Annotated in this window: 96 protein-coding genes, 3 tRNA genes and 1 riboswitch (2 of these 100 cut by a window edge); of the genes, 63 read left to right on the top strand and 36 right to left on the bottom strand. The window is 60.6% G+C overall.

The window, feature by feature from the left end:
• Positions 1-2,165 carry the 3' portion of an AAA family ATPase gene (locus J2D73_RS02900; RefSeq protein WP_243429596.1) on the top strand. The gene continues 550 nt to the left of window position 1, outside the view, so the window shows 2,165 of its 2,715 coding nt (coding positions 551-2,715); the start codon falls outside the window, past its left edge; its stop codon occupies positions 2,163-2,165.
• 89 nt (positions 2,166-2,254) lie between these two features.
• Here the strand turns inward: J2D73_RS02900 and J2D73_RS02895 are convergent, their stop codons facing one another.
• The 3 genes from J2D73_RS02895 to J2D73_RS02885 form a co-directional block, all read right to left on the bottom strand.
• Positions 2,255-3,688: a DHA2 family efflux MFS transporter permease subunit gene (locus J2D73_RS02895; protein ID WP_207879168.1), complete on the bottom strand. Its 1,434-nt coding sequence runs from the start codon at positions 3,686-3,688 to the stop codon at positions 2,255-2,257.
• Positions 3,689-3,889: 201 nt separating this feature from the next.
• The gene (locus J2D73_RS02890; RefSeq protein WP_207879167.1) at positions 3,890-4,327 is read right to left on the bottom strand and encodes a MarR family winged helix-turn-helix transcriptional regulator; all 438 of its coding nucleotides are present in this window, start codon (positions 4,325-4,327) and stop codon (positions 3,890-3,892) included.
• A gap of 287 nt (positions 4,328-4,614) precedes the next feature.
• Complete coding sequence (locus tag J2D73_RS02885) at positions 4,615-5,382, bottom strand: SDR family oxidoreductase (protein WP_207879166.1); 768 nt, start codon at positions 5,380-5,382, stop codon at positions 4,615-4,617.
• Positions 5,383-5,492: 110 nt separating this feature from the next.
• On the opposite strand from J2D73_RS02885, the gene J2D73_RS02880 reads away from it, so the two are divergent.
• Entirely contained in the window at positions 5,493-6,395 is a 903-nt protein-coding gene (locus tag J2D73_RS02880) for a LysR family transcriptional regulator (RefSeq protein WP_207879165.1), read from the top strand.
• A 244-nt stretch (positions 6,396-6,639) separates the two neighbouring features.
• Here the strand turns inward: J2D73_RS02880 and J2D73_RS02875 are convergent.
• The 3 genes from J2D73_RS02875 to J2D73_RS02865 all read right to left on the bottom strand — a co-directional run bounded on the left by J2D73_RS02875 (position 6,640) and on the right by J2D73_RS02865 (position 9,740).
• Positions 6,640-6,714: transfer RNA gene (locus J2D73_RS02875), tRNA-Gly, on the bottom strand.
• A 106-nt stretch (positions 6,715-6,820) separates the two neighbouring features.
• Complete coding sequence (locus J2D73_RS02870; RefSeq protein WP_207879164.1) at positions 6,821-7,519, bottom strand: histidine phosphatase family protein; 699 nt, start codon at positions 7,517-7,519, stop codon at positions 6,821-6,823.
• A 28-nt stretch (positions 7,520-7,547) separates the two neighbouring features.
• Entirely contained in the window at positions 7,548-9,740 is a 2,193-nt protein-coding gene (locus J2D73_RS02865; RefSeq protein ID WP_207879163.1) for a hypothetical protein, read from the bottom strand.
• Positions 9,741-9,901: 161 nt separating this feature from the next.
• On the opposite strand from J2D73_RS02865, the gene rfbB reads away from it, so the two are divergent.
• The 8 genes from rfbB to rho all read left to right on the top strand — a co-directional run bounded on the left by rfbB (position 9,902) and on the right by rho (position 17,886).
• A complete protein-coding gene (rfbB, locus tag J2D73_RS02860; protein ID WP_207879161.1) occupies positions 9,902-10,954 on the top strand; it encodes a dTDP-glucose 4,6-dehydratase in 1,053 nt (350 codons plus the stop codon).
• Between the two features lie 76 nt (positions 10,955-11,030).
• A complete protein-coding gene (gene rfbA / locus J2D73_RS02855; protein WP_207879259.1) occupies positions 11,031-11,900 on the top strand; it encodes a glucose-1-phosphate thymidylyltransferase RfbA in 870 nt (289 codons plus the stop codon).
• Positions 11,901-11,982: 82 nt separating this feature from the next.
• On the top strand, positions 11,983-12,543 hold the full coding sequence (gene rfbC, locus J2D73_RS02850; protein WP_207879159.1) for a dTDP-4-dehydrorhamnose 3,5-epimerase: 561 nt from the start codon (positions 11,983-11,985) through the stop codon (positions 12,541-12,543).
• Complete coding sequence (rfbD, locus tag J2D73_RS02845; protein ID WP_207879157.1) at positions 12,540-13,448, top strand: dTDP-4-dehydrorhamnose reductase; 909 nt, start codon at positions 12,540-12,542, stop codon at positions 13,446-13,448. Before rfbC ends, rfbD begins: the two co-directional genes overlap by 4 nt.
• Positions 13,449-13,525: 77 nt before the next feature.
• Complete coding sequence (locus J2D73_RS02840) at positions 13,526-14,467, top strand: glycosyltransferase family 2 protein (protein WP_341535007.1); 942 nt, start codon at positions 13,526-13,528, stop codon at positions 14,465-14,467.
• A gap of 308 nt (positions 14,468-14,775) precedes the next feature.
• A complete protein-coding gene (locus J2D73_RS02835) occupies positions 14,776-15,747 on the top strand; it encodes a magnesium transporter CorA family protein (RefSeq protein ID WP_207879155.1) in 972 nt (323 codons plus the stop codon).
• Positions 15,726-16,289: a hypothetical protein gene (locus J2D73_RS02830; RefSeq protein ID WP_207879153.1), complete on the top strand. Its 564-nt coding sequence runs from the start codon at positions 15,726-15,728 to the stop codon at positions 16,287-16,289. The genes J2D73_RS02835 and J2D73_RS02830 overlap by 22 nt, the downstream gene beginning before the upstream one ends.
• A gap of 298 nt (positions 16,290-16,587) precedes the next feature.
• Positions 16,588-17,886 carry a transcription termination factor Rho gene (gene rho / locus J2D73_RS02825; protein WP_026397592.1) on the top strand — a complete coding sequence of 433 codons (1,299 nt, stop codon included), beginning with the start codon at positions 16,588-16,590 and terminating at the stop codon, positions 17,884-17,886.
• A 179-nt stretch (positions 17,887-18,065) separates the two neighbouring features.
• Here the strand turns inward: rho and J2D73_RS02820 are convergent, their stop codons facing one another.
• From J2D73_RS02820 to J2D73_RS02805, 4 genes are all read right to left on the bottom strand, one after another.
• The gene (locus J2D73_RS02820) at positions 18,066-18,932 is read right to left on the bottom strand and encodes a formate/nitrite transporter family protein (RefSeq protein WP_207879151.1); all 867 of its coding nucleotides are present in this window, start codon (positions 18,930-18,932) and stop codon (positions 18,066-18,068) included.
• Positions 18,933-19,357: 425 nt separating this feature from the next.
• Positions 19,358-20,317, bottom strand: coding sequence for an oxygen-dependent tRNA uridine(34) hydroxylase TrhO (gene trhO, locus J2D73_RS02815; protein ID WP_207879150.1), 960 nt, complete (start codon positions 20,315-20,317; stop codon positions 19,358-19,360).
• Positions 20,314-21,252, bottom strand: a complete 939-nt coding sequence (locus J2D73_RS02810; protein ID WP_243429577.1) for an ABC transporter ATP-binding protein — start codon at positions 21,250-21,252, stop codon at positions 20,314-20,316. The genes trhO and J2D73_RS02810 overlap by 4 nt, the downstream gene beginning before the upstream one ends.
• A gap of 3 nt (positions 21,253-21,255) precedes the next feature.
• The gene (locus J2D73_RS02805) at positions 21,256-22,314 is read right to left on the bottom strand and encodes an ABC transporter permease (protein ID WP_341535006.1); all 1,059 of its coding nucleotides are present in this window, start codon (positions 22,312-22,314) and stop codon (positions 21,256-21,258) included.
• 126 nt (positions 22,315-22,440) lie between these two features.
• Between J2D73_RS02805 and J2D73_RS02800 the strand changes: the two genes are divergently transcribed.
• Entirely contained in the window at positions 22,441-23,913 is a 1,473-nt protein-coding gene (locus J2D73_RS02800) for a lytic transglycosylase domain-containing protein (RefSeq protein WP_243429576.1), read from the top strand.
• Between the two features lie 593 nt (positions 23,914-24,506).
• Positions 24,507-25,055: a peroxiredoxin gene (locus J2D73_RS02795; protein ID WP_207879251.1), complete on the top strand. Its 549-nt coding sequence runs from the start codon at positions 24,507-24,509 to the stop codon at positions 25,053-25,055.
• 8 nt (positions 25,056-25,063) lie between these two features.
• On the opposite strand, the gene J2D73_RS02790 is transcribed toward J2D73_RS02795, so the two are convergent.
• From J2D73_RS02790 to J2D73_RS02765, 6 genes are all read right to left on the bottom strand, one after another.
• Positions 25,064-25,597 (bottom strand): hypothetical protein, encoded by a 534-nt coding sequence (locus J2D73_RS02790; RefSeq protein WP_207879148.1) that lies wholly within the window; start codon positions 25,595-25,597, stop codon positions 25,064-25,066.
• Between the two features lie 127 nt (positions 25,598-25,724).
• Positions 25,725-26,876, bottom strand: coding sequence for a radical SAM family heme chaperone HemW (gene hemW / locus J2D73_RS02785; RefSeq protein ID WP_341535009.1), 1,152 nt, complete (start codon positions 26,874-26,876; stop codon positions 25,725-25,727).
• A gap of 65 nt (positions 26,877-26,941) precedes the next feature.
• Positions 26,942-28,942 (bottom strand): potassium transporter Kup, encoded by a 2,001-nt coding sequence (locus tag J2D73_RS02780; protein WP_207879146.1) that lies wholly within the window; start codon positions 28,940-28,942, stop codon positions 26,942-26,944.
• A gap of 118 nt (positions 28,943-29,060) precedes the next feature.
• Complete coding sequence (locus J2D73_RS02775) at positions 29,061-29,780, bottom strand: YggS family pyridoxal phosphate-dependent enzyme (protein ID WP_207879248.1); 720 nt, start codon at positions 29,778-29,780, stop codon at positions 29,061-29,063.
• Positions 29,781-29,839: 59 nt separating this feature from the next.
• Positions 29,840-30,325 (bottom strand): cupin domain-containing protein, encoded by a 486-nt coding sequence (locus tag J2D73_RS02770; RefSeq protein ID WP_207879144.1) that lies wholly within the window; start codon positions 30,323-30,325, stop codon positions 29,840-29,842.
• Between the two features lie 69 nt (positions 30,326-30,394).
• Positions 30,395-32,623 (bottom strand): amylo-alpha-1,6-glucosidase, encoded by a 2,229-nt coding sequence (locus tag J2D73_RS02765; RefSeq protein WP_243429575.1) that lies wholly within the window; start codon positions 32,621-32,623, stop codon positions 30,395-30,397.
• A 508-nt stretch (positions 32,624-33,131) separates the two neighbouring features.
• Here J2D73_RS02765 and J2D73_RS02760 point away from each other — a divergent pair.
• The 10 genes from J2D73_RS02760 (at position 33,132) to J2D73_RS02715 (ending at position 45,629) form a co-directional block, all read left to right on the top strand.
• Complete coding sequence (locus tag J2D73_RS02760; RefSeq protein ID WP_207879142.1) at positions 33,132-33,515, top strand: glycerol dehydrogenase; 384 nt, start codon at positions 33,132-33,134, stop codon at positions 33,513-33,515.
• Positions 33,512-35,707, top strand: coding sequence for a pyrroloquinoline quinone-dependent dehydrogenase (locus tag J2D73_RS02755; protein WP_207879140.1), 2,196 nt, complete (start codon positions 33,512-33,514; stop codon positions 35,705-35,707). Before J2D73_RS02760 ends, J2D73_RS02755 begins: the two co-directional genes overlap by 4 nt.
• Before the next feature lie 272 nt (positions 35,708-35,979).
• The gene (locus tag J2D73_RS02750) at positions 35,980-37,596 is read left to right on the top strand and encodes an FGGY family pentulose kinase (RefSeq protein ID WP_207879139.1); all 1,617 of its coding nucleotides are present in this window, start codon (positions 35,980-35,982) and stop codon (positions 37,594-37,596) included.
• A 78-nt stretch (positions 37,597-37,674) separates the two neighbouring features.
• Positions 37,675-39,012, top strand: a complete 1,338-nt coding sequence (locus J2D73_RS02745; RefSeq protein WP_207879138.1) for an ABC transporter substrate-binding protein — start codon at positions 37,675-37,677, stop codon at positions 39,010-39,012.
• Between the two features lie 82 nt (positions 39,013-39,094).
• Positions 39,095-39,931 (top strand): carbohydrate ABC transporter permease, encoded by an 837-nt coding sequence (locus J2D73_RS02740; RefSeq protein ID WP_456304355.1) that lies wholly within the window; start codon positions 39,095-39,097, stop codon positions 39,929-39,931.
• A gap of 4 nt (positions 39,932-39,935) precedes the next feature.
• Entirely contained in the window at positions 39,936-40,763 is an 828-nt protein-coding gene (locus J2D73_RS02735) for a carbohydrate ABC transporter permease (RefSeq protein ID WP_207879136.1), read from the top strand.
• A 31-nt stretch (positions 40,764-40,794) separates the two neighbouring features.
• The gene (locus J2D73_RS02730) at positions 40,795-41,904 is read left to right on the top strand and encodes an ABC transporter ATP-binding protein (protein ID WP_207879134.1); all 1,110 of its coding nucleotides are present in this window, start codon (positions 40,795-40,797) and stop codon (positions 41,902-41,904) included.
• 13 nt (positions 41,905-41,917) lie between these two features.
• A complete protein-coding gene (locus tag J2D73_RS02725) occupies positions 41,918-42,691 on the top strand; it encodes an SDR family NAD(P)-dependent oxidoreductase (protein ID WP_207879132.1) in 774 nt (257 codons plus the stop codon).
• A 224-nt stretch (positions 42,692-42,915) separates the two neighbouring features.
• Positions 42,916-44,391, top strand: a complete 1,476-nt coding sequence (locus J2D73_RS02720) for a mannitol dehydrogenase family protein (RefSeq protein WP_207879130.1) — start codon at positions 42,916-42,918, stop codon at positions 44,389-44,391.
• Between the two features lie 86 nt (positions 44,392-44,477).
• Positions 44,478-45,629, top strand: a complete 1,152-nt coding sequence (locus tag J2D73_RS02715; RefSeq protein WP_207879128.1) for a pyridoxal phosphate-dependent aminotransferase — start codon at positions 44,478-44,480, stop codon at positions 45,627-45,629.
• Positions 45,630-45,961: 332 nt separating this feature from the next.
• Here J2D73_RS02715 and J2D73_RS02710 read toward each other — a convergent pair whose 3' ends face one another.
• Entirely contained in the window at positions 45,962-48,115 is a 2,154-nt protein-coding gene (locus J2D73_RS02710) for a TonB-dependent siderophore receptor (RefSeq protein WP_207879125.1), read from the bottom strand.
• Between the two features lie 348 nt (positions 48,116-48,463).
• On the opposite strand from J2D73_RS02710, the gene J2D73_RS02705 reads away from it, so the two are divergent.
• The 13 genes from J2D73_RS02705 (at position 48,464) to J2D73_RS02645 (ending at position 63,773) form a co-directional block, all read left to right on the top strand.
• Entirely contained in the window at positions 48,464-49,723 is a 1,260-nt protein-coding gene (locus J2D73_RS02705; RefSeq protein WP_207879123.1) for an aminopeptidase, read from the top strand.
• On the top strand, positions 49,720-50,295 hold the full coding sequence (locus J2D73_RS02700; RefSeq protein ID WP_243429573.1) for a hypothetical protein: 576 nt from the start codon (positions 49,720-49,722) through the stop codon (positions 50,293-50,295). The genes J2D73_RS02705 and J2D73_RS02700 overlap by 4 nt, the downstream gene beginning before the upstream one ends.
• Positions 50,296-51,123: 828 nt before the next feature.
• Positions 51,124-51,600 (top strand): flagellar basal body-associated FliL family protein, encoded by a 477-nt coding sequence (locus tag J2D73_RS02695; RefSeq protein ID WP_035376332.1) that lies wholly within the window; start codon positions 51,124-51,126, stop codon positions 51,598-51,600.
• Entirely contained in the window at positions 51,597-52,718 is a 1,122-nt protein-coding gene (gene fliM, locus J2D73_RS02690; protein ID WP_207879121.1) for a flagellar motor switch protein FliM, read from the top strand. The genes J2D73_RS02695 and fliM overlap by 4 nt, the downstream gene beginning before the upstream one ends.
• A 12-nt stretch (positions 52,719-52,730) precedes the next feature.
• Entirely contained in the window at positions 52,731-53,237 is a 507-nt protein-coding gene (locus J2D73_RS02685; RefSeq protein ID WP_207879119.1) for a DUF6468 domain-containing protein, read from the top strand.
• Between the two features lie 8 nt (positions 53,238-53,245).
• Positions 53,246-53,995, top strand: coding sequence for a MotE family protein (locus J2D73_RS02680; RefSeq protein WP_207879117.1), 750 nt, complete (start codon positions 53,246-53,248; stop codon positions 53,993-53,995).
• A gap of 94 nt (positions 53,996-54,089) precedes the next feature.
• Entirely contained in the window at positions 54,090-56,627 is a 2,538-nt protein-coding gene (locus J2D73_RS02675) for a hypothetical protein (protein WP_207879115.1), read from the top strand.
• Between the two features lie 373 nt (positions 56,628-57,000).
• On the top strand, positions 57,001-57,462 hold the full coding sequence (gene speD / locus J2D73_RS02670) for an adenosylmethionine decarboxylase (protein ID WP_026397564.1): 462 nt from the start codon (positions 57,001-57,003) through the stop codon (positions 57,460-57,462).
• 70 nt (positions 57,463-57,532) lie between these two features.
• Positions 57,533-58,405: a polyamine aminopropyltransferase gene (gene speE, locus J2D73_RS02665; RefSeq protein WP_207879113.1), complete on the top strand. Its 873-nt coding sequence runs from the start codon at positions 57,533-57,535 to the stop codon at positions 58,403-58,405.
• Between the two features lie 85 nt (positions 58,406-58,490).
• A riboswitch (glycine riboswitch) is annotated at positions 58,491-58,583 on the top strand.
• A gap of 165 nt (positions 58,584-58,748) precedes the next feature.
• Positions 58,749-59,882 carry a glycine cleavage system aminomethyltransferase GcvT gene (gcvT, locus tag J2D73_RS02660; protein WP_207879111.1) on the top strand — a complete coding sequence of 378 codons (1,134 nt, stop codon included), beginning with the start codon at positions 58,749-58,751 and terminating at the stop codon, positions 59,880-59,882.
• Positions 59,883-59,942: 60 nt separating this feature from the next.
• Positions 59,943-60,305: a glycine cleavage system protein GcvH gene (gcvH, locus tag J2D73_RS02655; protein ID WP_207879109.1), complete on the top strand. Its 363-nt coding sequence runs from the start codon at positions 59,943-59,945 to the stop codon at positions 60,303-60,305.
• A 165-nt stretch (positions 60,306-60,470) separates the two neighbouring features.
• Positions 60,471-63,338 (top strand): aminomethyl-transferring glycine dehydrogenase, encoded by a 2,868-nt coding sequence (gene gcvP / locus J2D73_RS02650; protein ID WP_341535005.1) that lies wholly within the window; start codon positions 60,471-60,473, stop codon positions 63,336-63,338.
• A gap of 45 nt (positions 63,339-63,383) precedes the next feature.
• A complete protein-coding gene (locus J2D73_RS02645) occupies positions 63,384-63,773 on the top strand; it encodes a helix-turn-helix transcriptional regulator (protein ID WP_207879105.1) in 390 nt (129 codons plus the stop codon).
• 29 nt (positions 63,774-63,802) lie between these two features.
• On the opposite strand, the gene J2D73_RS02640 is transcribed toward J2D73_RS02645, so the two are convergent.
• Positions 63,803-66,937 (bottom strand): glycosyltransferase, encoded by a 3,135-nt coding sequence (locus J2D73_RS02640; RefSeq protein WP_207879103.1) that lies wholly within the window; start codon positions 66,935-66,937, stop codon positions 63,803-63,805.
• 697 nt (positions 66,938-67,634) lie between these two features.
• Here J2D73_RS02640 and J2D73_RS02635 point away from each other — a divergent pair.
• Positions 67,635-69,020, top strand: coding sequence for a beta strand repeat-containing protein (locus J2D73_RS02635; protein ID WP_207879101.1), 1,386 nt, complete (start codon positions 67,635-67,637; stop codon positions 69,018-69,020).
• 243 nt (positions 69,021-69,263) lie between these two features.
• Here the strand turns inward: J2D73_RS02635 and J2D73_RS20640 are convergent, their stop codons facing one another.
• Entirely contained in the window at positions 69,264-69,494 is a 231-nt protein-coding gene (locus J2D73_RS20640; RefSeq protein ID WP_243429572.1) for a hypothetical protein, read from the bottom strand.
• Between the two features lie 225 nt (positions 69,495-69,719).
• On the opposite strand from J2D73_RS20640, the gene J2D73_RS02630 reads away from it, so the two are divergent.
• On the top strand, positions 69,720-72,032 hold the full coding sequence (locus J2D73_RS02630; RefSeq protein ID WP_243429571.1) for a glycosyltransferase: 2,313 nt from the start codon (positions 69,720-69,722) through the stop codon (positions 72,030-72,032).
• An 86-nt stretch (positions 72,033-72,118) separates the two neighbouring features.
• Positions 72,119-73,318, top strand: coding sequence for an ATP-grasp domain-containing protein (locus tag J2D73_RS02625; RefSeq protein WP_207879099.1), 1,200 nt, complete (start codon positions 72,119-72,121; stop codon positions 73,316-73,318).
• Positions 73,319-73,430: 112 nt separating this feature from the next.
• Here the strand turns inward: J2D73_RS02625 and J2D73_RS02620 are convergent, their stop codons facing one another.
• Positions 73,431-74,294: a rhamnan synthesis F family protein gene (locus J2D73_RS02620; protein WP_207879097.1), complete on the bottom strand. Its 864-nt coding sequence runs from the start codon at positions 74,292-74,294 to the stop codon at positions 73,431-73,433.
• 231 nt (positions 74,295-74,525) lie between these two features.
• Here J2D73_RS02620 and J2D73_RS02615 point away from each other — a divergent pair, with 231 nt between their 5' ends.
• Positions 74,526-74,795 (top strand): HU family DNA-binding protein, encoded by a 270-nt coding sequence (locus tag J2D73_RS02615; protein WP_026397553.1) that lies wholly within the window; start codon positions 74,526-74,528, stop codon positions 74,793-74,795.
• Between the two features lie 194 nt (positions 74,796-74,989).
• On the opposite strand, the gene J2D73_RS02610 is transcribed toward J2D73_RS02615, so the two are convergent.
• From J2D73_RS02610 to J2D73_RS02590, 5 genes are all read right to left on the bottom strand, one after another.
• Positions 74,990-75,064, bottom strand: a tRNA-Gln gene (locus tag J2D73_RS02610).
• A 66-nt stretch (positions 75,065-75,130) separates the two neighbouring features.
• Positions 75,131-75,781, bottom strand: a complete 651-nt coding sequence (locus tag J2D73_RS02605) for a TetR family transcriptional regulator (RefSeq protein ID WP_207879095.1) — start codon at positions 75,779-75,781, stop codon at positions 75,131-75,133.
• Positions 75,782-75,822: 41 nt separating this feature from the next.
• On the bottom strand, positions 75,823-76,650 hold the full coding sequence (gene proC / locus J2D73_RS02600; RefSeq protein ID WP_207879093.1) for a pyrroline-5-carboxylate reductase: 828 nt from the start codon (positions 76,648-76,650) through the stop codon (positions 75,823-75,825).
• Positions 76,650-77,153, bottom strand: a complete 504-nt coding sequence (locus J2D73_RS02595) for a type III secretion system chaperone family protein (RefSeq protein WP_207879091.1) — start codon at positions 77,151-77,153, stop codon at positions 76,650-76,652. The genes proC and J2D73_RS02595 overlap by 1 nt, the downstream gene beginning before the upstream one ends.
• 159 nt (positions 77,154-77,312) lie before the next feature.
• Complete coding sequence (locus J2D73_RS02590; protein ID WP_207879089.1) at positions 77,313-77,657, bottom strand: accessory factor UbiK family protein; 345 nt, start codon at positions 77,655-77,657, stop codon at positions 77,313-77,315.
• Between the two features lie 149 nt (positions 77,658-77,806).
• Here J2D73_RS02590 and rfaD point away from each other — a divergent pair, with 149 nt between their 5' ends.
• The 6 genes from rfaD (at position 77,807) to J2D73_RS02560 (ending at position 83,759) form a co-directional block, all read left to right on the top strand.
• Positions 77,807-78,787, top strand: coding sequence for an ADP-glyceromanno-heptose 6-epimerase (gene rfaD / locus J2D73_RS02585; protein ID WP_207879087.1), 981 nt, complete (start codon positions 77,807-77,809; stop codon positions 78,785-78,787).
• A gap of 27 nt (positions 78,788-78,814) precedes the next feature.
• Complete coding sequence (gene lgt / locus J2D73_RS02580) at positions 78,815-79,663, top strand: prolipoprotein diacylglyceryl transferase (protein WP_207879085.1); 849 nt, start codon at positions 78,815-78,817, stop codon at positions 79,661-79,663.
• A 73-nt stretch (positions 79,664-79,736) separates the two neighbouring features.
• On the top strand, positions 79,737-80,756 hold the full coding sequence (locus tag J2D73_RS02575; RefSeq protein ID WP_207879242.1) for a class I SAM-dependent methyltransferase: 1,020 nt from the start codon (positions 79,737-79,739) through the stop codon (positions 80,754-80,756).
• Positions 80,746-81,564 carry a peptidoglycan editing factor PgeF gene (gene pgeF / locus J2D73_RS02570; RefSeq protein ID WP_207879083.1) on the top strand — a complete coding sequence of 273 codons (819 nt, stop codon included), beginning with the start codon at positions 80,746-80,748 and terminating at the stop codon, positions 81,562-81,564. Before J2D73_RS02575 ends, pgeF begins: the two co-directional genes overlap by 11 nt.
• Positions 81,561-82,535: a hypothetical protein gene (locus J2D73_RS02565; RefSeq protein WP_207879080.1), complete on the top strand. Its 975-nt coding sequence runs from the start codon at positions 81,561-81,563 to the stop codon at positions 82,533-82,535. Before pgeF ends, J2D73_RS02565 begins: the two co-directional genes overlap by 4 nt.
• 126 nt (positions 82,536-82,661) lie before the next feature.
• Complete coding sequence (locus J2D73_RS02560; protein ID WP_243429570.1) at positions 82,662-83,759, top strand: ABC transporter substrate-binding protein; 1,098 nt, start codon at positions 82,662-82,664, stop codon at positions 83,757-83,759.
• Between the two features lie 476 nt (positions 83,760-84,235).
• Here J2D73_RS02560 and J2D73_RS02555 read toward each other — a convergent pair whose 3' ends face one another.
• The 4 genes from J2D73_RS02555 to J2D73_RS02540 form a co-directional block, all read right to left on the bottom strand.
• Complete coding sequence (locus J2D73_RS02555; protein WP_207879078.1) at positions 84,236-84,754, bottom strand: hypothetical protein; 519 nt, start codon at positions 84,752-84,754, stop codon at positions 84,236-84,238.
• Positions 84,739-85,380: a hypothetical protein gene (locus J2D73_RS02550; RefSeq protein ID WP_207879076.1), complete on the bottom strand. Its 642-nt coding sequence runs from the start codon at positions 85,378-85,380 to the stop codon at positions 84,739-84,741. Before J2D73_RS02550 ends, J2D73_RS02555 begins: the two co-directional genes overlap by 16 nt.
• Positions 85,381-85,655: 275 nt before the next feature.
• Complete coding sequence (locus J2D73_RS02545) at positions 85,656-86,243, bottom strand: cob(I)yrinic acid a,c-diamide adenosyltransferase (RefSeq protein WP_207879074.1); 588 nt, start codon at positions 86,241-86,243, stop codon at positions 85,656-85,658.
• A 168-nt stretch (positions 86,244-86,411) separates the two neighbouring features.
• Entirely contained in the window at positions 86,412-86,996 is a 585-nt protein-coding gene (locus J2D73_RS02540) for a DUF4142 domain-containing protein (protein ID WP_207879070.1), read from the bottom strand.
• A gap of 220 nt (positions 86,997-87,216) precedes the next feature.
• Here J2D73_RS02540 and J2D73_RS02535 point away from each other — a divergent pair, with 220 nt between their 5' ends.
• From J2D73_RS02535 to J2D73_RS02525, 3 genes are all read left to right on the top strand, one after another.
• The gene (locus J2D73_RS02535) at positions 87,217-87,597 is read left to right on the top strand and encodes a DUF423 domain-containing protein (RefSeq protein ID WP_207879068.1); all 381 of its coding nucleotides are present in this window, start codon (positions 87,217-87,219) and stop codon (positions 87,595-87,597) included.
• Complete coding sequence (locus J2D73_RS02530) at positions 87,590-88,531, top strand: SAM-dependent methyltransferase (protein WP_207879066.1); 942 nt, start codon at positions 87,590-87,592, stop codon at positions 88,529-88,531. The genes J2D73_RS02535 and J2D73_RS02530 overlap by 8 nt, the downstream gene beginning before the upstream one ends.
• A gap of 172 nt (positions 88,532-88,703) precedes the next feature.
• On the top strand, positions 88,704-89,222 hold the full coding sequence (locus tag J2D73_RS02525; protein WP_207879064.1) for a thioredoxin family protein: 519 nt from the start codon (positions 88,704-88,706) through the stop codon (positions 89,220-89,222).
• A gap of 188 nt (positions 89,223-89,410) precedes the next feature.
• On the opposite strand, the gene J2D73_RS02520 is transcribed toward J2D73_RS02525, so the two are convergent.
• Positions 89,411-90,019, bottom strand: coding sequence for a superoxide dismutase (locus tag J2D73_RS02520; protein ID WP_207879062.1), 609 nt, complete (start codon positions 90,017-90,019; stop codon positions 89,411-89,413).
• A gap of 135 nt (positions 90,020-90,154) precedes the next feature.
• Here J2D73_RS02520 and J2D73_RS02515 point away from each other — a divergent pair, with 135 nt between their 5' ends.
• Entirely contained in the window at positions 90,155-91,018 is an 864-nt protein-coding gene (locus tag J2D73_RS02515; protein ID WP_207879060.1) for a squalene/phytoene synthase family protein, read from the top strand.
• A 279-nt stretch (positions 91,019-91,297) separates the two neighbouring features.
• Here the strand turns inward: J2D73_RS02515 and J2D73_RS02510 are convergent, their stop codons facing one another.
• A complete protein-coding gene (locus J2D73_RS02510; RefSeq protein WP_086644544.1) occupies positions 91,298-91,759 on the bottom strand; it encodes an Lrp/AsnC family transcriptional regulator in 462 nt (153 codons plus the stop codon).
• Between the two features lie 109 nt (positions 91,760-91,868).
• On the opposite strand from J2D73_RS02510, the gene J2D73_RS02505 reads away from it, so the two are divergent.
• Positions 91,869-93,329: an aminotransferase class V-fold PLP-dependent enzyme gene (locus tag J2D73_RS02505; RefSeq protein WP_207879058.1), complete on the top strand. Its 1,461-nt coding sequence runs from the start codon at positions 91,869-91,871 to the stop codon at positions 93,327-93,329.
• 118 nt (positions 93,330-93,447) lie between these two features.
• Here J2D73_RS02505 and J2D73_RS02500 read toward each other — a convergent pair whose 3' ends face one another.
• The gene (locus J2D73_RS02500; RefSeq protein ID WP_207879056.1) at positions 93,448-94,845 is read right to left on the bottom strand and encodes a GntP family permease; all 1,398 of its coding nucleotides are present in this window, start codon (positions 94,843-94,845) and stop codon (positions 93,448-93,450) included.
• Positions 94,846-95,201: 356 nt separating this feature from the next.
• Between J2D73_RS02500 and J2D73_RS02495 the strand changes: the two genes are divergently transcribed.
• The 8 genes from J2D73_RS02495 to J2D73_RS02460 all read left to right on the top strand — a co-directional run bounded on the left by J2D73_RS02495 (position 95,202) and on the right by J2D73_RS02460 (position 104,849).
• Complete coding sequence (locus tag J2D73_RS02495) at positions 95,202-96,464, top strand: MFS transporter (RefSeq protein ID WP_207879052.1); 1,263 nt, start codon at positions 95,202-95,204, stop codon at positions 96,462-96,464.
• Positions 96,461-97,714, top strand: coding sequence for an arsenic transporter (locus J2D73_RS02490; protein ID WP_207879050.1), 1,254 nt, complete (start codon positions 96,461-96,463; stop codon positions 97,712-97,714). Before J2D73_RS02495 ends, J2D73_RS02490 begins: the two co-directional genes overlap by 4 nt.
• A gap of 187 nt (positions 97,715-97,901) precedes the next feature.
• Complete coding sequence (locus J2D73_RS02485) at positions 97,902-98,105, top strand: hypothetical protein (RefSeq protein WP_207879048.1); 204 nt, start codon at positions 97,902-97,904, stop codon at positions 98,103-98,105.
• A gap of 165 nt (positions 98,106-98,270) precedes the next feature.
• Positions 98,271-99,152 (top strand): glutathione-dependent disulfide-bond oxidoreductase, encoded by an 882-nt coding sequence (gene yghU / locus J2D73_RS02480; RefSeq protein WP_456304354.1) that lies wholly within the window; start codon positions 98,271-98,273, stop codon positions 99,150-99,152.
• A 301-nt stretch (positions 99,153-99,453) separates the two neighbouring features.
• Positions 99,454-101,625 carry a PQQ-dependent dehydrogenase, methanol/ethanol family gene (locus J2D73_RS02475; protein WP_207879047.1) on the top strand — a complete coding sequence of 724 codons (2,172 nt, stop codon included), beginning with the start codon at positions 99,454-99,456 and terminating at the stop codon, positions 101,623-101,625.
• A 256-nt stretch (positions 101,626-101,881) separates the two neighbouring features.
• A complete protein-coding gene (locus J2D73_RS02470) occupies positions 101,882-102,976 on the top strand; it encodes a DmpA family aminopeptidase (RefSeq protein WP_207879045.1) in 1,095 nt (364 codons plus the stop codon).
• A complete protein-coding gene (locus tag J2D73_RS02465) occupies positions 102,973-104,412 on the top strand; it encodes an APC family permease (RefSeq protein ID WP_207879044.1) in 1,440 nt (479 codons plus the stop codon). The genes J2D73_RS02470 and J2D73_RS02465 overlap by 4 nt, the downstream gene beginning before the upstream one ends.
• The gene (locus tag J2D73_RS02460; RefSeq protein WP_207879042.1) at positions 104,409-104,849 is read left to right on the top strand and encodes a GNAT family N-acetyltransferase; all 441 of its coding nucleotides are present in this window, start codon (positions 104,409-104,411) and stop codon (positions 104,847-104,849) included. The genes J2D73_RS02465 and J2D73_RS02460 overlap by 4 nt, the downstream gene beginning before the upstream one ends.
• A 152-nt stretch (positions 104,850-105,001) precedes the next feature.
• Here the strand turns inward: J2D73_RS02460 and J2D73_RS02455 are convergent, their stop codons facing one another.
• Positions 105,002-105,862 (bottom strand): DMT family transporter, encoded by an 861-nt coding sequence (locus J2D73_RS02455; protein ID WP_207879040.1) that lies wholly within the window; start codon positions 105,860-105,862, stop codon positions 105,002-105,004.
• A gap of 116 nt (positions 105,863-105,978) precedes the next feature.
• Here J2D73_RS02455 and J2D73_RS02450 point away from each other — a divergent pair, with 116 nt between their 5' ends.
• Positions 105,979-107,394, top strand: coding sequence for an aminotransferase-like domain-containing protein (locus J2D73_RS02450; RefSeq protein ID WP_207879038.1), 1,416 nt, complete (start codon positions 105,979-105,981; stop codon positions 107,392-107,394).
• 254 nt (positions 107,395-107,648) lie between these two features.
• Here J2D73_RS02450 and J2D73_RS02445 read toward each other — a convergent pair whose 3' ends face one another.
• The gene (locus J2D73_RS02445) at positions 107,649-108,626 is read right to left on the bottom strand and encodes a restriction endonuclease (RefSeq protein ID WP_207879036.1); all 978 of its coding nucleotides are present in this window, start codon (positions 108,624-108,626) and stop codon (positions 107,649-107,651) included.
• A gap of 321 nt (positions 108,627-108,947) precedes the next feature.
• On the opposite strand from J2D73_RS02445, the gene J2D73_RS02440 reads away from it, so the two are divergent.
• The 4 genes from J2D73_RS02440 to J2D73_RS02425 all read left to right on the top strand — a co-directional run bounded on the left by J2D73_RS02440 (position 108,948) and on the right by J2D73_RS02425 (position 114,164).
• Positions 108,948-111,038, top strand: a complete 2,091-nt coding sequence (locus tag J2D73_RS02440; RefSeq protein WP_207879034.1) for a S9 family peptidase — start codon at positions 108,948-108,950, stop codon at positions 111,036-111,038.
• A 227-nt stretch (positions 111,039-111,265) separates the two neighbouring features.
• Positions 111,266-112,450 (top strand): AI-2E family transporter, encoded by a 1,185-nt coding sequence (locus J2D73_RS02435; protein WP_207879032.1) that lies wholly within the window; start codon positions 111,266-111,268, stop codon positions 112,448-112,450.
• A gap of 109 nt (positions 112,451-112,559) precedes the next feature.
• Positions 112,560-113,450 carry an NAD(P)-dependent oxidoreductase gene (locus J2D73_RS02430; protein WP_207879030.1) on the top strand — a complete coding sequence of 297 codons (891 nt, stop codon included), beginning with the start codon at positions 112,560-112,562 and terminating at the stop codon, positions 113,448-113,450.
• A 258-nt stretch (positions 113,451-113,708) separates the two neighbouring features.
• Entirely contained in the window at positions 113,709-114,164 is a 456-nt protein-coding gene (locus J2D73_RS02425) for a hypothetical protein (protein ID WP_207879028.1), read from the top strand.
• 967 nt (positions 114,165-115,131) lie between these two features.
• Here the strand turns inward: J2D73_RS02425 and J2D73_RS02420 are convergent.
• Together J2D73_RS02420 and J2D73_RS02415 are read right to left on the bottom strand one after the other, a co-directional pair.
• Positions 115,132-115,207 (bottom strand) — tRNA-His (locus J2D73_RS02420).
• A gap of 71 nt (positions 115,208-115,278) precedes the next feature.
• A protein-coding gene (locus J2D73_RS02415; protein WP_207879236.1) for an aminotransferase crosses the window boundary here: on the bottom strand, positions 115,279-115,343 show its final stretch. It continues 1,120 nt past the right edge of the window; only the last 65 of its 1,185 coding nucleotides appear in the window; its start codon lies beyond the right edge, outside the window; its stop codon occupies positions 115,279-115,281.

Below are 115,343 nucleotides of genomic sequence, written 5' to 3'. Positions count from 1 at the left end.
TTGGTGAATTACTTGACGGTCGTGGAAAGCCCAAAGGGCGTTTTTTAACCACCATCGAAGGGGAAGCCGCGGCTGAGGCACGTCTTGTCGAATTGAACGCCAAGCGGGCCACGCTGGCTGAAGATATTGCGACGCTTGAGCAGACGCGCCGCGAACTGGCCGTGGCGAGCGACGCGGGGCGACGGGAAGTCGAGCGGGCGGAACTGGCGGCGGCGCAGGCTGCGAAAGAGGAACTGGGGCGTTTTGACCGGCGGCGAGCCGAGACGGCGCTTGCCGCTGGAGAGGCTGAACGACTGACGCTGGGGCTGCGGGAGGAACGAAAACGCAGGGCGGACCGTCGCGTTCGCCTCATGTCTCTCACCAGTGATTCCGAGCGGGCGCGGGAGGCGGCGGAGGCGGCGACGCTGCGGCGTGGACGCGCGGATGCGGAACTGGCCAGAAAGCGCACAGCGATGACCGAAGCGGAAAAGGTCGTGGCGCTGACGACGGCGCGCGTGAAGGACGCCGAGCGCGGCGTCGAAAGATTACGCGTGCTGGGCGAACGCGCCATGACGCTCCGTCAGGTCGCTCGACTGGAAGAAGCGTTACACCGGCAGGAAACTGCACGCGGGGCGCTGGAAGCGATCCGGGTCGATGACGCCGCTCAACGCAGGGCGGAGACCGCCGAGCGCGCGCGCGCCGCCGCCGCCGCTGCGTTGATGGCGCAGGCGACCGGGCTTGAGATCGCGCTGGAGGCTGGCGCGCTGGATCGCGTGACGCTGAACGGCGCGCTGCTGGCAAGCGGTCGTCACGATTTGCTTGAACCGGCGGAGCTCAGGATCGAAGGCGTGGGCGTGTTTCGCATCACACCGGCGGCGCGCGAGATGACGGCGGGCATGGAGGCGCTGCACCGAGCAGAGGCGGAACTGTCGGCGGCGCTCGCCGCCGTGGATTGCAGCGACATGCACCAGCTTCACGCGGAAGCGGAAAGACGTCGGCAAGCGCAGGCGACGCTTGCATCTGCGCGCGCGACGCTCGACGCGGTGCTTTCGGATGGCGGGGGAAAGGGCAAGGCGAACGCCGAAGGGACGCTCTCCGCCTTGCGCCAGCGCATCGCGGTCTGTGACGCTGAACTGGAGCGTCTCCACGCCCGATCGGCCAATGCTGCGACCGACGCTTCCAATGTCGGCCGTGAACCAGATGCTTCGGAGATTCAGGCGGCGCGCCTCGCTCTGGATGATGCGCAGCAGGCTCATCTGCGCGCCGAGCAGGCGGTCGCGGCCGCGCGCAACGACATGCTGGAGCCCGATGGCGCGCAGCGTCTGGCCGAAAGCGTGCTGGCCGAGACGCAGACGGAGCTGCGCCTGATCCTGGAGCAGTGCGAACGGCTGCGCGTCGAGGAAGAGGCGGCGCGGGCGCAGGAACCGGACGAGGCCCTGGCCGCGCGGCTGGATGTGGCGGAACGCGCGCTCGACCAGGCGGAGCGCGCCGCCGCGCGGGTGGAACAGGAAAGACCAGAGTCGAACGAGGCTCAACTCGACGCCAGAATTCACAGGTTGAACGTGCGGATCGAGGGCGGTCGAGAGCGACTGTCGCAGTTGCAGCAGGAATGCGCGGCAGGAGAAGCTCGCGTGCAGGCGGCGGAGGGGCTGGGACTGGATGAGGAGATCGCCGCCACCGAGCGCGAGGTGTCCCGGTGCCGCGGCGCAAAGGAAGCATGCGAACGGGAAGTCGCGATTCTGACCCTCTTGCGCCGTACGTTGCAGGAGGTCGAACAGGAGACGGTAGAGCGATATCTGGCGCCGCTGACCGGCGCGATACAGCCTTCTCTGGACATGCTGTTTCCGCGTTCGCGGGTTCAGGTGAACACCAAGTTCGAGCTGACCGGCGTCAGCCGCTGGCGCGAGGATGAACCGCTGGAGTTTCTGTCGGACGGCACGCGCGAGCAGATCGCCGTGCTGGTTCGACTGGGTCTCGCGGAACTGTTGCGCGCGCGTGGTCGTCCGGCGATGCTGGTTCTGGACGATGCGCTGGTGTTCTCCGATGCTGGCCGTTTGTCGACGATGTTCGATATTCTGGCGGAAGCGTCGGAGAGAATGCAGATCATTGTAATGACGTGCCGCGCCGAAGCTTTCGCCATGTTGCCCGGGCGGCGGCTGCGGTTGCAGGCGGTCTCGGGCGGCTGACGCCGCAGTTCGGGGCACGCGTTGGGGGGATCGAACGACGCCTCGGACGCATGCGCGACTTTGGTTTGCATCGCCTGTCCGGGACGCAATCAGGTGTGCGCCGAGCGGTCTTTTTCTCCGTTGGAACGCGCCTCATCCGCGATGTCGCCAACACGTAGCGGCAATCGTAGCGCGGCCAGGACCGTGAGAGCCTGAAGGCCGCAAAGCAATACGAAGGCTCCGGTAAAGGCGTTTGAAACCACGTGATTCGTGCTGTTCTGTCCCAGTTTCCATGACAGGAATGACGCGCAGAGCGTCGTCATCGTGGGACCGCCCAGACGTTGCACGATGTTGGCGGAGGTCGTCGCCATGGGCAGATCCTGTCTCCTGACCGAGGCGTAGGCGGCCGTCACCGATGGCAAGCCGATCACCCCCATGCCCATTCCGCGAACGAAGAGGGACGGCAGAAGAACAAAAAGACTGAGCCCTCGGGAAGAAAGATACAGAAGCGGCAAAGTGGCGGCTAGCGTCAGTAGCGCGCCTCCTGAGGACACGCGGCAGACGCCGAACCTGTCCACCAGCGCTCCGACCAACGGGACGGTGGCCATCATGCCAAGCCCGAGCGGCGCAAGCATCCACCCCATTTCGCTGGGCGCCCGGCCACACGCTTGAATCAGAAACGCCGGAATAAGCATCTGACCGGAGAACATGGCGCCGTTTGACAGGAACTGCGTGGTGGTGGCGGTTGCAAAAACTCTTTCTCTAAAAAGGCGAAGATCGACCAATGCGTCGTCGCCTTTTCGTCTGGCGCTCAAGATGAACGCCACCATCATCAGGGCGCCGGCGGCAAGGCTCGCGCTGCCCGTCGTCTGGTTCATACGCTCCATGCCATAGAGGAACAGCGCCAGCCCGGGAGAAAGCAGCACCAGCCCGGTCCAGTCCAGCTTTCGCCTTGCCGACGCAGTGTGGTTTTCGGGCAGGATCAAAAACGCCAACATGATAGCGAGCGCCCCAACGGGAAGATTGACCAGAAAAAGCCAGCGCCAGGAAGCATGTTGCAGGATTGATCCCGCGATCACCGGGCCGAGGACAGGCGCCAGCAACACTGGCAGCATTGCGTAGCCCGCAACGCGCGTCATGTGTTTGCCCGCAGCCTGCGCGACCATCATCTGCGCCATAGGCGCCAGCAAACCGCCGCTCAGACCCTGTAGCGCGCGGAATCCGATTAGTGAAGGCGCGGACCAGGCGAGACCGCAGAGCGCCGAGGACAAGGTGAATGACGCAAGGCACCAGAGATACAGCCTCTTCGCGCCGACACGGTCCACCAGCCAGCCGTTCAACGGCAAGGCCAGCGTGAGCGCCAGGAGATAGCCACTTGTGACCCACTGGATCGTCGAGAGCCCGGCGCCGAGATCGGTCGCCAGATTTGAAAGGGAAACATTAACAATCGTTGCATCAAGTTGTGAGAGCAGGGCGCCGAACAGCGCAACCGCACAAATTCTCCAGGCCGCTGGATCAAGCCGGTCATCGTCCGGGGCAGTCATTGCGAGAGCGCTTTCATCGCCGAACAAGCGTACGCTGCGCTGCTGCAATCACCGTATGAGCGCAGGGAACCGGCAAAGCGCCGGAGCGTCGGGCGGCGGCGATTCATAAGCAGTCTGAAGCGGATTTTGCTGAGTGCATAGGCGTCCATTCATTTGTTCGGCTGCAGATTCTCGCATAGGTTGACGCGTTCGAAGCGTGGTTCAGGACTCTCCGATCCGTCTGATGAGCGGGATCGCAGTTGCAAGAGCCTGTAACTCTTCAGCGTCGAGATTTGAGGCCGCCGCCGTCAGCCAGTCACGTTTGGCGATTTGACGACGGCGCCTGACCTCAACCCCTTTCTCAGTCAGGACGAACAGAACCTGCCGCCCGTCCGTAGGGTGCGGCTGGCGGCGGATCATGCCTTCATGCTCAAGGCTCGCGAGGATGCTTCCCATCGATTGAGGTTTCATCGATTCAACCCGCGCAAGTTCGGCGGTCGTCATGGGACCGCCGTGTTCGATGCGGGCGAGGACGCTTGTTTGCGACAGGTTCAATGCGCTTGGATTGGCCTCCGAGCGCAGTCGGCGCAAAAGCTGTCCGATCGCGAGCGTGAGGTCGCCGACGACTGTTTCCAGCGAGGAATCGGTGGAGCGGTTCATGATAGGCATAATTGCATTTGGAAGGTAAACTTGCAAGGTAAACTGTCAAATATGCCTTTAAATATGAAATGCGATGCTTCGCTCGATGACGCAGGAGCGTGGTGCGCGCCGATCTCGATTACCCTACGGTTGGCGATGGCGTAGACACGCCAGTCGCCAGTTGAACGCTAGGGATTTCTATTTCGTCGTTGCCGCTGAGCGGCGAAAGCGGCGGTACGTGAAACGCATGGGCAGTTCGTCAAAACGGGGAAGAGACCCTGTCCTGGCCAGCCTGAACCAGCCGCTCCCTAAATCATCTGCCCCCCGGAAATCTCGATGCGCTGGGCGTTGATCCAGCGATTATCTTCCGTCAGCAGCGCCGCCACGGCCGGGCCGATATCGTCGGGTACGCCTACGCGGCCGAGGGCGGTTGCGCTGGCGACGAAGTCGTTGATCTGCCTGTTGTCCCGCACGGAGCCGCCCGCGAAATCGGTCTCGATCGCTCCCGGTGCGATGGTGTTCACCGCGATACCGCGCGGGCCAAGTTCCTTTGCCAGATAGCGTGTCAGCACCTCGACCGCGCCTTTCATGGCGGCATACGCGGCGTAGCCCGGCAGGGAGAAGCGCGTCAGTCCGGTGGACAGGTTTACGATCCGTCCGCCGTCGGCCAGAAGCGGCAAGAGTGTCTGTGTCAGGAAGAAAACGCCCTTGAAGTGAATGTTCATCAGCCGGTCGAAATCGGCTTCCGTCGTTTTCTCGAACGGCGCGTTGATGCCAATGCCAGCATTGTTGACGAGGAAGTCAAAACTGGTGCGGCCCCATTTCGTCGAGAGCGTGTGCTCGAGTTCTGCGGCGAACGCAGCGAAGCCTGCGGCATTGGCGGTGTCGAGCGGAAACATCGCTGCATTGCGTCCGAGAGCCTGAATGGCAGCCATCGTGGCTTCCGCTTCTGCTTTATTGCTGTGATACGCGCCAATAACGTCCACGCCCTTGTGTGCGAGCGCTATGGCCATGCTGCGCCCCAGTCCACGGCTGGCGCCGGTTACCAATGCGACTTTCTGTCCGGTTGGCGTCATTTGCTTTTCTCTTTCGGTGTCCAATTGCTTCTGACTTTGTTCGGACTATCGCTTTTTATTTTTAAGATAATCATCCAATATTCGGGATCACTATCCGAAAGTGGCGAATAATGGATCGTATCGACGCCATGCGACTGTTCGCGCGAGTGGTTGAGCGGGGGAGCTTCGTTCGCGCGGCGGAAGACCTCGGACTGCCCGCCTCGACGGCGACTGACGCCGTCAAGCAGCTTGAGGCGCGGCTTGGGGTGCGGCTGCTCCAGCGTACGACGCGTCAGGTGCGCGCGACGCTCGATGGAGAGGCATATTACCGGCGCTGCCTCACAATCCTTGATGATATCGAAGAGGCTGAAAGCGCGTTCAGTGGCGCGCGGCCGCGCGGTCTGCTTCGCGTCGGCGTTCAGGGCGCGCAGGCGCGTCGTTTGATCGTGCCGACCCTCCAGCGCTTCTTCAGCGAATATCCTGATATGGAATTGTACTTGGGCGAAACGGACCGTTTCGTAGATCTCGTGCGTGAAGGCGTGGATTGCGTGTTGCGTACAGGAGAGTTGAAGGAGAGTGATCTTGCTGCCAGACGCATTGCCCTTCTGCCCGAAGTGACTGTCGCATCGCCGCGTTATTTGGAGCGTTTTGGCGTTCCCTCAAGGTGGGACATGCTGGACGGGCATCAGATGATCGGTTTCCGCTCGTCCGCGATTGGCGGCGTTCTTCCGCTTGAATTTATGGTGAATGGCGCCTGCAAGACGGTGACGCTGCCATCCGTCCTGACAGTGAATGGAGCCGACACATATCGGGCGGCTGCCATGGAAGGGTTGGGCCTGATTCAGATTCCCCGTTATTCCGTAGAAAAAAATCTGGCCGACGGTGTATTCGTGGAATGCCTGCCCGAGACGCCGCCCTCATCCACGCCAGTTTATGCGATATATCCGCGCAGCCGACAGCTGAGCCTCAGGGTTCGCGTTTTTATCGACTGGGTTGCCGCTGAGTATGGCAGGCAGCTCGCTCCCGGTGCGTGAGCGCGAAGACCTGAACGAGGCACTCGCGGTCTCAAAACATTGCAAGAGCTATGTGTCTGACGGCGCTCATAACCGGAGGTTAAAGCTCCCGCATTCAGGGGAAGAATGAACCTGCGCGACTGACCAGACAGAGGCAGGTCCTTGGATAAATTTCTTATGAATTTATGTGCTGATCGCATGCGATGCGGAAAAGGCAAGGCGGTAAAATCCGCTACTTAAACGCTCGATTTCTTCTGAGAGAAATTGGAGCGGGCGAAGGGATTCGAACCCTCGACCCCAACCTTGGCAAGGTTGTGCTCTACCCCTGAGCTACGCCCGCATCCTTGGGTGAGCGGTCGTTTAGAATAGTCTCGAGAGGGACGCAAGAGGCGGCGGCGCAGTTTCTTTCAAAAATATCGCCGCCCCCGATTTTTCTGAGGCTTTTCCTAGATTCCCGGCAGCTCGTTCGCGGTGACCACGCGCCATGCCGCGTCGTGCCGTTCGAGAATCGTGAGGGACAGATTCTGGATGGAGAAGTGGAGGGCGGTATCGGCATGGACGCGCAGCGCGTGCGAGAGCGCCGCGCGGATCGCGCCGCCGTGACTGACCAGCACCATGTCGCGTCTGGCGTTCCGGTCGGCGAGCCTGTCGAGCGTCGCTCCGACGCGTGCGCAGACATCGACCATGCTCTCCCCGCCCGGCGGTCGTTCGACGGCCGACGTCGACCAGAACCTGTGCGCGGGCAATGTCAGCCGCTCCGGCAGGTCCTGATGCGACAGGCCCTGCCATTCGCCCAGTTCCTGCTCCAGAATACCGGGTTCGATCGTGATGGCGCGCTCGCCGTAACCAGCGGCCTGCACGGTTTCAGCCGTCTGGAGCGCTCTGGACAGTGGAGAGGAATACCACAGCGCGTCCTGAGGCAGTCGCCGGGCGAGGGCCTCATACATCGGCTGTTGCGCCACCAGGCTGTCCGGGCATAGCGGCACGTCCATCGCGCCATAAAGCAGCGCTCTGGCGTTCTGCTCCACCAGCGCGTGGCGGATCAGCCAGAAGCGGGTGACGCCCGGCTCCAGCTTTGGCGCGTCCAGAAAATGGCCGTGGTTCTTCTGTCCCTCCGGCAGGGAAGCGCCCGTCTGTCCGGTCATCAGGTCTCTCTCCATAATCCTCAGCGTATCAGGAGAGGGTAACGGCGCGTTGCGCCGGAGCATAGCCGGGGGAGGGGTTCGCGGCGACGATACGTGACCAGTGTCGACGGATAAGCCCGATTTTGGCGATGACGGTGCGGGCGTCCGCGATCTCTCGCGCCATGCGTCGGTCGATCCCGAGTCCTTCGTGGGACGGTTCGCCCGATACGAGCCTTGCGCCCGCTGATAGCCGGAGCGCCCCGGCGGGCGCGTCTCCGAGGGCTGCGTCCGGCGTGGCGACGGGTTGTCCGATATGACACTGTCGCGCGGCGAGGCCGGACAGCCGCTCGGGCTCGTCTGGCGCGAACGCCGGGCTGAGATCGGCGTTCAGCCAGTGGTAAACGCGCCGGGCGTTCGCAACGTCGAGCGGTTTAAACGGCGCGCTCGCGTCCTGAGCGTCTGGTTGATCCGGCGCCTTGACCTGAAAGCACAGGATGGTCGCCAGATCGTCCCACTGATCAGGAATGCCGGGGCGGTTAAGCGCAGGCGGAGGGACGAGGCGCACGTCTGGGGATTCTTCGATCGCGGCGCGCGCGGCGTCGAGGAACAGCGTCAGACGGCGGCGCGCTTCGGCGGCCGGGACAGCTTTAAACGCGGCCATCTCTGCTATGGCCGCGCTCCAGCGCAGGATCAGACCGTGATTTGCATGCTTCGACAGCGATGAAGCGGCGGCGCAGTCCGGCCATTCGATATGGCTGGCGTAGGACGCCAGTCCTTCTGGCAACGGCGGCCTGTCGAGCCTCGTCCGCCATTGTTTCGGCAGCAGCAGCGCGCCACAGAAAGGCGGCCCGGTCATGAATTTCGACCCGGTGATCATGACGGCTCGACCTGCTGCGACCCAACTCCCGATGCGTTCGGGCATCAGACGGGCCTGACAGGCGTCGACGACGACGTCGAACAGATCCCCGAACGTCCGTGACAGTCGGTCCAGCGTCGCCTCGTCGGGCGCTTTCAGGCCGGTCTTTGACAGGTCGAGCTGGTGCAACAGGACCCTGCGCCCTCTGGCGACTGCTTCGCGAGTCAGTCGTTCGCAGCGTTCGGCGACCTGTTCCGCGGGGATGCATGCGCCGCTCGCGTCGCGTAGGGCGACCGTAAGGACCTCGACGGCGGGTTCTTCGGGTGACATGATCGTAGAGGCAAAGCCTGCAACAGGCTCGCCTTTTTCGACGGCGGCGCCCTGCGCCGTGTCGAGGGCGAAATGACGTCCTGCGGCTGCGAGCGGAACTCCGCTCCCGGTCTCTTCCGGGGCGATCAGGATGTTGGTCACCGGCTTGTGGTCGCTCGCGCGCATTGCGATCGCCAGAGCGGCCAGTTCGCAGTCTGTGCCCGAGGGCGACAGGATGACGTCGGCGCCGGCGGGCAGGTCGTAATATGACGCCAGATAAACGCGCGTTTGAGTGGCGAGATCCGACAGGGTCGCGTCCGCCCGGTCGTAGAGGAGCGCCTGCTGCAGGTTCAGACGCGCAGTCTCGGCGCCAGCGAAGCCGCGTTCCGAAACCGAAGAGGCTGTGGATGACGCGAAGGTGACGGCCCAGGGGCGGGGGCGATGCGAGCAACCGTAATGGTTGAGGCCGGTCTGCGGGTCGAGTTGAAGGCGTGCGTCGCCGCCGGCGGCCATCAGGGTTTCGGCGGGACCGATCAATGGCCACGACCGTTGCAGCCACGCATGCAGGTCGGTCACGGCGTCCGCAGTCAGGTGGTCCGGCGTTTGCGACGTGATTGCCAAATCCTGCGAGAGAAAGCTGCGCAGGCTGCGCCAGATGAACGCAAGAACCGGCTCGTCCGGGGGCGCGTCTCCGACGAGAGGCGTGAGCCACCCGGACCAGACGTCGCTTGCGTGTGATCGAGGGCGTTCTTCGGCTTCGGAGGCGTCAAGACGGAGGAAAAGCACAGCGACGCGCGCGGCGGCAAAGCTGGCGCGGATCATGGTGCGTTGCGTCAACCGTCTGTCTGCGTCCGACAGCAGCGCCGCGAGTTCGAGGGCGTGGCGGAGCGTAAACGCCTGCCGACGAGCGCTCGCGGCGCAGACGGCGCCGCCGATCGCGATGTTCAGCGCGCTATCGAGACGAAAGGGGAGGTCGAGCGTGGGTTCGAGTCTGACCTGACGCTTTCGGGCGATAACCGCGAGATCGGGGCGTTCAAGCGCTGCAAGCAGCGCGTTGGTTTGATGGTCCGCAAGCATAGTGGAGTTCATCTACCATTAAGCGACGCTCAACCCTGACATATAATTGGTTAATGGAACAGAAGTGTGCCCGTCGCACTTGCTGCAGGGCTGGAATGGCCGTAACTTTGAAGATGCAACAAGGCGGCTTTTCAGACGCTGGGTATGACTGCGGAGACTGAATGCGTATTCTGTTGACTGGCGGCTGCGGGTTCATTGGATCGGCCGTCGTGCGCCACCTGATTGGCGCCACAGCGCATCAGGTTCTCAATGTCGACGCAATGACCTATGCGGCGTCATCCGAGACGGTCGAAGCGGTCGCCGGATCGGACCGGTACCGCTTCGCCCATGTCGATATCGCTGACGGCGCCGCGCTTGACGGTCTGTTCACGTCGTTCCAGCCGGATGCGGTGATGCATCTGGCTGCGGAGAGCCATGTGGACAGGTCGATCGACGGTCCCGGCGTCTTCATCCAGACCAACGTCGTTGGCACATACGCGCTCCTCGAATCCGCCCGGAAATACTGGAGTGCGCTTTCTGCCGAGGGACGGAAGACGTTCCGCTTCCATCATATCTCCACGGACGAGGTGTTTGGCGCCCTGGAGCACGGTGATCCGCCATTTACGGAAACCACCCCTTACGATCCGCGTAGTCCGTATTCGGCGTCCAAGGCTGCTTCCGATCATCTGGTGCGCGCGTGGTTCCACACTTACGGTCTGCCGACTTTCGTGACCAACACGACGAATAATTACGGCGTCTGGCATTTTCCCGAGAAGCTCATTCCGCTGGTGACCATTAACGCCATCGAGGGGAAGGAGTTGCCGGTCTACGGCAAGGGCGACAACATCCGCGACTGGCTGTTCGTCGAGGACCATGCCGAGGCGCTGGTCAAGGCCGTGGAGCACGGCGAGCCCGGCGAAACATACGCGATTGGCGCACGGCAACCGCGCACCAATCTGGACGTGGTCAAGACGATCTGCTCAGTCCTTGACGAGCTTGCGCCGGACGCGGCGGGACCGCGCGAGCGCCTGATCCGTTACGTTGCGGATCGCCCGGGTCATGATTTCAAATACGAAATCGATCCTACGCACGCGGAAACGGCTCTGGGCTGGAAAGCGAAGCACGATTTCGAGTCCGGCATTCGCCGCACGGTCCAATGGTATCTGGACAACCGTATCTGGTGGGAGGCGATCCGCGCCCGGCGCTACACCGGCCAACGCCTGGGCCAAGGTTAACGCCTCTGCCCCTCAACCGCGACGTCAAGGTAAATCAGGCATGACCATTCACCAGCAACCCCCTGTACAGACCAAAATGAAGGGCATCCTGCTGGCAGGCGGCTCTGGCACTCGCCTGTATCCGATGACGCTGGCCGCGAGCAAACAGCTTCTCCCGGTTTACGACAAGCCGATGGTCTATTACCCGCTGACTACGCTCATGCTCGCGGGCATTCGCGATATCATGATCATTTCGACGCCGGCCGACCTGCCGCAGTTCAAGCGCCTGCTTGGCGACGGTTCACAATTCGGCGTCACCTTCGAATACCGGGAACAGGCCAGCCCTGACGGGATTGCGCAGGCGTTCTTGATCGCTGGGGACTGGCTGGACGGCTGTCCCTGCGGCCTTGCGCTTGGCGATAATCTCATTTTCGCCGACCACCTGTCGGTTTCGCTACGCGCAGCGGCCACCAGACCTGAAGGCGCGACGGTGTTCGCGTATCAGGTGCGCGATCCAGAGCGTTACGGTGTCGTATCATTCGACGAAACGGGGCGCGCGCTGTCGGTCGAAGAGAAGCCCACCAATCCGCAGTCGAACTGGGCCATCACGGGTCTCTATTTCTACGATCATCGCGTGCTCGATTTTGCGAAGGCGGTGAAACCTTCTCCGCGCGGCGAACTGGAAATCACTGACCTGAATCGCTTCTATCTGGAAGAGGGGTCGCTGCGCGTAGATCGTCTGGGGCGCGGTTGCGCGTGGCTGGACGCAGGATTGCCGGAAAGCCTCATGCAGGCTGGGCAATTCGTGCACACCATTCAGGCGCGTCAGGGGATGCTGGTGGGCTCGCCTGAAGAAGTCGCGTTCCGGATGGGATACATATCGGCGGACCAACTGCGAACGCAGGCGGGTCGCATGGGAAAAACGGAACTCGGCCGCCTGCTGCGTGAGTTGGCGAATCACGCCTGACCGGTCGCGTGTCGTAACGAATCTTGTGGTCGTCAGCGCAGATTGAGGCGTTGGCCAGGAAGTTCTTTATTGGAGTGAGGTCATGAAAGTCGAACGTCTGGCGATTCCGGAAGTCATTCTGGTGACCCCTCCCCGGTTTTCGGACAGCCGCGGCTTTTTTTCGGAAACGTACAACGCCCAACGCATGGGAGATGCTGGAATCGACCTTCCGTTTGTGCAGGACAACCAGAGCTTGTCCCGCCAGAAAGGCGTCGTGCGCGGACTTCATTGCCAACTCGCCCCGCATGCCCAGGGCAAGCTCGTTCGTTGCACGAAGGGCGCGATATGGGATGTCGCGGTCGATGCGCGCACCGGATCGCCGACTTACGGCAAGTGGGTAGCGGCGGAGCTGTCAGAAGAGAACTGGTCCCAACTCTGGATTCCACCGGGCTTTCTGCATGGCTTCTGTACGCTCGTCGAGGATAGTGAGGTGCAGTACAAATGCACGGCGCTCTACGCGAAGGACTGTGAGAGGGCCGTGATCTGGAACAGCGCAGAGTTGGGCATAGAGTGGCCGATCAAGGCCGAAGAGGCCGTGCTGTCTGACAAGGATGTCGTCGCTCCTGAATTTTCTGCGGCCAAGGGATGGTTCCACTACTCATGAGTATCGTCATGGATCCTTCGCGTCCCATTCTCGTCACCGGCGGCGTCGGTCAGCTTGCGACCTCGCTTTCGAATCTCGGTGGGCATCGCGTCCACAGGGTCGGGCGCCCCGATTTTGATTTTGAGCGCCCTGAGACGATCGAGGCCACCCTCGATGTGGTCAAGCCTGCCGCGGTGGTCAATGCGGCGGCCTGGACGGCGGTGGATCTTGCCGAGACCGAGGTCTCCGGGGCGGAGGCAGCCAATCGTGACGGCCCGGCTCTGCTGGCTGCGGCCTGCGCGGCGCGTGGCCTGCCTTTCATTCATGTTTCCACGGACTACGTGTTTTCGGGCGACAAGGGCTCGCCCTATCTGGAAACGGACCCTGTTAGCCCTGCTACCGTTTACGGTCGGACGAAGGCCGAAGGCGAGGAATTGGTGATGCAGGCGGATCCGCAGGCCATCATTCTGCGGACGTCATGGGTTTACTCTGCGCACGGCAAGAACTTCGTTCGCACTATGATCAATGCGGGAGCCAAGAACCCCGCTCTGAAAGTTGTAGGCGATCAGCGTGGAAATCCCACGAGTTCTGATGATCTTGCTGCGGCGATTTTGCAGATTCTGACGCTGATCGAGCGTGACGGCTGGAGAGACGACTATGCGGGCGTGTACCACGCCTGCGGCACGGGCGAGGCGACATGGCACCAACTGGCTGTGTTCGCGCTTCAGGAAGCGTCCTCGCACGGACAGGCTATGCCGGAAGTGGCCGCAATCGCGACCAGTGATTGGCCTACTCCGGCAAAACGCCCCGCCGACTCCCGTATGGATAACAGCAAGCTGGTCAGTGTTTTTGGCGTTTCGATGCCGGATTGGCGCGCGAGCGTGTCCGAAGTCGTCACAACGCTTTTCTCCCGGCCCACAGGCTGACGGCCGGCGTGGGGGACGGTATGGGAGAGGCCGTATCGTCCGTTAATAAAGCGGCATGGAAGCCCAGAGTAGTCCAGGTGACACGTGATCCCCGGAGCATACATGTCGCCATCCTCCTGTCGCTCTATAACGGCGAAGCTTTTCTGAACCGGCAACTCGACTCGTTCATCGAGCAGACGCACGGGGACTGGACGCTATACTGGCGCGACGACGGGTCTACTGACTCATCGCGCGCGATCATGCTGTCTTTTCAAACGAACCGCGGCGCTGGTCGCTGCGTGGAGATCGATGTCGGCTCCAGCGAGCGGTTGGGCGTTACGGAATCATACGTGCGTCTGCTCGAGGCGGCCCCCGCGGGAAGCGTCATAGCGTTTGCGGATCAGGACGACGTCTGGCTGCCGGAAAAGGTGGCGCGTGGGGTGGATGGGCTGTCGCGCGCGTCGGACGATGCTCCGGGGCTTTATTGCGCGCGTCAGATACTCACAGACCGGGCTTTGAAAGAAATCGCGTTGTCGCCCTTCATTCCACCGCCGGTTGGCGTGTTGACTGCGCTGGCGCAGAACATCGCAACCGGATGCACGGTGATGATGAATGATCGGGCTCGTCGGTTGCTCACGGAAATGCAGCCTGCGCCGCCGTTCATTATGCATGACTGGTGGGCGTATCTGGTGGTCACAGCCGCAGGCGGCACGGTTGAGATCGATCAGAGTCCGGTCGTTTTATACCGTCAACACGGTCAGAATGCCGTAGGCGCGCCGTCTTCCTGGTGGCGCCGCGCCTGCGCGGCTATCCGGCGCGGCCCCGGAGCGTTCATGGATATCTTTCGCTCCAACCTTTCGTATCTGCTGGAGCATCGGAGGTTTCTGGACCCGCATGTTGTGGCGATCCTGGCTGCCGTGCAGAACGGGTTGGGCGGCGGGAAACTGACGCGCCTGCGGCTACTCCGTCGGTTTCCGCACCTCACAAGGGCGTCGTTCAGCGAGCGGGTGCTGTTTCGCCTCTGGTTCGTCATCGGGTAGTCGAGGCTGGAACATTCTGTTTCGTATGGCGGCAAGGGGTGTGAGCGCTTGCAGCTATGGCGCTTCGTCCGGCGATGGGGTTGGTTTGGAGAGGATGAGGAGCGCGTTGTGGTTCCCTCTACGCTTATCTCAGTTTGGAGCTTCTCCGCCGAGCGTCGACTCAATGGAAAAGTTCTGGGTGGTTAATTTTTGGGGCAACGTCACTCGTTCAAACAATTTCGTCTGAACGGGGTCTGCTCCCACCAGCGCGATGCCGACGTTTTTTTGACGCGTGGCTGACGATCGCGCGTCATGACTGGAGAATGAGCATGTTTTTGGCTCACAAGGCGGGACAGCCCGCGAGAGTAGTCGCGAACGAGGAAGATGCGCGGGACGCCGATTGGCTCGACCTCGTGGATCCCACTCCAGCCGAACACGCTCTGGCGTCCCGCATCGCTGGCGTCGCCATCCCGGAGAGAGGCAATCTGGAAGAAATCGAGAGCTCGTCGCGGTTATTTACCCGCGATGAGGCTGTTTACATGTCGACGCCGCTTGTGCGGCGAACCGACATCGAATTCTATTCGTCGCCAATAGGGTTCGTTCTTCTTAAAAATATACTGGTTACAATAAGGTTTCTCGATTACGCGTCGTTCGACGTTGTCGCTCGTCAGGTGTCGGGCTCGTCCAGAAAGCCTGCCGGGGACGAATTGATGGTGATGCTCATGGAGGCGATCGTCGATCGGCTCGCTGACGCTCTGGAGCATGTGACGCAGTCGCTCAGTCGCCTGTCGCGTGACGTCTTCACCGGAAAACGTCCGCGAGCCGGGCGGATGGCGGCATGGCAGCGGGAGATTTTGCGACGTGTCGGTCATTCGGAGGATTTGTCGTCACTTATTCGCGACAGTCTGATGGGTTTGGACCGTATAGCGATCTTCATCAGTGAGAGCGCCAAGGATGTCTTGTCCGACCCGTTGAAAACGCGGATGGCCACGGTAAATCGCGATATCAGTTCGTTGAATGACTTCGTCGCCCAGTTGGCGAACAAGGTGCAGTTTCTCCTCGATGCGGCTCTGGGGTTCATCAGCATCGAACAGAATGATGGCATGAAAGTTCTGACAGTCGTAAGCTTTACCGGTGTCGCTCCGACGCTTGTCGCCGGTGTGTACGGTATGAACTTCAAGGATATCCCGGAGCTTCAGTGGAGCTTTGGTTACTGGTACGCGTTGGGGCTGATGGCGGCGTCGATCATCGTACCCTTGTTGTGGTTCTGGAGGCGTGGATGGCTGGGAGGAGTCAGGTGATGGCGTTTGGTCGTCTTGCGGGAAGATGCCGCCCGGTAGCGGCTTTAATTTTTTCCGTATGCGTGTTTGGAGCTGTGGCTCCGGCCGCGCGCGCGGCGGAGAGCGTCTCGGACGCGCAGCGCGTCGTTGATCGGATGGGAGCGGAGCCTTGGCGTTACGGCGGCGCCTCGCCAGATGGGCGCGCGCGGATCGTCGTGGGATTGCGGCGCGACGGGGAGGACGGCGTCGCGGGCGAGTATGCGGTGCTGGATCGCAGGCTGCGTCCTCTGGCCTATGGGAACGTTACGGGATCGTTTGAGATGCCGTCGGCCGCGGGGCTGTCCGTCAGCTGCCGTATGGTTGTGACGCTGCCTGATCGTGTACTGACGCTTTCTGGAACCTGTGCTCCACGGAGTCTTTCCGGGTCAATCGAAGTGAGCCGAACGCCAAAACTGCTTACGCAGCAGGTGCAAAATTTTGTCTCTCCTGATATGTCGGTGGCGCAGTACTGGTTAACTGCTCGTGGGTTTCAGGAAGCATTTTCTTTGTCACGAGGCCTGTAATTTTCTACAAGATACGCGTTACCGCTGCCGACGTGAGGATTTCGTCACGCTCGCCGCAAATTCGAGACCGACAAATTCGAATTGCAAGTGAGAATTTTTTCTTGACATGATGTCGATGTGCGACTACCGACAGCGCCACCGCTGACGGGGCCTCCGTCAAGCGCGTTCCTCCATCAAGACCCCGCTTTCCAAGGGGGCGCGCCGAATGCGCGCCGTCCGGCCTGTATCGTATTGATATTGGGCAATGGGCGCCTTGATCCTCCCAAGTTTCTGCTTGCCACATCAAGGCGCGGCGCAAATGCATCTTTCTGAACTTAAGGCCAAGACACCGGCCGACCTGCTCTCTTATGCCGAGAGCCAGAACATCGAGAACGCGTCCTCGCTGCGCAAGCAGGAGTTGATGTTCGCGATTCTCAAAGCTCTGGCCGACAATGATCAGGCGATCTACGGCGAAGGCACGCTCGAAATCCTTCCTGACGGTTTCGGCTATCTACGTTCGCCCGAAGCGAACTACCTGCCGGGACCTGACGATATCTACATCTCCCCCGTGCAGGTGCGGCGCTTCGGTCTGCGAACCGGCGACACGGTTGAAGGGCAGATCCGCGCTCCGCGTGACGGCGAGCGTTATTTCTCGCTGCTCAAGGTCAACACGATCAATTTTGAGGCCCCCGATGCGATCCGCCATCGCATCAATTTCGACAATCTGACGCCGCTCTATCCTGAGCGTCGCTTGCAGATGGAGATCGAGGGGCAGACGCCGCCCGAGCCGGAAACTGGCGGAAAAGGCAAGAAGGGCCAGACGCGCGACTTCACGCCGCGCGTGATCGACCTCGTCTCTCCGATAGGCATGGGGCAGCGCGCGCTCATCGTGGCGCCGCCGCGCACCGGCAAGACGGTGATGCTCCAAAGCATCGCAGCGTCGATCTCGGCCAATCATCCTGAAGTATTCCTGATCGTTCTTCTGATCGACGAGCGTCCGGAAGAAGTCACCGACATGGCCCGCTCGGTGCGCGGCGAAGTCGTCGCCTCAACCTTCGATGAGCCCGCGACGCGCCACGTGCAGGTCACGGAGATGGTTCTCGAGAAGGCCAAGCGCCTCGTCGAGCACAAGCGCGATGTCGTGATCCTTCTCGACTCGATTACGCGTCTCGCCCGCGCCTACAACACCGTTGTTCCGTCATCAGGCAAGGTGCTGACCGGTGGTGTGGACGCCAACGCGCTGCAGCGCCCCAAGCGCTTCTTCGGCGCAGCGCGCAATATTGAGGAAGGCGGTTCATTGACCATCATCGCCACCGCGCTGATCGACACGGGTTCGCGCATGGACGAGGTGATTTTCGAAGAGTTCAAAGGCACCGGCAACTCGGAGCTCATTCTCGACCGTAAGCTCGCCGACAAGCGCACGTTCCCGGCGATCGACATCACCAAGAGCGGCACGCGTAAGGAAGAACTCCTTGTCGATCGTGCCACCTTGTCGAAGATGTGGGTCCTCCGCCGTATCCTTGCTCCGATGGGTACAATGGACGCGATGGACTTCCTTCTCGATAAACTCAAATACAGCAAGTCGAACAACGATTTCTTCGAGGCGATGAATAACTGATCGAACTGGTCGGACGTTTTTTAAGCCGGGCTTTGCCCGGCTTTTTTTATGATGAATAACGTCGACGCGCGTGGATCTGGTTACATGGCAGGCGATGCTCCGCTTTTTGCCTTTAAATGGCGAGATGCTGGAGCGAAATGTGTTGTTCGATTCAGGTTGTTAAGATTGACGAGAGAAGATCAATCGGAAGCCTTGAGTTCATCACGAATGGGGGCGTGATTGAGCAACGCCGCCAGGATCGTCCCGCCAACAGTGTTGCCGAGCAATGTCGGGATCATAAAACGGAAGAAATAATCAGTAATGCTCGCGTGACCAGACGCGACGCCGAAGAATGCTTCGGCAGAGCCGGCAATGATGTGTGGCGTCCCCAGGAGAGCCACCAGAGTCGTCAATAAGACAATGATAAAAGGCTTGGCTACGCCCGCTGCGGGCAGCAGCCATACCATCAGTCCGATAATCCACCCCGCGATCAAGGCTAATCCAAAGGTGTGACCGAAGCTGTGCGCCATGGTTGATTGCGAGAGTTCCAGCATGGCGGCGCGCGTAGCATCAGGAAACAGACTTGTGCGGGCGGCCGCCCAGCCCCAGAGCAGTGTAGGCACAAGATTGGCTGCGAGGACGGCTGCCCACACACGCAAAGTCTGTTGCGTCAGGGCCAGGCTGCGCTGGCCAAGCAACGGGATCAACGCAGTCAGCGTGGTCTCTGTAAAGAGTTGCTGCTGACCTAAGATGACAATCAAAAACCCGATGCTATAGCCGAAGCTTGCGAGAAGAGGCGACCAGGAAGCCTGCGGAAGATGGCTTGATATTGTTGCTTCGGTAAGGAACGAAAAGCCGACGGAAAGGCCCGCAGCAAGGCCGGACCATACGAGTCCCGGTAATGTACGTTCGAGTTCTTCCATGCCCTGCGCATGGATAATTTCATGTATGACCAGCGGGCCAATTGGCGCACGCTGCTCCGCTTGCTTTTTTTCCCGCTCGTCGAGGGGCGGGGATTCGTAACCCCCGCCTTTCTCAGCGCTTGTAGATGCTTCGTTCTTGTTCATCGTCTCGCCTCAACGTCGTATCCGGTGTTTCGTTCCTTGAGGCGCAACCCCGATGCATAATTCGATTTTTGTGTGAAGAATTTCCCCGAGGAAATTTAAGGCGATTAAGTGGTCTATCGAAATCAGTTGTCGAACGTGCGCCTGGAATCGTTCGATCCTCGGCAGTGCATGACGTCGAAGAATTTGGTCGGGCGCTGGGATAAGTGTTTTCGTTGATGGGGCTTTAGAAGGGAACGACGCTAATTTTCGAACAAGATATTTCAAAGTAAATAAAATTCTGTACTTAAAATTTCCAAAAATAGAAATTATTTGCTGTGTGCTGTGGATAACAACGAAAACGCCGACGTTTCCGCACAAAATGCCAACGCCTTCTAATAGCCCAAGTCTTGGGCAGGGTACGACGCAGCCCTGAGAGCCTCCTGACTTTACTCAGACCCCAGATGGACCACGCCGCGCGCCGTCGCCAGCCGGGTCTGGCGTTCGCGTTCGGCATAGCGCTGGCGTTGGGCCTCGCTGCGCTCGTCATGGCATGACGGGCAACTGACGCCGTCTTGAAACAGCGGAGATTCCCTGTCGGCCGCGCTGATTGGCGCGCGGCAGGCGTGGCAGACGTCATAACTGCCGGGAGCAAGGCCGTGAGTGACGGTCACGCGCTGATCGAAGACGAAACATTCGCCGCGCCACAAACTTTCTTCCTCCGGCACGGTTTCCAGATATTTCAGGATGCCGCCCTTGAGGTGATACACCTCTTCGAGTCCTTCGGATTTTACAAACGCTGTCGCTTTTTCGCACCTGATCCCGCCAGTACAGAACATGGCGATCTTCGGGGTGCGGCCTTCCTCCATGAAAGCTGCGCGATTTTCCTGAAACCATGCAGGAAAATCGCGAAACGTTTGGATATTCGGGTCTATCGCGCCCTCGAACGTGCCGACCGCGACCTCGTAGTCGTTGCGCGTGTCGATCAGGATCGTGTCGGGGTCGCGGATCAGGGCGTTCCAGCCTGCAGGTTCTATATAATCGCCAGCGTCGGTCCGCGGGTCGAGGTCCGGCACGCCCATCGTTACGATTTCACGCTTGATCCGCACTTTCATGCGGAGAAACGGCATCGTGGCGGCGCGCGACTCTTTTACGTCGAGTTCGGCGCAGCCGGGCAGGGAACGGATAAAGGCGAGCACACTCTCGATGCCGTCGTCCGTGCCTGCGATGGTGCCGTTCACACCTTCGTGCGCCAACAGCAAAATGCCTTTTACGCCCTGCGAGCAGCAGAGCTTAGCAAGAGGCGCTTTCAGGGCTTCGCAATCCTCGAAGGGCGTGAAGCGGTACAGCGCCGCCACGCGCACCGGCAGAGGCGACGACGCGTCGATGGAGGGTTGCCGGGCGTTCATGACGTCTCCATCTCGGCGCGGTAGGCGTCCAGCACCGCGGTGGTGGGGCCGTCCATGCGGATGCGCCCGCTCTCCAGCCAGATAATGCGCGTGCACCACGTTTCCAGCACGTTCAGCGCGTGGGAGGTGATGACGAGGATATCCGCGCCCTCCACCACGGCGGAGAGGCGGTCTTTCGCCTTGTCCTGAAACTTCGCGTCTCCGGCCATGAACCATTCGTCCATCAGCAGGATGTTCGGCGCGATCGCCGTCGCCAACGCAAAACCCAGCCGGATGGCCATGCCGGAGGAATACAGCCTGACCGGAAGGTCGAGGAACTCGCCAAGCTGGGCGAACGCCTCGACGTCCTTCTCAAGCTGACGCAACTGCGCGGTGCGAAGGCCCTTGTGTCTCGCCTGCAGTTGGATGTTCTCGCGGCCGGTCAGCTCGCGGTTCATGCCTGAGTTTGTGTCGATCAACGTTTCGACCGAGCCCTTGACCGTCACCATGCCAGGCACAGCTTCGTAGATGCCGCCCAGTGCACGCAACAGCGTGGATTTGCCCGCGCCGTTATGGCCGATCAGGCCAATGCGCTCGCCGGGACGGATGGTGAAGGAGACGTCCACGAGCGCCCGCACGCGCACGACGCCCGTGTCGTTGGGATCGATTTCAACCTCGCCACCGGTACGGGCCGCCCGCGTTTTGGCGAGCGGCGCGCGGGCGCGCCGGAACAGCGTTTTCTTCAGTGATCGGGCGCCGCCGTGGAAGATCGGAAAATCGAGGGTGAGGTGGTTCACCCGGATCAGCGCCCCGTCTTGACGAGAGGCGGCGCCTCCGGCGCGTTCCAGCGATGCGTTCGGTGCTGCGGGGGGGCTCGCCTGAGGTTTCGATCCGGGAGCGTCGGGTCTCGTTACGTCAGGAGCTGAAGGATGCGAACTCATCAGATTGGATGTCATGGCTCAGATCCAGAACGCAAGACGCGAGCGCGAACGGGAAAACACGACAAGGCCTGCCGCCCACAACGTCATGCTGACGCCAAGAGCTGTCGCCCAGATTGTAAGAGACGGCGCCGAGCCGGTCAGCGGCGCGCGCACAATTTCCAGCAACGAATAGAACGGGTTGAAAATCAGCCAGCGGCCACGCGCGCCAAGCTGCTGAACGTTCCAGATGATCGGCGTGACGTAGAAAGCGATCTGAATGGCGCTGCTGATGATCTGCGGCACATCGCGAAAGCGGGCGCAGAGCGATCCGAGCAGTAAAGCGAAGGCGAAGGCGTTGAGCGCCCAGATCACGAGAGCCGGGAGGGCCAGCAAACCGACGACGCCGGGGAGCAGGCCGAAAATGGCGTAGACGCCGATCGGCACGACGATGTTGTAACTGAACGTCAATCCGCTGCGCACCAGCATACGGAGCGCCTGAAGCGAGAACGGCAGGCGCATCGAACGAATCGAATCCGCCGCGCGGGTGAAGCACCCGCAGGCGTCCTGCGTCACGCCAGCCACGCCCACCTGCCAGAGGATCATCGAGATCGACAGGTAAGGGAGGTAGTCGCGCAGGACGAGGTGAAAGAGGCGGCTGTATATGCCGCCCATAGCGCCCACCATGATCGCGCTGGACAACGTGAGCCAGAGCGGGCCGACGGATGAACCGCGAAACTGCAACTTGATGTCGAGCCAGCCCAGCGCGACGGCCAGACGCCACAGGCGCAGGCCCCGCCCGATATCCTCCAGCGCGATCAGGATGCGAGAGCGCCAGACCACGGGCTCCGCGTCTTCGTCATGGTCCGCTGCCGTCGTGAGGAGATCGCTGACGGCGAAATCCGCACGATCCGCGAGGGCCTGCGTCGCGTCATGCTCGTGCGTCAGGACGTCGGTGTGACCGTTGGGGACGTTCATGATCCGATCGCGTAGCCCATAAGCCACGACCGCGGCAACCACGAGTGCGTCTGGAGGGCGAGCCGCCGCCGCCATGCTCGCCGTGTCGCCATCATGGCGACACAATGCCTCGCCAACCTTCACAATGTCCGCTTCAGAATTACTTTTGCAGACAAAATGCGTGCATTCGAAAGATTTGGACGATATTGCTCTGTCTTGAAGTGAACTGAATCAGGCGACGACCGAATTGTTGACGGAACGAGCATATTCATGACCGACTTGCGTAAGGCGACCATGATCGCGTCGTTCTCTTCGGGTTCATCGCCAGCGCCGCAGTCCGACGCTTCTCCTCTGAACCGACGCGGTTTCGTCGGGACGGCGCGTGTCGCTGCGGCAACGGGGTTGCTCGCCCTGCTCTCCGCTTGCGCCGGGCAGGCGCCGTCAAACGAGATGACCGTTTCCGTAGCGCAGGAAGAAGCGCATTACCGCGCGCACGCCAAATCCTACTACGCGCCGCCTGGCCCGCCGGAAGACCCGTGGGGCCCGTACATTGTTGAGGCAGCCAAGCGGTTTGACGTGCCGGAGCAATGGATTCGCGCCGTGATGGATCGGGAGTCGGGCGGACGGCTCTATCACAACGGATCGCTGGTCACGTCTGCGCCGGGCGCCATGGGGCTGATGCAGCTCATGCCGCCGACCTATGACGAGATGAAAGAGGCCTACAATCTCGGGGACGATCCCTACGATCCGCATGACAGCATTCAGGCGGGCGCAGCCTATATCCGGGAGATGTATGACATCTATGGGTCGCCGGGGTTCTTGGCTGCGTACAACGCCGGGCCCGGGCGGCTCGAAGACTTCCTGTCACGCAACCGCACGCTGCCGCGCGAGACACGTAATTACGTATCGGCGATCGGCCGTCAGATCGCAGGCATAACCCCCAACAACCGCTCGCAGGCCGATCTTCTGGTCGCTAGCCACGAATCGTCGGCGAACGTCGCCTATGCCTCGGCGGCCATGCCTTCCGGTGAGGCGCAGGCTGTGCGTTCCGCCTGGGCGCATCGCGAAGAGAGCCAGAGCGACGGCAACGACAACGCCGATCAGCCCGTTCAGGTGGCGGAGGCTCCGGCTGACAACGCACCCGCCGCAGCGGCTCCAGCCTACACCCATGCGTGGACGCCAGTTTCGCGTAACCCGGATTCGCCGCAGGCAGTGAACGCCGTGTGGGCGGCTCGATTGAAAAATCAGGGCGCCGCCCCTGCCGCCGCCAGCGTGCAGGTTGCGTCCGCTGATGCCGCCTCGCCAGCCTCTACACCCGCCAGTGACACGCCCGCCGCGCCTGAACCTGCGCCACAAGCGGCTCCGGTCGTCGAACGGCCAAGCCGTCGTTTCCAGCTTGTCAGTCCGGCAATGGCCGAACCCGCGCCGCTGCTGTCCCGCTCCGCACGTTCGGCGGGATCGCGCGGAGCCGGAGCCGCGGTGGACGCCGATCGCAGCTGGGCCATTCAGGTCGGAGCGTTCTCGACCTCGGCGATGGCGGAACAGGCTGCGAGCCACGCGCGCAGCCACGCCAGCAGCCTGTCCGGCGCCCGTTCGCAGGTGGCGAGCGTCAAGGCGCCGCGTGGGCAGCTCTACCGCGCTCGTCTCGTGGGGTTAACGAGGGCCGATGCGCTTGCGGCCTGCCGCCGACTGGACGCCAGCTCCGGCAATTGCGTGGTGGTTTCCCCGGATTCCGCTCGGTAAAGCGGCGCCCAGTCGAACGAAAGCGTCCACGTGAGCGCGGATTCCAACGCGTTTGCGCCTTGAAGTTTTTCCGTAAACAGCTTTCAGAGAAGCCGTCCTGGAGGCGTCGTGCGTTTTGGCGAAAAGCTGACGCCACCTTTACCAGACATTGGTTATCAGGCGCTTGAGGCAGTTCAGGCGCGGCGCTGAGCTGAGCTGAGCTTAGGGCAGTTACTGCTTTCGTCCGATGCTGAACACTGACGTGCTTGCACAGTTGCTTCAGCCCTCCTCGCTGAGTCCTGTTCGGAAAACCGCAGCGAGGCGCCTTCGTCGCTGACGCCTTGACAGGATTTCCTCCGTCGCAAGGCACGATGCAGGCGTATTTCACCATGCCCAGACGCTGCTTGTGACGTTCGACGTCCCACTCGATCCCAATCACTCGGCCGTCCGTTGTGTAATCGGCGATAGCCCTGCCCAACCCCGCGAATCGAAAAGGCAAAGGGGACGAGCAATGTCTTCCGCCGCTTGTCGTTCACGTCTCACGGGAGCAAGGTTCCATGATCTTGATCGGTCAGGGCTTCACGGTCGGTCCCACCAACAAAGAAAGCGTTTCCATGCTCCGTCGCGCAGCTTCCGTTCTGCTCCCGCTGGCGCTCGCCGCGGGCTTTGTGTCCAACGCTCATGCCGCGTTGCCCGTCGGCCACGCAGCGCCTCCCATATCCCTGCAAGCCAGTCTGGGGGGGAAGGAGTTCAGCTTCTCTCTGGCCGAAGCGCTGAAGAAAGGGCCGGTGGTCGTGTATTTCTATCCGGCCGCGTTTACGCCGGGCTGCACCATCGAAGCGCATGACTTCGCCGATGCGATGGACGATTTCCATGCTCTTGGCGCGACTGTCATCGGCGTCTCGATGGACTCTATCGACAAGCTCGACAAATTCTCGGTTAGTGAATGCCGGAGCCGTTTTGCCGTCGCCGCCGATACGGATGGCGCCGTCGCAAGCGCATATGACGCAAAGATGGCGTTGAAAGCTCATGCGACGCGCACGTCCTACGTGATCGCACCGGATGGGCGCATCGTGATGAGCTATAGCGACAAGGCTCCAGACGAACACGTGACGCGTAGTCTCGCGGCGTTGCGGGCTTTGAAGGACGGCAAGGGCGGGTGAGAGCCGCTTCAGCCTGACGTCGATCCAGATGGATCGGCGTCGGCACTGCGGCGTAACCCCCAGTTGGTCTTGGTCCGCAGCCAGTCCAGCTCAACGACGAGAGCGAGGCGTCGCCCGGCGGGCGTATCCGAAGGCGGCTCCGCTTCGTCGCCTGCGATGAAACCCCATTTGACCAGATCGTCCCGAATCTTGGTCGTGTCATAGACGTAGCCGTTGGTGACGATCGCCTTCAGCCGGTGGACGATCTGCGCCAGCAAAAGCAGGTCGACCGCGTGCTTGTCGACGCAGATCTGGTGCTCGCGCAGCACGGCGGCCTCGGCGGCGAGGCGCGCTTCCCGTTCGGTGACCAGAGGCTGAATGTCGTAGCCGAACACTCTGTAGCGTTCGGGGTCGCCAGTTTCGACCCAACTTCGGGGGCCGGGGGCTTCGACCAGCCAGGCCATGGCCTGAAACCTGACGGTGAGGTCCGGGGCTGCGAAAAGCGCGGCGGACGGGGCGTTCTGGTTCCGGTCGGTCATCTTGCCTTGCGAATCCTCCGTCACGCGCCAGTTACGCCGCCACTCCCGCGTCGCGTCCTCACGATAGCGCCGCCAGTCTCATTTCGTAGACGAATTTTCGGCTGCGGCAATGCGTTAACGCGCCCTTTTCATCAAAGGCGTCATCGTTTCTTCATAACACCAGACGCGGCAGGATGGCTTCGAGCCGCAAACGTCCGGCGGGCGTAGCGCATAGCCGCTGGGCGTCGCCCGCGCCAGTCATCTGCAGATATCCTTCTTCCTCGCAGAATTTCAGGGTGTCCGGGTCGATACAGTCGCCAAGGATTAGGCCCGTGCGACGCCCGAACCGAGTGGCGTTCACTCCTTCAGTCAGGCGTAGCCCCATCAGCAGCATCTCGCGCGCCCGGTCCTCGGGCGAGAGAAGGGTTTCTTCCGTCCGTCCGGCGCCGTCGCGCTCGACACGCTCGGCCCATGGTTCCGGCGCGCGGTGACGGCGTGTCGCTGCAAGACCATCGGCGCGCGGCATCCGACCGTGCGCGCCGGGGCCAATGCCGATATAGTCGCCATAGCGCCAGTAAGTCAGGTTGTGGCGGCTTTCCGCGCCCTGCGCCGCGTAATTCGACACTTCGTAGGGGGCGAGGCCATGGCGTGCGGCGACGTTGGCGGTTTCCTCATAGAGCGCGGCCGCCAGGTCTTCGTCCGGCAGCGTCAGCGCGCCTTGCCTGTGCAGGGCCTCGAAGCGGGTGCCGGTCTCGATGGTGAGTTGATAGAGCGAGACGTGATCCGCGACCAACGTCAGGGCGGTCTCCAGTTCCTCCTGCCATTGAGGCATGGTTTGGCCGGATCGGGCGTAAATCAGGTCGAAGCTGACACGCGGGAAGAGCGCGCGGGCAAGTTCGAGCGCCTTGATTGCGTCAGACGCCGAATGTTCGCGCCCGAGCGCCGCCAGGGCGTCGTCGCGCAGGGCCTGCACACCGAGAGAGACGCGGTTGACGCCGGCTTCGCGAAATGCGCGCAGACGCGCGGCTTCGACGCTGGTCGGATTGGCTTCCAGAGTGATTTCGATATCCGGAGTGGCGTCGAACAGGCGTTGCGCGTCATCAATGAGGGCCGCGACACCCTCCGGCGGCATCAGGGAGGGCGTGCCACCGCCGAAAAAAATCGAGCCAAGCCGCCGCCGCCCGGCCAGTGCAGCTTCATGAGCCAGTTCGCGCCGAAGGGCGGCGATGAAGCGCTCTGAGGGAATACGCTCCCGCACGTGGCTGTTGAAGTCGCAATACGGGCATTTCGCAAGGCAGAAAGGCCAGTGGATATAGAGCGCGATCGGCTCGTCCGCCGTGTCGGTCGGCGCGGCGAACTGCGCGCTGGGGGCGAGGGTTGAGGTCGCGCTCAGATCGCCACCTTCACGCCGAGTTCGACGACGCGGTCGGTCGGAATACGGAAGAATTCCGTGGCGGGCGTCGCGTTGCGCGCCATGAACAGGAACAGCGACATCCGCCAGCGCGAAATCTTGGTGACGGAAGAACGGGCCAGCAACTCGCGCGAGATGAAATACGACGACTGCATGGGGTCGAAATCGATCCCGTTGGCCTTCAGTTCTTCAAGGGCGCGTGGGATGTTCGGCGTCTCCATGAAGCCGTAACGGAGGATCACGCGGTACATGTCGTGCGCCAGCTCCTCGACGGCGACGCGATGTCCCCGGTCAGCTTCTGGTTGATCGAGGTTCTGCACCGTCACGAACAGGACGTGATCGTGCAGCACCTTGTTGTGTTTGAGGTTGTGCAGCAGGCAGGGCGGCACGAATTCAGGCGTGGCGGTCAGGAACACCGCCATTCCGGGCACGCGGATCGTGCGGGATTGCGGCAGCCGTGCGAGGAACGAGCCCATTGGCAGGCTATCCTGCCGTTGCCGCGCCACGATAAGGCTGCGCCCGCGTTTCCATGTGGTCATCATCAGTGTGAGCACGCCGCCCAACATCAGCGGCACCCACCCGCCGTCCGGAACTTTCAGCACGTTCGAACTGAAGAAGACGGCGTCGATGAGAAGCAGCGGAACGAACGTGGCGTAGACCGCAGGCCGAGACCACTTGAACTGCCGGTGAAAGACCACGAAGCACAACATGGTCGTGCAGATGAAGGTCCCCGTCACCGCGATGCCGTAGGCGGCGGCCAGTCGGTCCGAACTGCGAAAAGCGAGCACCAGCAGCGTGGCGCCAATTGCGAGAAAGCGGTTGAAGTCGGGCAGGTAGATCTGCCCTTCCTCCTCGGCGTTCGTGTGGGTGATGCGCATGCGCGGCAGGTACCCAAGCTGGATGAGCTGCCGACAAACCTGAAAACCGCCGGAAATGCCCGCCTGACTGGCGATTACGGTCGCAAAGGTGGAGAGTATGACGAGCGGCAGCCGAAGAGCGCTCGGGGCCATCATGAAGAATGGATTCGAAAGGGAGCCCGGGTCGGCCATGATCAGCGCGCCCTGTCCCAGATAGTTCAGGGCCAGCATGGGCAGCACGAAGAAGTTCCAGGCGTACTGGATCGGCGCACGCCCGAAATGTCCCATGTCGGCGTAGAGCGCCTCTGCTCCGGTCACGCACAGCACGACCGAGCCGAGGGCCACGAATGACAGCGCGCCGTGATGGATGATGAACATCACCGCGTAATAAGGGGACATCGCGAACAGCACGCCGGGGTGGTGCAGGATCTGCGTCAGCCCGAGCAGGCCGAGAGTCGCGAACCACAAAAGCATCACCGGTCCGAAGATGGTCCCCACCTTGCCTGTGCCAAGCCACTGTACGCTGAACAGCGCGATCAGGATGATCACGGACGCCGGAAGAATGAACTCCTGTGCGGCGGGGAGGCTGACCTCGACGCCCTCAATCGCCGAGAGCACCGATATGGCGGGCGTTATGATGCCGTCGCCGAAGAACAGGCAGGCGCCGACGATGCCTGTCATCCCGAGAGCGAGACGGAGCTTCGGGTTGGTGGTGACGCGCTGCGCCAGCGAACTGAGGGCCAGGATGCCGCCTTCGCCGTTATGGTCCGCACGCATCACCAGCAGGACGTATTTGAGCGTGACGACGATCAGGAGTGTCCAGAAAATAAGACTTTCGACGCCTAGCACTTCGAAATCGCGGATCGGGTGGTGACCGTTGACCGCTTCGATCGTCGAGCGCAGCGCGTACAGGGGACTCGTGCCGATGTCGCCGTAGACGACGCCCAGAACGCCCAGAAGCGCGGCGAAGCCGACCGGAGCCGCAGTGTGTTCGGGCTGATCGGCGCCAAATTCGGTGATGCGCGCTGCTGTCTGAGCAGCCTTGGCCGCCGCCGTCTGAGACGCCGGGCCGGCGGGAGGCTTGGAGTCCTGCTGGCCCGGTGTGTTGGTAGCGTCGGTCATGCGTAGTCAGACTCCTGAAGGGCGGCTGAAGCCTCCCGGTCGGGGATGCGCAGAAAATGGGATGCGGTCGAACACGGATAGTTCGCCTGATCGCGTTTTGGTGACTTAGGGCCTGTCGTCACGGTCTTGCAAGTATGGAGGGGCGTCCGCCGAAAATCGCCGTGCCGACGCGCACCAGCGTCGCGCCTTCAGCGATGGCTTCGGGGAAGTCAGCCGACATGCCCATGGACCGCGTCGGGAGGCCGTGCGCGTCGGCGAGGGAGCCCAGGAAGCGGAAATGGGGAGTGGGGTCCACGCCTTCTGGCGGGATGCACATCAACCCGCGCACCCGGTCGCCGAAGCGTTCCCGGCAGGTTCGGATGAACGCGTCCGCTTCTTCCCTTGGCACGCCGAACTTTTGGGGTTCGTCGCCAGTGTTGACCTCGATCAGCAATTCCGGGAGCCGCCCCTCCCGGTCCGCGGCGCGCGCCAGAGCGTCTGCAAGGGCCGGGCGATCGAGGCTTTCGATCATGTCGGCGAGGCGTACGGCGTCGCGCACTTTGTTGGTCTGCAAGCCGCCTATCAGGTGTAGCTTCAGATCAGGGTAACGAGCGCGCAGGGCGGGGAATTTCTCCGCTGCTTCCTGCACACGGTTTTCGCCGAAGACGCGCTGCCCGGCTTGCAGCGCGGCCTCCACGCTCGCCGCCGGGTGAAATTTGGAGACGGCGACAAGACCGACCGAGGCGGGGTCTCGACCGGCGTCGCGCGCGGCGGTCTCGATCCGGGAGCGGACGGCGCGCAGGCCTTCGGCGATCGGATCGTACACGCCTGCGGCCGGGTCAGATGACGGATCGTTCATAGACGGCAAAAATGCCGCTCCTGAGCGTCAGGTCAAGCAGATGATCGGCAGAAGGGCGTTTACTTCGCCGGGATCGACGCGTTGGCCGGATTGTCGGCGGGGTTCACATAGGTCATGCCGAACGGGCCGACGCCGCTGACCTGCACAACCGTCGGAGAGGCGCCTGTGCGAAGCGCGTGAGGGACGCCTTGCGGCAGGTGCAGGAACGAGCCGGCTGCAAGCTCCTCTTTCTCACCGCCGTCCAGCGTTTTGCCGACGAAGTGCGTGAAGTGGCCGGAGATGACAGTCAGCATCTCGTCCATGTTGTGAACATGGGGCGCGATGGTGGTGTGCGGAGGCATTTCGACGCGGATTACAAACGGGCCAGCGGCCGACACATCGCCGAAGACGTAGGAAATTTTCACGCCTTTGGGGAAGTCGGCAGGCGCGGCGGCCCATGTGATCTGCCTCGGGGTAAGGACTACCGCCTTATCCTCGGCTGATGCGCAGAAAGGGGCGAGTGTCATTCCAATCAGGGAGACGGTCAGAAACGCTTTTTTCGACATTTGATCCTCTACGCGATGCGTGACGCTGGCGTTCCGCGCACCCCAGACGGGTGCGTGGAACGGCCGGACTCAGTTCACGATATGCAGGCGGATGGACGGCGACCGCTCCACCACATTGATGGCGACTTCGTCTCCAACGCGGACGACGCGCGCCGTCAGATGCTCGCCGCCGACGGCGAGATTGAACAGGGTCAGAGATTCTATCGATTCAGGCAGGCAGGGCCGCGTGAACTCAACCGAGACTGACCCAGGATCGTAGCGCAGGCCGAGAATTGCCTGCAGCACGGCGGGCAGGGCGGCGGCGGCCCACGCCTGGGGCGAGCAGGCGACCGGATAGCGCACTGGCCCTTCCGACCTGTCGCGGGTGAAACCGCAGTACAGCTCCGGGAGACGCCGCAGATCGGTGTAGAATGCAGCCGTGAACAGCGCCTCGAAGATCTGGACAGCCTCGTCGCGATAGCCGTGGCGGGCGAACCCCATGGCGATCAGCGAGTTGTCGTGAGGCCAGACGGTGCCGTTGTGGTACGACATGGGGTTATAACGCGCTTCGCCCTCCGGGATGGTGCGTATGCCCCAGCCACAGAATGAATTGCGGTGCATCAGCGTCCGGACCACCTGTTCCCGTCGTTCGGCAGGGGCGATGTCCGTCAGCAAGACGTGCCCGGCGTTCGACGATCGGACGACGCATTGCTCCTTCTTGCCGTCCAGAGCGATGACGTAGGTGCCGATGTCTTCGTTCCAGAATTTCAGGTTGAAGGTGACGCGCAGGGTCTCGGCGCGCTCATCCTGATGAGCTGCGTAGGCCGTCTGGCCCAGCCGCCGACCAATCCGCGCAGCGGCGCGACGCGCGGCATACACGTAGGCCTGCACTTCGCACAGGGCGATCGGTCCTTCCGCCAATTCGCCATCGGCATGGAAGATGCTGTCAAAGCTGTCTTTCCAGCCCTGGTTGACCAGCCCGTCCTTGTTACGTCGGCCGTATTCGACAAAGCCGTCGCCGTCACGGTCGCCGAACCGCTCGATCCAGTCGATCGCGCGGGTGACGTGCGGCCACAAATGGCTCAGCGTTCCGACATCCCCGGTACGGTCGAGATATTCGCCAGCGAGCATTACGAAGAGCGGGGTAGAGTCGATCGAGCCGTAATAACGTCGGAATGGCACCTCGCCGAGTTCGGCCATCTCGCCGAGTCGGACTTCATGCAGGATCTTTCCAGGTTCTGCGTCGGCCACCGGATCTTCCTCGTCAGCCTGATTGACGGCGAGGTAGAGCAGGACGCCTTTGGCGATGGAGGGATCGATCCAAAGCGTCTGAAGCGCCGTGATCAGCCCGTCGCGGCCAAAGACGGTGCTGTACCACGGCACGCCAGCGTAGGGGTAATGGCCGGTCTTCTTCTCGGTCAGCAACATGTAGATGTCGCAGATGCAGCGGCGGATCGCTTCGTTGAATATCTCGTTCGAAGTTGCGATGGCGGTGGCTTGAGACGACGTTCGCCGCAGCGCCCGTCGCGCAGCGACGGCGCCGTTCAGAAACGCGCGATTGGGAGGAACGGTGCTGCGCTCCGACGGGTCGCACTGAATCTCCACATGGATCAGCACGCGTTCGCCGGGAGCTATGGAGAACTCGAACGCCGCGTAATCAGCTGACAGTTTCTGCGGAGTTGGAGAAAACAGAAGACGCGTGGAGCGTTTCTTCTTGTCGAGTCCCATATAAGAGAGCGTGACTTCATTCTCTCCGATCGCGGGGTCCAGGAACTGGCCCCGCTTTGCGCGTCGTGCGCCACGCGCTTCGAACAGGTCGGCATAGTCCGCGAAGAAACGCATGTCGCACGAGACGTTGTGCGGCAGAACGTCGAAATTACGGATTTCGATGCGTTCGAAGCAACGGCCTTCCCAGAGAAAGCGGGACCGGCGGACGTGCAGAAGATCATGAGCCAGTCGTTCGCCGTCGCTCAGGGGGAGTGATTCGTTGGTCATGTTGACCGACAGCATCACGTTGTTTTCGCGGACAACCGACGACAGAAGCACCGGTCTCTGGCCGCCGAGCCGGAACGTCAATCCGGAAAGATAGCGCGTGTCGTGGTAATATAGCCCGTCCGCGATGTCCTTGCCCCAGAGGATGTCGCCTGTCTGGTCGAAAACGCCAAACATATCACCCTGTTTCAGGGTATGCAGCTTGCGGCCCGACAGAAGCGCCGTGCCTGACAGACTGAATTCGTCCGACTTGGGGGGGGGGGGCCTTTCACCGACGGCGGGTGGTTTCTTGACGTCGCCGACCGTCGCTTCTGGCTGCATGTCCATGAGATCAGGTCCTCGCTTGCGAGAGCCGTCTTCCGCCCGGTGGCGGGCCGGAAGCGGCGTGGATGCACTGTGCGCCCGGCGCCAACAGGGGGCGTGACGGCGACTTTGGCAGGCACGATAGAACTGGCGGCGGATATGGGGAAGGTGGTTCGGCTCTAACGTGGTCGGTTTCCGATTGGCGTGGACTTCCCGCCCTACGCGCGTGATCGCGGCGCGATCAATGGGTTTCCATCGACCGAATCAGACGCTTCGAAGACGTGAAAGGTTCCCGCGAGGTTGTCAGATTCTCCGCGTCGTCATCGGCCCGACTGCTTGAATCGCGCATGACATCTATTCGCCTTTCAGGTAAATTTTTCTTTACCTGAGCGAAGGCTCGTGGCGGAATGCCGGGAAAACTCACCATGTTTGTACATTGCATGAGGGATTGGTGATTTTTTAATACAACGCAGGCGCTGGCACCTTTGGTCGCGTCATGCGTTACAGGAGCCGAACCTCCTGGAGATTGTTGATGGCTACGTTTCACAAGCCGGCAAGCGGGACGGAGTGGGCGACGCTCGTGCTCGCTGTCGTCGTCGTTCTGCTAGGCCTCCCTCTTCTGATCATGGGAGCGGAACTCGTCGCTCTCGGCGGCTCCTGGTACTACGTGCTGTTCGGCGCGGCGATTATCGCCGGTGGAGTGCTAATGTTGCTGGGGCGGACGCTCGGCGCTTTTGTATATCTTGCGGCATGGCTTGTGACCTGGCCCTGGGCCTTCTGGGAAGCCGGACTGGACGGATGGGCTCTTCTGCCACGACTTTTCGGCCCGACACTGGTCGCCATCGCGGTCGCTCTGACAATTCCGGTGTTGCAGCGCATCGAACGCTCGACCGTAACGCGCGGAGGCGTCGCATGAAGAACCGTGCGCTACTTCTGACGGCCACTGTAATTGGTGGACTGTCTCTCGTTTACTCGACAGGATCGGGCGCGCTGGCGCAGGTTCCTGAACATGATGCGCCTCCCGGTCCAGGGGCCGGCAGTGACGGCGCTGGTGGGCATCCGCCCTCCTATTTTGCCGGGCCGTCGCCGAGCGCGCCTCAGGCGCCGGGCGTGAATGCGGCGAATATTCCGGACGGTCCGCCGGCGGAACCCAGCGAGGCGACCGAGGCAGTGGCGCAACAGGGCTCCGCTCCGGCGCACGACGACTGGCCTGCATACGGGCGCGACAATGACGCGACCCGTTCATCGCCGCTGGACCAGATCACGCCGGAGAATGTCGGCAAGCTTCAGCGTGCGTTTGTCTACCATACCGGTAGCAAGCCGGGTCCGGGTCAGGCCAATAAATGGGCGGCTGAGACGACGCCGATCAAAGTCGGCGACGGTCTGTACACGTGCTCGGCCCTCGACGACATTATCAAGCTCGACCCCGCGACCGGCAAGGAAGTGTGGCGGCATGACGCGGGGGTGAAATACGCGAGCATTCCATACACGGCGGCGTGTAAGGGCGTCGTTTACTACACGTCCTCGACCGTCCCGGAGGGTGAGCCCTGCCACAACCGGATCCTGGAAAGTACGCTCGATATGCGTCTGATCGAGGTTGACGCGGCGGACGGCAAGCTCTGCGAGGGCTTTGGTTACCACGGTCAGGTCAATCTCATGAAAGGCATGGGTGAGTCCGTTCCCGGGTTCGTGTCGATGACCTCACCGCCTCCGGTCGTGAACGGCGCCATCATCACCAATCAGGAAGTTCTCGACGGTCAGCGTCGGTGGGCGCCATCTGGCGTGATCCGTGGCTACGACGCCGAAACAGGACGTTTCCTGTGGGCCTGGGACGTCAACCGCCCTGACGAGCATGGCGAGCCGAAAGAGGGCGAGCATTACAGTCGCGGCACGCCGAATTCCTGGGCGACCATGACTGGCGACAATGAGCAGGGTCTTGTCTACGTTCCGACGGGCAACTCCGCCGCGGATTATTACAGCGCGATGCGGACAGACAAAGAGAATGCGGTATCGTCGTCAATCGTCGCGATCGACGTGAAGACTGGCTCTCCGCGCTGGGTTTTCCAGACCGCGCACAAGGACGTCTGGGACTACGATATCGGCTCTCAGCCGACGATGATCGATTTTCCCGGCCCGAACGGAGCAGTTCCCGCTCTGATCGTCCCGACGAAACGTGGGCAGACATTCGTTCTCGATCGTCGTGACGGCAAGCCGATCCTTCCGGTTGAAGAGCGCCCTGCGCCGACGAACACGGATGTGCCGGGAGATCCTCGCTCGCCCACGCAGCCTTGGTCGGTCGCCATGCCGCGCCTTGGTTTCCCCGATCTCAAAGAGTCGGACATGTGGGGCATGTCCCCGATCGATCAGCTTTACTGCCGTTTGAAGTATCGTCGGGCGAAGTATGACGGCGAATTCACTGCGCCGCAGATCGACAAGCCCTGGATTGAATATCCCGGTTACAACGGCGGCAGCGACTGGGGCAGCATGGCGTATGACGCCAAGTCAGGCATCCTGATTGCGAACTGGAACAACACGCCGATGTATGACCAGCTTGTGACCCGTCCGGTCGCAGACAAGCTGGGCCTGATGCCGATCGACGATCCGCATTTTGACCCGAAAGGCGGCGGCGCGGAAGGCAACGGCGCCATGGCCGACACGCCGTATGGCATCGTCGTGACGCCGTTCTGGGATCAGTACACCAGCATGATGTGCAACAAGCCGCCCTATGGCGCCATCACTGCGATCGATATGAAGACGCAGAAAGTGCTGTGGCAGCATCCGTTCGGCAGCGCTCGCGCGAACGGCCCGTGGGGTCTTCCCACCTACCTGCCGCTGACCATCGGCACGCCTAACAACGGCGGCCCGGTCATCACGGCGGGTGGCGTCGTGTTCGTGGGAGCGACCACGGACAACCTGATCCACGCCTTCGATGCGAAGACGGGTAAGGAGCTGTGGAGCGATGTGCTGCCGGGCGGCGGTCAGGCGACGCCCATGACCTACGAGTACAAGGGCAAGCAGTACGTCGCCATCATGGCTGGCGGACATCACTTCATGCAGACTCCGGTCAGTGACGCGCTGGTGGTTTACGCACTCCCCGACGCGCATTGATCACCAGGTAATTAAAATCTGGCTCTCCAGAAGCCCCCGGTCGTTTCGGCCGGGGGTTTTTTTGTTTTCCGCAACGTAATTGCGGCTGATTCGAACCGTTGCCGAGGCGTGCCGGGACGAGGTGAAGAAGGAAAGCGCGTAAATGTGATTCTCGTAATTTTTTTTGAGTCTAAAACTAAGCTCCACTGTTTTTGTTCTAATAACCAACAACACATGCTTTCGTGCGTCTCCCAAAAAATATCGAAAATAAAAAGGGAGGGATAATATCATTGGTGGATGTTCTGATTGGTGTCGACGTGGGCACAGGCAGCGCCCGCGCTGGTGTTTTCTCGTTTGATGGCGAAAAACTGGCTTCTGCGACTCAGTCGATCACGACGTGGCGTCCACGACCGGACTTTGCGCAGCAATCTTCTTCGGAAATATGGGCTGCGGTTTGCGTCTGCGTCCGTCAGGCCCTGTCCCAGTTGTCGGACGTTCGGGTCGGAGGCGTCGGCTTCGACGCCACGTGTTCGCTGGTCGTTATCGGCGCGGATGGGCAAGGTCTGTCTGTCGACCCGGAGGGCGCGTCGGGTCAGGACGTCATTTTGTGGTCCGATCACCGGGCGCTCTCAGAGGCGGATGAAATAAACGCCGGCCGTTACGACGTGCTTCGATATGTAGGCGGAACCATCTCCCCGGAGATGGAGACGCCGAAGCTGTTATGGCTGAAGAGAAGACTGCCGGAGACCTATACGCGCGCGAAGCTGTTTTTCGATCTCCCCGATTTTCTGACCTGGCGTGCGACCGGATCGGAATCCCGTTCCGCCTGTTCGACGGCCTGCAAATGGACTTACCTCGCGCATGAAGGGCAGTGGGACGTCGATTACTTTCGCGGGATCGGCCTGGATGATCTTGTGGATGACGGGTTTGCGCGTATCGGTCGAGATATCCGGCCTCTGGGAGGCGTAGTTGGCCAAGGGCTGACCCAGGCCGCAGCGCGCGAACTCGGGTTGGAGCCCGGAACGCCGGTCGGGGTGTCAGCAATAGACGCCCACGCGGGAGGGATTGGAGTTCTGGGGGCGGCGGAGGCTTCGCAGTTCGATGCCGTGCTGGCGCTGATCTGCGGCACGTCGAGCTGCCATATGGCGGTCTCTTCCAGAGCGCGCTTTGTGGCGGGCGTATGGGGACCTTACGCGGACGCCATGTTGCCGGGCATGTGGCTGAATGAGGCCGGTCAATCCGCCGTTGGTTCGCTGGTCGATTTTATTGTCGAAACCCATGCGGCCGGGCCAGCGCTCATTGAGCAGGCAGGGCTTGAGAAACGTAGCGTGTTTGCTCTGCTCAACGAGCGTCTTGCGGCGCTGGAAAATGGCAGGGCGCCGGGGGAAATTGCGGCCTCCTTGCATGTTCTCGCCGATTTTCACGGAAACAGGTCTCCTTACGCCGATCCGGCCCTGCGTGGTGGAATCGACGGCCTGACGCTGTCGGCTGCGCAGGACGATCTGGTCCGCCTGTACCTCGCGTCCCTGCAGGGGCTCGCCTACGGAACACGCGACATTATCGACGCCCTCAATGCGGAAGGGTATCGGATCGACACTTTGCTTGCGACCGGAGGATGGACGAAAAACCCTGTTTTCCTGAGGGAACATGCGAACGCGACAGGATGCAGGATACTTCTGCCGAAGGAGCCGGATTCGGTTCTTCTGGGCGCTGCGATTCTGGGAGCGATGGCCTCCGGCGTATTTCCAGACCTCGCTGCGGCGATGACGGCGATGAGTCGCTCTGGCGACGAGATAGTGCCGGATTCAAGAACTTACGAATTCCATACGGCAAAGCATGAGATTTCTCAGGATATGCGGCGCCGCCAACTGCAATATCGCGCGAGGATGGAGACGTGGGCGCGGGCGTGATTGAACGATGCCTTCGTCCGGAATCTTGAGGCCAAGAGACAATAAAATCAACAAAAGGCTTTGGGGAGTTCAGAGAAAATGAATACAATCAAGGCGGTATTCAGCAAAACAGCGGCGGCCTTCTTAATCGCAGGCACGATCCTCGGCGGTGGGGCTGAAATTGCTCACGCAGACAGCACTTTGACGATCGCGACAGTGAACAATGGCGACATGATCGTCATGCGTGAATTGTCCAGCGAATTCGAAAAAGCGCATCCCGGCGTGCATCTGAACTGGGTCACACTGGAGGAGAACATCCTGCGCCAGCGCGTCACCACTGACATTGCGACCGGCGCCGGGCAGTTCGACGTCATGACCATAGGAAATTATGAAGTTCCTATATGGGCGAAACAAAAATGGCTGGTCGAATTAAAGCCAGACGCGAATTATGATCTCGACGACCTGATCCCCACGGTGCGCAGCGGCCTGACTGTGGACGGCAAACTCTACGCCATGCCGTTCTACGCCGAGAGCGTCATGACCTATTATCGGAAGGACCTGTTCCAGAAAGCAGGCCTGACGATGCCGGAGGCTCCGACATACGACCAGATCAGGCAATATGCTGATAAATTAACGAATAAATCCAACCAGATTTATGGCGTGTGCCTTCGTGGCAAGCCGGGCTGGGGAGAGAACATGGCGTTCGTGACCTCGCTGGCGAACACATACGGTGGACAATGGTTCGGCATGGGATGGAAGCCGATGCTGGACACGCCCGCCTGGAAAGGCGCGATAAACTGGTACGTTTCGGCTCTGAACGCCGACGGGCCACCGGGCGCGACATCGAACGGTTTCAACGAAAATCTGGCGCTTTTCTCCACCGGCCACTGCGCGATGTGGATCGATTCGACCGTGGCGGGCGGTTTGCTTTTTGATCCGAAGCAGTCGCAGGTCGCGGACAAGGTCGGGTTCACCGCGTCGCCGAAGGGGCCTTATGGCAAGGGACCGACCTGGCTTTGGACCTGGAACCTGGCGGTCCCTGCGAGTTCGAAGCATATTCAGGATGCGGAAGCCTTCGTGACGTGGGCGACATCGAAAGATTATGTGAATCTTGTCGCACAGAAAAAGGGATGGGTGGCAGCGCCCGCCGGAACGCGTAAGTCGACCTATGAAAACGCCGAGTATCAGAAAGCAGCGCCGTTCGCGAAGTTCGTGGAAAACGCCATCAACGAAGCCGGCCCGGATGCGCCGACGGCGGAGCCGCGCCCGTATACTGGCGCGCAGTTCGTCAGCATCCCGCAGTTTCAGGCGATCGGCACGCAGGTCGGGCAGACGATCGCCGCTGCGCTGTCAGGTCAGATGACGGTGGATCAGGCCCTGGCCGCGTCTCAAGCGTCGACAACACGCACCATGCGCCAAACCGGCTATCTGCATTGAGGATATCAGCATGAGCGCCGTAACGACTGCATCGCAACATCACCGAAAGGCAGCGATAGGGGCGGGAGCAAGCGGGGCTCTGATGCTTGCGCCTGCGGTCTTTGTCCTTCTGGTCTGGTCCGTCGTTCCGCTTGTGCTGACGCTTTGGTACTCGTTCCAGAATTATAATCTGGTCGATCCGACTCTTCATGGGTTTGCCGGCGTCAATAACTACTGGTACCTGCTCTCCGACCCGGATTTTCTGCAGTCGCTGCTCAATACAGCTATTCTCGTCATTGGCGTTTTGGTGATTTCCGTTGGCGGAGGAACGCTGCTTGCGGTCCTCTATGATCAGGAGTTTGTGGGGCGCGGCGTAGCGCGTGTCCTTGTGATCTCCCCGTTTTTCGTCATGCCGACAGTGTCCGCCCTGTTGTGGAAAAATCTCATGCTGCACCCGATTTACGGTGTGTATTCATGGATGATGCGCGCCGTAGGTCTGACGCCCATAGACTGGCTGCAGCGCTTTCCCATGCTGACGGTGATGATGATCGTGGCGTGGGAGTGGCTTCCTTTCGCTGTGCTGATCCTTTTGACCGCCGTGCAGTCGCTCGATGCGGAGCAAAAGGAGGCGGCGCTTCTGGATGGTGCAGGACCTGTCGCGCGGTTCTTTCACATCGTCCTGCCGCACCTCAGCCGGGCGATCGCGGTCGTCATCATGATAGAGACCATCTACCTTCTCACAATTTTTGCTGAAATCATGGTCACGACGGCGGGTGGGCCGGGGGTCGCGTCGACGAATCTCGCTTACCTTATCTATTCCCGCGCCCTGTTGCAGTTCGATGTCGGAGGCGCGTCAGCGGGCGGGGTGATCGCCATTGTGATCGCCAACATCGCAGCGGCGTTTCTCGTTCGGGCGGTCGCCCGCCATCTGGAGGTCTGAGGATATGGCGGGGCAACGTGCGCGAGGGAAAAGTCTCGTGATCGCGGCGGTCGGGTGGGTCGTCGCTATCTGGATTTTCTTCCCGATATTCTGGATGTTCCTGACAAGTTTTAAGGGAGAAGCGGGGGCGATCGCTACGCCGCCGCGGCTGTTCTTCGTCCCCACCCTGGAGAGTTATCACGAGGTGTTTCAGCGGGCGAATTATTGGCGCGTCACTTTCAATACGCTGGGCGTCTCGATCGGCGCGACAGTCGTGGCGCTTCTGTTTTCTATTCCGGCGGCTTACGCGATGGCGTTTCTTCCCGGGAAGCGCACACGTGGAACCCTTCTGTGGATGCTTTCAACGCGCATGTTGCCGCCGGTCGGGGTGCTGGTGCCGATTTACCTGATCGCGCGGAACACGCATCTTCTGGATACGGTCACGGGCCTCGCTCTGGTGGACATGTTCACGAACATGCCAATCACGGTGTGGATGCTTTACACGTTCTTTCGTGAAATTCCAGTTCCCATTCTGGAGGCCGGACGGATGGACGGCGCCAATCGCTGGCAGGAAATCACGCGCGTCCTGCTGCCGTTGGCCACGCCTGGCATTGCGTCCACGGCGTTGCTGTCGATGATTTTATGTTGGAACGAAGCGTTCTGGTCATTGAACCTCACGTCGTCGAACGCTGCTCCCCTTGCTGCGTTTATCGCGTCGTTCTCGTCGCCTGAAGGGCTGTTCTTTGGCAAATTATCGGCGGCTTCCACGCTTGCTGTGGCGCCGATCCTCGCCTTTGGCTGGATCAGTCAGAAGCAACTGGTGCGTGGCCTTACATTCGGCGCCGTCAAATGACCGGCATGAGCAGGGGTGAAGGAATCATCTGATGGCTACAGTCGAATTGAAAAGCATTCGCAAGACCTATACGTCCGAAGAAATCATAAAAGGCGTCGATCTGTCGATCGAGAGCAAGGAGTTTGTCGTTTTTGTGGGGCCTTCGGGCTGCGGAAAATCGACATTGCTGCGAATGATCGCGGGCCTGGAGGACATCAGCAGCGGAGATCTTCTGATTGACGGGCGACGTGTGAACGATCTGGCTCCGGCCGAACGCGGTCTCGCCATGGTGTTTCAGTCATATGCGCTTTATCCGCACATGAATGTTTATCAGAATATGGAGTTCGGTCTGAAACTGGCGAAGACGCCGGAAGCGGAGCGCCGCGAGAAGATCATGGCTGTTGCACGCACGCTGCAACTTGAGAACTACCTGAAACACAAGCCGGGGCAATTGTCCGGCGGGCAGCGGCAACGCGTCGCTATCGGTCGCGCGATCGTGCGGAATCCGAAAGTGTTTCTCTTCGACGAGCCATTGTCCAATCTCGACGCATCCCTGCGCGGTCAGATGCGCGTGGAACTGGCCACTCTGCATCGGCGGCTTGGGGCGACCACGATTTATGTGACGCACGATCAGATCGAAGCCATGACTATGGCGGACAAGATCGTAGTTTTGCAAAAAGGAATCGTCGAGCAGGTGGGGTCGCCGCTCGAGCTTTACGACTGTCCCCGAAATCTGTTCGTCGCAAAATTCATCGGTTCTCCACCAATGAATTTTCTTCCTGGTACTGTGATCGCGGCATCTGAAGAGCAAGCCCGGGTTCGCCTTGCATCGGGGCAGGAGATTGTCGTTGTAGCCGGGGGCGCTCAGGGTCTGATTGGCGCAGCAGTGACTCTGGGTGTTCGTCCCGAGCATGTCCGGCTGGGCCACGCTGTGGAGAATCGCGGGAGCGGGCAGGTGGAGCTAGTGGAATACCTAGGCTCCGCTGCACATCTTCATGTTCGTATGCAGGATGGCGCTCTTCTCGTGATCCAGACGGAAGGCGGCGTCCGCGTTCATGCGGACGATGCAGTCACATTCTCTTTCCCTGCAGAGCGATGCCATCTCTTCAATTCGGAGGGTGTGGCGCTCCATCGTCGTTCATCAGGTCGCATGGCCGCATAGGATCACAAAATCAATGTACGCCGAAAAATTTAATCTTGATCAACGTGTGGCGATCGTGACTGGAGGCGCCCAGAACATAGGTCTGTGTTGCGCGGAGGCGCTGGCGGAATTTGGCGCGCATGTCGTGCTGGCGGATCTGGATGAGGTGCGTGCGTCTCTTTCCGCTGACGAATTGCGTGCGAAGGGGTACAAGGCGAGCCAGGTGCGTATGGACGTGACCTCGACGGAAAGCGTCGATGCGGCGGTCAAAGCCGTTGAAGACGAGTTCGGCCAAATCGATATCCTTGTCGCCAGTGCGGGACTCTGCATCTCCGAGGTCAAGGCCGAGGACATGTCGGAGGCTCAATGGCTGCGGCAGATCGACATCAACCTCAACGGCATGTTCCGCTGCTGTCAGGCTGTGGGGCGGGTGATGCTGCGGCAGAATCGCGGGAGCATCGTCGCGATCGGGTCCATGTCGGGCCTGATCGTGAACCGCCCCCAGCAGCAGGCGGCCTATAACGCCTCGAAAGCGGGCGTGCATCAGTATATCCGGTCCCTTGCGGCGGAATGGGCTTCCAATAACATTCGCGTAAACGCGGTGGCGCCGACATATGTCGAAACCACCCTGACGCGATTTGGTATGGAAAAGCCTGAGTTGTATGAACGGTGGATTGACGGAACACCTATGGGGCGGGTGGGGCAGCCAGACGAAGTAGCGTCGGTGGTGCAGTTTCTGGCCTCTGACGCCGCGAGCCTCATGACGGGGGCGATCGTCAATGTCGACGCCGGGTTTACCGTCTGGTGAAGGCCGCTCAGCGGCGTCTTTCGCGAGGCGGGGCGCCCCGGTCTGGCGTCCGGATGCAGCGTTCCAGTCATGCGTGTTTGACAAGGGCGGGCACGCGATCGTCACGATGACGGGAGCGGTGAGTTGCGCTATTGTAGCGCGTGGTGAGACGGTTGACGGCTGTCGAAGCTCGCCTTCCGACACATGCAGGCCTGCGTGCTCGTCGCCGTGCTACAGGATCAACCATGATCGACCTTCGTCTCGACACCCTCAAGAATGTTCCGGAACACACTTCCTGTTTTTCCTATGACCGTTCGGTCGTAACACCGGGTATCGTTCACCTCAGCGTCGGGAATTTTCATCGGGCGCATCAGGCCTGGTATATGGATCAGGTTCTGGAGGCTGCGGACTTGCAGGACTGGGGAATCGTTGGCGTCGGGTTAATCGACGACGCGACGGAACGCCTGAAACTGGAAGCGTTTCCCGCTCAGGACGATCTCTACACGTTGACCCGGTATGCAGCGGACGGATACGTCAGGCACCAGATTATCGGCAGTATAATCGAATATATCTTTGCTCCGGGCGACCCGGAAGCCGTGCTGCGGCGTATGGCTTCGCCTGAGATTCGCATTGTCACCATGACGATCACGGAAGGTGGTTACAATCAGGACCCGGACAACGGGACGTATCGTCTTGGCGCACGAGCGACGCAGGCGGAACTCGCCACTCCGGCGACGCCGTCGTCAGCGTTTGGATACATAGTGGAGGCGCTGCGTCGGCGGCGTGAGGCGGGAACGCAACCGTTCACGGTCTTGTCCTGCGACAACCTTCGGCACAACGGCGCGATTACGCGTCAGGCGGTGATCGCGCACGCTACGGCCCTGGATTCCTCGTTGGGAGAATGGATAGAGGAAAACGTGACGTTTCCGAACTCCATGGTCGATCGAATTACCCCTGCGGTGCTGAAAGAGGACGCTGACCGGGTAAACGCGGAATGCGGCGTGCATGACCGCCTGCCGATCATTTCCGAGGATTACGTGCAGTGGGTGATAGAGGATAATTTCTGCAACGCCCGCCCGCCGTTTGAGCAGTTTGGTGTGCGGATGACGGATGATGTGCATCCGTATGAACTGGCGAAGGTGCGGATGCTCAATGCGTCGCACTCGATGCTCGCTTATCCCGGTCAACTGGCGGGACTGGAGTCAGTCAAGGGCGCGGTGGATAATCCGTTGATTCACCAGCTGGTGCTCGACTTCATGACGCAGGACGTCATGCCGCTTCTGACTGCGCCGGAAGGGATGGATCTGGAACAATACAGGGACAAGATTCTGGCCCGCTTCGGCAATCCGCATGTGGGAGATCGCCTGGCGCGCATCACGGGCGACGGGCGCAGCAAGCTGCCGACTTTCCTGCTCCCGACGCTGGCGACGCTGCGCGAGCGCGGCGCGTCGACCGATCGCATCGCGTTCGTTCTCGCCTGTTTCCTGCAATACCTTGCCGGGAAGACCGACGGCGGGGACAGTTTCGAACCGTTCGAGCCGCATTTACCAACTGTTGAGCGCGCCTTGGCGGCGGACCCGATCAAGGCGTTGACCAGTTTGCCGATGTTTTCAGAGCTGGCCATGAGCGAAGATGATCCGTTTGCCATCAGGGTCACGCAATACGTGCATGCTTTGCGCGAAATGGGCGTGATGAAGACACTGGCGACGCTTGTAGACTGAACCAGAGGACGGCGGTTTTGGTTAAAGTGGCGGTCTCAGGCTGTTTCAGGCAGGATGTCTGGCCTAGCCGATAGTTTGGACCGCCGATGACTGTGCCTTCGATTGATCCGTTTCACGCCATTACGCTCAGCGCGCTCGCGCACAGGCTCGCGGCGGAGGGCCGCAGCATTATCCACATGGAGTTCGGCCAGCCGTCGACAAGCGCGCCGCGCGAAGCCATTGAACGCGCGCACCATGTGCTGGATACCGACCCGATGGGATATTGGGAGAGCGAGCCGCTACGGGTGCGGATCGCTCGCCATTACGCGGAGAGTTATGGCGTTGAAGTCTCGCCCGAACGTATCCTTCTAACGTCCGGCGCCTCCCCTGCTCTTGTTCTTGCCTTGACCAGTTGTTTCGCGCCGGGTGCGCGGGTGGCGTTGGCGCGGCCAGGATACGTCGCATATCGGAACACTCTGCGTGCGCTGCATATAGAACCGGTAGAAATTCCGTGTGGCGAGAAAGAGAGATTTCAGCTGACTGCTGAACTTCTCGCAGCCGTCGAGCCTGCGCCCGACGGTGTGATCGTCGCGAGCCCGGCGAATCCCACGGGCGCCATTCTCTCGGGTCCGGAACTTGTCGCCATCGTGGCGGTGTGCCGGGAGCGTGGAATCCGCATTGTGTCCGATGAGATTTACCACGGTCTGAGCTTCGGAGATCCGGCGCACAGCGTTCTGGAGTATGAGCCGGACGCCATGATCGTGAACAGCTTCTCAAAGTATTTCAGTATGGCGCCGTGGCGGCTTGGCTGGCTTGTCGTGCCGGAAGAGAAGATCGCCGCAGCACGGGCGCGCATGGGGAATCTGTTCCTGACTCCGTCATCGTTGAGTCAGCATGCGGGGTTGGCGGCGTTTGACTGTCGTGGCGAGCTTGACGGCCATGTAAGGGTGTATCGCCGCAACCGTGATCTTCTTCTTGCCGCGTTGCCAACCTGGGGCTTGCAACGCATCGCGCCGCCGGACGGCGCTTTTTACATCTACGCGGATGTTGGACATCTCACACAGGACAGTCTGTCCTTTTGTGAGAAGCTTTTGAGGGACACCGGGGTGGCGATTGCGCCGGGCGTTGATTTTGATCCCGTCGACGGCAAACGTTTCATCCGCTTCAGCTTCGCAGTGTCGACCGATCGTATCGCGGAGGCCATCGCCCGAATGACGCCGTGGTTCGCTGCACGAGACGCTGAGTCTCGCGTCACCTGATGCCGTCAGGTGGGGCCTATTTGGGGCAGAGAACACATGCGCCTGTGCTTCTGGATCGATCTGCGCGGTCGGCTATCGCCGTAGATAGAATGGTTTTTCCATCGGACTTTGAGGATTTGCGTCAGATTCCGTTCGATCAAGCCAGTTTCAGAACGTATCCAAAAGCTGGCATTGCGAGGTTGATCAGAAGGTAGAGGGGGCGCATACGAACGTTGCGCCTTCTTATTCTTTATATGAATGTATGTTATTCCGAAGTGTTGTTCGGACGCAAGACGTATCGTGAGCCTCTCACAGAGATGTGTATCGGCTACTCCAGTTGATGGGGCAGCGGGTCAGAAATCGTAAGACAGGGTTACGAACGCCGCTCGTCCCGGGGCCCAGGCGCAGGCGACGGAGCGTGTGCAGACAGATACGTATTTTCGGTTCGTGATATTTGTGCCGTTAAATTGAATCTTGAACTGCCGGTAGTCGATATGGGCTTCCAGATCCCAGACGAGCTGACTTGGCACGAGGAATGTTGCTGGCAGTGCGCCAGCGGTGTTCCCCGTGTATCGCACGCCGCCGCCGACTCCGCCGCGCCAGTCTGGCGTCAGCCGCACGTCCCGTTTGAGAAACAGGGACGCCATATGGGATGGGACGGTCGTCGGCCGCTGCCCGACCTCACTTGCGTCGGTTGATTTGGTGATGCGCGGGTCCTGCCACGTGAACGACGCGAGAAAGTCGATGTTCCAGGGCAGGCGGCCCAGCCCTTCGACCTCGAACCCGTGCGTGCGCTGTCGTCCGGTCTGGATGTCGTATGTGGAATCCACAGGATCGGTCGTCAGAACATTTGTCTCGACGAGGCTGAAAACATCCGCTGTCAGCATGAAATTGCCTAAAAAACTCTTTTCTGGCGGACGATATTTCACGCCTGCCTCGATCTGCCTCCCTTTGGTCGGCACATAAGGGGTGTTGAGGCGGGTGACGCCGACCTGCGGCTGGAAGGACGTCGAATACGCGACATAGGGAGAAAGACCGAACGAGGACTGATAGAGCAGTCCGACACGTCCGGTGAAGGCGTTGTTGCGTTGAGGCGTTCGCGTAGAGGTCAGGTTGTCGACTGTCAGACTTTGAGTGAAGTCTCCCCGCCCGGACAACGTCAGATGGAAGCCGCGCCAGTCGGCTTGCTCCTGTGCATAGACGCCAAGTTGCGTCTCAGTCTCGTTGGTGTTGGTTTTGCTGCCATAGGTCGGCCACGAAATCGTCGTGTAGACTGGGTTGTATAGGTCTAGTGAAGAGACGGTCTTTTGCCCACGCCGCGTGGCGATGAAATCACTGCGGAAGTCAGTGCCGAACAGCAGGTTGTGATGGACGCCCGCCGTATTGAGTTTCAGCTCGGAACGTGTGTCGAGCGTGACGTTGTTGTAATTGGCGGACTGGAGCAACGCCTGGCGCGTCAGGGTGCGTTCGTCGGATTTCAGGGCGACGGCGGTGACGAAGCGATAGAGAAGATCGAGATGGGCGTAACGCATGTTTTGCGAAATTGTCCAATTCGGTGTGATTTCGCGCTTGAAGGCATAGCCGACGGCAACCTGCCGTTTTGAGTAGACGTCGTAATTGGGATCGCTCATCAGGATATTGCGCGGGAGCTGACCGTTCGGATTGTACTGCACGGTGCCCTGCGCAGGCAGAAACTGCGCTGTTGACCCGGCATCGAGCTGCTCGAAGCTGCTCAGAAACGTAAAGTCTGTTTTCTGATCGGGGATCCATCGTAGAGATGGCGCTACGTAAATCTCGTTATTGAGGATGTTTTTGGCGTAGGTGTCTGATTTTCTGATCAGACCGTTGAAGCGCCACAGAAGGGTGTGCTGTTTGTTCAGCGTTCCGCCCACGTCTGCTGCGCCCTGAACGCGGCTGTACGATCCTGTCTGGAACGAGATTTCGTTTTTCTGATCGGGCCGCGGGCGCTTGCTGACAGCGTTGATGATGCCGCCCAGTTGCCCGGATCCGTAAAGCGAGGAAGACGCGCCGCGAAGGACGTCGATCTCTTCCAGCCCCCATGGCTCAATGCTGAAGGATTGCGAGCTTGCAGCGTCCGGCGTCCGCGTGCCGTCGAGATAGATATCCGGCGTGAAACCCCGGATGGTGCCGAAATAGCCGCGTGGATCGTCTTTGGAGCCGTAGTCTGAAACGCCTGCGGAGTAACGCACCGCTTCAGAAACGCTGCGTGAATTCAGAAGCTGCATGCGGTCCTGAGTGATGACGGTAACATTCTGCGGCGTCTGCTCGATGGGCGTCGCGGTCTTGGTTGCGGCCGCGACCGTATCGACCAGCAGCTTTTTTCTTGTCGCACGCACGGTGACAGTTTCGGCTTCGCTGGAAAGAAACGGCCCGGAATCCGGGGACGTCGTCTGATTTGTGGATTGTGCGGCGTCGGCGTGAGAGGGCGCAAGCATGGGCGCTGCTGCACAGAGAAGCGCAGGCAGCAGGGGGGATTGGCGACGCATTCGAGAGGGGAACCGTAAATATTGGGGGTGCGGTAAGTCTATATGATATTGAGAACCATTATCAATGACTGTCGCCGAATTTCTCGCTAGAGCCTTTGGCAGGGCGTTTTAGCGTGCAGTCCAACGTTCCGGGCAATGGCCTTATTCGGCGTGCGTCAACGTCCAGGGTGCGACTGCGCTCCGGGCGTAATCGTCTCCACGTGGCGCTGGAGATGTTTCAATGGTTTATCCTGAGCTCGGGGCGCACTTGCCCTTTTCCGCTCGCGGGGCCTACCCTTCGCGGGTGTCGCCCGGGCGGCCTTTGGGGGCCGATCCCGCGTTCTCGCCTGTATACGGAGCCTCGACTGTATGGCCACATCTCAATCCGCCGACGCTGAAATCTCGGCGGGCGTCGACCGTCTGGCCCGCGCCGCCGTCAACGTGGGACTCAACATTGCGCATGGACAGCAGGTGATCGTCACCGCGCCGCTTGAGGCGGTTCCGTTGGTCAGGCGCATCACCGAGCATGCCTACAAGGCCGGGGCGTCGCTGGTGACCACGATGTATTCGGACGACGAGGCGACGCTCGCGCGTTACGCCAACGCGGCTGACGACACGTTTGACGTCGCCGCGACCTGGCTCGCGGAGGGGATGGCCAACGGCTTTCGTTCCGGCGCCGCGCGGCTTGCGATTACGGGGGGCAATCCAGGTCTGCTGAGTGGGCAGGAGCCGGACCGGATAGCGCGCGCCAGCCGCGCGGCGTCAGTGGCCAATCGTCCGGCGTTGGAGATCATCACTAGCTTTGCCGTGAACTGGAACATTGTGGCGGCGGCGACGCCCGCCTGGGCGGCGCTTGTCTTCCCCGGAGAACCGGAGGGCGAGGCAGTTTTGAAGCTGTGGCGCGCCATTTTCGCGGCGTCTCGCGTCAACGGCGCCGACCCGGTCGCGGATTGGGCTGCGCATAACGCGCAACTTCATCGACGCGCCGCCGCTCTTAATGATCGCCGTTTCTCTGCGTTGCGTTTTACGGGACCTGGGACCGATCTCACTGTGGGGCTGGCGGACGGCCATCTGTGGGCAGGGGGCGCGAACGCCGCGAAAAATGGCGTGGTCTGCAATCCGAACATCCCGACCGAGGAGGCGTTCACGACGCCGCACCGCATGCGTGTCGACGGGTATGTGCGCAGCACGAAGCCGCTCTCGTATCAGGGCTCGCTGATCGAGGATATCGAAGTTACGTTCGAAGCTGGGCGTATCGTCTCGGCGCGCGCGTCGAAGGGTGAGAGCGTACTGAGCCGGGTCCTTGATACGGACGAAGGCGCGCGACGTCTGGGCGAAGTCGCTCTGGTGCCGCACTCCTCCCCGATTTCTCAGAGTGGTTTGCTGTTCCAGAACACGCTGTTCGACGAAAATGCGTCCAGCCATATCGCGCTGGGACAGGCCTATACCGAATGTCTTGTCGATGGACACGGGCAAAGCCCGGAACAACTCGCCGAGCGTGGGGCGAACAGCAGCCTGATCCACATCGACTGGATGATCGGTTCTGGCGAAATCGATGTAGACGGACTGGATGATGCAGGCGGCGCGGCGCCGTTGATGCGACATGGAGAGTGGGTGGCTGCAGCATGAGTAACTGGACTTATCGTCGCGCGTCTTTGAACAAGCGGACCAGAGCAGGGCTTCGGCTGACAGGATCGTTGCTTGTTGCGGTGGGGGTGGGCTCTGGAGCGTTCGCTCTGCGGGCTGCGCCGGCGTTGGCGCAGGATACGCAGTCTCAGGCGGCCACGCCTCCGGCCCAACCTTCGGCCGCCGAGATGGCGGCGATGCGTCGCGATGTCGAGACGGCGGCGCGGTATCCGCTTCCCAAAGATTTTATCCCCCGGATGTACGCCACTGTGCAGTCCCTGCGAGCCAACGGCTTGCAACCGCCGCCGCCCGACCGGCTCTCCCTGGACGCAACGATCGCCCGCGTCTCCGCCGTTCCGGGCATTCAGCCGGTGTTGAGTGCGCACGGGTTCACGCCGCGCGATTTTGTGCTCGGATTGACGGCGTTCGGCATGACTGTCGCCATCACGTCGAATCAGGAGGCGCAGGCGTCCGGGCAGGCGCCCAAGCTCAACCCCGCGAACGTTGCGATGATTCGCGCCAACCCTGAGGGTACTCAGGCGTTGATGCAGGAGATGAATAGCCAGCCGCAGTGACGCTTCGGCGAGAGCGTGAGCCGTGGGAAGCCTGAAAATCGACGATGAGATTTTGTAGTGGGCTTCCGGCTGGTCGACGACCCAAATGGTCGAGCTTGTGAGCGACACGCGTAGTCAAGATTTGGCTGCGTGAGTTGTGGTTTGCGCTTGTGATCTTCGCCTTGTGGTCGGATGTGTTGAGTTGACTGGCCTCTGATAATTTACGTCATAGCGTGATCGCGGCGCAGTCCGACGAAATTCTGGAAGTCTGTTCGTCGCTATGGATATGCCGCCGAGTTTTTCGTCTTGGTGCGGCATAAAGACCGATCTTAAAGTGCATTGATGGTTAATTTATTTGGAAAATACTTTTTTCGGTAACGAATAGAGCCCATCTGTAAAGGCGCGGGTCAACTATTGAAGGCAGGAAAAACGGCAGGCTCCGGGCTGAAATCGGGGCGATATTTGAACATTTTCCCTGAAGCCCGGCTGTGCGTTTTTCGTGCTTGGGCTTTCAGTCTTGCTGTGTTGCTTCCTCACACGGCCAAAGGTCGGAGAGTGTGTGCGGCGATATTTCGAGCGCCTGTTGAAGAACAATGACGTTTCTCTCAGCGTGGGCGCTACGACTTCCGCGGCCGGTGCGTCTTACTGATGGAACCCTTCCGGCAGACGGTTTGTCTCCGAAATTAGGGATGCCTTAACAGGATGCCGATTACCATCTGATGCAGATATTCCGGGGGACTGTAGTCGATGCGTCTCTCGTAGCGCGTCTCGTCGGGTAGGGGTCATAGTGTGCCGTGGCGTGAAATCTCTCGTCGAGAGGAACGCGCTCGGCGTGGTTCGAGGATCGGAATGGCGGACAAGGCTGAAACGGACGGCGTGGACGCGCCTGCGCCCGAGAAAAAGAGCAAAAAAATTCTGCTTTTGGCAGGCGCGGCGGTTCTGCTGGCCGCACTCGGGGGCGGATTCTACTATTACAAATCGCGCGGCGCCGCTCATCCCAGACAGGCGGCCCAAAAGGTTCAGGACGAGCCATTTATTGTCGATATTCCCACGATGATGTCCAATCTCGATACGGGCGGTGGGCGTCCGGTGTTCGTAAAAATTTCGGCCAAGTTGCAAGTGCGGGGCGGAACGTACGAGGCAGTCGACGCCCAGATGCCGCAGATACAAAACATTTTTCAGTCCTACCTGCATGAGTGCACCCAGGCGGAGTTGAGCGGCAACGGTGTTTATCGCCTGAGGGAGGCGCTGCTCGGGCGTATCGCAGTTCAACTTGCGCCCATCGAAGTCAGAGACCTGCTCTTCACGGAATTTCTCGTGCAATGACCGACTCCGGCGAAGAACCTGGCGGCGCGATCCCGCGCCCTGGTCCGACTGCTTCCCTGCGAGATCTGGCCGCCAGCGGCGCGGATTATGGAAAGGCGGCGTTTGAAGACGCGAGCGCTTCCGATGACGATCATATTCTTGATCAGTCGGAAATCGACAGCATTCTGGGAAATTCTTTCGGTTCTGTGGATAGCGGCAGTGTCGGCGGGTTGGAGCGCGTCATAGGCTCTGGTCTGGTGACCTATGAACGCCTGCCCATGCTGGAGGTCGTGTTCGATCGCCTGATGCGCATCGTGTCGACGAGTTTGAGAAATTTTACAAACGACAACGTCGAGGTTTCCATAGACGGTATCAATTCGATGCGGTTCGGCGATTATCTCAATGGTATACCGGCGTCTTGCGTATTCGCCGTTTTCAAGGCGGAGGAGTGGGAAAATTACGGATTGATGGTCGTCGATTCGTCTCTGACCTACTCGATGGTTGACGTGCTTCTGGGCGGGGGCGGCAACGCGCGTCCCCTCAACGTGGAAGGGCGCGTGCACACTACAATCGAGCGTGCGCTTATCGAGAAGATGGTCCGGCTTATCCTGTCCGACCTTTCGTCAGGGTTTAACCCGATATGCGCGATAAATTTCAAGTTCGAAAGGCTTGAGGTCAATTCGCGTTTCGCGGCTATTTCACGGTCGTCGAACGCCGTGTTCGTAGCGCGCATGCGCGTCGAAATGGACGACAGGGGTGGCAATATCGATGTTTTACTGCCCTATGCGACTCTGGAACCGGTTCGCGATCTTTTGTTGCAGCAGTTCATGGGGGAGAAATTCGGTCGGGACTCCATATGGGAGACCCATCTGGGCGCGGAACTGCGCGGCACCGATGTCGAGCTGGAGGCGGTTCTGTCAGAACAGACGATGAAATTGTCCGAAGTCATAGCCTTGCGGGAAGGGGCGCTCATCGTTCTTGATCAGCGATCCGGCCAACCGGTCAAACTGCGGTGCGGCGAGATACCCATGTTCACCGGGCGTCTGGGCAGGAAGAAAGAGAGCATCGCGGTCAAGATCGAAGAAGATCTTCTCGGCGCGCGTACGCTTATCGAAAACTCCGTTAATTTGTATTCCTGACGGTAGAATGAGATGACGGCGATCCAATACGCTATCGAAATTTCTCTCTCGATCCTGCTGGCGCTGGGAATATTTTACAGTATCCATCTCGGTCGAGCGCTTGCGGTTTTGAGACGCGACCGACAGGAACTGGTTGATCTCGTCGCCCGCCTGGATGCAAGCGGTCATCGGGCTGAGGGCGGAGTCGAGAAACTGAAGCGCGCCAGTGACGTCAGTGGTCGCGCCCTCAGCCGTATGATTGATCAGTCCAAGCTGTTGCAGGCCGAGCTTGAGGCGCTGGCGGAGAAAGGCGACGCCATAGCGGGGCGCCTCGATGGTCTGATCCGGCAGGGAGAGCGCTCGGAGGCGCACCCGACCCCAGACGGGACCCGACAACTTCCGGCTGCCGGGAAAGCGCCTGTGGATGAATCTTCCATAAGCGCTGAGCCAAGAATGGCCCCGCCGCGTCCCTATGAGCAGAGGTCACGTGTCCGGACTGCAGCGGAGCAGGATTTGCTTCGTGTGCTGCGAATGGGATGAGCCGCTTCATGCCGCCAAGGTTATCCTCTCAGCGTCTGTTTCAACTGTCGTCCGGGCTCATGGGCGGGTTGCTGGCGATGAAGCTGTATGTGCTGACGTCGTCGCTCCTGACGCCGGGCGTTGAGGACGTTGGCGTCGGTCTTGTCAGCGATGCTTTGGCGCTTCCAGCTTCGACGGCGTCCAAGGATGCGCAATCCGGCACGGCTTCGTCCGCGAAAGCAGCTCCGGAGCAGGGAGGCGCGAGTGCCGCTGCGAACGATGTCTGTTCGAAAGAGACTCCCTGCGTCGGGCAGACGAACGATCCTTCTCTGGATATTGACCACAAGGCGGAGGACCGTAAGCAAACGCTCCTCGCGGATGTTGCGCAACGCGATCAGGAGCTCAAGGAGGAAGCTAGAAGCCTCGATGAAATGAAGCAGGCGCTTGAAACTTCGCAGGAGGCGCTCGAGTCAAGACTTAAGAAATATGATCAGGAACGATCGACCCTATCGAAGAAGGGGCAAGATGAAAAACGCCTGAGCGACGGCGATATCGACCGGCTGGTTAAAATATACGAGGCGATGGCGCCTCGCGACGCGGCGTCGATTTTCAATGTTCTTGACCTGCAGGTGCTTGTCCCTGTGATGGGCAAGATGAATCCTCGGAAAGCGTCGGCTATTCTCGCCGGGATGTCTCCGGAGCGCGCTACGACGACGACGCAGGCCCTTGCGGGGCTGTTTCCTCGTCGCGAGGTTGTCAGGTCCGGAGAGAATGGCTAGCGAAAATTCTTAATTCGGTTTGTAGATTATTTTATTAGTTCATTTGCGCCGAGCTGGTTCGAGTGCCTGTTGGGCCGCAATGCAGGGATTTGGTGTGCGGACAAGATTATCTTTGGCGCTTTCGATTGCGACGGCTTGCGGGTGGAGCCTAGCGGCCGACGCCGCGAGCGGCTCCGGCGTCACCTCTGCCGGAGAGCACAAGAAGGTTCATCCTGCCGCTGCGCCTGCATCGACTTCGCCAACTCCGGCGGGAGCAGGGGGGCTGCCGGTCGGGTGGAGACAAGATCTCGTAACGCCAGCGCCCAGTGGGGCGGCTGCTCCGGCGACCACCCAACCTCCCGCAACGCCCCCAGATAATGCCTCGCGTTCCGGCGCGCCTTCTCCAGCAACCCCGGATACAGGGGCGGCGTCAGGCGTGACGACCGAAAAAAAAACGCCCGCCGTAACCAAGATATTTCTGCCTTTGGGCGACAGCACAGGCGTCGCCGGATTCTGGTCGCAGAAAACCTTCGTGATCGTCGCGGATCACGCGGTAGCGATGGATGCGGCCGCTTTGCGCGACTCAGGACCGTTTTCGGCTCTCAACGTGCATCTTCTGGGCGACAGCGCCATTATCACCGTGCCAACCGGCAGGCAGGGTTCGCTGAGTTTAAGCAAAGCGCCCGGCGGGTGGATCCTCGCGACGGAGGACGGGAGCGGACACCCGCATCAGACGTCATCGATTACGCCGGAGCAAAAGGACGGTGGCGTCCTGTATCCAATGCCGAAGGCGGGGCGAGTAATCGCGCTTGCAGACCCGTCTTCCGGCGCGCGCTTGCAGATCGGGACATCGGCGGAGGAGGTATCTGGCGGAACGACATTCCGGCATCATGTCGGTTACGAAATCTGGCCTGCCGCTCAGGGCGTGGTGTTTGCAGTCGAGTCAGACAGGATCAACGTGCGCAGTGGTGCAGGCGGTCCATTTATCGATGCTATAGGGCAGAATGCGGCGCCCGTCGTTAATGCGATGCCGTCCTCTCTTGCCGATGATGACGTCGATTGGTCGTGGCTCGGGCTCCGGCCCCTGACGCCGGCCGCTTTGCGCGAGGATTTTCGGCGACGTTGGACGCAGGCTGCGCTCGCTCCGCCTGAGAGTCGTGGCGGACCGAGACTTGCAGCAGCGCGGGCGGCTTTCGCCATGGGGGATGCGAAGACCGCGCGTTCCATCGTGGACACCGCAGTCAAGGACCAACCTGCGCTCGCAGGTCGCCCCGGCGTGATGCTGCTTGCAGCCGCAGCGGCGCTGTTGAGCGGCGATACGCAGGCGGCGAGCGCGCTCGAGCAGCCAGATCCTCGCGAAAACGGAAGTTTCTGGCGTGGGCTCTATCTTGCTCGCGCCGGAGGAGATCGCGCCAAGGCGGCGGCGTTGCTTGCTGTCGGATACCCGCGCCTTAAAACGTATCCACAGCCTCTGCGGGAGCAACTGCAGCCTGAGGCGGCGACATTCATCGCTCAGAACGGCTCGGAAGGCGATCTGGGGGCTCTTGGAGAATTGTCTCCAGATCCGGCGTTCGATCCGGCTCGCGCATTTCTGCTGTTGAGGCATGGGGACAGGCAGGGAGCGCTTGCGGCCTTCGAACGTTTGGCTGCGCGTCGTGACGACAGGCAAGTGGAGCTGGGACGCGAGCAGTCGATCGGACTTAAGCTGCAATTGCAGCGTATCTCTCCCGCCGAGGCGGCGACAGCGTATCGTGACCTTTTCCTTCAGGCCCGCCTGGTCGGACGAGAGCTCGACGTTCGCAAAGCTCAGATCGCCGCACTCATGCAGGCTGGCTCGTGGCGCGAAGCGTTGCACGCGATCGATGAGATGGAGAGTGTTTTTCCCGACCAGCGTTCGGCGGATTCGTCGCAGGTCGAAACGATACTGGATAACCTGACCAACGCTTCAGATCATGGCGCGAATACCGGCGCGAACGACGTTATAGATTCGGTCGCGCTTGTTGAAAGCCATATCGATCAGATTCCTGACACCGTCGTGAAGGGGCGCATTCTGGCCGGTCTGGCGACGCAGTTGCAGGCGATCGGTCTTCCGGGGCAGGCGGCTTCCGCACTTGAGAAAGCCTTGTCGCTCGCCGCTGACGACACCTTGCGCGCGGAATGGGGCGCGCGGCTGGCGGAGGCTGACGTCGCGGCGAAGCGGCTGGGGCAGGCGCGTCGTGCGCTGGATGAAACGGCGGACACCGGCGCTCCGTCGGATGTCGTCTCCCGTCGGCGCGTGATCGCCGCAGGACTGCTTGCGCAGGAAGGCGGCAAGGACGAGGCGTTGCAGATGCTTGCGCAGGATGAGAGCGACGCTGCGCTCGATCTGCGCGGGCGACTTCTGGAGGAGCAGCGCAAATGGGCCGATGCGACGCTTGTGGTCGGGCGTCTGGCCACCCGAAAGCTTCCCGAAAAAGGTGACCTGTCCAACATGCAGCAGGATCTCGCGATCAGGCTGGCGAGTGACGCCGCCCGGGTCAATGATTGGGCGACGTTGGATCGTCTCCGTGACTGGATCGGCGGCCGCCGCATGACGGCGGAGCGGCAACGTGTCTTCACATTGCTGGTGACGTCGCCGGAGGAAGATTTGCGGCTGCGATCCGGCCAACGTTGAAGGGTTTCTGTCGCCTTGAGGCGGCCTTGCATCATGCGGATGAACTGTCCAGCCAACGCCGTTTGTAAGAAATTTTTGTGTCGCGTTTAGCAGGATTGGCCTCGTAGCCGCCAAACATCGTTTCAATTGTGCCTGAAAGGCGATATCGCCGCGGTTCCTCTCTGTGAGAGTGGCGCTCCGCCATTGGTCTGCCGGGCGCATAGCTGCGACGCTCCGCCATTGATGGCCAGCTCTACTTGGCTTGAGGCGAAATCTTCACAAACGAGACCGCAAAAACAGCTTGCGTCCCGGGGGATCACGCCCTATCAACCCCCTTCTTGGCCCAAGGGGGCAATTTTGCCCAACAGGCTGTCTACTGGTTTGGGGGTACGTGATGAACGCACTTGCTCAACTGGGGATGGTCTCGGAACTCCCGAGCAATAACCAGGTTTCTGTTTCCGTCGCCTCTCACGAAGAGGAGCGGAAGGATTACTTTGTCGAACGTGATGGCGAAAAATTCGCCGGCACTCATCTGCTGATTGATCTGTGGGATGCGTCGAACCTCGACGATCCGGAGCGGATCGACGCCGTTCTCTGTGAGGCGGCTGTGACGGCGGGCGCCACGATTCTGCACAGTCATTTCCACCACTTTTCCCCGAACGGCGGCGTGTCGGGCGTGGTGGTGCTCGCAGAGAGCCATATTTCGATCCACACGTGGCCGGAGCGCGACTTCGCGGCTGTCGACATTTTCATGTGCGGCGCATGCGATCCGCATCTTGCGATTCCGGTGATGCAGCGGCTGTTCAACGCTGGCCGCATCGTCGTTGACGAGCAGAGACGCGGCAAGGTCGCCTGATTTCAGGGTGCTCTGAAGTGTAATGAACGAGGCCGGGCAAGTCCCGGCCTCTTTTATATGGGGATACGCGATGTCGACCGAATGGCTGAATGAAGAGCTGTACTCGGCGTGGGGACAAAGGTTCCGGGTTGATCGGGAATTGGTCCGCAAGAAAAGCGACTTTCAGGATATAGTAATTTTCGAAAGTGAGTCGCACGGTCGGGTTCTGGTGCTGGACGGCGCCATTCAGATTACAGAACGGGACGAGTTCGTTTATCAGGAGATGCTGACCCACGTGCCGCTGCTGACGCACGGCGCTGCGAAGCGCGTGCTGATCATCGGGGCTGGCGACGGCGGCGTGCTGCGTCGGGTTCTGGAGCATCCAGGCGTCGAGAAGGCTGTTATGGTCGAGATCGACGGAGACGTCATCGAACTTTCCAAAACATATCTTCCGAAGATCGCGGGCGCTGCGTGGAACGATCCGCGCGCCGATGTCATCGTTGGCGACGGAATCGAGTATGTGGCGAAAGCTGCGGATGAGTCGTTCGATGTGATCATCGTCGACAGCACCGACCCGATCGGCGTGGGCGAGGTGCTGTTCACCGATGCGTTCTATCAGCACTGCGCGCGGATCCTCGGGCCACAGGGTCTGATCGTTAACCAGTGTGGCGTGCCGTTCATGCAGGCTGACGAACTGCGCGAGACCAGCCTGCGCCGCGCGCGTTTTTTTTCAACCGTGTCGGCGTATGTCGCTGCGGTCCCGACCTATGTCGGCGGGTTCATGACGCTTGGCGTCGCTTCGAAGGGCGGCAACCCGGCGAGGCAGGATGTCGGGGTCGTGCGGGAACGTGCGCGCGAGGCCGGGCTTCTGGGTAAGACGCAGTACTGGACGCCCGAGATCCATGTCGGGTCGTTCAACCTGCCGCCGTATATTGCGGCGAATTTGCCGGCTTCGAACGACTGATGGCGCCCCTGTGCGACGTGTGTCGCGCAGGGCGTTCGGATGCGTCGATTTCGTTTGACTTCGCAATGGTCGAATGCGACATCTGCGGCGTCATAGAGGGAGAGTTCGGGCTGCAAGGCCCGACGCCGAAGGAGCAACCGCCCCGGAATCTCTCAGGCTAACGGACCCTATGACACTGACTTCTGGAGAGTGACGCGGCACGCGTCCGCCGACGGGATAGCGATCTCAGGCAAACGGACAGAAGGGGCGCATAACTGACCCGGCTCACGCCGGGTTCGGGAGGTGTGCCGATGTTTTCTTTTACGCCTGCGTTCCCGTTCCTCGTCCTCTGTCGGCTCTCGTCATGAGCGAGGCGATGCTGGAGACGCCGCTCCTCGCGCTGCACAAGGAACTTGGAGCGCGTATCGTGCCCTTCGCGGGTTATGCGATGCCGCTGCAATACCCGGCCGGCATCATGGCCGAGCATCTTCACACCCGCGCCAAAGCCGGACTGTTCGATGTGTCCCATATGGGGCAGGTCTCGGTTCGCCCGCTTGACGGCGACATGGCGTCGGCGGCCCGCGCGATCGAGACGATCGTGCCCGTCGACGTCGTCGGTCTGAAGCCGGGGCGGCAGCGCTATGGGTTCCTGACGAACGACAAGGGTGGAATTCTCGACGATCTGATGATCGCCAATCTGGGCGACCGGTTCCTGATCGTGGTGAACGCCGCCTGCAAGGCTGCGGACACTGCGCTGTTCCAGTCCGTCCTGTCGCCGACCTGCGAGGTCGAGCCGATGGACCGCCGTGCGCTGATCGCCCTGCAGGGACCGGAGGCGGAACAGGCTCTGGCCCGTTTCGCGCCCGCTGTTGCGGATATGAAGTTCATGGACGTGATCCAGACCGATTTCGACGGTCTGGACGTGATCGTGTCGCGTTCGGGTTACACCGGCGAAGATGGCTTCGAGATCAGCGTCAATGACGCGGATGTAGAGCGGGTGGCTCGCGCGCTGCTGAAGCAGCCGGAGGTCGCGCCGATCGGCCTTGGCGCGCGCGATAGTCTGCGCCTGGAGTCGGGTTTGTGCCTGTACGGATCAGACCTCGACGAGACCACGACGCCCGTTGAAGGGGCTCTTGAGTGGGCGATCCAGAAAATCCGTCGTGCGGACGGCGGCCGTGCAGGCGGTTTTCCCGGCAGCGACGTCATCCAGCGGCAGTTCGCCGAAGGCGCGCCGCGCCGCAGGGTCGGGCTTCTGGTCGAGGGCCGCGCCCCGATCAGGGGCGGCGCGCCGCTGTTCGCTGAGGTCGAGGGCGGAGAGCCGATCGGCGTTGTGACGTCAGGCGCTTTTGGTCCGACTCTTCAGGCTCCAGTGGCCATGGGATATGTGGCCACGCCGTATGCGCAGACGGGTTCGGCGATTTTCGCCGAATTGCGCGGGCGCCGAACGCCTGTGACGGTTGCGGCCATGCCGTTCGTTCCTCCGGGTTTCAAGCGTTGAAGATCACGCGCCCGTCGGGCACGGTGATAAATGTTTCAAAATCGTAATGAAGAGGCGTGCATGACCACGTACTACACGAAGGAACACGAATGGCTCCGCGTCGACGGCGACGTCGCGACCGTCGGGATCACCGCTCACGCGGCCGAAGAGCTGGGCGAAATCGTCTTCTTCGAAGTGACCGCGCAGGGCGCGATCAAACAGGGCGATTCGGCTGCGGTCGTTGAGTCTGTGAAGGCGGCGTCGGACATATACGCGCCGGTGGACGGAGAGGTGGTGGATGCGAATCCCTCGCTCGCCGACGATCCGTCGCTGATCAATTCGGCGCCTGAGGCGGATGGCTGGATGTTCACTCTGCGCATCACGGACGCTTCGCAACTCGACGGCTTGCTCGACGCCGAAGCTTACAAGGCTCTGATCGGCTGACGGACTGGCGGTTCGTTCTGCGGGCCGCGCTACAGATCAGCAGTTCAGGGTGACGCGGTCCTGCCGTTGCGCATGCGTCCGCCCGTCCTGTTTGTGACGACGCTCCCCGTCGCGTCGTCTGCGCCCCTTCGCTTCACATCGCCTCATCTCACAAGGATTGTCATCGTGACCGCCCAGAGCCCCTGGTCCAGCCTTCGTCCGTCAGCCGACGCCTTCGCTTCCCGGCACATCGGCCCGAGAGAGGCGGAAATCACGTCCATGCTCGAGGCCTTGGGTCTCGGCAGCGAAGCAGCGCTTCTTGACGAGACGATCCCGGCGTCCATCCGCGCCAGCGCGCCGATGGGCATTGGCGCTGGCTGGTCGGAAGTCGCGGTTCTGAAGCGTCTGCGGGAGATCGCGGACGACAACGTCGTGATGACCTCCCTGATCGGACAGGGCTACTACGGAACGGTTCTGCCTGGGGTTATCCAGCGCAATATTCTGGAAAATCCTGCCTGGTATACGGCTTATACGCCGTATCAACCGGAGATCAGTCAGGGCCGTCTGGAGGCCCTGCTGAACTACCAGACGTTGATCACTGAGCTGACCGGGCTGGACGTTGCGAACGCATCCCTCCTTGATGAGGCGACGGCGGCGGCGGAAGCGATGACGCTGGCGCGGCGTGTGGCGAAGAACAGGAGCGCGGCGTTCTTCGTCGACGCCGACACGCATCCCCAGACCATCGCCGTTTTGCGCACGCGCGCCGAGCCAATCGGGATCGAACTGGTTTACGGCGATCCGGCTGTTGACCTGCGGGCAGACGCCGTTTTCGGCGCGTTGTTCTCCTATCCGGGCAGCTCGGGCGCAGTTCGCGACCCGCGCGCCGCGATCGTGGCTCTGCGCGACGCGGGCGCAGTCGCTGTCATGGCGGCGGATCCGCTGGCCCTGACCGTTCTGGCGTCGCCTGGCGCGCTCGGTGCAGACATCGCGGTCGGATCGATGCAGCGTTTCGGCGTGCCGATGGGATTCGGCGGTCCGCACGCAGCCTATATGGCGGTTCGCGACGAGTACAAGCGTAACATGCCGGGCCGTCTGGTCGGCGTTTCCGTCGACAGCGGCGGTCGGCAGGCGCTTCGCCTCGCCCTGCAGACGCGTGAGCAGCATATCCGCCGCGAGAAAGCCACGTCCAATATCTGCACGGCGCAGGTTCTGCTGGCTGTGCTCGCCAGCATGTATGCGGTGTATCACGGCGCGGAAGGCCTGATCGCCATCGCTCGTCGTATCGCCGGGCTGACGGCGGCTTTGGCTGACGGCCTGCGCGCGTTGTCGCTGACGGTGGAAACGGACAGCGTCTTCGACACGATCACGGTGACGCTTGCCGCTGATGAAGCGGAGCGCGTTCATGCGCGAGCCGTTGCCGCAGGCATGAATTTCCGTCGCGTGGGCGCCGGGCGTATCGGCCTGAGCCTCGACGAGACTTCTACTCCCGAGACTGTCGAGGCTGTCTGGGCGTGCTTCGGCGGCGCGAATGATCTGCTGTCGAAAATTTCAGTCGAATCTGGCCTGTCGAAAGGCGTGCCCGAGGCGCTGCGTCGCGAGACGCCGTTCATGACGCAGGACGTATTCAACACGCATCGTTCCGAGACGGAGATGCTGCGGTATATCCGCCGTCTGGCGGACAAGGATCTGGCGCTCGACCGCACGATGATCCCGCTCGGCTCCTGCACCATGAAGCTGAACGCGACCGTGGAGATGACGCCGATCACATGGCCGGGCTTCTCGGACATCCACCCCTTCGCACCCGCCGAGCAGACGAAGGGCTACACGGCCCTGTTCGCGGATCTTGAAAATTGGCTCTGTGCGATCAGCGGCTATGACGCCGTGTCGCTGCAACCAAATTCGGGCGCGCAGGGCGAATACGCGGGGCTTCTGGCGATTCGCGGCTGGCACCGTTCACGCGGCCAGACGCAGCGCGATGTCTGCCTGATCCCGGCGTCGGCGCACGGCACCAACCCGGCTTCGGCGCAGATGGTCGGCATGAAGGTCGTCGTCGTGAAGTGCGATGAGAACGGCAATGTCGACATCGACGACCTGAAGGCGCGCATCGCGCAGCACGCGAACGAGCTTGCGGCGATCATGATCACCTATCCCTCGACTCATGGCGTGTTCGAGGAGGCGGTGCGCGAGATCTGCGCGCTCGTGCATGACGCGGGGGGGCAGGTCTATCTCGACGGCGCGAACATGAACGCCCAGGTCGGTCTGGCGCAGCCGGGCCGTTACGGCGCGGACGTCAGCCACTTCAACCTGCACAAGACGTTCTGCATTCCGCATGGCGGCGGTGGTCCCGGCATGGGGCCGATTGGCGTCGGCGCGCATCTTGCTCCGTTCCTGCCGGGCCGTCCGGAGGCGCTGGGCGAGGCTGCCGTGTCGGCGGCGCCTTTCGGCTCCGCATCCATCCTGCCGATTTCCTGGGCGTATATCCGCCTGATGGGCGATGACGGGCTTGCGCGCGCCACGACGCTTGCGATTCTGAATTCGAATTACATCGTCTCGCGGTTGGAAGGCGCCTATCCGATTCTCTATCGCGGGTCGAAGGGGCGTGTGGCGCATGAGTGCATTGTCGATCTGCGGCCCCTGAAGGATGCGACCGGCGTGACGGTGGACGACATCGCCAAGCGCCTGATCGATTTCGGTTTTCATGCGCCGACGGTCAGTTTTCCGGTGGCCGGCACGTTCATGATCGAGCCGACGGAATCCGAAGGCCGTCGGGAACTCGACCGCTTCTGCGACGCTATGTTGGCGATCCGCGCCGAGATCGCGCTCATTGAGGCAGGGCGGATGGACGTAGCTGCTTCACCGCTGCGCCATGCGCCTCATACGGCGGCCGATCTTGGCGCGGCCGAATGGGATCGCCGCTATGCACGCGCCGAGGGGTGCTTCCCGCCGGGAGTTTCGCCAGCGGTGAAGTACTGGCCTCCGATAGGCCGCATCGATAATGTGTACGGCGATCGTAACCTTGTCTGCACATGTCCTGATATGACGGCGTACCGGTAAGCGGACTCCGGTTTTGGAGTCGCCTGCCACAGGAGGCGTTGAGCTATGGATTCATCTGGACCCGACATTCCCGCCCAGTTGGGCAGTCAGGAGACGCTAGGACAGCGGATTCGCTCCTTGCGGCTTTATGCCGGACTGACGCAGGCCGATCTGGCCGATGCGCTGGGCATGTCGCGTAGCGCTGTTGCGCATTGGGAAACCGATCGCGACGGTCGCGTACGCGAGCATCTACCCCGGGTTGCAGAGATTCTTGGCGTTCCGCTGGAGGTGTTCCTGAACGGCATGGCCACGCAGGACGTGGCGGTCGAATTGACAATCGACGAGGTCGACCTGCTGCGACTTTACCGGCGCCTCGATGTTGGGGAGCGCCTTGCCATCCAACGTTCTATTGCAAGGCTGCTACGGCGGCGGGAGCGTGGCGAAGAGGCTGCGTAAGCGCCTCCTCGCGAGTCGATCTGAGGCCATTATGCGCGAGCGAAGGCCTCGTGGTGCACGTCCACCCACGGATGTCGGGCCTTGATATAGGCTACGACGCGCGCCTTGTGCGCGCTCCGCTCGGTTACGGAGCTGGTCATTGAGGCGTCATGCATGCGGTATTCCGCGGCGACGCGCGCTAGACGCGCGCCTCGGAGTCCCATTTCCGCCAGTGAGCACCAGAGGTCGAAATCCTCCCACCCCATGGCCTCCCTGCTCACGTAATAACCGCCAGCGGCGGCCCAGGCCCATTTGGCGACCATAGCCATTGCGTCGATGTAGTTCTCCCCCGCCAGTCCAAGCGGCCGTGACGGCAGATCGCCCATGATTTTGGACGAGTGTCCTTCCCCGAAAGTTCGAATCGACGGGTAGGCGTAAGCCGCGTCGACGCAGGCTTCCAGCAGCGCCTCGCATGCGTCCGGCAGCAGCCGGTTATCCGCGTCCAATGACAGGAAGAACGGCGTTTCGGAAGCGGATACGCCAATGTTGCGCGCCCCGCCGAGGCCGACATTACGGTACGGTGCAAGCACGAGCAGGCGGTTGAATCTGCCCGCGTGTCTGCGCGCCCACTGCAGGACGACGGCGGCGGAATCGTCTTCGGACACGTCATCGACCACGATAAGGTCGAGTGTTCGCATCGTTTGCGCCCGTACTGATTCGAGGGCTTCAACGATGAGATCGCCATAGTTATGGGATGTGATCAGAACCGTCACCTGTGCTTCACCCAGAGCATCATGGATGAACAGCGTCTGGCTTTCGGGAATTTCCGGCAGATTACGGCTGCGGTATGAGCCGCGCGCCAGCATCGTTTCGGTGGCGCGCGCCGCTGCGACTTCATCTCCCAATGACATGATGATCGTCTCGAAGAGGAGAGCCTGACGCTCTGGGCCGAAATTCCACAGCAGATGGTTGAACGCGTCGCGCGCCATCCGCGAGCGAAGAGGCGCGTCGTCGAGCAGGCGCCGTAGGGCCTGGTCCCATTCGTCAGGCGTGTCGGCCATCAACCCGGTGACGCCCTCGACCACGGTCGCACGATACGGCGCGGTTGGAGAGACGATCGAAGGAACCCCGGCGAGAGCCGCCTCGAGAAATTTTATCTCGCTTTTCGCCTCGCAGAACACGTTGCCGGTCTCAAGGGGGGCTATGGAAATATCGAAGCGGGCGAATTCCATCGGAAGATCCGCGAGTGGCACCGTATCGCGCCATTCGATTTGCGCCGCGACCGACGCAAGTGCGGGGAACTCGTCCATGAGCAGGATCGGTTTGTGATTGCCGGGCTCGCGGAACAGCACAAGCCGCAGTTCGGGGCGTTGGTACAGCAGGCGCGCCAGCACGTCGGCCACCAGCGCGAAATCGCGTTGATGTGTGCGGGTGCCCGACGCGTAGCCGATACGCACCAGCCCGTCCGCTCCCTCCCAGGCGCGATGGCGGACGGCGAGGCGGCTTTTCGCCAGGCAAGAGTGGTCGAATATGTTGGGAAGCGTGTAGGTCAGCGGTTTCAGCCGCCGCATATGATGGGCGAGCGTGTCGGTCGTGCCGATGCAGGCGTCAGACCGGTTGAGGGTGACCCCGAACCCGGCGAACAGACTGTTGGTTTCAGACTCAGTGACGCCGATCGTTCGAATTCCGTCGATTACCGAAATATTGGCCAGCGCCGGAATGAAGACGAGGTCATCGACGTCGAACACCACTATCGCGCCACGTTCGTGTGCAAGACGAATAAGGATATTGACGTGTTCGCTGTAAACGACGCGCCATAAAATCAGCACATCCGCCCACGCCACCTCGTCAGGGCCGACAGCGGCGCAATCGCAGACCCGCGTGACGTGTCCGGCGGCAGCGCAGGCGGCGGCGTTACGTTGGCATCTGTAGATCGTGCCGGGCGTCGTCGGCTCGCCTGAGACGAACAGAACGTTACGCTGACGGGCGCTCGCTGGAATAAGGCGTTGCGCCAGAGATGGGGCCTCGATCAGGATTTCGGTGCCGAGCGTTTCCTGAGTAGGGGACGTCGACGTGATTTCTTGAGGAGGCGGCTCGTCGCGCCAGGCGGGTATGGTGGGTGGCGGCGCGCACAAAGCGAGGCGCGGTGGTTCGGGCGTCGTGGGTACGAAGGGCGAGAAATCTGGGTGCAGGACGGCGCGGGCGAAGCGGCGTACCAGTCCCGTCGGAGCTTCAAGAAATGAGCGAAGCACCGTCAGCGCCTCTTCATGCGAAGATAATTGCCGGGAGAGTTCGGCCGTCGCGGTGCTCTGGGAAGTAAGGAGAGGGAACGCCTGTTCCATCCAGATTCTTGCTGCCTCTAGCAATTCCTGCTGCTCTGCAACCCGACGTCTGGTCCGCTCCAGCGCCTCTGTACTGCGTGCTAGCCGCGCCTCGACGTCAGCAAGCTTCGCTTCGAGGCGGCTGGCGGCATCTTCACGTTCCTGGCTTGTGCGCAAAGCTGCCGTCATTTCAGTCAATCGTATGCGGGTGTCGCGCGCAGCGTTTTCCCGGGCCTGCGCCGCGGCCATCGCGCTATCGCGTCCCGCTCGGTTGGCCGCCGTCTCGCCGAGAGCCGAGAAGTGATATTTGAGGCGGGTGAGCGCGTCGTCGCTCAGCCGTTGACCGGGCGCTCCGAGTAGGCAAGTGAGCGCTGGCGGTATCGAACGTGGCGCGAGCAGCCCAAGCCCCGGCCCTCCTGTCAGCAAGAAGGAAGCGCTTTTGGCTGACAGGCGGCGCCACAATGCGGCGCCACGCGGGGTTTCGACGCCGTAGATCAAAAGCGCTCCGTCTTCACGGAGGCGGGGCATCCAACGATCAAGCCGTTCTTCAATAAGACTGGCCGGCGTCGTCGCGTCGATGTGGAGAAGGGCGATCTTATCCCAGCTTGGTGGTGTTTCTCCAGCAGCGTCGGTCGCGTGAACTGCGGTGGGCAGACTCTCGGCGACGATGAATTCAGTCGTCCACTCAGCCAAAGAGCGCGACGAATCGAGGAAAAGCGCCTCCGTTGGAATCTGGGACTGAAGCAGGCAGGCCAGAAATGGCAGATGAGCGTACGGGGAGAGGTCGCCGTCTCCCTTGAAGGCGTGTGTGAAAGCGGGCGCAAGGCTTTTGCTGGCGAAAGCAAAAAAAGAAGCGTCGCGCATTGTGGCGGCCCTATCGCGAGAATCATTCAATTGATCGCGCTCACAGTGACGCTGTTCCGTATGCATTTAAGACAAATTCACCATAAAATCAGGGCAGGTTCTATTTGCTACCCCGATACGGTGGCGCGCTCCAAGTGCGGTCGCTCTTCCTGCTCGGTTGCAGGCAAGATTCAGGCGTCGAGTAATAATATTACATAAATAATGTGAGGCGGTGCTGTGGATAAGTATAGTTTTGGGTCGATAGCATAATGGAGGCAGTTTGCTTCCGGTGAGTTTGGTTATGGCAAACCGGATGACGTGAGGAAAGAGCGATACGGAGTGTGTTTTTTCGCGAAAACGCGGCTGATCGATTCGGTTTGGAGTCTTGAGGCAAAGTCGTCGAAAATTGGGGGAGCGGCGTCGTTTTTGTTTAGATAAAATCGGTAAAGTTGCGGAGTTGGGATTTCTGTATTTGGCGATTTTTGATATGAATTTAATGAAAAATTAACTATAAAATCCCGGCTGGGTTGTATTTGCTACCTTGGGTGGTGGAGTGCTCAAAATAGAGACTGAAAAGTAAATGTTATAATGTTTTTTTTCTATTCTGGCGGTCAGATTCTGGTTGCGACGATTGCGAAACTTCATCTACAAACCAGACCGAGTGGCGATCCGCAAAAGGTGCGTCTGTCGCTGTGGGTAACGTAGAGGGATGTGACTAATGGCAATTGTTACCGTTCAGGGCGCATCTTCCGGATCCGCCATCAACGTCACCGTCGATGGGGCTGCGACTGGGTCGCTCGGAGCGCTGGTGACGAGTTTCAGTGATGAGCTGACGAGCATTGTCGGCACTCTGAACGGCGAAGCTTTATCAAGCGGCGGAACGTACGATTTTACAGGTAACGCGGCTGGTCTGGCTGTGCTCACAGGGACCGGCACCTACACGTTGTCGGGTAATCTCGAATACATCGTGTTCGGTGGTGATCTGGGGACCACGCCGACCGGGGCGTTTAACGTCAACGCCAGCGGCGTCTCGTCTGGCACGCTCAGTGTCGTCGGTGGCACCCAGTTCGGGATCGAATTTCAGGCAGGAGCGTCGAACGGCACGTTTATCGCCGCGGCGGGCAATAACCTGTTCACGGGCGATCAGTCGTCCGGCGCTGGCAACTGGTCCATCACGACTGGCGACGGAAACGACACTATTGTCGCCGGAACCGGCAGCAACACGATAAACGCCGGCACGGGCGATAACCTGATCCTGATCTATCACGGTTCGAATGCTGTCGCGTCTTACGGTCAGGACACAATTCTTGGCGGTACCAACAGCGGTCAGAGCGTTTCGGTTTACGGCGGCAGTTCCGTTATTAATGTTGGCGCCGACGCTTATATCAATGACGCTAGCAGCGGTGATAACTTCATCACGGTCGGCGGCACGTCGACGATTGTCGCGGGCACCGGCGACACCATCTCTCTTGCTGGCGCCGGATCTGCTGTTTACGCGGGTGTGTCTGACACGATTTCCGCGTCTGGCGACGCCACGGTGTACGGCGCGCAAAATGCGAGCATTGACGCCAGCGCATCTCTGACCTTCCTCGGGACCGGCACGACGACGATTACCGCGTCGTCTGCGACGATCTTTGGCGGCGTCGGGCTCGATGTCACGCTCGATACGACGGGCAGTAAAGGGTCTCTGTTTGTTGCGAACAGTGGCAACGAGACACTGAATGCGGCCAACTCGACGTATGGCGTGCAGGCGTTTGGTAATGTTGCTGGCTACAGCGGCACCCAGGTATTCATTGGCGGAACGGCGTCGGATACGTTGGTCGCGGGTGTGGGCGACGCAACCATGACCGGTGGTTCGGGCGCAGCCAACGAGTTCGCTTTCCGTAACGGGATTGCCGGCGCTTCTTATGAAATTACGGATTTCGGTTCTGCCGCCGGAAACTTCGTATTCCTGTATCAGTACACGGAAGCCGAATTGACTACTGCCCTTACCAACCAGGTAAACAGCAACGGCAGCACGACGATCACGCTGTCTGATGGCAGCACGATCAAATTTGACAATGTTGCCAGCCTTACCAGCTCGCAATTTGTTCTTGGTTCCTGAGAGCTGCACAAACAAATTTTTGACAAATTTTTTCTGTCTATGAAAAGCCGGGCATTTCGCCCGGCTTTTCTTTTTTGGCAGCAAGGCCGCTCTTGTATTTGTTTGTAATTCTCGACACAGAGAGATGGACGTTTCGTTAATGGCGCGTCTCGAATAGCCTCGGTCGGATGATTCCGCGTCTTCAATTTCGCGGTGTTATTCGAAAGGGGACTTTCGTTTTGCTGTCATACGAAAATCTCCAAGTCATGTGTGGGTATTGTGAACGAATCGTTGGCTATCAAGGCGCTCGAACAGAAATTGCGAGAGGCAGAAGCTCTGGCTGCCAGTTATCGATGCGCCGCCTCCGTTCACAGTATGCGCGCAGATGGTTTGGCGGCGGAGGGCAGTGCGCTTCGCGAGACCCTGAATATCTGGTCTGGTTCCAAGGTCGTGCGTGTAGGTCGCGCGGTTCGTCTGCTGTGGTTCGTTCTTCATGGAAAATTGCCGTCTGGCAGTCGCTTTTCCCTGCTGGTTCGGCGTGCCCGAGAAATTCGGCGCGACGAGGGTGTGTCTGCCTTATCAAGACGCGCATATGCGCGGATTCATGCGCGGCGTCAGCAAATAAAAAAACCACACAATGGACCACTAGCATCCGGTCCTAATATTCACGTCGCTGAGAATGTCGACAGCAAGAGCGTTGCTGCGTCTCGTCTGAAAGAGTTGACCCCCAAAGTTTCTATCATTGCTGAATTGACCCTGCGGCAATGTGCAAAATATCGCGTCTGGCAAAAGCAGGAGCAACTAGAGAGCCTGGGTTGGCAGGTGGAGGTCGTTGACTGGCGGGACATTGAGGCCGCGATAACGGCATTGCAGACATGTACTGAGGTAATTTTCTACCGTGTGCCGGCATTTGAGCCCGTTAAAGAGGTAATTAAGGAGGCTCGACGATTGTCGCTCTCGCCGTGGTGGGAAGTTGACGATCTGATTTTCGATCACGACGAATATGTCAAAAACAGCAACGTCTCTGGTTTGTCGAATGCGGAGAAGTCGGAACTTCTTAATGGAGTTAGGCTTTTTCGCGAGTGTTTGCTGAGTTGCGATCGTGCGATCGCGTCCACGCAGGCGCTTGGGGAGGCTATGCGTCGTGCGGGAATCGCCGACGTTCACGTGATTGAAAACGCGCTGGATCGACAGACTCTCGAAATTGCCGAACGGTTACGCGACGTGCGCTCTAAAGCATCGGTCATGCCGTTACAGGACATTCTGATCGTCTACGGGTCAGGAACCAAAACGCATGACGCAGACTTCAGGGAGTGCGCCGAAGGTCTGCTGGCGGCGATGGAGAGCGAACCGCGCTTACGCCTGCGTATTGTGGGCGAACTTACTCTTCCGGAAGAGTTTGCGCGGGTTTCTGAGCGTATCGAACATATCGTGGGTAGAGATTATCCGAACTATATGGCGCTACTTGCCGAAGCGGATATAGCAGTCGCCCCTCTTGAGGCGACATTATTTAACGACGCCAAGAGCAACATAAAGTTCATTGAGGCCAGTATTCTTGGGGTGGCTTCGATATGCTCGCCACGGGATACGTTCAGACAGGTGATCCAGCCCGGGATCAATGGACTTCTCGCGGAGGGCATGGAGGAGTGGCGAGATGCGTTTTTAATGCTCGCCCGGAATTCCGAAATCCGGCAACAGCTTGCAGAGCGCGCCTACAGCGACGTCATGACTCGCTATCGACCCGACGCAATCGCTGCGACGCAGGTCGCCGCATGCTTTCCGCCGCCAGTCGCGAGGCCATCGGGCAGGTTGCGTTTAATGGCAGCAAACATCTACTTCGCGCCGAGGACATTTGGCGGAGCCACGCTAATCGCCGAGGAGATGGTCAAACGGTTGTCTGAGCGTGAAGTGGATGTTGCCGTCTTTACGGCCTCAGCCCCCAACCCGAGGCGGTACGCCTCGTCAGTAAGATACGAGGTTCTGGGCGTTTCTGTCCTGGGGTCTCCCTTGCCGCTGCACGTTGATTCGGCGGCCTCCCTCGATAATCCGAGGGTCACGCGGCAGTTCGTCGCTTGGCTTGAAGCTTATCGTCCTGACATCGTTCATTTTCATTCGATGCAAGGACTTGGGCTGGGAGTTCTCCATGCGTGCGCCGAGCGCGGCGTGCCTTATATCATCACCGTGCATGACGCATGGTGGCTATGTGAACGGCAGTTCATGGTTCGCAAGGATGGTACGTATTGCGCGCAGCGCCGTATTGATCCGCGCGTCTGTCAGCTTTGTGTGCCAGAGGCCCGGCATTTGGGCCTCCGGGCGGATATGATGAAGCAAACGCTTGCCGGTGCGGCGCTCCTGTTGTCGCCGAGTGAAGCGCATCGCCGCCTCTACATTGAAAATGGCGTACCGTCGGACGCCATCAGAGTTAATCGTAACGGGTTTTTCTGGCCGAAGGCACCCCGTAATCCTCGTCCTCGCGGCGCTCCGTTGCGGTTCGGGTATGTTGGCGGCGTCGAAGCTGTAAAGGGGTATCCGCTCGTCCGTGAGGCGTTCGAACGGCTGGATTCGAGCGACTGGCGACTGGTGCTGATCGATAACAAACTGAATCTGGGTTTCCAGTCGATCATTACTCACGATTGGAAGGCAAAAGGAACAGTCATCGTTCGAGACGCTTATTCCCCAGACACTATGGACGACTTCTTCAATGAGATCGACGTGCTGTTGTTTCCGTCGCAGTGGATGGAGAGCTATGGGCTGACGGTGCGAGAGGCTCTTGCCAGGGATGTCTGGGTAATCGCGACGAGTCCGGGTGGGCAGTCCGAAGATATCGTCGACGGGGTCAACGGGACTTTGGTGCCGCTCAGCGGTGGCGTCGGCGCGCTGCAGAATGCGATAGAGAAGGTGCTCGGCGAGGTGGATCGATTTAGTGACTATACGAATCCTCTAAAGCATACGCTTGCGACGTTTGAAGATCAGGTTGATGAGCTCCTAACGATGCTGAAGGAGCAGGTTGAAGCACGCGCCAACCAAGGCTGAAGGTATTTCTACGCGCCCGATAAGGTTTTTATGGCAAGGAGGGGTATTTACGACAAATTAGCAGTTTCGGCCTTCTAATAAGTCGCATGCTCGATTTTTCAGAATTTTCGAACGACCCGCGAGTGGCGCGGGCCCATCTGGAGGAATGTCTGAAAGAGGATGTCCCTCCGGCGCGTCAGGCGAGTTTGCGTTATGCGCTTTGGGAAGCCTGTTTGGTGTGCGGGGACGAAAATACGGCTCTGGATCATTTGAATATAGCCATAGCTATAGACCCGTTCGTGAGATCCGGCGAAGGTAGAGCAGACCCTCTTAGATGTCTGCTGGTTCTTGCTGCGCCAGGAAATTTTCAGGCAAATGCGCCGATAGGTATGCTTCTGGATCAGTCGACGGCGGTCCATACTTTATGGATGACGGGTGATTTTTCGACGAACGCCTCTTTGGTCAGGACAATGTCTTCTTTGACGCCGGCGCCAGACTGTCTTCTGGTTGGAATAGCCGAGGACCCACGTTCCCAACAGTGTTTGTCACAAGCGGAAGATTTTGCGCGTCGTAGCGGTTTGTCGGTAATCAACCAGCCGAATCGAGTAGAAGCAGTATCTCGCTCGGAGGTTTCGCGATTTCTGTCTGGTTTGAGGAATGTTGTGGTTCCGGTTTGTCGTATTTTGAAGGAACCATTTGATTCTATTGTGGAATATCCGGTGCTTATCCGGCCAATATCGTCTCATGCTGGGTTGAATTTGCGCAAGTTGGGTTGTCGATCTGAACTGGACGCATATTGTCGCCACGCAGACGTCTCGGCCACGTTTTTTGTAACGGATTTTTTTGATTCCAAGAATGGAGACGGATTATACAGAAAATATAGAGTTGTGTTTATCGACGGTGAACCATTTCCTGTTCATCTAGCTGTGCATGACGACTGGGCTGTTTGGTACTACAATGCTCACATGGAACATTACCCGGACCGCCGTGCGGAAGAGGCGCGGTTCATGGGTGACATGGCATCGTATTTTCCTACATCGGTCATCGTTGCGTTGCGTGAGATTGCAACGCGTGTGGGACTAGATTATTTCGGGCTGGATTTCGGTTTGTCCCTCGAGGGGCAGGTCGTAATTTTTGAAGTAGAAACGGGAATGATCGTCCATGATCGCGACTCTTCGGAAATTTTTCCTTACAAACCGGCGGCGATAGCTCGTATTAGGCAAGCTTTTGAGGTTATGATTGATCGTCGAAAACGTATCGGCAGGAGTAATGTGGTTGATAGTAATGTAAGTATAAATTACAAGTAAATGCAATATAAAATAACTATTACGGTGTGGGTAGAATCTTTTGATAATTTATTTGAGAAAAATATGTTCCGTTATGTGCTTTGAGTGAAAATGGATTTTTATTTTCTATAATTTACGGATGTATCCCACAGAGTATTTTATATAATATTTTTCCAATCATATTAGGCTTCTTTGTGTGTCGACTGAGTTGTTGTTCGTGCCCCATCTGGTAAGCCTCGATCCAAAGCGGGTCAAAGCCATATTGATCCTGCACAATGTGACGCCATTTCTGCGCGACTCCAAGGTTGAAGGGATCGTCACGAATTAGTTCAATTTTAATGAACGGAATATCGTGGCCGGCTGCAAAACGACGCCAGCGTATATGCATTGGGTTGGCTGGGAAGAAGCGGCTTAAAAAGCCATCCCAGTCTTTCCATACGGCGTCAAAAGCCAGAGCGGCTGTATTGCATGCCGCCGTCAACCCCAGCTCTCCGTGCCATATCACCTCTTCGCGGGACATGTTTACAAAGTCCTGCTCAAAAAATCTGGCTATGACGGGATGCTCAAAACTTTTTTTCTCAAAGCAAACGAACCATGATTGAAGATGGCGCGTAATAGCTCTGGAGCCCACGAGGCCCCACACGGGAGCGTCATTATGCATCATTTTGGCAAAGATCGGGGTTAGGGGCGTCATTGGACCGAACACACTGTCATTGGCGAGGAGTACTTGGGTCGCGCCATCAGCGCAGCCCACGCGTCTCAGGTATTGCCAGCTGCCGAAATCGAGGCCTGCGTTGGGCCTGGGCCAGATTTTTATACCGTGCGTCTCGCAAAATGTCAGTGAATCGGGGGAGGCATGAGGCGCTCCTGCAAGAGCGATATGGATGATAAATCCTTCGTTCGAGAGCTGAGATAAATAATAAAGCGTGTGGGGCGGCAATATGCCGTCAGGCGCATATGCGGCGAAAAGGCAAACGGAGGTGGCGCGAGGAGGCATTGATTGTCCGCTTGAGAGTTGAAGCGTTGTCCGCGATGGATAACGCGTTTTGGCTGTGATCCGAATGAAGTTTCTTTATTTGTCTCGGAAAATTTTGTTTTGATCACACCATTTTCTGTGGTTTCATTATTTATACTGCGTTAACCGGCAACGCCGCTTGCGATCGTCTCGTCAATAAAATCTTTCCTGAACGGTTTAAGGCTGCGTGCAAATAGGAGGTATATCCGGCCAATGAGTAAAGCTTTTATAGCCGCCGTTATTCAGGATTCAATCAACTGCACTGGCGTTGCGGCGAACCAGGCGGCGGCGGACCTGATGGAGGCGATCGTCAAGGAGTTGAAGAAGGAAGGTGGATTTACCTTGCCTTCCTTCGGCACGTTCACGGTCAAGAAGACTAAGGCCCGCAAAGCCCTTAATCCGCGTACGGGGGAGCCCGTCAAGGTGAAGGCGGGTAAAACGGTGCGCTTCAAGGCCAGCCCCAACTTGAAGAAGGCTGTCTGATTGTCGCTCCGCACGTTTCTGACCGCTTTTCGAGTGGTGGGCTCCTTCGCCGTGGCGTCGGCGAAGGAGCTTTCCCGTGGGTCTGCGGGTGAGGCTCGCGTGTGCTCTAACGGTAGCCGTCTGATCTGAAGATAATTCGGATGCGCTGGTCCGGCATATAGTTCCGCGGCGCTTCAATATTTGTTGGATGATTTTGGCTGGGGCGGGAGGGATCGAACCTCCGAATGGCGGAATCAAAATCCGCTGCCTTACCGCTTGGCTACGCCCCACTGGCGGTAATCTCGCTGGCGGCTCTTTTAGAGCGGCTTAAGCCGCTCGTAAAGCCACTCCGCTGGTCAGTGTTCGTTGTCGACCCACTCACCGGGTTCGGTGTGGCCAGCGGCGTCCGAAGGCAGATCTGCTTCGCTCGGCTGGACGCCTTTCTCTATGGCGCCGCGAAATAGCCCCAGACGTTCCGCGCGATCCAACGCCTGCTCAAGCGCAGCCATGGTTCCGCCGAGGTCTTCGCTGTCGTCTTTTTCCCAGGCGCGCAGGGCGTAAGCCCATACGGCCGTCACGCCATGAATACGGACCAGACCTTCGAGACCTCGTGTATTCACGCCCGATGCGTCGGAGATCCAGCGCATGCTGTTAAGCGTGGCGCCACCGAGCAACCCCGCAAGCGCGGGGTCGTAGGGCAGTGCGTGCAGGACGGCGAGAACGCCCTCCCGGTACTGTTGAAACACGTCGAAGCGACGCATCAGCCGATCAAAAAGCGCCTCACGCGGTGAAGCTACGCTTCCGTCATCGACCAGCGACGAACGGTCAGCCAACGTGCCGAGAAGCAGGAGCGTCGAGCTTTTGAAGGGGAAACGCGCACGGACGTCGCCCATATCGAAATCGGCATGGCGCGCGACGTCCGTCAGGGTGAAGTTGCGCCATCCCCGGCTCGCGGCCAGCGACATTGTGGCTGCGAGAAGGGCGGAGTCGAAGTGGTCGTTTTCCATCGGCGGCGTACTCATGTTTCCGAATAACAATAAAGGCCGCTCTAGACGGCGAGTTCCCGTGCTCGCCGGGTTGCGGCCGCCACGGCTTCCGAGATCGCGGTCGGCCAGGCATCTTTCGCCGCAAGAACTCCGATCGCCTGTGCGGTCGTTCCGCCGGGGCTGGTCACTTTGCGGCGCAGTTGCTCAGCGTCATCTGGCGAGCGGTCCATAAGTTCGCCCGCGCCGGAAACCGTCTTGCGGGCGAGCAGGCGTGCGACGTCAGCGGGAAGACCTTGTTCAACGCCGGCGCGCTCGAGCAGTTCAGCCAGGAGAAACACGTAGGCAGGCCCACTCCCGGAAACAGCTGTGACAGCGTCTATCTGCTCTTCATGCTCCACCCAGACGGTTGATCCTACGGCCGTGAGCAAAGACTCGGACAGCGCGCGGCTGGCCTGTGGCGTCCCGGGAGCGGCGAACAGGCCGGTCATGCCTCGTCCAATGGCGCTGGGCGTATTAGGCATCGCACGCACCACGACTGGCGGGGCTACGGAACCTTCACCGTGCATGGCAGCTCCAATAGTCGCTGTAGTGGCGCCAGCCATGACGGACAGGATCGTTGCGTTGGCGGCGATATCGGGCCGTGCGGCAAGTAGGTCTGTGATGGCTTGGGCCGCGGTCTGAGGTTTGACCGCGAGCACGATGACGGATGGGGTGAAGTCGGCTGGGATTTCCGCCGCCGACCGGACAAGTCGGTGCGGGGCAGGAATGGATTCCTTTTTGCGGTCGAGAACGACGGAGGGCGCTAGTCCCGCCGCGGCCCACGCGTCGAACAGTGCGCCCCCCATGTTACCGCAGCCGATTAGCAGAAGAGGCGGCTTCTGTCCGGCCATCAGGCCTCGCCCACGCAATCCAGCATGGCGGCGTCGAGCGCATCCGCGGGGCTTTTCCCCCCCCAGAGCACGAATTGAAACGCCGGATAAAAGCGCTCGCATTCGCTGATGGCGATGTCGACCATGTCTTCCAGACTTTCCATCGACGCGCCCGGCGCGCCGCGAAGAAGAACGGCATGGCGAAACATCGGCATGCCGTCGTCCAGATCGAGTCCGAAATGACCGATCCAGAGGCGTTCGTTGGCCAGCGCGATCAGTTCGAACAGGGCTTTGCGCTGCTGTTCAGGCACTTTGAGATCGAAGGTGCAGGTGAAGTGCATCGCGCTCAATTCGGTCGACCAGGAAAAGTACAGACCGTAGTCGCACCATTTGCCAGGGGCCTCGGCGGCCATTTCCGAAGAGTTACGGCGGTCGAAGGCCCATTCGTAGCCTCCGACAATTTGTTCCATGAGGTCGAGAGGGTTGGAGTTGGGAGAAGAGGTGGTCATCGTCAGAGCAGGCATGCTGGACTCCCAAGCCATGAAACCATCCCATGTTCGAAGACATGGTCGGCGTCGTCTGCGAATCATGCGACGGGCGCTGGCGACTCGTCGCATTTTTTCGAGCCTATGGACCCGCGAACTCCCCTGCAAGGAGGGCAGGCGGACTTTTTGTAACGGTGGTTAGCCGACGAATCCTGAGCTGCCGTCGTTGCTTCCGGACGTAAATGTGGATTGTGAGGGAGCATAACCGTCCGAGCGCCCGGCAAGGCGGTTCTCCAGTTCGGACACACGCTGCTCCAGCGCGGCGATACGCCGTTCGGCGTCTTCGTTGGCGAGTCTGGCGTTAGCGACCATTTCGCGCACGACTTCGAACTCTTCGCGGCGGACGACCTGAAGGTGGGCAAGCGCTTCGTCGACGCGCGAACGCACCAGAGCATTGGCTTCCTCCCTGACTCCCGCGATGGCGGAAATCGCGCCGCCGGCAACACCGGCAAGGTCGTCGAACAGACGCGGTCGGTCGGACATTCCGATCCTCCTGACAACAGCAACCGCGAGAGGCGCGGTTCTTCACAGAATCTGGCTTATAAGCGTTGCCGGGCGATTAATCCAATTGGCGTGTCCCGGCCCCGTCAAGAGTTTGGCAGTGAGCGGATGCTCTTTATAAGGTGGTTCGTATGATCATCGTCACCGGCGGCGCCGGCTTCATTGGCTCCTGTCTTGTCGCCGCGCTGACGCAGCGCGGTCTGGACGTCGTCGTCGTCGACCGCCTGCGCGACGGCGGCAAATGGCGCAACCTGCGGCCTCATCCGCCGACGAAACTGGTGGCGCCCGAAGATCTGGACGGTTTCCTCTCTGGCGCTCGTGGCGTCGAGGCGGTGTTTCACCTTGGAGCGATCAGCGCCACGACCGCACGTGATGGCGATCTGGTCTGGCGCACCAACGTCGCGCTGTCGGAACGTCTCTGGACATGGTGCGCGCAGAACCGGGCGCGCTTTATATACGCGTCCTCTGCAGCCACGTATGGGGCGGCGGACCGGCCGGAGCAGTTTTCGGACGCGCCGGAGACGCTGCCAAGGCTGGAGCCCCTGAACCTTTACGGGTGGTCGAAGCACGTCTTCGATCAGCATACGTTCAGGCGGATGAGGGGTAGTGACGCGGTTCCACCGCAGTCGGTCGGGCTCAAGTTCTTCAACGTTTACGGTCCCAATGAATATCACAAGGGATCGATGATTTCCGTCGTAAAGGTCAAATACGACGATGTGTGCGCGGGCGGTCCGGCGCGTCTGTTCCGGTCGGATCGGCCGGATATCGCCGACGGAGAGCAGAGGCGCGATTTTATCTGGGTGGGCGACGTCGTTGACGTCATGCTCTGGCTCTACGACAACCCGCTGGTCAGCGGCCTGTTCAACTGCGGAACCGGGGTCGCGCGCACATATCTGGATCTCGCATACGCCGTCTGCGATGCCGCCAGCGTGCCGCGGGACGTCACGTTCGTCGACATGCCCGAGTCCTTGCGCGGTCAATATCAATCCTTTACCTGCGCTGACATGTCGCGTTTGCGCGCCGCAGGATACGACCGCCCCTTCACCTCTCTCGAAGATGGCGTGACCCGATATGTCCGCGACTATCTCGCGGGAAGCGACCCCTACATCTAACGCCTCTCCGCCTCAGGAATCCGCTCGATGCTTCCCGTTCTGATGTTCCCGCAGTTCGACCCGGTGCTGATTCATTTCGGCCCGCTGGCGATACGTTGGTACGCCCTCGCATATATTGTCGGGCTCGTTCTCGGCGTAATCCTGCTGAAGAGGCTGGTCGCGTGGACGCCGCGCGCCGCAAGTACGCGGCAGGCTGACGATTTTCTGACCTGGGCGACGCTCGGCGTGGTGTTCGGCGGGCGGCTTGGTTACGTGCTGTTCTATCAGCCGGGCTTTTATCTCACGCACCCGCTGGCGATCATTGAGGTCTGGCGTGGGGGGATGTCGTTCCATGGCGGCGCCAGCGGCGTCATCATCGCGCTCGCGTTGTTTTCCTGGCGAGAAAAGCTCAATTTCCTCGCGTTTTCAGATCGGGTGACGGTCTGCGTGCCGATCGGTCTTGGGCTGGGACGCGTCGCCAATTTCATCAACGGGGAGCTTTGGGGACGGCAGGCGAGCGACTCCCTTCCGTGGGCTATGATTTTCCCGAACGGCGGCCCGATCCCGCGTCATCCTTCCGAACTGTACGAGGCGCTGACGGAAGGCGCGCTGTTATTCACCGTGATGATCCTTGCCGCGCGGCGCACCACTCTTCGGGAGCGTCCGGGCTTTCTGGCGGGCTTGTTTCTTTGCGGATATGGATGCGCGCGGATTTTTTGTGAGTTTTTTCGCGAGCCGGACGCTTTCCTTGGCTTCCTCGCATTTGGCGTCACGATGGGACAGATTCTGAGCCTGCCGATGATCGTCGCCGGCGTGGGGCTGATGATCCACGCATTCCGGACGCCGCGATACGCAGGCGTTCCCGTGGCCGTGGACCACGCCCACGAAGTGGCGTGATGTTCGCTCGGCACGTGGAGCTTGACCCGTGACTGCGGCAGGCGCGGTGGGCGCTGAGCGGCTGGACGTTTTCATGGCGCGGGCCAACGCTGCGTATTACGCCGGGCGCGACCCTTTTTCCGACTTCATCACGGCGCCCGAAATATCCCAGATTTTCGGAGAAATTCTCGGGGCGTGGTGCGTCGTCGCAGGGGCGCGGCTGGGCGGTCCGGTACATCTGGTTGAGGCCGGTCCGGGACGGGGCACGCTCATGGCTGACGCCCTGCGCGTTATCACGCGGGCGGCGCCGGGCTTTCTTCAGGGCGGCGCCGTGCATCTGATCGAGACCTCGCCGCGCCTGCGCGCGTGTCAGGCGGACGCGCTGCGCCCGTTTCCCGTGTCGCCGGTCTGGCACGAGACGCTGGAGACCGTGCCGCGTGGGCGCCTGGTGCTTCTGGCCAATGAGTTTCTCGATGCGCTGCCGATCCGTCAGTTCATCAGAATGTCTGATGGTTGGGGCGAACGCTATGTTGAAGGCGGCGACTGGCGCCTCGAAAGCCTTCTCGACGTCCCGCCGGAACTCCCCACGCGCGATGCGGAGCTGGACGACGTCGTGGAAATCTGCCCGGCGGCGCTGGCGTTCGCCGAAGCTGTGGGCGAGAGGCTCCTCGCCGATCCGGGTGTCGCATTGTTCGTCGATTACGGGACGGCGCGTTCGCTGCCCGGCGACTCTCTGCAGGCGCTGCGCGACGGCCGTCCAACATCGCCGCTCGTCGATCCCGGTTCCGCTGACCTGACGGCGCATGTCGATTTCGAGGCGTTCGGCGCTGCCGCACAACTGCGAGGGGCACAAAATTTTGGTGTCGTGGAGCAGGGGCGTTTGCTTGCGTCGCTTGGCGCCGTCGAACGCGCCTCGGCGTTGTGCAAAAGCGCGCCGGAGCAGGCGGGGGCGATTCGTTCCGGGTTGGACCGGTTGATGGCGCCCGAGCGTATGGGGCGTCTTTTCAAGGCGCTCGCGCTTGCATCGCCAGGGCAGGTCGCTCCGCCGGGCTTCGAGCCTGACGGGGGCCCATTTTCCACGACGGGACAAAGGAGTTCGCGCAATGACGACTGACGGCGGTTTTTCCGCGCCAGAAGACTGGGTGCTGCGGGCTCCCGCTCTGCTCGGAACGCGGCATGGATTTTTCACAAGGCTGGGTGGCGTCTCGGCAACGCCGTACGCCAGTCTGAATTGTTCGGCGCGCTCCGGTGACGATCCGGACGCCATCCGTGAAAATCGTCGACGAGTGGCGGTCGAGATCGACGTCGCGCCGGAGATGCTGCTCGGGGTGTCGCAGGTCCACAGCGCCGATGCGATCATCGTTGACGAACCATGGGCGTTTGGCGAAGGCGCGAAGGCTGACGCCATGGTGACGACGCGACCTGACGTGGCGCTGGGCGTGATCACGGCGGATTGTGCGCCGGTGCTGTTCGCGTCGCGCGACGGTCGCGTGGTCGGCGCTGCGCATGCCGGGTGGCGCGGCGCGGTTGGCGGGGTGCTGGAGGCGACGCTGCGCGCGATGGAATCATGCGGCGTGCGAGCGGCGGACGTCGTGGCGGTGGTTGGTCCCTGCATCGCCAGCCGGAGTTATGAAGTCGGCGAAGACATGCGCGCCGCCGTCTTGCGGGATGGGGGCGACGCAGCGGCGGCGCAATGGTTCTCATCCGGCGTCCGCGACGGGCATTATCAGTTCGATCTTGCCGGTTATTGCCAATGGCGTCTGCGCGCGGCCGGTGTTGGCGAAGCACTGTCGCTCGGTGTGGACACACTGAGCGACGAGCACCGCTTTTACAGCCACAGGCGGCGAACTTTGGCGGGCGGCGGCCATATCGGCCATCAGATCTCCGTCATAGCGCCAAGAAAAAACGGAGACGTCGCATGACCGTGCGTCATATCGCTTCATTGGCGGCGGCGGTTTCGGTTATCGGCCTGACCGGATGTCTCGACGTGCCGCACCCGTTCAGAAATCCCGGCGGCGTGGCGAGCGAGCTGGCCCATAATCCGCCGCCGTCGCGTCTCGACGTGCCGACGCCGACGGACGTGCAGATGAAGCCCGAACTCGCGGTAATCTGGGCGAAGGATATCGCCGCGATTCTGCTGCAGCAGTCCGTGCCCGCGATCGCGCAGCCGACGCGCCCCGGCGACTGGTGGCTGAAGCTCCGGACCGAGCGGCGCGGCGGCCAGATCGTTCCGCTTTACAGCATTATGACGCCCGCAGGGACGGTGCGTGCGACGCAAGAGGGAACCGGCGTGCCGGTCGAGGCTTGGTCGGCTGTCGATTCTGGCGGCGTCGCGCAGGTCGCGCATGAGGGGGCGGATCAGGTCGTGTCTGCTCTGAGTGGCATTCAGGCGGATCAGATGGATCAGGACCCGCATAGCCTGAAGCATCGCCGGGCGCGCGTATGGTTCAAGGGAGTGACCGGCGCTCCAGGCGACGGCGACGTTTCTCTGGCGCGGGCGTTCGCCGCGTCGTTTCGGGGGTCGGAGCAGACCATCCAGACATCGCCTCAGGACGCCGATTTTACGGTGGCGACCACAGTCAAGCTGACGGCGGGTCCGCCGGGATCGCGCAACAATCCGCAGCAGGGCATCGAGATCGCGTGGCGCGTGACGGATAGCCACGACAAGGAAGTCGGGATCGCGACGCAGCTTCACGACATTCAGGCCCATTCGCTGGACGGGATGTGGGGGGACGTGGCTGTAGCGGCGGCGCAGCAGGCGGCGGAGGCCGTCGGAGAGATGATCACGCGCTACACCGGACGCGACGTCGCGCCTATCAAGCCCCCGGGGCAGGCGGGCGCGCCAGGAACTGCCGCAGCAGGTCAAACGAAGGCTCCGCCGCTAGGAGGTTGACGGCGCAAGAGCGGCTTTGCGCCACATTGTGTCGTGTCGGCAACAGAGTGAGGAAAGCGCGTCGCCCCCGCTTGTCAGAGGCGGCTTCTGCCTGATCTATATCTGCATGACTATAGACAATGCAAAATGAGTCTGGGCAACGTCGTGCGACCTTCCACATTCACGCCACGAAAAAGCCTGCGCGTGTACCGCGTTGGCGCAGGTCTTTTACTCGTGTTGATCGGCGCGGGGCTGAAGCAGGGGTGGTGTGCGCCCTCGCCACACGGCACGATCACAGCGTCCGATATGAAGGGGGAAAAGGTTTTAACGCCGGCGCATCCGGTTCGGATAGCCGATCTCTGGTTTGCGCATAACGAAGTTGTCGCGATGTTGGGAGCGGCGGATCGCGTCGTTGTCACGGTCGACAAGCCAGCCAACCAACCATGGCTGTTTCAGGTTAGCCCGGCGCTGAGAACTGCACGATTTGTGACGCCGGGTTCGGCTGACGTAGAGGGATTGCTGGCGGACAAGGTCGATCTTGTGTTCGTGTCCACCGGGCTGACCGACGCGAGCAAGCTGCGTGAAGCCGGACTGCCGACTCTCGATATGAGCTTTCGGGACATGGCGGGGTTGCGTCGTTCCGTCGAACTGACTGCAGCCGCGTTGAATGACGTCACTGCGCGCGAGAAGGCGGCGCGTTACAACGCGGCTCTCGACACTCAACTCGTCGAGTTGGATACAGTCCTTGCCGCCACGCCCGCTGCGGCCCGCCCGAAAGTGCTTCATCTTAAAAGTCTGTTTCCCCTCATGGTCGACGGACGCGACACGATCATCGATCAATGGATCACGCGCGCAGGCGGAAGAAACGCCGCGGGTGAGGTGTCCGGAAACATGCGCCCGGTCGATATGGAGCAGATTCAGGTCTGGGACCCGGATGTGATCATCGTTCAGGGGGGTGTGCCGCTTCCTGCCTCTGGTAGTCCAGCCCCGGCCGGGTGGGAAGTGTTGCGGGCAGTTCGAAACGGCAAGGTGTTCACGAATCCCACCGGAGTCTTTCCTTGGGATCGTTACGGGTCGGAAGTGCTGCTGCAACTGCGCTGGGTAGCGAAGTTGCTGCACCCGGACTTGTTCGGGAAGTATGATCTTCCAGAAGACAGTAAGAAATTTTATCAAGATTACTTCGGTGTTTCGATGACGCCGGAGCAAATAGATCGGATTTTGACGAGTCGACCGCCGGCGGATTGAAGTGGACGCATATGGCCACCTCGATGATCGGGTCGGTGCTGCCGGGATGCTCGCGGTAAGTCATGGCGGGGCGTCGTCGTATCGGACGGCGCATGCCTAAATGGCTCCCAGTCCGATGTTGTGTTCGGCTTTCCGTGCACAAGCTTTGTATCAATAAATAGCAAACAGTAATTGGTGATATTTTCTATAAAGGGCATTACACATACGTATTTTCAAGAAATTCGCCTGAGACGATACGCTTGGTCACTTCGTTATTGCCGATACGAGCGTTGTTCGTGGTCTCGAAAGCAGCCTTCGTCAACCGCGTGTATTGGTTTGCATAATTAATCAATATTCTCGCTGTGTGGACGATTTTCTGAAACGTCACACCTGATGCAAAAAATCGAATTCGGGTAGAGCATGTCAGCAAAAACCAAGAAAATAAAAATATTCCATAATGCGAGTTAATTTAATCGAAAATCCGTGCGTCCGCGTTGTCACCGTTCATCCCGATGACGCGTTTTTTCTCTGGATTCGATTGTTGAGATCGCCTCGATGCAGATGGCAGGAAAAAGAATCAACGCAGTTGGTGAAAAAATGAGAAAAGCGGCGACGGTATGCAGGCCGGGAGCAATGAACCGAGTGGCTGCGTTGCGGCTGCCCTCGTTGAAGAAATAGACCATAAGGCCAATAATGACTATGACTGTGGGTAGATATGCGTGAAGCGCCCTGACATGCGTGGCGTCAGCGCGAGCGTTGTCTACGCTGGAGACAGCGCTTTGCACTGAAGATCCTCCTGACAGCCATGATGCAAGGTCAAAAAGAAGCTTACAGGGTAGAAAAAGCGACTCCAGAACGCTTCTGAGTAAAGTCAGAAAACCAAAGATAAGGTCGGGTACGATCAACGCTGCGGCGGCTGCGGCGCAGGATGCGATGACGATTACGTTTCCGACCCCCTCCCGGATGTTCGAGGTTGCATCGGACAAAATGGAAAGACGTCTCAGTCTTTCCACCATTTTACAGGTTCTGGTTCATCAGCCAGAGTCAGTTCCTGCTGCCGTGCTACGCGCTCCCGCTTTTTGGGCGCGGCTGCGATCTGTGCCCGCAGATCCTTGATCTCTGCGAGGGCCGCTTGACGCCCGGAACGTTCGGCGGAGAGTTCGGCGGTCCGATCCGCCAATTCCATGTTGCGCGTCGCGAGAGACTGCTTCAGTTCATTGAGAAGCATCTCCGCATGTCCCAGCCGGGTTTTCATCGTGCGATGTGATGTCTCAAGTTCGCTCAACTGACGTTCGGCCTGCTCCCGCAAACGTCGCTCATCGTCGAGAAGACGCTTGTGGCGATCGAGATCGACGCTCTCCGTTTCAGAAAAATGCGCGGTGCGGCCGGTCGGGCGCGTCAACGCCTGCCGCTCGACCTGCACGTCGCCGTCCCGTACGAAACGACGTTTGCGCTGCTGGTTCTGGTCCATTGTGGGACGAAGCGAGAGACGCGCTGGCGCATCGTTTACGGGGCGGGGCGTGTTACCCGTGCGGGGCGGGCTTGGCGCGCGCTGGGAGCCGAGGCGGTTGAGAGCGGCGCGAAGAGCGGCCTCCTCGGCGCTGCTGTCAACATGGGAGTCTTCGGACAGATCTTCGTCCAATTTGGAATTTTTTAGAAATCCGGAGTTCACTACCGTTCTTTCAGAAATCGTTGTATTGTTCGGGCCTGATCGCAGGCGTGTCGCACGCTGGTTTGGCGGGACGGAATTATTTGAAAAAATTATCGCAACGTTACCGCCCGCCGCCAGAGGCTTGTTCAGGCTGTTTATACGGTAAAGTTGGCCCCCTCTAGCATGACGTTATCCACGTTTCAAGAAGGAAGATAACGAAGCCCGAATGAGTATGGTGTGGCCAACGCCCGCCTCGACGTCTGGCGTCATGTGTCGGGGATAGACGCCTCTCGCAATGAACGTCCCGGCGCCCACAGCGTGTCGTTTCTGCCGTCGTCGTTCAAATGTCTGGCGAGAACGAAGAAGTAATCGGACAATCTGTTAAGAATAGAAACAATAGCGCCGTTGATCTCGACGCTCTGGGATAGCGCAACCACATCACGTTCGGCGCGACGGACGGACGCGCGGGCCATATGCGCCCATGCTGCGGGCAGCGAACCGCCGGGAAGGATGAAGCTTCGCAGCGGCTCCTGCTTCTCTCGCAGATGATCTATTTCCTGATCGATATCTTCGGCCAGAGAGATGGAGACGCGTTGGGCCTTGGCGTTGTCCTGAGGCTGGCAAAGATCTGAGCCGAGATCGAAGAGCATGTTCTGCAAGGCGCTGAGGCGGTCTCCGAGCGCGTTGTCATTCATGACATGTGCGCGAAGAACGCCGATGACTGTGTTCGCCTCGTCGAGCGAACCGAGCGCTGCGATATGTGCGGAAGCCTTGCTGATCCGCGAACCATCGCCGAGGGACGTTTCACCCCGATCACCGCCTCTGGTGGTCACCCGGTCTATTCTCACGACCATGAGACTGGCCCTTTCAGGACTGCGGGCGAAAAAGCGTCAAGTGCATGTGAAAATAGTGTCAACACTTGCTTGCGGGTAGTGCGCTCCGCTCCGGCGACATGCGCCTGCATAGTCGAGTGTCGTTACGCAGTCACGGGGCGTTTCGCGCGAGTCCCCGTGACGTCTGACTCAGAAGCCCGTCGGCTCGCCCGGCGCAGCAGCCTGCGTATGCGCTGAGTGTCGGCGTACGGAGCGGCGACCGCCGGAGAGTTTTTCTGCGCTCTGAAGGTGGGCTTTCTCGCTGACCTGCATGTCCGCCACGTAAGATTTCAGGTCAGGATCGGCGACCGTCGTCGCTTCCTGCTTCATCAGAGCTTCTGCGCTTTTGTGCTGCTTGACGATTTCGGCAAGATACGCGTGATCGAGACGAGAGCCCTTCTGGCTGGTCAGGCGCTCGATCAGCTTCTGGTCGTCGGGCGTGGGTTCGCTCGGCAGGGTGAAGCCGTGGGCCTTGGCGATTCCACTCAGGCGATCCTGATCCGCCGTGTGGTCTGTCACTACCGATCCTGCATAGGTCTTGATATTTGCGGAGTGACCTTCACTGGACTCGGCGTTGCTGATCGCAATTTCGACGAGATTGCTTTCGGCGGCCTGATGAACGAACGCTTCGTCCATGGCGGGCAGAAGCGGTCCGCTAAACTGCTTGGGGTGGTCGGCGCAAGCGGCTAGAGGAAGCATGGCGGCGACCGCCAGCCAGTTTTTTTTCTGTTTCATTGGTAACATACTCCACTGCCGATAGCTTCGACGAGAACCCGAGGCCTGCGACCGAAGAAACCCACAGGCTGATTAGCTGAAATGGCGTTAACACGCTCTATATAGATTGCACAAACCTGACGCCCATACCGTCTTATGTTACAGATGTAATAGTTGTAAGTGATGTGTTCGACTGCTGATGACTTCTTAAGAAGGTTCGGCGAATTTCAAGGATGTCTTTATGTTGGTTCTGATGGCGCGTTTCTGGCGTTCGGCTGGCGCGCTGCTCGCTTGTGCGGCGGTGGCCATGGGGGCGGTCACGGCCCACCTTCCTGCGGAGCGGTTCGGACTCGGAGCGGGGCGGGAGATCGCGCATAGCGCTGTGGAAATGCATATGTGGCATGCTCTGGCGCTTGTGGGGTTAGGTCTCGGCGTCAGAAAGCCGACGCGCCTGATGGCTCTTGGCGGCAACGGTCTTGTGCTCGGGACGCTGATTTTCTGCGGCGCGCTCTACTTCACCGCATTCACGGGTCACCATCTGGGGGCTGTCGCGCCGACCGGCGGGTCGATCCTGATCCTGTCCTGGCTCGTGCTGGCCGTCGCGTTCGCGATCCATGAGTGACGCTGAGCGGAGCCGTTGCGGCAGCGTCTATCAGGCGGCGCCCGGACTGGAGAACGTTCTCGCCGCCGAACTGAATCGTCTGGGGGCGGGCGACCTGAACTGGATCGGGCCGCTGGCCATTTCGGAGCAGCCTCCGGCGCCGAGCGTCTGGGCGCTCGACATATGGACGGCGCCAGAGCGACGAAACATCGCCTCGATAGGAGACGCGGCAAGCGTCCTGCGTGGTGTGCAGCGCAACTGGGCACTGGTTCCCACGGGTCATTTCCGCCGGGCGAACCTTATCCTGGAGCGCCTGCCGCCGGTGAAGGCTGCTTCGCTCATCTTTCCGCAGCCGGCGCCAGCGAGCCATCTGGGCGCTTGGACGCTGCTGGAGACGGATGAACTTCTTTACTCCCCCACCAAGACGAGTCCGTTCCCCTCGGGCGTTCCCCGCTTTGTCGAGGACAGGGAAGGGCCGCCCTCGCGCGCCTATCTCAAGTTGTGGGAGGCGTGCACGCGGCTCGGCCGCTGGCCTCAACCCGGCGAAACATGCGTCGATCTCGGCGCGACGCCGGGTGGCTGGACATGGGCGATCGCGCAACTCGGGGCGTCGGTCACGGCTGTCGATCGTGCGCCGCTCGCGCCACAGGTCGCGGCCATGCCGAGTGTGACGTTTCGGCAGGAAAGCGCTTTCGGGATCGACCCTGCCTCGGTCGAGCGCGTCGACTGGCTGTTCTCGGACGTCATCGCCTACCCGGAGCGTCTTCTGGCGCTTGTGCGGCGGTGGATCGACGCAGGCCGGGCGGCGCGTATCGTCATGAGCGTCAAGTTTCAGGGTGAGACGGACTTTGCGACCATGGACGCCTTCGCCGCCATCCCCGGAGCGTCGCTCGCGCATTTGTGGCATAACAAACACGAGGTCACATTTTTCTGGGCCGATCCCGTTGCGTCGTGATCGTGCGCCGCTCATGTGAACAAGCACACGGCGCAATCCTCTTGCGTCGGACGGGAGCAGGCGTGGCTCGGACGGATTCATCCGTCTGAGCAGGCAAGCTCCCATAAGAACACACTGAAGCGCGCGGCATTCGGCCATTCGTCCGTACCGCGCTGATACCGAAGGATATGTTATGGCTGGTCGTCTGACCACGGCGGCGGCTCTGCTCGCCACGCTCCCGTTCCTGTCTCCGCTGGCGGCGTCCGCCCGCGACCTTACGCCAGCGCCGCGGGTCGGCGCTGCCGCGATCAGCCCGGTGGCGGCGCCCTATGCCCCAGCTGAAGACGGCCCGACGGCGGTCAAGGCGGCGTTCGCGCGCGCCAAGGCCAGCGGAAAATCGGTGCTTATCGATTTTGGCGGCAACTGGTGCCCCGACTGCCGGATGCTTGCGGGCGTTTTTGCGATTCCGGAAGTGAATACATGGCTGGGGCAGAACTTCGAAACGGTCAGCGTGAATGTGAACCGTTTCAACGCCAACATGGACATCGCGCAGGGTTATGGCGTGACCATTAAATCAGTTCCGACCGTGCTGATCGTGACGCCGGACGGCAAGCTGCTCGATCCGGACGGCGCGGCGGCTCTCGGAAACGCGCGTCGCATGTCGGCGCAGGCCGTGGTCGATCTGATCGCGCAATGGGCGGCCCGGACCTGAACGTCGGCTTCCGATCAGGAGGCTGGCGGTAAGGCGAGACGGTGAGGCATGTTAGCCGCTCGCAACGCGTCTCACACGGTTGCTACAGAAAAGGGGGACGATCCATCGGATCGTCCCCCTTTCTCGTCGCAGGCCGGTTTCCCCCGATAAAGCGGGACGCAGACGCGCTCCGCTTTATCGATCCGGAATCAGGCGGCCTTCAGCTGCGCCTCGGCGAACTCGTAGTTGGCGAGCTTGTCGAGGTAGTTGGTGATGTAGTCGGGACGACGATTGCGGAAGTCGAGGTAGTAGGCGTGCTCCCACACGTCGAGGCCGAGCAGAGCCTTGCCCTGCCCTTCGGCGAGGGGGTTGGAGCCATTGGCGGTCTTGGTCACGGCAAGCTTGCCGGCCGGGGTCAGAACCAGCCATGCCCAGCCCGAGCCGAACTGCGTCGTCGCGGCCTTCTTGAACTCTTCCTTGAACGTCTCGACGCTGCCGAGGTCGCTCTTGATCTTCTCTTCAAGCGCGCCCGGAATGCCGCCGCCGCTCGCGGACAGGTTGTTCCAGAACAGGATGTGGTTCCAGTGTTGCCCGGCGTTGTTGAACACCGGCGCGGACGCGGCGTCGCCCTTGACGGCGAGAATGATCTCGTCGAGCGACTTGCCCTGCAGTTCCGGCTTGGCTTCAACAAAGCCGTTCAGAGCCGTGACATAGGCCTGATGGTGCTTGTCGTGGTGAAGCTCCAGGGTTTCCTGGCACATGCCTTTGGCGGCAAGCGCATTGTAGGAGTAGGGGAGGGCTGGCAGTTCGAAGGCCATGACATGCTCCTTGGTGATTTATCCTGAGTTCAGGGCGGAGTGGCGCCGCCCGCAACAGCTATGTGCCGACCGGGGGACCGTCAAGAGACGGAGGCCCCGCGCGGCGCCATTCATCTCCATAAGGACCGTAACGCGATGAACGCGGAAGAAGATGCGGTGACCCGCGCAGCGCGGGCCTGCGCCGAGATTGCGCGCAAACGCGATCCCGACAGGTTTCTGTGCGCGATGTTCCTGTCGCCCGCAGTGCGAAGTGCTGCGTTCGCGGTGATCGCGTTCAACTGCGAGATCGTGCGCGCGCTCCATCAGCCCGTATCGTCGGCGGTGGCTGGCCCCATGGCGGGGCTTATCAGGTTGCAGTGGTGGCGCGACATCGTGCAGGCGCCTGCACGTCGTTTTCAGGCCCGTCACGATGTCGCGATGACTCTGGGCGGGTTGCTCGAAGAAGGGCGGATACAGCCGCAACCTCTGCTGACCATTCTCGAAGCGCGCGAAAACGAACTCTATGGTCTGCCGGACTGGGCGGCATGGCGGCAAGCGATGCGCGACGGCTCAGGGCAGATGCAACGTATTGTCGGGTCGTTGCTCGGGCTGAAGGACACGGCGTTGCTGGAGCGTGTTGAGGAGGCGGGCGCAGCCTACGCCGCAGGCGCGCTGCTGCGTCACTTGCCTGCGGTGCTGGCGGGCGGACGGTCAGCGCTTCCGTCCGAGGCGCTGGTTGCCGCCGGCCTCGATCCTGAAGATCGCGCCGGACTCACAAAAATCGAACCAGACCGACTGGCGCTTCTCGTCGCTTCCTTGCGCACGGAGGGGGCGGCGTTGTTGCCGTCAGGGGACTTGGGCTCCCGGCGCAGCGCAGGGTCGCAACGTCACGCCCTGCGACTGGCGTCACTGCCCGCGACGCTGGCCGTGCGCGATCTGCGGCGGGATCCGGCCCAAATGGGGCAGGAGCGGGGACTTGGGGACCGGCTGCGCGTCGTGGTCAGGGGCCTGTTGCGGTAGGGGGGCATGATCGCCGTTCGGAGGTTTTGGAGAAATGGGGCAGGGCGCCCCGACCATATCGTCCTGACGTGTGGCCTTCGCGCGAGGCATGCTAGAACGGAGGCGGTCTCGGTTCGGTGACGGATTAACCTCGTTCGGCTGTCGCGGCGCTACCTGTGTGGCGGACGTTGAGGAACGTGCGCCTGACGTGGCCGAGCGCAGACTGTGGCAGCGGGCGAGCGATAAAGCGCAAGAAAGCCGTAGACGCGCGATTATATGGATGGTGGCGTATGCGCGCCGTCACACGGGCAGGTCCCGGCTGTCGGCGATTGTCTCCATCGAGATGTAGGATGTGACCGTGTCCAGATCGATCTTCTCGATCAACTGCCGGTAGACCGTGTCAAAAGCGTTCATGTCCTTCGCCACGATCTTGAGCATGTAATCGTAATCCCCGGCGATCCGGTGGAAATCGGTCACGTTCGGAAGGCCGAGCACGAGCGCTCTAAATCGTTGCAGCCAGTGCTGGTCGTGGTGGCGGGTGCGCACCATGACGAACACGACCAGCCCGAGCCCGAGCGCCGCCGGGTCGATCCGCAGGGTTTGCCTGTCGAGAAACCCCTTTTCGCGCAATGCCGAAAGACGTCGCCAGCAGGCGTTCTGCGACAGTCCGACAACGTCCGCGAGGGCGCGTTGAGAGAGGGAGGAGTCTTTCTGCAATGCGCGAAGCAATGCGCGATCGATATGATCAAGATCAGCGGCCATGTCAGATCATATGACAACAAAATTTGTGTTTCAAAGCAGAATATGAGTTGGAATTCGCGCCTTCGATCGTGGTCGAATCACCATGACATCATTCAGGTGAGCCAAAACCATGATTGCCGATCGTGCGCCGTTCGACCGTTTCGAATCCTCTCTCGCCACAGGCGACGTTTTGTCTGCATTGCGCGACGGATTGATCGGCGAGGGCGCTCCGGTCCCGGGACCTTTCGGCGTCCATCCTCTGGTGTACGCGGATTACGTCGCCTCCGGCCGCTCCCTGCGGCAGGTCGAGGATTTCATTCTCGAGCATGTTCTGCCCTATTACGCGAACAGCCACACCGAGGCCTCGTTCTGCGGCATGTACATGACGCGCACTCGGGAAGCTGCGCGCAAGATTATTGCCGCCCAGTGTGGGGCGACGGACGATTACGCAACGATCTTCGTGGGCTCCGGCGCTACTGCAGGAATCAACCGGCTGGTGGAGCTGCTGGGTGTGGGTTCGGCCGCGCGCGAAGGGACATTTCGTCCGGTCGTTTTTATCGGCCCGTATGAGCACCACTCAAACATCTTGCCCTGGCGCGAGTCCGGAGCGGAGATCGTAACCATAGCTGAAGCCGCTCAGGGAGGACCTGATCTGGACCTTCTTGAGGCGGCGCTGAAGGCGGCTGGACCGGAGCGGTTGAAGGTCGGCGCGTTCTCGGCGGCGTCGAACGTCACCGGCGTCATGACCGACGTGGACGCTGTCAGCGCCATGCTGCGTCGCCACGGAGCGGCTGTGATGTGGGACTACGCGGGAGGCGGCCCTTACCTGTCTGTGGACATGCGTGCAGGAACGGAATTCCAGAAAGACGCGATCGTTATTTCACCGCACAAATTTCTCGGCGGGCCAGGTGCTTCCGGCGTGCTGGTCGTGCGCAGGCAGGCTGTTACGCTTGAACGGCCGGTCTGTCCCGGCGGCGGCACCGTGCGCTTCGTCTCGCCATGGGGACATGACTATTCGGCGAATGTCGTCAGCCGAGAGGAATCCGGCACACCGAACGTGATCGGCGATATCCGCGCCGCGCTGGCCTTTCTGGTCAAGGACGCCATCGGTCAGTCCAGAATGGACTCTCGCCATGCGCAGTTACGCGAACGCGCGCTGCAGTATTGGCGACGTAACGACCGGATCGAAATTCTGGGTAACAGCGCGACGGCGCGTTCGTTGCCGATATTTTCCATCAGGGTGCGCGATAAGCAGGGAGATGGATTTATCCATCAGCAGCTTTTCACGCGCATGCTGTCCGATCGCTACGGCGTGCAGGCGCGCGGTGGTTGCGCTTGCGCAGGGCCGTATGCGCACGATTTGCTCGGGATAGGGCGTGAACATTCTTTGGAATTAAGAAATTCAATTCTAAGTGGTGAAGAAATTGAAAAACCGGGTTGGACGCGCCTGAATCTGAGCGTGCTTCTCGACGACCAGAAGGCGCAGTTCATCATTGGCGCCGTGGACGAACTGGCGCGGGACGCCGCGGAAATCGCAACCCTGTATCATTGCGACAAGAGTACGGCTCGCTTTACGCCATTGGCCGCCTGAGGCGCTCGCGTAGCAGGGGAGACTCTGCGCTCCGGTCGCAGACGAAGAAAACCACGGTGTTCGCGAAAAGGATTTTGCAAAGCGAGAGAGGCGGAATCCGCCACTCCCGCTTTGTCTATTATGACGCCAGCAAGACCCAGATCGCGCTGCATAGAGCCAGCCCGGTCAGGGAGACGATCGTCTGGAGGACCGACCAGACCATCACGGTCTGTTTCAGCGTCAGGCCGAACAGTTCGTGAACCATCCAGAAACCGGCATCGTTGACGTGGCAGAAGAAAACGGAACCCGCTCCGATTGAAAGCGCGACAAGCGATGTTTGTGGAGACGAAAGTCCCATCGTCGCGAGAAGCGGAGCCATGAGCCCTGCGGTCGTTGAAGTCGCGACCGTCGCAGATCCCGTCGCCTGACGAAGGCAGACCGCGATCAGCCACGCCAGGACGACGAGAGGTAAAGGCGATGATTCCGCGATTTTACTGATCGTCTCGGCGATCCCTCCGCTGAGCAGAACCTGCTTTAACCCGCCCCCGGCGCCGATGGTCAGCAGAAGCACGGCGAGCGGCGGCAGGCTGTCATGCAACGTGCGGCCTGTTTCACGACGCGGCTGGCGGCGCAGCCAGCCGAGAACGATCACAGCAAAGAATACTGAAAGCAGAAGCGCCATAAAGGGCTCGCCAACGGTGTCGAGAATATGTGCAGCCATACCGTTCTGGGGCAGGCATAACTCTGACGCCGTGCGCGCCAGCATCAGCGCGACAGGAAGCAGGATCGTCATCGCGGCGGCGAGCAGAGAGGGCTGTCGTCCCTGCCGCATGTCGCCGGGAGAAGAGAAACTCGTCAGCGCCGCCGTCGAGATCGTTCGGTATTCCGGTCGGGCGGAAAGAAAATTTCCATACACAGGTCCTGCGAGGACGACGGCTGGCACAGCTATCGCCAGTCCGAGCAGCAATGTCGTTCCCAGAGAGGCGTGCAGGGCGGATATGGCGATGAGGGGCCCCGGATGCGGCGGGACCAGCGCATGCAGCACAGTCATGCCCGCAAGGGCGGGAATAGCGATACGCAGCACTGGCTGACGCGCGGTTCGGGCGATGCCGAGAACGAGCGGAAGCATGATCACCAGTCCGACTTCGAAAAACAGCGGCAACCCCACCAGCATCGCGGCGACGGCCACGCACCACGGAAGCGCGGGCGCCGAAAGAGGCCTGCCGCCCGGACTCAGGAGCGCCGTCACCAATCGATCGGCGGCGCCGCTGCCGGCCACCATGCCGCCCAGCAACGCGCCCAGCGCGATGATGAGGCCACTGTCTCCCAGCAAATGACCCGCTCCTGTCTGGAAGGATGCGATGGCCTTCGCTATGTCCAGACCCGCGGTGGCGCTGAAAACGATGGCGCCGAGCAGGATCGCAAGAAATGGAGGCAATTTCGCCAGACTGATCGTCACAACGATGACCAGCAGGGCGAGCGCGCAGGAAATGATGACGCCGGTGTCGTGGGCGTTCCACGCCGTCAGATGATGCAAGGGTTTTGGCCTCGTCTGTTTCTTTGGCCCGTCATGAAGCACGCCTTGGCAGGAGGGAGGGATCATCATCTCGTGAGAACTGGCGTTTCTTCACGGTTGAGGTTCGCCCGTTCTCGTTGCGCGGGATTTCTTATGGCGACTCCCGCACTTGCAGATGCGACTGTTCGCGCCCTCGCCTAACGAATACGTATGTTTTTTCTTTAGTAGACGGCATGCTTTGCGCCCCGCTCATCCATACACGGCGGCGCCCACGATGAGCTGATCAGGAGCCAGCTAAAAAAGAGACGAACGAAAAATGTTTTCGTAACTTATCGGCCAGAGAGCGGTTAAGCATTGCGGCTGATGAAGAGAGCCCGATGACAAAGAACGCCCCTGTCTCTGTTAGCATTGATGGTAGTCTTTATTCCCCGAGCCTGAACCGCGCGTTGTTCGCACTATGCGCATTGAATTTTTTCATGGCCGATGTCCAGGCGGGTATAGGCCCTTTTCTGGGGGTCTTTCTTCAGGACCATGGCTGGCGGACAGGACCAATCGGATCTGTCATGACTGCGGGCGGCATTGCCGGAATGATCGCAACCATTCCTGCCGGTGCGCTTGTCGACCATACCACGAAAAAACGTTCGCTCGTCATTGTGGCGGCGTTATGCGCCATTTCCGCCTCGCTCCTTTTATTGAGTTCACAATCTGCGTTCGTCGTGACGATCAGCCAGTTTGCGACGGCTTTGGCTGGCGCCGCGATCGGCCCTCTGATGACGGGCGTAACGCTTGGGATCGTGCGCCAGAAAGGGTTCGGTGCGCAGACAGGTCGTAATCAGGCGTGGAACCATGCTGGTAACATGGTTGGGGCCGGGCTTTCCGGCTGGCTGGGCTTGCGTTTCGGCCTGTCAGCGATTTTCTGCCTCGAAGTTGCGTTTGGCCTGTTCGCCATTGCGGCTGTCCTCACGATCCCGGCGAAGTCCATCGACCATAATGCCGCACGTGGGCTGCAGACTAACGAGAATCATGATGATGGCAGGATCGAGGGACTGAGGTCGTTTCTACGGCATAAGCCCGTCCTGATACTGGCGGCGTGCCTTTGCTTCTTCCATCTTGGTAACGCTGCAATGCTGCCGCTTTACGGAATGGCGGTCGTCAGCGCGGGCAAAGGCGACCCGGCAATGTTCACCGCGACGACAGTAGTGGTTGCTCAGGCCGTGATGATCATCGCCAGCCTTTTAGCAATACGCTTCGTCAGGGAACGTGGCTACTGGATCGTATTGCTCATATCGTTCGCGGCATTGCCATTACGCGCCGTGGTCGCAGGGAGTTTCATTCAGCACTGGGGCGTGTGGCCCGTACAATTTCTTGATGGAATCGGCGCCGGGCTCCAGAGCGTCGCCGTACCCGGGCTGGTGGCGCGTCTTCTTAGCGGAACCGGGCGGATCAATGTCGGGCAGGGCGTCGTTATGACCGCGCAGGGAGTGGGAGCAAGCCTTTCTCCTGCGCTCGGCGGTTGGCTTGCCGAGGATCTCGGTTATTCAGCGGCTTTTTATACTCTTGGCTGTTTTGCAATCATGTCTCTGGGGCTATGGATCTGCGCGGCTTCGACAATGCGCTCCGCTGACGGAGTCCCTGCATGACGTTTCATCATGAAGCGATCTGGGCGATCGCCGTAATGACAACCGCGGGCATTATTGTCCGGCCGTTCCGGGTCGCGGAATGGGTATGGGCAGTGACGGGGGCGGCCCTGCTGGTGCTCACGGGACTGTCGCCGCTGTCCACGGCATGCGCCGGCATTTTGAAAGGAGGAGACGTATACCTCTTCCTGACGGGCATGATGCTGCTCAGCGAAACGGCGCGGGCGAACGGCGTCTTCGACTGGATTGCAAACTGGGCCGTCAATCACGCAGCGGGGTCTAGGGTCAGACTGTTTACGCTGGTGTATCTTGCTGGCGTCGTTGTGACGACATTCATGTCCAACGACGCAACGGCCGTTGTCCTGACGCCTGCGGTGCTCGCGGCGGCGACCAAGGCGGAAGCTGATCCGCTTCCGATGTTGTTCGCATGTGCGCTCGTCGCCAATGCCGCCAGCTTTGTTCTGCCAGTGTCCAACCCGGCTAATCTGGTCCTTTATAACGGCGCACTCCCGGCTCTCGGGTCGTGGATGGCTTCATTCGCGTTGCCGTCATTGATCGCGATCTCGACGACATATTTCGTGCTGCGTCTGATGGAGTTGAAGCGCCTGAGACCGCCGTGCGCTGCTCGGGTCGAAACGATTCGGCTTGCCGCGGGTGGCAAGGCGGCCCTTGGTGGCATTGTCCTGACGGCGTTACTCCTCGTGACGGCATCCGCTTTCGACCGGCCTCTTGGAATGCCTACGGCGTTTGCTGGCGTTGCGACGGCTCTGGGAGTGTCCGCGATAGCCCGGTTTTCGCCGTTGACGCCCCTGCGGGAAATTTCCTGGGGCGTTCTACCGCTTGTGGCCGGATTGTTCGTTCAGGTGGGAGCGATCGAAAGTACCGGGCTGGTCAGGCAGATTGCCCTCTGGCTTCAGGAAGTCACGAAAACTGCCGCTGCGATCGGGGCGTTTGGTTCTGGCGCCATTCTTGCGGTTGTCTCGAACATCATAAACAATCTGCCGGCCGGGTTGATCGCGAGTGAGGCAATAGCACACGCTCACGCGTCACGGCTGGTGGTGGACAATCTGTTGGTCGGGGTCGATCTCGGTCCAAATCTCTCCGTTACGGGGTCTCTGGCCACAATTCTCTGGCTGCAGGTGATCCGTCGCGGCGGCGAAAATGTCGGGTTTTTGCAATTTCTGAAGGTGGGAGCGGTGGCAATGCCTGTTGCGCTGTTCCCGGCACTTTGTGCTCGACTTTTGATTGGGTAGTGGCGTCGTGAAGAACACGCTTCATCAGGAGAAGCAGCGCGAATGTTCTGGATGGAGAATTGGAGAGATATTGCTGATGTCGTCGCGGCGCTTTCGAACATTTTCTAATTCGGGGTGAGACGCGCTCGCTCTGCTTTCGTCCTGCAGTTTATGCCGTCGGGGCACGGTCAAATAGGGCGGACTGCTTATGTCCGGTATCCAGCGCCTGTACGTCATGGCGGCGCGATCAATCGGCATCGCCATGAAGCAGCGCGAAATGTTCGAGACGCGGACGCTCGTCTGGACGGTCAATCTTTTACCATCGCTGATCGTTATGCGAGTGCGGGAATATCCGCGTAGGGTGGTTCGAAGGGACGGCGCCTGTCCTGAAAGGCGTGGGCTGGCCGGGTGAATGTCGACCTGGCGCTTGCGCGCATCATGAAGATGATGGACGTTCGCTCGGCGGCTGACCGGGATCGTGCCATCAGGAACGGGCGGCGACTCAACAGTCTTATAGACGAAGACGCGCACGGGACCTTGCGTCAGACCAGTTCTCAGCATTGTCAAAAGGGATATCATGATGACCGGACCATCGGACTACGTGCCTCCTAAAGTCTGGACGTGGACAGCGCCTGATGGCGGAAAAGCTTCCAGCACAAACCGTCCGACAGCAGGGGCTACCCATGACAAGCCGCTTCCTGTGGGCAAGCATCCCCTTCAACTCTACTCTTTGGGTACGCCCAACGGTGTGAAGGTCACAATCCTGCTCGAAGAGCTGCTGGCCGCAGGGCACAACCAGGCGGAATATGACGCCTGGCTCATCCGTATTGGCGATGGCGATCAGTTCGGCTCAGGCTTCACGGAAATCAATCCGAATTCCAAAATCCCGTCGCTTGTCGACCATAGTTATGAACAGCCGATAGCCGTTTTTGAATCTGGCTCCATCTTGCTGTATCTCGCGGAAAAATTTGGGGCGTTCATCCCGAAAGATATTGCTCACCGGACAGCATGCCTCAACTGGCTTTTCTGGCAGGTGGGAAGCGCGCCCTATATCGGCGGCGGCTTTGGACACTTTTATGCGTACGCGCCGGAGAAAATAGAATACGCGATCAATCGTTTTTCTATGGAGGCCAAACGCCAACTGGACGTGCTGGACCGGCGCCTTGCGGAAAGTCCTTTCATCGCGGGCGATGAGTATACCATTGCCGATATGGCGATTTTTCCATGGTATGGCGGTCTGGTGGAGGGTTGGCTTTATAATGACGCCGCCACATTCCTGAGCGTACAGGACTATCCTCACCTCAAGGCCTGGGCGGATCGGCTGTTGGAGCGGCCTGCAGTACAGCGTGGACGCATGGTCAACCGGGTATTCGGAGAGCCGTCCAGTCAGCTCCATGAACGACATGACGCTTCGGATTTCGAGACTAAAAATCAGGGTCGATTGGTCAAGAAATCTTGAAGTTTTATATTTGAAGAAATTTTGGATTTTCGATTGCACCTGTGGTCGGGAATCCGAATGTTGAGAAATTCTCATATGGCAATGTGAATACTGTTTACGGATACTCTCTGGCATTCATGTTGATGCTCATTTTTTGAGGCGTCGAGAGAAACAGGCGTCTCACCTGCTTTCAATATCCACCATATTTACAAAAGCCATAACCGGCTTACCCCATATGATTCATCCGAACCATCGCCCGGATGAATCATATGGGGTAAGGTATCGTCTTGCTGAGCATCACGTTCATAATTACGATACAGAAATGTGTATCTCACGCCGCATCACGCTGTTCCTGCCTGTTATACTCCTCGCCGTATGTGGCGTCGCTTCGGGAAATATTCCGGGAGATCCGGCCTATGCGGAGAGCCTCAAGCCAACATCTCCGAAGCAGCCTGGCGCGATTGACGAGGCGCGCATGGCGCAGGCGGATGCCGAACCGCAAAACTGGTACGCGACGAACCGGACGTTTGCGGCCGATCATTACTCCCCGCTTAGCCAGATCAATGATTCCAATGCCGAGAGGCTTGGCTTTGCCTGGCAATACAATACCGGAACCACGCGTGGTCTGGAGGCGTCGCCCGTTGTGATCGACGGGGTCATGTATGCGACCGGAAACTGGGGAGTGGTCTATGCGCTCGATGCGGCGACGGGGCGCGAGCTATGGACATTCAATCCACATGTCGACGGACGATGGGCCAGGCGGGCGTGTTGCGACATTGTCAATCGTGGCGTGGCCGTATGGAAAGGCAGGGTCTATGTCGCAGCGCTCGACGGACGGCTCTTTGCGCTGGACGCCGGGACCGGGCGACAAATATGGGTTCGCGATACGATCATCGACCATGATCGTTTTTTGACCAGCACCGGCGCGCCGCAGATCGCCGGAGGCAACGTCGTCATCGGCAATGGCGGCGCCGAGATGGGTGTGCGCGGTTACCTCACTGCTTTCGACGCCGAGACCGGCGCTTTTGCATGGCGCTTCTTCATTGTTCCGGCCGACCCGTCCAAACCGCAGGAGAATCCTGAACTGGCGATAGCGGCGCCGACCTGGGGCCCGAAGAGTCGTTGGGACGTGGGGGGAGGCGGGGCTGCCTGGGACGCGATGGCATATGATCCCGAGTTGAATCTCCTGTATGTCGGGACAGGCAACGGATCTCCACACCCGGCGTTCGTTCGCAGTCCGGGCGGGGGCGACACGTTGTTTGTGTCTTCAATTCTCGCGCTTAATCCAAAAACCGGTCGCATGAAATGGTATTATCAGACGACACCCAAGGATAGCTGGGATTTTACCGCGACGCAGCAGATGACGTTGCTCGATCTGACGATATCTGGAAAGTTGCGGAAAGTTCTGGTTCAGGCACCGAAAAACGGATTTTTTTATGTCCTTGACAGAGCGACTGGAGAATTGATCTCGGCGGAAAAATATACCGACGTAAACTGGGCTGATCATATCGACATGAAAACCGGACGGCCCGTGTTTACGGCTCAGGGGGATTACTCGCGCGAGCCGAAGCTGGTTTATCCCGGGGAGGCGGGCGGCCATAACTGGCGGCCGATGTCATATAGTCACAGGACGGGATATGTTTATATCCCAACGCTGGATTTCCCGATGGTTTTTTCACTGTCGCGCGATCTTGCCTACCATCGCGGCACGGACAATTCGATGGATGTCACGGACCGCGCCGCGATATCCCGTGCACAGAAAGGCGAAGCTGATATCCCGGTCATTCGCCACGATACGTTGCAGGCCTATGACCCGGTTCATCAGCGGGCGGCATGGTCTGTGGTTACAAGCACGGATCCCGAGCAAAGCGGAGGCGTGCTTTCGACAGGCGGCGATATCGTGGCGCAGGGGGATGCGACCGGATTTCTGAACATATACGACGCCAGAACCGGAGCGCCGCTCAGCCATATTCGCGTCGGCACAGGAATCATGGCCGCGCCTGTCAGCTATGCCGTCGCCGGACGTCAGTACATTGCAGTTATGGCCGGTCTCGGTGGAGCGTCCGCCTGGGAGTTTCCAGAAAATTCGGCGGGGTATCGCTATGGCAACGCAGGGCGCATTGTGGTTTTCGCGCTGGACGGCGGCGCTGTGCCGACCCCGGCGTTGGTCGATCGTTCGGTGGTCGCGATATCGCCGCCATCTGGAATCAGGACTTCGCCCGAGATGATTGCGCGCGGCGCCCGTCTTTTTGACTACGCTCGTTGTTCGGGATGTCACGTTCCTGGAAAAGCCGGTATTGCCCCAAATCTTTTGACGATGCAGGAGTCGACGCATCGCGCGTTTGACCAGATCGTTCTCGGTGGTGCGCTTTCCGCGGCCGGAATGGCGAGCTTTTCCGATATCTTGACACAATCCGATGCGGACGACATCCACGCCTATCTGGCGAACGAAGCGAAAAATGCCGCGACAGGGTACGTCGCGGTGCGCCATTGATGCGTCTCGCGAGCGGGTAAAGGATGCACGTCAGAACAATTGGGTCGCGGCTACGAAATGCCGTAAGTGGATACGCTTCCGGAATACGGCGATGGCTCGATCCGACGTGCGAAGAGACGAGCCGAAGACCGGGGAGGAAGAGCAACTCGCTCGTGTCTATCGTGCGTCAGGTGGTTGCTTCACATTCGTAACAGTCTTGCGCGCCCGGGCGGGGCGTCCTTAACTCCCGGCACACGCTCACTATTCGGATTTTGCAATGCCCAGCCGTCCACGCGCCAGAGAACTAGCCCTGCCTCTTCCTGGCGCACCGGGCCCGCTGAATGCGATTACAGACGTTCCGGGCGTGCGGGTCGGCTACAAGACGCTGATCTCGGGTGAAGGCGAGCACGCGATCAGGACTGGCGTGACGGCGATCCTGCCGCGCGCGGAAGATGATCTGCTGCACCCCGTTCTCGCGGGCAGTTTTTCAATGAACGGTAATGGCGAACTGACTGGCTGTCACTGGATCGACGAGGCCGGATGGTTCATGGGCCCGATCACGCTGACCAACACCTGCTCGCTGGGCATCGCGCATCACGCGACGGCGCGATGGATGTTGAAGACTTTCCCCGACGTGATGGGAGAGACGCTCTGGCCCCTTCCCGTGGTGGGGGAGACGTTTGACGGGTGGCTGAACGACATCGCCGGACAGCATGTGACGGAGGCCGACGTGCTGGCTGCGATCGAAGCGGCCGCAGCCTCTCCGGACTTCGCGCCGGTGGCGGAAGGGAATGTCGGCGGTGGGACGGGGATGATCGCCTATGAGTTCAAGGGCGGCACGGGCACGTCGTCGCGGATCGTGCGAACAAAGGCTGGCGAATATACGCTCGGCGCGCTGGTGCAGGCCAATCACGGTCGGCGATCGTGGCTGACGGTTTGCGGCGCAGCGGCAGGGCGCGCCATGCCGGAAGATGCGCTGTGGCCATCCGAGCGCGGGTCGATCATCGTGATCCTTGCGACCGACGCGCCGCTGGAATCGACGCAGTTGCGGCGTGTAGCCAAGCGGATCGGTATCGGTATCGGGCGTGGGGGCACGCCGTCGGGGAATAATTCCGGCGACATTTTTCTGGCGTTCAGCACGGCCAATGATCCTGGTGTCTTTCCGGGCGCGCCGTTGCGGCGGATCGAGGCGTTGAGCGACGAGGCAATGGACGACGTATTCATGGCTGCGGTCGAGGTTGTGGAGGAAGCGGTGCTGAATGCGATGCTCGGCGCGGAGACGATGGTGGGACGGAGAGGACGGCTTGTGCGGGCGATCGATCCTGAGCGCTTGAAGTCGCTTGTCTGCGCCCCGCCCGGAGGCGCCGCATGACGAATGTCGTTACGCAGGACCCCGCCATTTCGGGAAAAGGGGACGCTGTCGTCCATGTCGACAGCGCGGACGGAAAGCTGCCCGGATTAAAGCGCAGCATGGGCCTGCTGGGCGTGCTGATGATCACGTTGTCGGCGATCTCCCCGGCGTCATCCGTGTTCATCATCGTGCCGGGCATTTTCGCGACGGGGGGCTCCGGCGCGCTGATCGCCATGGCTGTGGGCGCGCTGGTCGGGTTGTGCATGTCCTTCGTCTACGCCGAACTGGCTTCGGCTTTTCCGCTTTCGGGCGGCGAATATGCGATTGTCGGCCGCATCCTTGGCCCGTTCGCGGGCTTCGTCGTGTTGGGCGTGGGGGTGATGCAGCTGATCGCCATTCCTGCGGTCATGGCGGTTGGGATCGGCGTCTATCTCGACGTGCTGGTCCCCGGAGCGCCGCCGGTCGCCGCCGCCGTGTTGACGGTGGCGCTGGCGGCGGGCGTATGCGTGCTGCATCTGCGGGCCAGCGCGGTGGTGACAGGGGCGTTTCTGGCCGTCGAGTTGCTGGCGCTGGCGGCGCTGGCTGCGCTCGGGTTCTTTCATGCCGCGCGGCCGCTGAGCGAAGTGGTGCTGCATCCGGTGTTTCTCGACACAACCGGAACACTGTCCGTAGTGCCTCCGACGTTGATCGCCATGGCGGTGTCGCTGTCGATCTTCTCCTACAACGGTTACGGTTCAGCCGTGTATTTCGGCGAAGAGACGCATGACGCGTCCCGCCATATCGGTCGGACAGTGTTGCTCGCGCTGCTGGTGACGGTCATTTGCGAAATCGTGCCGGTCATTGCTGTTCTTCTGGGCGCGCCGGATTTGCGAACGTTCTTTTCATCGCACGACATGATGGGCGTGATCTTTCTGTCCTACGCAGGGCCGGTCGCAAACGTTCTGGTCAGCTTCTGTCTTGTTCTGGCGATTCTGAACGCCGTGATCGCCAATCTGTTGATGTGCTCCCGCCAGCTTTACAGCATCGGACGCGATCGCATCCTCCCTGCGCGGTTGAGCGACGGTCTGACAGTGATTCATCCACGCTTCAACTCGCCCTGGGGCGCGACGTTCGCGGCGGGAGCGCTTTCCGGCGCTGCGTGTCTGATCAGTGAGCAGATGCTGCTGATTATCACCGGCAGCGGAATTCTGGTGATGTATATGGCGCTCTGTCTGGCGGTGATCGTCGGGCGGCGTAACGGGCTGACCGCAGGGGGACATTACCGTATGCCGCTGTTTCCGCTACCGCCCCTGCTGGCGTTTCTGGCGATGGTCGGCGTGACGGGAATGAACTGGATGGACGCGCAGGTCGGACGCCCAAGTCTGGTGCTGACCCTGTTCGTGGCGCTGGGAGCCGGAGCCTATTACCTGCTGGTGCTGAGCCGTCGCGGGTGGCGGATGCAGGGACCGCAGAGTTGAACGCGTCGGAGATCAGGGCTGCGACGCCGGACGATTTGACGGCGATCGCCACGCTATGGCGGGAAAGCACGATCAGCATGGACGGCGGCGCGCCGAGGGTCCACGACGTGGAGGCGCTGCGCGCCCGGCTTCAGTCGGAAGGATGGCGGATCGAGGTCGTGGAAAACGACGACAGGATCACAGGATTTCTTGCAGTTCGTGAAAGAGAACGCGTGGTGGATCAGTTGTTCGTGGCGCCGTCGGCGCAGGGCGCGGGCCTTGGCGCAAGGTTATTGCGACGCGCGCAGGCGCTGATGCCGGAGGGCTTCACGTTGCGCACGCCGTTAAGCAATCTCGCGGGCCAGAGGTTTTACGAACGCCATGGCCTGATCATGCTGCGCGACGAACCCCATCCACAGGCCGGGTTTCTTGTCCGGTATTACGGATGGTCTCCCTGAATGTCGCGTGGCGGCGTGAGCGGTCAAGCGCCGAGCCTTCGTTATGTGACAACGCGTCTTGGATGCGCCATGCCTCCAAACTGGAAAAAGTCTTTTTGCTTCTTTTTCTTCAGAAAAAGAAGAAGCGCCCAAACTCCCCGCCACACACCCGCTCAGGCGTAACGCCGCGCGCCCGCCACACAGGCGACAACGACCATCGTGACGCCGCACATCGCCCACGACACGGCCTCCCCCAACACGGCATGGGCAAGGATCAGGCCGAAAAACGGTTGCAGCAACTGCAACTGTCCGACGCTTGCGATGCCGCCGAGCGCGAGACCGCGATACCAGAAGATAAACCCGACAAGCATACTGAACACCGAGACGTAGGCGAGGCCCATCCACGCCGACGACCCGATGGCGGCCCAGCCGCCGGGCTCGGTGGCGAGGGCGAGCGCCGCCATCGCCGGGGACGCCAGAACGAGCGCCCAGGAAATCACCTGCCAGCCGCCAAGACGACGCGACAGTGCTGCTCCCTCCGCATACCCCAGCCCGCATAACGCCACGGCCGCGAGCATCAGCGTGTCGCCCGCGACAGACCCTCCGCCGCCATGCGTCAGCGCAAAGCCCGCAACACTCGCAGCCCCAGCAAGGGAGAACGCCCAGAAGACCGCGCCGGGGCGCTCCCCGCCGCGGAGAACGCCGAACAACGCCGTCGCAAGCGGTAGCAGGCCGATAAAGACCAACGAATGGGCGGAGGTGATATGGCGCAGGGCCAACGCGGTCAGCAGCGGAAAACCGATGACCACGCCCAGCGCCACGACGCCCAGCGACGGCAAATCCCTCCGCGCAGGGCGTCGCTCCCGCAGCGCCACAAGCAGCAACGCGCCGAGAGCCGCTGCGATCAGCGCGCGCGCCGCCGTCAGAAACAGGGGCGAGAACCCGGCGACCGCAAGGCGCGTCGCAGGCAGCGACCCGCTGAAAATCAGGACGCCCAGCAGCCCGCTGCCGAATCCTTCTGTCGACGTTTTCATGAAGTCCCCCACGATTTTCGGGAACAGTAGGCGGTTCGGCGCTGGCGGCGACAGGAACAGTTCAGTACAATAGCAAAGAACTGTACCGATACTTTTTACCATACGGATTGGAAGCGATGACGGCGCGAGGCTCCCGCACGGCGGATGTGGTGATGGCGATACGCGCGCGCATAAGCAGCGGCGCATTGGGCGTGGGAGACCGCCTGCCGTCGGTCCGGCGATGCGCTGACGCGATGGGCGTGTCCCCCTCGACCGTGGTCGAAGCCTATGACCGGCTGGTCGCGGAGGGAGCCATTCGCGCCCGCGCAGGCTCCGGGTTCTACGTCGCGGGGGCCGCGCCGGCACTCGTGCTGACGGAGGCGGGACCACAGTTCAACCGGGAGATCGACCCGCTCTGGGTGTCCCGGCAATCGCTGGACGCGGCGCCCGATGCGCCACGCCCCGGCTGCGGCTGGCTCCCGGCGGAGTGGATGCCGGGCGACGCGATCCGGCGCGCCATGCGGGCGGCGGCGCGCGGCGACGACGCGCTGCTGGCCGGATACAGCCCTGCGCGGGGCTCCCTGCCGTTGCGGCGGCTGCTGGCGCGGCAATTTGCGGCAGAAAACCTGCCCGTCGCGCCGGACCAGATCCTTCTGACCGGCTCCGGGTCGCAGGCGCTGGACCTTGTGTGCCGCCTGCTGCTGCGTCCGGGCGATACGGTGCTGGTCGATGACCCGTGTTACTTCAATTTCCGCGCGCTTTTGCGGGCGCATCGCGCGAACGTGGTCGGCGTCCCTTATGAGGCCGACGGACCGAACGTCGAACAGTTCGCGCAGATCGTGGCGGAGGCGCGGCCCCGGCTCTACGTCACCAACTCGGCGCTGCATAACCCGACGGGCGCCACGATCTCGCCGCGCGTGGCGCACCGTGTCCTGAACATCGCGGCGGAACACGACATGATCGTCGTGGAGGACGATATCTTCACCGATTTCGAACCTGAACCGTCGCCGCGTCTGGCGACGCTGGACGGTCTGCGTCGCGTCATCCGAATCGGCAGCTTTTCCAAGACCCTGTCTGCGTCTTTACGTTGCGGCTATATCGTGTCCACGCCGGAATGGATCGAGGCGCTGACGGATCTGCAGGTCGCGACGTGCTTCAGCGCCGTGTGTCCTGTCGCCGCCGAGGTGACGCTGTCGATCCTGAGCGACGGCGGATACCGCAAGCATATGGAGGCGTTGCGGCGCAGGCTGGCCACGGCCAGACGCGAGACGACGAAACATCTTGGTCAGATCGGAATTGTTCCACATCTGACGCCGCGCGGCGGGTTCTATCTTTGGTGCGCGCTGCCGGATGGCGTGGACGCGGAGACGCTCGCCCGCGTCGCCCTGCGGGATGGGCTGGTGCTGGCGCCGGGCGACGTGTTCAGCGTCTCGCGCACGCTGGCGGACTCCATGCGGTTCAATGTGGGGCAGATGGGGGGGCGAGGGGTGTATGCGGCGTTGCGGCGGGCGGTTGGGGAGAGTGTGGGGTTCGATAGTGGAGTTGAGGTCTGAGTAGAGACAGTCGATGCGTTCGTACGGTGGGTGCGGAATTTCAGCTTATGTCCCTCAAGTCGGAAGTGCAGTTGTCCAGACCATTTTTTGCTAGTGGACGCCTCCACTGCAAGCGCCCATTGCCACTTTGGGCGGTCTAGAGATTGGTAGTTTTTGCCGAGGCCATCAAGTAGATGGATCGTTTATATGCAGGCTGAGAAGCGTTTTGCAGCATCGTCCAACATTTTTCCGGTGGTAACGTTCGGACTAACCGATTACCCGTCGGCAAGCATGCGATCGATCCAGCGGTCTAGATCGTTGCGTTCGACCTTGCCTAGCAGGTAACGATCTCGTTCGATACGCGCGAGCGCGCCGCGGGTGAGTACCGAAGTGGTGACAATGATCGCCTTGCTGGCGCCATGCTCTAGGCGCGTGTCAGCGAGTTCGCGTACTATCGAAAGCTGGACCTTCCGATCGGCTCTCAATTTCTTGGCCTGCCAAACGGACTTAAATAACCCTGCGCCCCCCAGATCGCGGATCGCTACGACATCTACACCACCATCCTTGGTACCTTTCATGAGTTCGACCTGATAACCATCGAACTCCAGCATCTGCGCTATCAATTGTTCGAATTGCCTCCAGTTTAAGTCGTCCAACTGCAATAACTTGCGCTGGATTTTCACCAGCAGCGGGATGCTCGGCGCAAGCGGGCGCAAATGCGCCTGCGTCTCTGCAATCGCCAAAGCATCAGGATCAAAGAAGGCGTGATCGAAGGCGAATTTACTATCGACCTGCCAATCGGGCGCCCTTTGCCCCACAAACAGCGCACGCGAGCCCGGAAAGCGAGAGAGGGCGTCTGAAGCGATCGTTTCCAATCGATTGGCCGCCCCCTCGATGCCATCGAACAGGAGTAGCCAGCGTGTACCCGGTATCGCGCTCCGCCAGATTGAGTCTGGATCGCGCGCAAGTTCCGCATGGGTGGTTGCGAGACTGGCTGTGATTACGTCACCGAGTTTGGCGCCGAATGGCCAGTTGTTTTCCCAGTCCCTCTTCAGCACATGCTGATCCGCGACAAATAGGACGCGGTCTGCTAAACCTTGCTTAAGCATGCGCGTCGCGGTTGCACGAGTGGTGACGGTCTTGCCCATGCCAGCGCCTGCGATGAGCAAGGTTCTGGAATCGCTCCTTACTAGGAATTGATCAACGAAGTCTGCTTGGTGTGGTCGAAGCCGCAGGCTTGGGAAGTCATCCATCGCACGAGGCTAGCAGCGTTGCGACCACATCGCCCAGTGGGCCAACGCCGGTTTTCGGCTGACTCCCATCTCGTGTGGGGGGGCTTGAAGCAGTTGGCCGGCAATCGGGACGCGCCAATGAGCTAGGGAACGGCGACGAGAGGGGTGAAGCTGTCACGAATGTGGATCGCGTAAATGGCTGCTTGCTCATTTTCCTGCCTAACTGCCGACCTTCCATTCATCCCGCAAATCCGGACAGCCCCTTCCATCTCACTGTCTCCCATGCCACCCCACCAGAACTGTGCCATGGTGCCCCCCCCGACCACCGCACGGAAAGCCTTGATGTCCCACCCAGTCGCCCCGCCCGCCGCCCGCAAGGATCCTCGCACCATCGAGCAACTCGGGCGCACCCGCACCGACGATTACGGGTGGATGAAGGATGACAACTGGCAGGCCGTTCTGCGCGACCCGGCATTGCTGCGCGCTGATATTGCGGAGCATCTGCGCGCGGAGAACGCCTACAGCGATTCCGTTCTGGCCTCGACACAGGCGTTGCAGGCGGAGATCGTGGCGGAGATGAAGGGGCGGTTGCGGGAAGACGAGTCCTACCCCGCGCTGCCGCATGGCGTCTGGCGCTATGGCGTTCGGTACGAAGCCGGGGCGCAGCAGCCGCGCCATGTGCGGTATCACGAGGATCGCGCCGATCAGGAAGAGGTGCTGCTCGACGCCGACGCCCGCGCCAAGGATCACAGCTACTACGTGGCGCGTTCGGCGACACACAGCCCCGATCACGCGCTGTTCGCCTGGGCGGAGGACACGCAGGGCTCGGAAATCTACACCGTTCGGGTGAAGGATCTGGCGAGCGGCGCGCTGTTGCCGGTCGAGATCGGTGACTGCTCAGGAAATTTCGTATTCTCGCCCGATTCACAATATATTTTCTGGACATGGCGTGACGAGAACGGGCGCCCGGTGAAAGTGTTCCGCCGCGCCGTCGCGGGCGGCGCCGATGAACTGGTTTACGAGGAAAAGGACCCCGGCTTCTTCGCGGGCGTCGCGTCCACCCGCTCTGGGCGCTGGATCGTCGTCAGCTCCAACGATCACGACACGGCGGAAAGCTGGGTCGTGCCGGGCGACGACCCCACCGCGGCGGCGCGTTGCGTGGCGCCGCGCGAGAAGGGCGTGACTTACGATTTGTCGCACTGGGGCGACCGCTTCGTGGTCCGCACCAATCTTGGCGACGCGACGGATTTCCGCCTGATGACGATTCTGGACGCGCAGATCGGCGACCGTGCGGCGTGGCGCGAACTGGTTCCGCATCGTCCGGGCCGTTACATCACCGACTGCACGGCGTTCGCCGATCATGTCGTGTGGGTGGAGCGCGTGGACGCGAACACGGCGATCCAGATCCTGCCGCGAGAGGGGGAGGCCCATCATCTGGCGACGGATGAGGACGCCTACACGCTGTCCCTCGACGGCTCCTATGAATTTGCTACGAACGAGCTGCGCTACTCCTATCAGTCGCCGACGACGCCGCGCCAGTGGCTGTCCTACGACATGGCGACGCGCGAACGCTCGCTGCTGAAAGCGCAGGACATCCCGTCAGGCCACGATCCGGCCGATTACGTCTGCCAGCGGCTGTTCGCGAAGGCGCCGGACGGAGAGAGCGTGCCAATCACGCTGCTGCGTCGTCGCGATGCGCCGGAAGGCGTTCCGGCGCCGACGTTGCTTTACGGATATGGGTCATACGGCATCTCCATCGACCCGACGTTTTCGACCCGCAATCTCAGTCTGGTCGATCGCGGCTGGGTCTACGCCATCGCGCATGTGCGCGGCGGGGCGGAGAAGGGATGGAACTGGTTCCTCGGCGGGCGGGGAGAGACCAAGGCCAACACGTTCACCGACTTTATCGCCTGCGCCGAGCATCTGATTACTCAGGGCGTGACGGAGGCAGGGCGCATCGTCGCGGACGGTCGCTCTGCGGGCGGGATGCTGATGGGCGCGATCGCGAACATGCGGCCGGAGCTGTTCGCGGGAATCGTCGCCGTGGTGCCGTTCGTTGACGTTCTGAACACCATGTCGGACGACACGTTGCCGCTGACGCCGCCGGAGTGGCCGGAGTGGGGCAATCCGCTGACCGACGTTGCGGCCTATGACCGCATCGCCGGGTATTCGCCGTATGACCGGATCGAGGCGAAGCCCTATCCCACGGTGTTCGCCATCGGCGGTCTGACCGATCCGCGCGTGACCTATTGGGAGCCCGCGAAGTGGATCGCGAAGCTGCGCGAACATTCGACCTCCGGACGACCGCAGTTGCTGCGCATCAACATGGAGGCCGGGCATGGCGGCGCGTCCGGGCGGTTCAAGTCGCTGGACGAGGCGGCGCTGATCCATGCTTTCGCCATCTGGGCGGAAGGGGCCGCGCGTCGGGGCTGACGCAGCGCCGTAGCGGCCGGTTCGCCCCGCCCGTTCGCTCCGTCGCACGAAGTGGGGTATGCTCGGCGTTCTGCGCCGTGTGTGGATGTGCTCCATTCGAAACGAATCGGAGGCGCAGCACAGCGTGAAGCCCACCTGCGCGTCATTCCCTGATCCACCGCGCGAGTGGTCGGACGGCGCAAGGCGGGGCCATATTTTACGCCGCCCCAGGGAGGAAGCAGGTTCGGATGTCCAAGACCGGTCAGACATTGATCGAGCCGCCGCCCGGCGCGCATGCCGCGGGCCGCACGCCGCCTGCGGATCTTCTGACCCCGTCGCCCGCGGAGGCCGAGGCTTCCACCCCGGCCCAGCGCTCGGTCATCATGCGGTCGCAGTGGCGTGCGCGGGAATTTCTGGGCATCGCCATCGCGGCGGTCGCCCTCTACACCATCGCAGGGTTTCTGACCGCGCTGGTCTGGGGCGGCGTGTTCGCGATCGCGACATGGCCGCTCTATCAGCGCACGCGCGAACGCTGGCCGCGTCTCGCCAACGGCGTCACCTTGCCTCTGCTCTTCACGGCGGCGCTGGCGCTCATTTTCTTGATCCCCCTGATCATGGTGGGGCTGGAGGCGGCCAAAGAAGCGCAGGGCATGCTTGAGCTCATGCAGAGCGCCCGAAGCTCCGGCATTCCGGTTCCAAGATGGGCGCATCACCTGCCGCTCGGCGCGGAAAGCGTGGTTGCCTGGTGGGAGAACAATCTGAGCAACCCGGAAGACGCGCACGAGTTCTTCAGTTCGCTCGACAGCCGCAGCATGGCGGTGACGAAGGCCGTGGGATCGCAGGTAGCGCACAGGACCACCCTTTTCTGCTTCTCGTTGCTGACCCTCTTCTTCCTCTACAAGGACGGCGCCGCCGCCGCGCGGCAATGCACGTTCGCGTCGCGCCGTCTGTTCGGCCGACGGGGAGAGGTGATCGCGCGCCAGATTGTCGCCTCGATCCACGGCACCGTCGCCGGTCTGGTGCTTGTGGGCGTGGGCGAAGGACTGCTGATGGGCGTCGTCTACCTGCTGGCGGGCGCGCCCCATCCGGCCCTGTTCGGGGTAGTGACGGCGATTGCGGCGATGATTCCGTTCTGCGCGATGATCGCCATCGGTCTGGTGTCCGTCCTGATCTTCATCAAGGGCGCGACGGTCGCGGCGATCAGCGTCTTCGTTATCGGCGCAGTCGTCATCTTCGTCGCTGATCATTTCGTCCGCCCGACCCTGATCGGCGGCAGCACGCAATTACCTTTCCTCTGGGTGTTGCTTGGTATTCTCGGCGGAGCGGAAACCTGGGGGATGCTGGGTCTGTTCGTGGGGCCGGCCGCCATGGCGGCGTTGCATCTGGTGTGGCGTAGCTGGACCCGCGAGCGCGGAGGCGACAAACTGGCCTGATCCTGCGCGAAGCGGCTCCGGCTGCCTCGCGCGCAACCCTGCGTCGGGCAGTCGCGGTGATCTTCACGTCAGCCACCGCTTTCGCGCGCAGCATTTCCCGAGGACGCCCATGACCGCGCTTACCCCGCAAAACACCCCGCTGCTCGGCTTTATCGGTTTTGGTGCGATGGCGACCCGAATGGGCGTCCATCTGCGCAACGCCGGTTACGGCGTGATTGCCTACACCCCGTCCGGCAAGAGCGGCGACCCTGCGGTCGAGATTCTTCAGACCGCCCGCGCGGTCGCGGAGAAGGCGGATGTCGTCATCGCCTGCGTGCCGGATGATGAGGCGCTGGAAGCCTCGATGTACGGTGAAAACGGCGCTCTGGCGGGCATGAAGGCGGGCGGCGTGTTGCTCAACACTTCATCCGTTTCGCCCGAGGCGACGGACGCACTGCTCGCGGCTGGACACGCGAAAGGCGTCGCGGTGCTCGACGCCCCGGTCTCCGGCAGCACGCCAGAGGCGGAGGCGCACGCTCTGGTAATTCTGGTCGGCGGCTCTGTGGAAGAGGTCGCAAATGCCGCGCCGATCTTCGACACCATTGGCAAGATGACCATCCATGCAGGTCCCTCTGGCAGCGGAGCGAAGCTGAAACTGGTGGTGAACGGCATCATGGGCGCGGGCCTGACCGCGCTGGCGGAGACTGTGTCTTACGGGCTGGCCTCGGGGCTGGACCGCTCGATGCTGTTCGACGCGCTGGATCAGGTCGCCGTGATTTCCCCGCATCACAAGAGGAAACTGAAGGCGGCGAAAACTGGCGACTTCGCCTCGCAGTTTCCGTCGCGGTTGATGCAGAAGGACATGCGCCTTCTGGTCGACGCCATAGCCCGACAGGCGATACCGGCGCCCACTCTGGCGGGCGCCCTGCAGGTGTTGTCGCTGGGCCGCCACAGCCGCCCGAACGACGATTATTCGGCCGCCATCGCGGTCATGGAGCGGTTCGCGGCCAACGACGCATAGAGAGCGTCGCGAGACCGCGGCACTTCAGGAACTCGGCAAGCTGGGGGTAATGTGACGTTGATCGTCTGACCCGGTTTGCCGGGCGATATATGCTCATGGCTTTTCTGAAGCCCTGCGGGGTTGTGAAGGTCCAGATCAGTTGCCGACGAATCCTGAAAGTGCCGCAGTGTTTCGGGATCGCGGGGTTTGGTTCGCCTAAATGATTTTCTATGCGATATGCATTGCAAGTTACATTTTTACACGTGGGAGTGTCGAATTTTGAACCGTATCAGGCCAGCTTATATTCTGACTGGTGTCCTGTTCTTTGGAAGCGGGTGCGCAGATAATAAATTTTCAAACTATGGCAGTAATTATATTACTCCAGAGCAGGCGGTGATGGCTGCGGCAAGAACGGAGAGCGGAATTTCCGGAAAATTTCTCATGACGGTCCAAGCCACGGGTTATGATAAAGGTAACTTATATCTTAATTCAGAAAAAGATTATAGAGATCAGAGGAATCTTAGTATTGAAATCGATCAAGAATTAATAAAAACGCTTGAAGCGCGCTTGCATGAAAACCCGTCTACCTACTACCTTAATAAGCGCATAGAAATTTCTGGTACTGCGTTGAAAGTGAGGATAGCCTTCGTAGTTAATGGAGAAATAACTGACAAGTACTACTTTCAAACTCATATAGATTTGGAAAATGCAAATAGCATACGGGTGATAAACTGAGTTGAGGCGGTGTATGCTGATCGTTCTCTCTGAAGTGGCGAGCGGCGACCGTTAGTCAGACGTTGTAGATCTAAGCGTCCGGCGCGACGCCTTTGGCGCGGTATGTGGCCATGCGGTCCGGATTTACGGATCTGTTTTGGACATTGCACTGCGTCTGCGCGAGGGCCCAGGCAAGCTTAACCACCAATCTCTCCGCTTTGCCGAGAGTGTGCTGCAGTGTGGCGTTATCAAGTGTGCCGATGTGGAGTGGGCTTTGACTGACAGGCGCCTGCAAGGTCCATCAGTTCCCAGACTCCGGACTGGATGCAAGCTGTTGAAGCCTCTCCGTCCTCTCTTCCCGCTATGGCAATGCACAGATGATGCATTGTCGGATTTTTTTTCGGCGAGGCGATTAACAGGCTCATTGTGGATTCGTCGGGAACAAAGAGGGAAAGCTAAGCGCAGGCGGCGGCCCGCCTGTCGCTGCACAGTTTATCCACAGAGTTATTCCAACACCTGTCCACGGAATCTGTGGGTAATATGACGTTAATGTGTCAGGCGAGTTGCGCCAAAAACTGGCTGAAATCCGCCATACACGGAGAATCTGGCTGTCAAGGCCAAGAATCAGCTTGCGTTTCTCATCCGCTGGGGAAAGTGCGAGTCCTGCGTTTCATTCACAGGTCGCGCTACGCGGGTGATCCCGCATTCAATGCGGAGCATTTTGGCACGTTATTTAGAAGAGCCCTGACCGTTAGGTGGCAAAACATCGTCGCGTGCTACGGGCACCGTTTGCTGTCTCCGTGGCTGCTCCAACATCTTGCCAGCGATCCTGCGGCATAGTCAGGCGCACGGAGTGGCAGCGGTGTCTGAGGACCAATTGATGCATCTTTCCGCCCCACAAACGTGTGACGGTGGACGTGTAACGCAGCATCGCAGGCCCCGATTGAGATCTCTGCTTAACTCATTAATTTTCTTGGAGAAATTTTGCTGGGGCGAACGACGGGGATCGAACCCGCGACAACCGGTACCACAAACCGGCGCTCTACCGACTGAGCTACGTCCGCCACACAGCGGCCCCGTCATTAGACAAGACACGCGCGTCAGTCAACGGCGTTGTGCGCGCCTCCCGGGCGGATTACGCCCTGGCGACCCAGTTCCGCAGCCGGAGGATGGCTTCTTCAAGAACGGCTGGTTGCTTGC

The organism is Acetobacter sacchari, from assembly GCF_017377715.1.
Lineage (GTDB): Bacteria > Pseudomonadota > Alphaproteobacteria > Acetobacterales > Acetobacteraceae > Acetobacter > Acetobacter sacchari.
Note: the sequence above shows the minus strand (reverse complement) of the source record. Positions and strands in the feature narration are given on the sequence as shown.

What these genes read in the sequence shown, in the direction of transcription:
- J2D73_RS02895 (WP_207879168.1), bottom strand. Translation starts at nt 3,688, where the DNA reads ATGACTGCCCCGGACGATGACCGGCTTGATCCAGCGGCCTGGAGAATT.
- J2D73_RS02890 (WP_207879167.1), bottom strand. Translation starts at nt 4,327, where the DNA reads ATGAACCGCTCCACCGATTCCTCGCTGGAAACAGTCGTCGGCGACCTC.
- J2D73_RS02885 (WP_207879166.1), bottom strand. Translation starts at nt 5,382, where the DNA reads ATGACGCCAACCGGACAGAAAGTCGCATTGGTAACCGGCGCCAGCCGT.
- J2D73_RS02880 (WP_207879165.1), top strand. Translation starts at nt 5,493, where the DNA reads ATGGATCGTATCGACGCCATGCGACTGTTCGCGCGAGTGGTTGAGCGG.
- J2D73_RS02870 (WP_207879164.1), bottom strand. Translation starts at nt 7,519, where the DNA reads ATGACCGGACAGACGGGCGCTTCCCTGCCGGAGGGACAGAAGAACCAC.
- J2D73_RS02865 (WP_207879163.1), bottom strand. Translation starts at nt 9,740, where the DNA reads ATGCTTGCGGACCATCAAACCAACGCGCTGCTTGCAGCGCTTGAACGC.
- rfbB (WP_207879161.1), top strand. Translation starts at nt 9,902, where the DNA reads ATGCGTATTCTGTTGACTGGCGGCTGCGGGTTCATTGGATCGGCCGTC.
- rfbA (WP_207879259.1), top strand. Translation starts at nt 11,031, where the DNA reads ATGAAGGGCATCCTGCTGGCAGGCGGCTCTGGCACTCGCCTGTATCCG.
- rfbC (WP_207879159.1), top strand. Translation starts at nt 11,983, where the DNA reads ATGAAAGTCGAACGTCTGGCGATTCCGGAAGTCATTCTGGTGACCCCT.
- rfbD (WP_207879157.1), top strand. Translation starts at nt 12,540, where the DNA reads ATGAGTATCGTCATGGATCCTTCGCGTCCCATTCTCGTCACCGGCGGC.
- J2D73_RS02835 (WP_207879155.1), top strand. Translation starts at nt 14,776, where the DNA reads ATGTTTTTGGCTCACAAGGCGGGACAGCCCGCGAGAGTAGTCGCGAAC.
- J2D73_RS02830 (WP_207879153.1), top strand. Translation starts at nt 15,726, where the DNA reads ATGGCTGGGAGGAGTCAGGTGATGGCGTTTGGTCGTCTTGCGGGAAGA.
- rho (WP_026397592.1), top strand. Translation starts at nt 16,588, where the DNA reads ATGCATCTTTCTGAACTTAAGGCCAAGACACCGGCCGACCTGCTCTCT.
- J2D73_RS02820 (WP_207879151.1), bottom strand. Translation starts at nt 18,932, where the DNA reads ATGAACAAGAACGAAGCATCTACAAGCGCTGAGAAAGGCGGGGGTTAC.
- trhO (WP_207879150.1), bottom strand. Translation starts at nt 20,317, where the DNA reads ATGAACGCCCGGCAACCCTCCATCGACGCGTCGTCGCCTCTGCCGGTG.
- J2D73_RS02810 (WP_243429577.1), bottom strand. Translation starts at nt 21,252, where the DNA reads ATGACATCCAATCTGATGAGTTCGCATCCTTCAGCTCCTGACGTAACG.
- J2D73_RS02800 (WP_243429576.1), top strand. Translation starts at nt 22,441, where the DNA reads ATGACCGACTTGCGTAAGGCGACCATGATCGCGTCGTTCTCTTCGGGT.
- J2D73_RS02795 (WP_207879251.1), top strand. Translation starts at nt 24,507, where the DNA reads ATGCTCCGTCGCGCAGCTTCCGTTCTGCTCCCGCTGGCGCTCGCCGCG.
- J2D73_RS02780 (WP_207879146.1), bottom strand. Translation starts at nt 28,942, where the DNA reads ATGACCGACGCTACCAACACACCGGGCCAGCAGGACTCCAAGCCTCCC.
- J2D73_RS02775 (WP_207879248.1), bottom strand. Translation starts at nt 29,780, where the DNA reads ATGAACGATCCGTCATCTGACCCGGCCGCAGGCGTGTACGATCCGATC.
- J2D73_RS02770 (WP_207879144.1), bottom strand. Translation starts at nt 30,325, where the DNA reads ATGTCGAAAAAAGCGTTTCTGACCGTCTCCCTGATTGGAATGACACTC.
- J2D73_RS02765 (WP_243429575.1), bottom strand. Translation starts at nt 32,623, where the DNA reads ATGGACATGCAGCCAGAAGCGACGGTCGGCGACGTCAAGAAACCACCC.
- J2D73_RS02760 (WP_207879142.1), top strand. Translation starts at nt 33,132, where the DNA reads ATGGCTACGTTTCACAAGCCGGCAAGCGGGACGGAGTGGGCGACGCTC.
- J2D73_RS02755 (WP_207879140.1), top strand. Translation starts at nt 33,512, where the DNA reads ATGAAGAACCGTGCGCTACTTCTGACGGCCACTGTAATTGGTGGACTG.
- J2D73_RS02745 (WP_207879138.1), top strand. Translation starts at nt 37,675, where the DNA reads ATGAATACAATCAAGGCGGTATTCAGCAAAACAGCGGCGGCCTTCTTA.
- J2D73_RS02740 (WP_456304355.1), top strand. Translation starts at nt 39,095, where the DNA reads ATGCTTGCGCCTGCGGTCTTTGTCCTTCTGGTCTGGTCCGTCGTTCCG.
- J2D73_RS02735 (WP_207879136.1), top strand. Translation starts at nt 39,936, where the DNA reads ATGGCGGGGCAACGTGCGCGAGGGAAAAGTCTCGTGATCGCGGCGGTC.
- J2D73_RS02730 (WP_207879134.1), top strand. Translation starts at nt 40,795, where the DNA reads ATGGCTACAGTCGAATTGAAAAGCATTCGCAAGACCTATACGTCCGAA.
- J2D73_RS02725 (WP_207879132.1), top strand. Translation starts at nt 41,918, where the DNA reads ATGTACGCCGAAAAATTTAATCTTGATCAACGTGTGGCGATCGTGACT.
- J2D73_RS02720 (WP_207879130.1), top strand. Translation starts at nt 42,916, where the DNA reads ATGATCGACCTTCGTCTCGACACCCTCAAGAATGTTCCGGAACACACT.
- J2D73_RS02715 (WP_207879128.1), top strand. Translation starts at nt 44,478, where the DNA reads ATGACTGTGCCTTCGATTGATCCGTTTCACGCCATTACGCTCAGCGCG.
- J2D73_RS02710 (WP_207879125.1), bottom strand. Translation starts at nt 48,115, where the DNA reads ATGCGTCGCCAATCCCCCCTGCTGCCTGCGCTTCTCTGTGCAGCAGCG.
- J2D73_RS02705 (WP_207879123.1), top strand. Translation starts at nt 48,464, where the DNA reads ATGGCCACATCTCAATCCGCCGACGCTGAAATCTCGGCGGGCGTCGAC.
- J2D73_RS02700 (WP_243429573.1), top strand. Translation starts at nt 49,720, where the DNA reads ATGAGTAACTGGACTTATCGTCGCGCGTCTTTGAACAAGCGGACCAGA.
- J2D73_RS02695 (WP_035376332.1), top strand. Translation starts at nt 51,124, where the DNA reads ATGGCGGACAAGGCTGAAACGGACGGCGTGGACGCGCCTGCGCCCGAG.
- fliM (WP_207879121.1), top strand. Translation starts at nt 51,597, where the DNA reads ATGACCGACTCCGGCGAAGAACCTGGCGGCGCGATCCCGCGCCCTGGT.
- J2D73_RS02685 (WP_207879119.1), top strand. Translation starts at nt 52,731, where the DNA reads ATGACGGCGATCCAATACGCTATCGAAATTTCTCTCTCGATCCTGCTG.
- J2D73_RS02680 (WP_207879117.1), top strand. Translation starts at nt 53,246, where the DNA reads ATGCCGCCAAGGTTATCCTCTCAGCGTCTGTTTCAACTGTCGTCCGGG.
- speD (WP_026397564.1), top strand. Translation starts at nt 57,001, where the DNA reads ATGAACGCACTTGCTCAACTGGGGATGGTCTCGGAACTCCCGAGCAAT.
- speE (WP_207879113.1), top strand. Translation starts at nt 57,533, where the DNA reads ATGTCGACCGAATGGCTGAATGAAGAGCTGTACTCGGCGTGGGGACAA.
- gcvT (WP_207879111.1), top strand. Translation starts at nt 58,749, where the DNA reads ATGAGCGAGGCGATGCTGGAGACGCCGCTCCTCGCGCTGCACAAGGAA.
- gcvH (WP_207879109.1), top strand. Translation starts at nt 59,943, where the DNA reads ATGACCACGTACTACACGAAGGAACACGAATGGCTCCGCGTCGACGGC.
- J2D73_RS02645 (WP_207879105.1), top strand. Translation starts at nt 63,384, where the DNA reads ATGGATTCATCTGGACCCGACATTCCCGCCCAGTTGGGCAGTCAGGAG.
- J2D73_RS02640 (WP_207879103.1), bottom strand. Translation starts at nt 66,937, where the DNA reads ATGCGCGACGCTTCTTTTTTTGCTTTCGCCAGCAAAAGCCTTGCGCCC.
- J2D73_RS02635 (WP_207879101.1), top strand. Translation starts at nt 67,635, where the DNA reads ATGGCAATTGTTACCGTTCAGGGCGCATCTTCCGGATCCGCCATCAAC.
- J2D73_RS20640 (WP_243429572.1), bottom strand. Translation starts at nt 69,494, where the DNA reads ATGAAGAACGAACCACAGCAGACGAACCGCGCGACCTACACGCACGAC.
- J2D73_RS02625 (WP_207879099.1), top strand. Translation starts at nt 72,119, where the DNA reads ATGCTCGATTTTTCAGAATTTTCGAACGACCCGCGAGTGGCGCGGGCC.
- J2D73_RS02620 (WP_207879097.1), bottom strand. Translation starts at nt 74,294, where the DNA reads ATGCCTCCTCGCGCCACCTCCGTTTGCCTTTTCGCCGCATATGCGCCT.
- J2D73_RS02615 (WP_026397553.1), top strand. Translation starts at nt 74,526, where the DNA reads ATGAGTAAAGCTTTTATAGCCGCCGTTATTCAGGATTCAATCAACTGC.
- J2D73_RS02605 (WP_207879095.1), bottom strand. Translation starts at nt 75,781, where the DNA reads ATGGAAAACGACCACTTCGACTCCGCCCTTCTCGCAGCCACAATGTCG.
- proC (WP_207879093.1), bottom strand. Translation starts at nt 76,650, where the DNA reads ATGGCCGGACAGAAGCCGCCTCTTCTGCTAATCGGCTGCGGTAACATG.
- J2D73_RS02595 (WP_207879091.1), bottom strand. Translation starts at nt 77,153, where the DNA reads ATGCCTGCTCTGACGATGACCACCTCTTCTCCCAACTCCAACCCTCTC.
- J2D73_RS02590 (WP_207879089.1), bottom strand. Translation starts at nt 77,657, where the DNA reads ATGTCCGACCGACCGCGTCTGTTCGACGACCTTGCCGGTGTTGCCGGC.
- rfaD (WP_207879087.1), top strand. Translation starts at nt 77,807, where the DNA reads ATGATCATCGTCACCGGCGGCGCCGGCTTCATTGGCTCCTGTCTTGTC.
- lgt (WP_207879085.1), top strand. Translation starts at nt 78,815, where the DNA reads ATGCTTCCCGTTCTGATGTTCCCGCAGTTCGACCCGGTGCTGATTCAT.
- J2D73_RS02575 (WP_207879242.1), top strand. Translation starts at nt 79,737, where the DNA reads ATGGCGCGGGCCAACGCTGCGTATTACGCCGGGCGCGACCCTTTTTCC.
- pgeF (WP_207879083.1), top strand. Translation starts at nt 80,746, where the DNA reads ATGACGACTGACGGCGGTTTTTCCGCGCCAGAAGACTGGGTGCTGCGG.
- J2D73_RS02565 (WP_207879080.1), top strand. Translation starts at nt 81,561, where the DNA reads ATGACCGTGCGTCATATCGCTTCATTGGCGGCGGCGGTTTCGGTTATC.
- J2D73_RS02560 (WP_243429570.1), top strand. Translation starts at nt 82,662, where the DNA reads ATGAGTCTGGGCAACGTCGTGCGACCTTCCACATTCACGCCACGAAAA.
- J2D73_RS02555 (WP_207879078.1), bottom strand. Translation starts at nt 84,754, where the DNA reads ATGGTGGAAAGACTGAGACGTCTTTCCATTTTGTCCGATGCAACCTCG.
- J2D73_RS02545 (WP_207879074.1), bottom strand. Translation starts at nt 86,243, where the DNA reads ATGGTCGTGAGAATAGACCGGGTGACCACCAGAGGCGGTGATCGGGGT.
- J2D73_RS02540 (WP_207879070.1), bottom strand. Translation starts at nt 86,996, where the DNA reads ATGAAACAGAAAAAAAACTGGCTGGCGGTCGCCGCCATGCTTCCTCTA.
- J2D73_RS02535 (WP_207879068.1), top strand. Translation starts at nt 87,217, where the DNA reads ATGTTGGTTCTGATGGCGCGTTTCTGGCGTTCGGCTGGCGCGCTGCTC.
- J2D73_RS02530 (WP_207879066.1), top strand. Translation starts at nt 87,590, where the DNA reads ATGAGTGACGCTGAGCGGAGCCGTTGCGGCAGCGTCTATCAGGCGGCG.
- J2D73_RS02525 (WP_207879064.1), top strand. Translation starts at nt 88,704, where the DNA reads ATGGCTGGTCGTCTGACCACGGCGGCGGCTCTGCTCGCCACGCTCCCG.
- J2D73_RS02520 (WP_207879062.1), bottom strand. Translation starts at nt 90,019, where the DNA reads ATGGCCTTCGAACTGCCAGCCCTCCCCTACTCCTACAATGCGCTTGCC.
- J2D73_RS02515 (WP_207879060.1), top strand. Translation starts at nt 90,155, where the DNA reads ATGAACGCGGAAGAAGATGCGGTGACCCGCGCAGCGCGGGCCTGCGCC.
- J2D73_RS02510 (WP_086644544.1), bottom strand. Translation starts at nt 91,759, where the DNA reads ATGGCCGCTGATCTTGATCATATCGATCGCGCATTGCTTCGCGCATTG.
- J2D73_RS02505 (WP_207879058.1), top strand. Translation starts at nt 91,869, where the DNA reads ATGATTGCCGATCGTGCGCCGTTCGACCGTTTCGAATCCTCTCTCGCC.
- J2D73_RS02495 (WP_207879052.1), top strand. Translation starts at nt 95,202, where the DNA reads ATGACAAAGAACGCCCCTGTCTCTGTTAGCATTGATGGTAGTCTTTAT.
- J2D73_RS02490 (WP_207879050.1), top strand. Translation starts at nt 96,461, where the DNA reads ATGACGTTTCATCATGAAGCGATCTGGGCGATCGCCGTAATGACAACC.
- J2D73_RS02485 (WP_207879048.1), top strand. Translation starts at nt 97,902, where the DNA reads ATGTCCGGTATCCAGCGCCTGTACGTCATGGCGGCGCGATCAATCGGC.
- yghU (WP_456304354.1), top strand. Translation starts at nt 98,271, where the DNA reads ATGATGACCGGACCATCGGACTACGTGCCTCCTAAAGTCTGGACGTGG.
- J2D73_RS02475 (WP_207879047.1), top strand. Translation starts at nt 99,454, where the DNA reads ATGTGTATCTCACGCCGCATCACGCTGTTCCTGCCTGTTATACTCCTC.
- J2D73_RS02470 (WP_207879045.1), top strand. Translation starts at nt 101,882, where the DNA reads ATGCCCAGCCGTCCACGCGCCAGAGAACTAGCCCTGCCTCTTCCTGGC.
- J2D73_RS02465 (WP_207879044.1), top strand. Translation starts at nt 102,973, where the DNA reads ATGACGAATGTCGTTACGCAGGACCCCGCCATTTCGGGAAAAGGGGAC.
- J2D73_RS02455 (WP_207879040.1), bottom strand. Translation starts at nt 105,862, where the DNA reads ATGAAAACGTCGACAGAAGGATTCGGCAGCGGGCTGCTGGGCGTCCTG.
- J2D73_RS02450 (WP_207879038.1), top strand. Translation starts at nt 105,979, where the DNA reads ATGACGGCGCGAGGCTCCCGCACGGCGGATGTGGTGATGGCGATACGC.
- J2D73_RS02445 (WP_207879036.1), bottom strand. Translation starts at nt 108,626, where the DNA reads ATGGATGACTTCCCAAGCCTGCGGCTTCGACCACACCAAGCAGACTTC.
- J2D73_RS02440 (WP_207879034.1), top strand. Translation starts at nt 108,948, where the DNA reads ATGTCCCACCCAGTCGCCCCGCCCGCCGCCCGCAAGGATCCTCGCACC.
- J2D73_RS02435 (WP_207879032.1), top strand. Translation starts at nt 111,266, where the DNA reads ATGTCCAAGACCGGTCAGACATTGATCGAGCCGCCGCCCGGCGCGCAT.
- J2D73_RS02430 (WP_207879030.1), top strand. Translation starts at nt 112,560, where the DNA reads ATGACCGCGCTTACCCCGCAAAACACCCCGCTGCTCGGCTTTATCGGT.